122 protein-coding genes (1 of these 122 running past the window's edge) are annotated in these 109,877 nt (G+C 61.4%); 58 read left to right on the forward strand and 64 right to left on the reverse strand.

Features of this window, described 5'->3' with window-relative positions; all coding sequences use genetic code 11:
* Positions 1–212: 212 nt before the first annotated feature.
* The 12 genes from NNA36_RS17305 to NNA36_RS17360 all read left to right on the forward strand — a co-directional run bounded on the left by NNA36_RS17305 (position 213) and on the right by NNA36_RS17360 (position 11,980).
* On the forward strand, positions 213–389 hold the full coding sequence (locus NNA36_RS17305; protein ID WP_255109352.1) for a hypothetical protein: 177 nt from the start codon (positions 213–215) through the stop codon (positions 387–389).
* A 186-nt stretch (positions 390–575) separates the two neighbouring features.
* Positions 576–1,442 carry a Flp pilus assembly protein CpaB gene (cpaB, locus tag NNA36_RS17310; protein ID WP_255109353.1) on the forward strand — a complete coding sequence of 289 codons (867 nt, stop codon included), beginning with the start codon at positions 576–578 and terminating at the stop codon, positions 1,440–1,442.
* Between the two features lie 192 nt (positions 1,443–1,634).
* Positions 1,635–3,047, forward strand: a complete 1,413-nt coding sequence (locus NNA36_RS17315; protein WP_255109354.1) for a type II and III secretion system protein family protein — start codon at positions 1,635–1,637, stop codon at positions 3,045–3,047.
* Between the two features lie 12 nt (positions 3,048–3,059).
* On the forward strand, positions 3,060–3,692 hold the full coding sequence (locus NNA36_RS17320; protein WP_255109355.1) for an OmpA family protein: 633 nt from the start codon (positions 3,060–3,062) through the stop codon (positions 3,690–3,692).
* A 215-nt stretch (positions 3,693–3,907) separates the two neighbouring features.
* The gene (locus NNA36_RS17325; RefSeq protein WP_255109356.1) at positions 3,908–5,167 is read left to right on the forward strand and encodes an AAA family ATPase; all 1,260 of its coding nucleotides are present in this window, start codon (positions 3,908–3,910) and stop codon (positions 5,165–5,167) included.
* A 15-nt stretch (positions 5,168–5,182) separates the two neighbouring features.
* Entirely contained in the window at positions 5,183–6,631 is a 1,449-nt protein-coding gene (locus NNA36_RS17330) for a CpaF family protein (RefSeq protein ID WP_255109357.1), read from the forward strand.
* 6 nt (positions 6,632–6,637) lie between these two features.
* Positions 6,638–7,606: a type II secretion system F family protein gene (locus NNA36_RS17335; protein ID WP_255109358.1), complete on the forward strand. Its 969-nt coding sequence runs from the start codon at positions 6,638–6,640 to the stop codon at positions 7,604–7,606.
* A 12-nt stretch (positions 7,607–7,618) separates the two neighbouring features.
* The gene (locus NNA36_RS17340) at positions 7,619–8,572 is read left to right on the forward strand and encodes a type II secretion system F family protein (RefSeq protein WP_255109360.1); all 954 of its coding nucleotides are present in this window, start codon (positions 7,619–7,621) and stop codon (positions 8,570–8,572) included.
* A 15-nt stretch (positions 8,573–8,587) separates the two neighbouring features.
* Positions 8,588–9,148, forward strand: a complete 561-nt coding sequence (locus tag NNA36_RS17345; RefSeq protein ID WP_369681687.1) for a tetratricopeptide repeat protein — start codon at positions 8,588–8,590, stop codon at positions 9,146–9,148.
* 28 nt (positions 9,149–9,176) lie between these two features.
* The gene (locus NNA36_RS17350) at positions 9,177–10,025 is read left to right on the forward strand and encodes a lipopolysaccharide assembly protein LapB (protein WP_255109362.1); all 849 of its coding nucleotides are present in this window, start codon (positions 9,177–9,179) and stop codon (positions 10,023–10,025) included.
* 11 nt (positions 10,026–10,036) lie between these two features.
* A complete protein-coding gene (locus tag NNA36_RS17355; protein WP_353339642.1) occupies positions 10,037–10,537 on the forward strand; it encodes a prepilin peptidase in 501 nt (166 codons plus the stop codon).
* 114 nt (positions 10,538–10,651) lie between these two features.
* Complete coding sequence (locus tag NNA36_RS17360) at positions 10,652–11,980, forward strand: ATPase (protein WP_255109364.1); 1,329 nt, start codon at positions 10,652–10,654, stop codon at positions 11,978–11,980.
* Positions 11,981–12,014: 34 nt separating this feature from the next.
* Here NNA36_RS17360 and NNA36_RS17365 read toward each other — a convergent pair whose 3' ends face one another.
* Positions 12,015–12,494, reverse strand: a complete 480-nt coding sequence (locus NNA36_RS17365) for a DUF4405 domain-containing protein (RefSeq protein ID WP_255109366.1) — start codon at positions 12,492–12,494, stop codon at positions 12,015–12,017.
* 158 nt (positions 12,495–12,652) lie between these two features.
* Here NNA36_RS17365 and NNA36_RS17370 point away from each other — a divergent pair, with 158 nt between their 5' ends.
* Entirely contained in the window at positions 12,653–13,480 is an 828-nt protein-coding gene (locus NNA36_RS17370) for an NAD(P)-dependent oxidoreductase (RefSeq protein WP_255109368.1), read from the forward strand.
* A 51-nt stretch (positions 13,481–13,531) separates the two neighbouring features.
* On the forward strand, positions 13,532–14,224 hold the full coding sequence (locus NNA36_RS17375) for a phosphatidylcholine/phosphatidylserine synthase (protein ID WP_255109370.1): 693 nt from the start codon (positions 13,532–13,534) through the stop codon (positions 14,222–14,224).
* 4 nt (positions 14,225–14,228) lie between these two features.
* Here the strand turns inward: NNA36_RS17375 and NNA36_RS17380 are convergent, their stop codons facing one another.
* Complete coding sequence (locus NNA36_RS17380; protein WP_255109372.1) at positions 14,229–15,530, reverse strand: calcium-binding protein; 1,302 nt, start codon at positions 15,528–15,530, stop codon at positions 14,229–14,231.
* A 94-nt stretch (positions 15,531–15,624) separates the two neighbouring features.
* Positions 15,625–16,077 carry a methylated-DNA--[protein]-cysteine S-methyltransferase gene (locus tag NNA36_RS17385; protein ID WP_255109374.1) on the reverse strand — a complete coding sequence of 151 codons (453 nt, stop codon included), beginning with the start codon at positions 16,075–16,077 and terminating at the stop codon, positions 15,625–15,627.
* A gap of 127 nt (positions 16,078–16,204) precedes the next feature.
* Between NNA36_RS17385 and NNA36_RS17390 the strand changes: the two genes are divergently transcribed.
* Both NNA36_RS17390 and NNA36_RS17395 read left to right on the forward strand, forming a co-directional pair.
* Positions 16,205–16,669, forward strand: a complete 465-nt coding sequence (locus NNA36_RS17390) for a hypothetical protein (protein WP_255109376.1) — start codon at positions 16,205–16,207, stop codon at positions 16,667–16,669.
* 111 nt (positions 16,670–16,780) lie between these two features.
* Positions 16,781–17,881 (forward strand): fasciclin domain-containing protein, encoded by a 1,101-nt coding sequence (locus NNA36_RS17395; protein ID WP_255109378.1) that lies wholly within the window; start codon positions 16,781–16,783, stop codon positions 17,879–17,881.
* Positions 17,882–17,938: 57 nt separating this feature from the next.
* Here the strand turns inward: NNA36_RS17395 and ileS are convergent, their stop codons facing one another.
* Entirely contained in the window at positions 17,939–20,860 is a 2,922-nt protein-coding gene (gene ileS / locus NNA36_RS17400) for an isoleucine--tRNA ligase (protein WP_255109380.1), read from the reverse strand.
* A 310-nt stretch (positions 20,861–21,170) separates the two neighbouring features.
* Positions 21,171–21,884, reverse strand: a complete 714-nt coding sequence (locus NNA36_RS17405; protein ID WP_255109382.1) for a VIT1/CCC1 transporter family protein — start codon at positions 21,882–21,884, stop codon at positions 21,171–21,173.
* Positions 21,885–22,015: 131 nt separating this feature from the next.
* Here NNA36_RS17405 and NNA36_RS17410 point away from each other — a divergent pair, with 131 nt between their 5' ends.
* Complete coding sequence (locus tag NNA36_RS17410; protein ID WP_255109384.1) at positions 22,016–22,429, forward strand: group III truncated hemoglobin; 414 nt, start codon at positions 22,016–22,018, stop codon at positions 22,427–22,429.
* Positions 22,430–22,431: 2 nt separating this feature from the next.
* Here the strand turns inward: NNA36_RS17410 and NNA36_RS17415 are convergent, their stop codons facing one another.
* Complete coding sequence (locus NNA36_RS17415) at positions 22,432–23,424, reverse strand: YcjF family protein (protein ID WP_255109386.1); 993 nt, start codon at positions 23,422–23,424, stop codon at positions 22,432–22,434.
* On the reverse strand, positions 23,421–24,836 hold the full coding sequence (locus NNA36_RS17420) for a YcjX family protein (RefSeq protein WP_255109387.1): 1,416 nt from the start codon (positions 24,834–24,836) through the stop codon (positions 23,421–23,423). Before NNA36_RS17420 ends, NNA36_RS17415 begins: the two co-directional genes overlap by 4 nt.
* 120 nt (positions 24,837–24,956) lie before the next feature.
* Between NNA36_RS17420 and truA the strand changes: the two genes are divergently transcribed.
* Positions 24,957–25,724, forward strand: a complete 768-nt coding sequence (truA, locus tag NNA36_RS17425) for a tRNA pseudouridine(38-40) synthase TruA (RefSeq protein WP_255109390.1) — start codon at positions 24,957–24,959, stop codon at positions 25,722–25,724.
* 124 nt (positions 25,725–25,848) lie between these two features.
* Complete coding sequence (locus tag NNA36_RS17430) at positions 25,849–26,970, forward strand: beta-ketoacyl-ACP synthase III (RefSeq protein ID WP_255109392.1); 1,122 nt, start codon at positions 25,849–25,851, stop codon at positions 26,968–26,970.
* Between the two features lie 327 nt (positions 26,971–27,297).
* Here the strand turns inward: NNA36_RS17430 and NNA36_RS17435 are convergent, their stop codons facing one another.
* Positions 27,298–28,182 (reverse strand): LuxR C-terminal-related transcriptional regulator, encoded by an 885-nt coding sequence (locus NNA36_RS17435; protein ID WP_255109394.1) that lies wholly within the window; start codon positions 28,180–28,182, stop codon positions 27,298–27,300.
* A gap of 2 nt (positions 28,183–28,184) precedes the next feature.
* Positions 28,185–28,646 carry a hypothetical protein gene (locus tag NNA36_RS17440; RefSeq protein WP_255109396.1) on the reverse strand — a complete coding sequence of 154 codons (462 nt, stop codon included), beginning with the start codon at positions 28,644–28,646 and terminating at the stop codon, positions 28,185–28,187.
* 379 nt (positions 28,647–29,025) lie between these two features.
* Here NNA36_RS17440 and NNA36_RS17445 point away from each other — a divergent pair, with 379 nt between their 5' ends.
* Positions 29,026–29,619, forward strand: coding sequence for a thymidine kinase (locus tag NNA36_RS17445; RefSeq protein WP_255109398.1), 594 nt, complete (start codon positions 29,026–29,028; stop codon positions 29,617–29,619).
* Positions 29,620–29,625: 6 nt separating this feature from the next.
* Here the strand turns inward: NNA36_RS17445 and NNA36_RS17450 are convergent, their stop codons facing one another.
* From NNA36_RS17450 to NNA36_RS17470, 5 genes are all read right to left on the reverse strand, one after another.
* A complete protein-coding gene (locus NNA36_RS17450; RefSeq protein ID WP_255109400.1) occupies positions 29,626–30,579 on the reverse strand; it encodes a D-glycerate dehydrogenase in 954 nt (317 codons plus the stop codon).
* Positions 30,576–30,914 carry a tRNA-binding protein gene (locus tag NNA36_RS17455; RefSeq protein ID WP_255109402.1) on the reverse strand — a complete coding sequence of 113 codons (339 nt, stop codon included), beginning with the start codon at positions 30,912–30,914 and terminating at the stop codon, positions 30,576–30,578. Before NNA36_RS17455 ends, NNA36_RS17450 begins: the two co-directional genes overlap by 4 nt.
* Positions 30,907–31,722 carry a pyrroline-5-carboxylate reductase gene (gene proC, locus NNA36_RS17460; RefSeq protein WP_255109403.1) on the reverse strand — a complete coding sequence of 272 codons (816 nt, stop codon included), beginning with the start codon at positions 31,720–31,722 and terminating at the stop codon, positions 30,907–30,909. The genes NNA36_RS17455 and proC overlap by 8 nt, the downstream gene beginning before the upstream one ends.
* Before the next feature lie 31 nt (positions 31,723–31,753).
* Positions 31,754–32,254 (reverse strand): YbjN domain-containing protein, encoded by a 501-nt coding sequence (locus NNA36_RS17465; RefSeq protein ID WP_255109404.1) that lies wholly within the window; start codon positions 32,252–32,254, stop codon positions 31,754–31,756.
* A gap of 373 nt (positions 32,255–32,627) precedes the next feature.
* The gene (locus NNA36_RS17470) at positions 32,628–32,867 is read right to left on the reverse strand and encodes an accessory factor UbiK family protein (protein ID WP_255109406.1); all 240 of its coding nucleotides are present in this window, start codon (positions 32,865–32,867) and stop codon (positions 32,628–32,630) included.
* A gap of 95 nt (positions 32,868–32,962) precedes the next feature.
* Between NNA36_RS17470 and lgt the strand changes: the two genes are divergently transcribed.
* From lgt to NNA36_RS17490, 4 genes are all read left to right on the forward strand, one after another.
* Entirely contained in the window at positions 32,963–33,847 is an 885-nt protein-coding gene (gene lgt, locus NNA36_RS17475) for a prolipoprotein diacylglyceryl transferase (protein WP_255109408.1), read from the forward strand.
* Positions 33,840–34,901, forward strand: coding sequence for a class I SAM-dependent methyltransferase (locus tag NNA36_RS17480; RefSeq protein ID WP_255109410.1), 1,062 nt, complete (start codon positions 33,840–33,842; stop codon positions 34,899–34,901). The genes lgt and NNA36_RS17480 overlap by 8 nt, the downstream gene beginning before the upstream one ends.
* Positions 34,898–35,656: a peptidoglycan editing factor PgeF gene (gene pgeF, locus NNA36_RS17485; RefSeq protein ID WP_255109412.1), complete on the forward strand. Its 759-nt coding sequence runs from the start codon at positions 34,898–34,900 to the stop codon at positions 35,654–35,656. Before NNA36_RS17480 ends, pgeF begins: the two co-directional genes overlap by 4 nt.
* Positions 35,657–35,798: 142 nt before the next feature.
* Positions 35,799–35,948 (forward strand): hypothetical protein, encoded by a 150-nt coding sequence (locus tag NNA36_RS17490; RefSeq protein ID WP_255109414.1) that lies wholly within the window; start codon positions 35,799–35,801, stop codon positions 35,946–35,948.
* Positions 35,949–36,028: 80 nt separating this feature from the next.
* Here the strand turns inward: NNA36_RS17490 and NNA36_RS17495 are convergent, their stop codons facing one another.
* Complete coding sequence (locus tag NNA36_RS17495) at positions 36,029–36,529, reverse strand: Lrp/AsnC family transcriptional regulator (RefSeq protein WP_255109416.1); 501 nt, start codon at positions 36,527–36,529, stop codon at positions 36,029–36,031.
* 214 nt (positions 36,530–36,743) lie between these two features.
* Between NNA36_RS17495 and trxB the strand changes: the two genes are divergently transcribed.
* From trxB to NNA36_RS17515, 4 genes are all read left to right on the forward strand, one after another.
* Complete coding sequence (trxB, locus tag NNA36_RS17500) at positions 36,744–37,685, forward strand: thioredoxin-disulfide reductase (protein WP_255109418.1); 942 nt, start codon at positions 36,744–36,746, stop codon at positions 37,683–37,685.
* 117 nt (positions 37,686–37,802) lie between these two features.
* The gene (locus tag NNA36_RS17505; protein WP_255109420.1) at positions 37,803–39,482 is read left to right on the forward strand and encodes an adenylate/guanylate cyclase domain-containing protein; all 1,680 of its coding nucleotides are present in this window, start codon (positions 37,803–37,805) and stop codon (positions 39,480–39,482) included.
* 137 nt (positions 39,483–39,619) lie between these two features.
* The gene (locus NNA36_RS17510) at positions 39,620–41,698 is read left to right on the forward strand and encodes a bifunctional sulfate adenylyltransferase/adenylylsulfate kinase (protein WP_255109422.1); all 2,079 of its coding nucleotides are present in this window, start codon (positions 39,620–39,622) and stop codon (positions 41,696–41,698) included.
* 115 nt (positions 41,699–41,813) lie between these two features.
* Positions 41,814–42,650 carry a glycosyltransferase family A protein gene (locus tag NNA36_RS17515; protein WP_255109424.1) on the forward strand — a complete coding sequence of 279 codons (837 nt, stop codon included), beginning with the start codon at positions 41,814–41,816 and terminating at the stop codon, positions 42,648–42,650.
* 75 nt (positions 42,651–42,725) lie between these two features.
* On the opposite strand, the gene NNA36_RS17520 is transcribed toward NNA36_RS17515, so the two are convergent.
* Together NNA36_RS17520 and NNA36_RS17525 are read right to left on the reverse strand one after the other, a co-directional pair.
* Entirely contained in the window at positions 42,726–42,956 is a 231-nt protein-coding gene (locus NNA36_RS17520; RefSeq protein WP_255109426.1) for a DUF1150 family protein, read from the reverse strand.
* Positions 42,957–42,960: 4 nt separating this feature from the next.
* Complete coding sequence (locus NNA36_RS17525; RefSeq protein ID WP_255109428.1) at positions 42,961–43,374, reverse strand: Hsp20 family protein; 414 nt, start codon at positions 43,372–43,374, stop codon at positions 42,961–42,963.
* Between the two features lie 162 nt (positions 43,375–43,536).
* Between NNA36_RS17525 and NNA36_RS17530 the strand changes: the two genes are divergently transcribed.
* The 5 genes from NNA36_RS17530 (at position 43,537) to NNA36_RS17550 (ending at position 46,539) form a co-directional block, all read left to right on the forward strand.
* On the forward strand, positions 43,537–43,761 hold the full coding sequence (locus NNA36_RS17530) for a YdcH family protein (RefSeq protein WP_255109430.1): 225 nt from the start codon (positions 43,537–43,539) through the stop codon (positions 43,759–43,761).
* Between the two features lie 113 nt (positions 43,762–43,874).
* Positions 43,875–44,363, forward strand: a complete 489-nt coding sequence (gene purE, locus NNA36_RS17535) for a 5-(carboxyamino)imidazole ribonucleotide mutase (protein WP_255109432.1) — start codon at positions 43,875–43,877, stop codon at positions 44,361–44,363.
* Complete coding sequence (locus NNA36_RS17540; protein WP_255109434.1) at positions 44,356–45,432, forward strand: 5-(carboxyamino)imidazole ribonucleotide synthase; 1,077 nt, start codon at positions 44,356–44,358, stop codon at positions 45,430–45,432. Before purE ends, NNA36_RS17540 begins: the two co-directional genes overlap by 8 nt.
* A 319-nt stretch (positions 45,433–45,751) precedes the next feature.
* The gene (locus NNA36_RS17545) at positions 45,752–46,009 is read left to right on the forward strand and encodes a YjhX family toxin (protein ID WP_255109436.1); all 258 of its coding nucleotides are present in this window, start codon (positions 45,752–45,754) and stop codon (positions 46,007–46,009) included.
* A gap of 8 nt (positions 46,010–46,017) precedes the next feature.
* Positions 46,018–46,539 (forward strand): GNAT family N-acetyltransferase, encoded by a 522-nt coding sequence (locus NNA36_RS17550; RefSeq protein ID WP_255109438.1) that lies wholly within the window; start codon positions 46,018–46,020, stop codon positions 46,537–46,539.
* Between the two features lie 62 nt (positions 46,540–46,601).
* On the opposite strand, the gene NNA36_RS17555 is transcribed toward NNA36_RS17550, so the two are convergent.
* Positions 46,602–47,732 carry an alpha-D-ribose 1-methylphosphonate 5-triphosphate diphosphatase gene (locus tag NNA36_RS17555; RefSeq protein ID WP_255109441.1) on the reverse strand — a complete coding sequence of 377 codons (1,131 nt, stop codon included), beginning with the start codon at positions 47,730–47,732 and terminating at the stop codon, positions 46,602–46,604.
* Positions 47,729–48,475 (reverse strand): triacylglycerol lipase, encoded by a 747-nt coding sequence (locus NNA36_RS17560; protein ID WP_255109442.1) that lies wholly within the window; start codon positions 48,473–48,475, stop codon positions 47,729–47,731. The genes NNA36_RS17555 and NNA36_RS17560 overlap by 4 nt, the downstream gene beginning before the upstream one ends.
* A 69-nt stretch (positions 48,476–48,544) precedes the next feature.
* Between NNA36_RS17560 and NNA36_RS17565 the strand changes: the two genes are divergently transcribed.
* Positions 48,545–49,015, forward strand: coding sequence for an NUDIX hydrolase (locus tag NNA36_RS17565; RefSeq protein ID WP_255109444.1), 471 nt, complete (start codon positions 48,545–48,547; stop codon positions 49,013–49,015).
* Here NNA36_RS17565 and NNA36_RS17570 read toward each other — a convergent pair.
* The 6 genes from NNA36_RS17570 to NNA36_RS17595 all read right to left on the reverse strand — a co-directional run bounded on the left by NNA36_RS17570 (position 48,991) and on the right by NNA36_RS17595 (position 54,972).
* Complete coding sequence (locus NNA36_RS17570; RefSeq protein WP_255109448.1) at positions 48,991–49,458, reverse strand: GNAT family N-acetyltransferase; 468 nt, start codon at positions 49,456–49,458, stop codon at positions 48,991–48,993. The two genes, NNA36_RS17565 and NNA36_RS17570, sit on opposite strands and share 25 nt — an antisense overlap.
* A gap of 39 nt (positions 49,459–49,497) precedes the next feature.
* The gene (locus NNA36_RS17575) at positions 49,498–51,270 is read right to left on the reverse strand and encodes a calcium-binding protein (RefSeq protein WP_255109450.1); all 1,773 of its coding nucleotides are present in this window, start codon (positions 51,268–51,270) and stop codon (positions 49,498–49,500) included.
* 235 nt (positions 51,271–51,505) lie between these two features.
* Positions 51,506–53,152 (reverse strand): chaperonin GroEL, encoded by a 1,647-nt coding sequence (gene groL, locus NNA36_RS17580; RefSeq protein ID WP_255109452.1) that lies wholly within the window; start codon positions 53,150–53,152, stop codon positions 51,506–51,508.
* Positions 53,153–53,192: 40 nt separating this feature from the next.
* Positions 53,193–53,480 (reverse strand): co-chaperone GroES, encoded by a 288-nt coding sequence (locus tag NNA36_RS17585; RefSeq protein ID WP_255109454.1) that lies wholly within the window; start codon positions 53,478–53,480, stop codon positions 53,193–53,195.
* Positions 53,481–53,662: 182 nt separating this feature from the next.
* Complete coding sequence (locus NNA36_RS17590; RefSeq protein WP_255109456.1) at positions 53,663–54,316, reverse strand: sulfotransferase family protein; 654 nt, start codon at positions 54,314–54,316, stop codon at positions 53,663–53,665.
* The gene (locus NNA36_RS17595) at positions 54,313–54,972 is read right to left on the reverse strand and encodes a DUF2161 domain-containing phosphodiesterase (protein ID WP_255109458.1); all 660 of its coding nucleotides are present in this window, start codon (positions 54,970–54,972) and stop codon (positions 54,313–54,315) included. The genes NNA36_RS17590 and NNA36_RS17595 overlap by 4 nt, the downstream gene beginning before the upstream one ends.
* A 164-nt stretch (positions 54,973–55,136) precedes the next feature.
* Between NNA36_RS17595 and NNA36_RS17600 the strand changes: the two genes are divergently transcribed.
* Entirely contained in the window at positions 55,137–56,147 is a 1,011-nt protein-coding gene (locus tag NNA36_RS17600; protein ID WP_255109460.1) for a TraB/GumN family protein, read from the forward strand.
* Positions 56,148–56,297: 150 nt separating this feature from the next.
* On the forward strand, positions 56,298–57,218 hold the full coding sequence (locus NNA36_RS17605) for a manganese-dependent inorganic pyrophosphatase (protein ID WP_255109462.1): 921 nt from the start codon (positions 56,298–56,300) through the stop codon (positions 57,216–57,218).
* Positions 57,219–57,370: 152 nt separating this feature from the next.
* Here NNA36_RS17605 and NNA36_RS17610 read toward each other — a convergent pair whose 3' ends face one another.
* The 4 genes from NNA36_RS17610 to NNA36_RS17625 form a co-directional block, all read right to left on the reverse strand.
* Positions 57,371–58,540 (reverse strand): winged helix-turn-helix domain-containing protein, encoded by a 1,170-nt coding sequence (locus NNA36_RS17610; protein WP_255109464.1) that lies wholly within the window; start codon positions 58,538–58,540, stop codon positions 57,371–57,373.
* A 60-nt stretch (positions 58,541–58,600) separates the two neighbouring features.
* Complete coding sequence (locus NNA36_RS17615; protein WP_255109466.1) at positions 58,601–59,494, reverse strand: alpha/beta hydrolase; 894 nt, start codon at positions 59,492–59,494, stop codon at positions 58,601–58,603.
* A complete protein-coding gene (locus tag NNA36_RS17620) occupies positions 59,487–59,948 on the reverse strand; it encodes a MarR family winged helix-turn-helix transcriptional regulator (RefSeq protein ID WP_255109468.1) in 462 nt (153 codons plus the stop codon). The genes NNA36_RS17615 and NNA36_RS17620 overlap by 8 nt, the downstream gene beginning before the upstream one ends.
* Positions 59,949–60,043: 95 nt before the next feature.
* Positions 60,044–61,189, reverse strand: coding sequence for an acyl-CoA dehydrogenase family protein (locus tag NNA36_RS17625; RefSeq protein ID WP_255109470.1), 1,146 nt, complete (start codon positions 61,187–61,189; stop codon positions 60,044–60,046).
* Between the two features lie 199 nt (positions 61,190–61,388).
* Here NNA36_RS17625 and NNA36_RS17630 point away from each other — a divergent pair, with 199 nt between their 5' ends.
* The 4 genes from NNA36_RS17630 (at position 61,389) to NNA36_RS17645 (ending at position 64,125) form a co-directional block, all read left to right on the forward strand.
* The gene (locus NNA36_RS17630; RefSeq protein WP_255109602.1) at positions 61,389–62,276 is read left to right on the forward strand and encodes a TIGR01459 family HAD-type hydrolase; all 888 of its coding nucleotides are present in this window, start codon (positions 61,389–61,391) and stop codon (positions 62,274–62,276) included.
* A gap of 216 nt (positions 62,277–62,492) precedes the next feature.
* Entirely contained in the window at positions 62,493–63,191 is a 699-nt protein-coding gene (locus NNA36_RS17635) for a YafY family protein (RefSeq protein ID WP_255109473.1), read from the forward strand.
* 140 nt (positions 63,192–63,331) lie between these two features.
* Complete coding sequence (locus tag NNA36_RS17640; RefSeq protein WP_255109475.1) at positions 63,332–63,775, forward strand: MaoC family dehydratase; 444 nt, start codon at positions 63,332–63,334, stop codon at positions 63,773–63,775.
* Between the two features lie 152 nt (positions 63,776–63,927).
* A complete protein-coding gene (locus tag NNA36_RS17645; RefSeq protein WP_255109477.1) occupies positions 63,928–64,125 on the forward strand; it encodes a hypothetical protein in 198 nt (65 codons plus the stop codon).
* Between the two features lie 120 nt (positions 64,126–64,245).
* Here the strand turns inward: NNA36_RS17645 and NNA36_RS17650 are convergent, their stop codons facing one another.
* Entirely contained in the window at positions 64,246–65,016 is a 771-nt protein-coding gene (locus NNA36_RS17650) for a nuclear transport factor 2 family protein (protein WP_255109480.1), read from the reverse strand.
* 93 nt (positions 65,017–65,109) lie between these two features.
* Here NNA36_RS17650 and NNA36_RS17655 point away from each other — a divergent pair, with 93 nt between their 5' ends.
* From NNA36_RS17655 to NNA36_RS17670, 4 genes are read left to right on the forward strand one after another with little or no spacing between them, the layout of a single operon-like run.
* Complete coding sequence (locus NNA36_RS17655; protein WP_255109483.1) at positions 65,110–65,478, forward strand: helix-turn-helix domain-containing protein; 369 nt, start codon at positions 65,110–65,112, stop codon at positions 65,476–65,478.
* Positions 65,479–65,519: 41 nt separating this feature from the next.
* Positions 65,520–66,452: a bifunctional riboflavin kinase/FAD synthetase gene (locus NNA36_RS17660; protein WP_255109485.1), complete on the forward strand. Its 933-nt coding sequence runs from the start codon at positions 65,520–65,522 to the stop codon at positions 66,450–66,452.
* Positions 66,449–66,928, forward strand: a complete 480-nt coding sequence (locus tag NNA36_RS17665) for a YcgN family cysteine cluster protein (RefSeq protein ID WP_255109487.1) — start codon at positions 66,449–66,451, stop codon at positions 66,926–66,928. Before NNA36_RS17660 ends, NNA36_RS17665 begins: the two co-directional genes overlap by 4 nt.
* Positions 66,928–67,974, forward strand: coding sequence for a low specificity L-threonine aldolase (locus tag NNA36_RS17670; RefSeq protein ID WP_255109489.1), 1,047 nt, complete (start codon positions 66,928–66,930; stop codon positions 67,972–67,974). The genes NNA36_RS17665 and NNA36_RS17670 overlap by 1 nt, the downstream gene beginning before the upstream one ends.
* A gap of 74 nt (positions 67,975–68,048) precedes the next feature.
* Here the strand turns inward: NNA36_RS17670 and NNA36_RS17675 are convergent, their stop codons facing one another.
* Positions 68,049–68,849 carry an alpha/beta fold hydrolase gene (locus tag NNA36_RS17675; RefSeq protein ID WP_255109491.1) on the reverse strand — a complete coding sequence of 267 codons (801 nt, stop codon included), beginning with the start codon at positions 68,847–68,849 and terminating at the stop codon, positions 68,049–68,051.
* Position 68,850: 1 nt separating this feature from the next.
* Complete coding sequence (locus NNA36_RS17680) at positions 68,851–69,450, reverse strand: 2-hydroxychromene-2-carboxylate isomerase (protein WP_255109494.1); 600 nt, start codon at positions 69,448–69,450, stop codon at positions 68,851–68,853.
* A gap of 117 nt (positions 69,451–69,567) precedes the next feature.
* On the opposite strand from NNA36_RS17680, the gene NNA36_RS17685 reads away from it, so the two are divergent.
* Positions 69,568–70,584, forward strand: a complete 1,017-nt coding sequence (locus NNA36_RS17685) for a ribose-phosphate pyrophosphokinase (RefSeq protein WP_255109496.1) — start codon at positions 69,568–69,570, stop codon at positions 70,582–70,584.
* 103 nt (positions 70,585–70,687) lie between these two features.
* Here the strand turns inward: NNA36_RS17685 and NNA36_RS17690 are convergent, their stop codons facing one another.
* The 7 genes from NNA36_RS17690 to NNA36_RS17720 all read right to left on the reverse strand — a co-directional run bounded on the left by NNA36_RS17690 (position 70,688) and on the right by NNA36_RS17720 (position 77,078).
* Positions 70,688–71,038 (reverse strand): H-type lectin domain-containing protein, encoded by a 351-nt coding sequence (locus tag NNA36_RS17690; protein ID WP_255109498.1) that lies wholly within the window; start codon positions 71,036–71,038, stop codon positions 70,688–70,690.
* Positions 71,039–71,149: 111 nt separating this feature from the next.
* Positions 71,150–71,548, reverse strand: coding sequence for a F0F1 ATP synthase subunit epsilon (locus tag NNA36_RS17695; protein ID WP_255109500.1), 399 nt, complete (start codon positions 71,546–71,548; stop codon positions 71,150–71,152).
* A gap of 11 nt (positions 71,549–71,559) precedes the next feature.
* The gene (gene atpD, locus NNA36_RS17700) at positions 71,560–72,984 is read right to left on the reverse strand and encodes a F0F1 ATP synthase subunit beta (protein WP_255109503.1); all 1,425 of its coding nucleotides are present in this window, start codon (positions 72,982–72,984) and stop codon (positions 71,560–71,562) included.
* Between the two features lie 15 nt (positions 72,985–72,999).
* Positions 73,000–73,875, reverse strand: coding sequence for a F0F1 ATP synthase subunit gamma (locus NNA36_RS17705; RefSeq protein WP_255109505.1), 876 nt, complete (start codon positions 73,873–73,875; stop codon positions 73,000–73,002).
* Between the two features lie 12 nt (positions 73,876–73,887).
* The gene (atpA, locus tag NNA36_RS17710; RefSeq protein WP_255109507.1) at positions 73,888–75,426 is read right to left on the reverse strand and encodes a F0F1 ATP synthase subunit alpha; all 1,539 of its coding nucleotides are present in this window, start codon (positions 75,424–75,426) and stop codon (positions 73,888–73,890) included.
* The gene (locus NNA36_RS17715; RefSeq protein ID WP_255109605.1) at positions 75,426–75,986 is read right to left on the reverse strand and encodes a F0F1 ATP synthase subunit delta; all 561 of its coding nucleotides are present in this window, start codon (positions 75,984–75,986) and stop codon (positions 75,426–75,428) included. The genes atpA and NNA36_RS17715 overlap by 1 nt, the downstream gene beginning before the upstream one ends.
* Before the next feature lie 351 nt (positions 75,987–76,337).
* Positions 76,338–77,078, reverse strand: a complete 741-nt coding sequence (locus NNA36_RS17720) for a class I SAM-dependent methyltransferase (protein ID WP_255109509.1) — start codon at positions 77,076–77,078, stop codon at positions 76,338–76,340.
* A gap of 61 nt (positions 77,079–77,139) precedes the next feature.
* On the opposite strand from NNA36_RS17720, the gene gloB reads away from it, so the two are divergent.
* The 3 genes from gloB to NNA36_RS17735 all read left to right on the forward strand — a co-directional run bounded on the left by gloB (position 77,140) and on the right by NNA36_RS17735 (position 81,340).
* Positions 77,140–77,907: a hydroxyacylglutathione hydrolase gene (gene gloB / locus NNA36_RS17725; protein ID WP_255109512.1), complete on the forward strand. Its 768-nt coding sequence runs from the start codon at positions 77,140–77,142 to the stop codon at positions 77,905–77,907.
* Positions 77,908–78,071: 164 nt separating this feature from the next.
* The gene (gene clpA, locus NNA36_RS17730; RefSeq protein WP_255109515.1) at positions 78,072–80,396 is read left to right on the forward strand and encodes an ATP-dependent Clp protease ATP-binding subunit ClpA; all 2,325 of its coding nucleotides are present in this window, start codon (positions 78,072–78,074) and stop codon (positions 80,394–80,396) included.
* Positions 80,396–81,340, forward strand: a complete 945-nt coding sequence (locus tag NNA36_RS17735) for a M23 family metallopeptidase (RefSeq protein ID WP_255109517.1) — start codon at positions 80,396–80,398, stop codon at positions 81,338–81,340. Before clpA ends, NNA36_RS17735 begins: the two co-directional genes overlap by 1 nt.
* Here NNA36_RS17735 and NNA36_RS17740 read toward each other — a convergent pair whose 3' ends face one another.
* From NNA36_RS17740 to NNA36_RS17750, 3 genes are all read right to left on the reverse strand, one after another.
* Complete coding sequence (locus NNA36_RS17740) at positions 81,341–83,434, reverse strand: peptidoglycan -binding protein (protein ID WP_255109520.1); 2,094 nt, start codon at positions 83,432–83,434, stop codon at positions 81,341–81,343.
* A 3-nt stretch (positions 83,435–83,437) separates the two neighbouring features.
* On the reverse strand, positions 83,438–84,688 hold the full coding sequence (locus NNA36_RS17745) for a biopolymer transporter ExbB (protein ID WP_255109522.1): 1,251 nt from the start codon (positions 84,686–84,688) through the stop codon (positions 83,438–83,440).
* Between the two features lie 87 nt (positions 84,689–84,775).
* Complete coding sequence (locus NNA36_RS17750; RefSeq protein ID WP_255109525.1) at positions 84,776–85,303, reverse strand: gamma-glutamylcyclotransferase; 528 nt, start codon at positions 85,301–85,303, stop codon at positions 84,776–84,778.
* Positions 85,304–85,367: 64 nt separating this feature from the next.
* Here NNA36_RS17750 and NNA36_RS17755 point away from each other — a divergent pair, with 64 nt between their 5' ends.
* Positions 85,368–86,366 carry a DUF2125 domain-containing protein gene (locus NNA36_RS17755; RefSeq protein ID WP_255109527.1) on the forward strand — a complete coding sequence of 333 codons (999 nt, stop codon included), beginning with the start codon at positions 85,368–85,370 and terminating at the stop codon, positions 86,364–86,366.
* Positions 86,367–86,411: 45 nt separating this feature from the next.
* Here the strand turns inward: NNA36_RS17755 and NNA36_RS17760 are convergent, their stop codons facing one another.
* The 9 genes from NNA36_RS17760 to NNA36_RS17800 form a co-directional block, all read right to left on the reverse strand.
* The gene (locus tag NNA36_RS17760; RefSeq protein WP_255109529.1) at positions 86,412–87,140 is read right to left on the reverse strand and encodes an extensin family protein; all 729 of its coding nucleotides are present in this window, start codon (positions 87,138–87,140) and stop codon (positions 86,412–86,414) included.
* A gap of 26 nt (positions 87,141–87,166) precedes the next feature.
* Positions 87,167–88,093 (reverse strand): prephenate/arogenate dehydrogenase family protein, encoded by a 927-nt coding sequence (locus tag NNA36_RS17765; protein ID WP_255109530.1) that lies wholly within the window; start codon positions 88,091–88,093, stop codon positions 87,167–87,169.
* Positions 88,090–89,175 carry a histidinol-phosphate transaminase gene (gene hisC, locus NNA36_RS17770; RefSeq protein WP_255109533.1) on the reverse strand — a complete coding sequence of 362 codons (1,086 nt, stop codon included), beginning with the start codon at positions 89,173–89,175 and terminating at the stop codon, positions 88,090–88,092. The genes NNA36_RS17765 and hisC overlap by 4 nt, the downstream gene beginning before the upstream one ends.
* Before the next feature lie 213 nt (positions 89,176–89,388).
* Positions 89,389–89,895 (reverse strand): TIGR00645 family protein, encoded by a 507-nt coding sequence (locus NNA36_RS17775; protein WP_369681689.1) that lies wholly within the window; start codon positions 89,893–89,895, stop codon positions 89,389–89,391.
* 104 nt (positions 89,896–89,999) lie between these two features.
* Positions 90,000–91,079: a Hint domain-containing protein gene (locus NNA36_RS17780; RefSeq protein ID WP_255109537.1), complete on the reverse strand. Its 1,080-nt coding sequence runs from the start codon at positions 91,077–91,079 to the stop codon at positions 90,000–90,002.
* Between the two features lie 210 nt (positions 91,080–91,289).
* Entirely contained in the window at positions 91,290–91,910 is a 621-nt protein-coding gene (rpsD, locus tag NNA36_RS17785; RefSeq protein WP_255109539.1) for a 30S ribosomal protein S4, read from the reverse strand.
* 485 nt (positions 91,911–92,395) lie between these two features.
* Positions 92,396–93,457, reverse strand: coding sequence for a Hint domain-containing protein (locus tag NNA36_RS17790; RefSeq protein ID WP_255109541.1), 1,062 nt, complete (start codon positions 93,455–93,457; stop codon positions 92,396–92,398).
* Between the two features lie 95 nt (positions 93,458–93,552).
* The gene (locus NNA36_RS17795; RefSeq protein WP_255109543.1) at positions 93,553–94,470 is read right to left on the reverse strand and encodes a lipid A-modifier LpxR family protein; all 918 of its coding nucleotides are present in this window, start codon (positions 94,468–94,470) and stop codon (positions 93,553–93,555) included.
* A 201-nt stretch (positions 94,471–94,671) separates the two neighbouring features.
* On the reverse strand, positions 94,672–96,063 hold the full coding sequence (locus tag NNA36_RS17800; RefSeq protein ID WP_255109545.1) for a hypothetical protein: 1,392 nt from the start codon (positions 96,061–96,063) through the stop codon (positions 94,672–94,674).
* Positions 96,064–96,180: 117 nt separating this feature from the next.
* On the opposite strand from NNA36_RS17800, the gene rimO reads away from it, so the two are divergent.
* The 3 genes from rimO (at position 96,181) to NNA36_RS17815 (ending at position 98,667) form a co-directional block, all read left to right on the forward strand.
* Complete coding sequence (rimO, locus tag NNA36_RS17805) at positions 96,181–97,587, forward strand: 30S ribosomal protein S12 methylthiotransferase RimO (protein ID WP_255109547.1); 1,407 nt, start codon at positions 96,181–96,183, stop codon at positions 97,585–97,587.
* A 371-nt stretch (positions 97,588–97,958) separates the two neighbouring features.
* Complete coding sequence (locus NNA36_RS17810; protein ID WP_255109549.1) at positions 97,959–98,327, forward strand: thiol-disulfide oxidoreductase DCC family protein; 369 nt, start codon at positions 97,959–97,961, stop codon at positions 98,325–98,327.
* A gap of 94 nt (positions 98,328–98,421) precedes the next feature.
* Positions 98,422–98,667 (forward strand): CDGSH iron-sulfur domain-containing protein, encoded by a 246-nt coding sequence (locus NNA36_RS17815; protein WP_255109551.1) that lies wholly within the window; start codon positions 98,422–98,424, stop codon positions 98,665–98,667.
* A 101-nt stretch (positions 98,668–98,768) separates the two neighbouring features.
* On the opposite strand, the gene NNA36_RS17820 is transcribed toward NNA36_RS17815, so the two are convergent.
* From NNA36_RS17820 to NNA36_RS17850, 7 genes are all read right to left on the reverse strand, one after another.
* The gene (locus NNA36_RS17820) at positions 98,769–99,125 is read right to left on the reverse strand and encodes a diacylglycerol kinase (protein ID WP_369681688.1); all 357 of its coding nucleotides are present in this window, start codon (positions 99,123–99,125) and stop codon (positions 98,769–98,771) included.
* A 61-nt stretch (positions 99,126–99,186) separates the two neighbouring features.
* Positions 99,187–99,441, reverse strand: a complete 255-nt coding sequence (locus NNA36_RS17825) for a DUF6455 family protein (protein WP_255109553.1) — start codon at positions 99,439–99,441, stop codon at positions 99,187–99,189.
* A gap of 13 nt (positions 99,442–99,454) precedes the next feature.
* On the reverse strand, positions 99,455–99,733 hold the full coding sequence (locus tag NNA36_RS17830) for a DUF6455 family protein (protein ID WP_255109555.1): 279 nt from the start codon (positions 99,731–99,733) through the stop codon (positions 99,455–99,457).
* Entirely contained in the window at positions 99,730–100,008 is a 279-nt protein-coding gene (locus NNA36_RS17835; RefSeq protein ID WP_255109557.1) for a DUF6455 family protein, read from the reverse strand. The genes NNA36_RS17830 and NNA36_RS17835 overlap by 4 nt, the downstream gene beginning before the upstream one ends.
* Positions 100,005–100,268: a DUF6455 family protein gene (locus NNA36_RS17840; RefSeq protein WP_255109559.1), complete on the reverse strand. Its 264-nt coding sequence runs from the start codon at positions 100,266–100,268 to the stop codon at positions 100,005–100,007. Before NNA36_RS17840 ends, NNA36_RS17835 begins: the two co-directional genes overlap by 4 nt.
* 98 nt (positions 100,269–100,366) lie before the next feature.
* Positions 100,367–100,723: a YigZ family protein gene (locus tag NNA36_RS17845; RefSeq protein ID WP_255109609.1), complete on the reverse strand. Its 357-nt coding sequence runs from the start codon at positions 100,721–100,723 to the stop codon at positions 100,367–100,369.
* Positions 100,724–100,728: 5 nt separating this feature from the next.
* Complete coding sequence (locus tag NNA36_RS17850; RefSeq protein WP_255109561.1) at positions 100,729–101,436, reverse strand: M48 family metallopeptidase; 708 nt, start codon at positions 101,434–101,436, stop codon at positions 100,729–100,731.
* Between the two features lie 135 nt (positions 101,437–101,571).
* Between NNA36_RS17850 and NNA36_RS17855 the strand changes: the two genes are divergently transcribed.
* Entirely contained in the window at positions 101,572–101,814 is a 243-nt protein-coding gene (locus NNA36_RS17855) for a hypothetical protein (protein ID WP_255109563.1), read from the forward strand.
* Between the two features lie 7 nt (positions 101,815–101,821).
* On the opposite strand, the gene NNA36_RS17860 is transcribed toward NNA36_RS17855, so the two are convergent.
* Complete coding sequence (locus NNA36_RS17860) at positions 101,822–102,076, reverse strand: DUF167 domain-containing protein (RefSeq protein WP_255109565.1); 255 nt, start codon at positions 102,074–102,076, stop codon at positions 101,822–101,824.
* 128 nt (positions 102,077–102,204) lie between these two features.
* On the opposite strand from NNA36_RS17860, the gene NNA36_RS17865 reads away from it, so the two are divergent.
* The 4 genes from NNA36_RS17865 (at position 102,205) to NNA36_RS17880 (ending at position 105,567) form a co-directional block, all read left to right on the forward strand.
* A complete protein-coding gene (locus tag NNA36_RS17865; protein ID WP_255109567.1) occupies positions 102,205–103,326 on the forward strand; it encodes a class II histone deacetylase in 1,122 nt (373 codons plus the stop codon).
* A 58-nt stretch (positions 103,327–103,384) separates the two neighbouring features.
* Positions 103,385–103,963 carry a nitroreductase family protein gene (locus NNA36_RS17870; RefSeq protein WP_255109569.1) on the forward strand — a complete coding sequence of 193 codons (579 nt, stop codon included), beginning with the start codon at positions 103,385–103,387 and terminating at the stop codon, positions 103,961–103,963.
* On the forward strand, positions 103,948–104,652 hold the full coding sequence (locus NNA36_RS17875; RefSeq protein WP_255109572.1) for an EI24 domain-containing protein: 705 nt from the start codon (positions 103,948–103,950) through the stop codon (positions 104,650–104,652). The genes NNA36_RS17870 and NNA36_RS17875 overlap by 16 nt, the downstream gene beginning before the upstream one ends.
* A 213-nt stretch (positions 104,653–104,865) precedes the next feature.
* Positions 104,866–105,567: a hypothetical protein gene (locus NNA36_RS17880; protein WP_255109574.1), complete on the forward strand. Its 702-nt coding sequence runs from the start codon at positions 104,866–104,868 to the stop codon at positions 105,565–105,567.
* Between the two features lie 92 nt (positions 105,568–105,659).
* On the opposite strand, the gene NNA36_RS17885 is transcribed toward NNA36_RS17880, so the two are convergent.
* Both NNA36_RS17885 and mce read right to left on the reverse strand, forming a co-directional pair.
* Entirely contained in the window at positions 105,660–105,944 is a 285-nt protein-coding gene (locus NNA36_RS17885) for a DUF1467 family protein (RefSeq protein ID WP_255109576.1), read from the reverse strand.
* 80 nt (positions 105,945–106,024) lie between these two features.
* Entirely contained in the window at positions 106,025–106,429 is a 405-nt protein-coding gene (gene mce, locus NNA36_RS17890) for a methylmalonyl-CoA epimerase (protein ID WP_255109578.1), read from the reverse strand.
* A 153-nt stretch (positions 106,430–106,582) separates the two neighbouring features.
* Between mce and NNA36_RS17895 the strand changes: the two genes are divergently transcribed.
* Entirely contained in the window at positions 106,583–107,299 is a 717-nt protein-coding gene (locus NNA36_RS17895) for a response regulator (RefSeq protein ID WP_255109580.1), read from the forward strand.
* A 2-nt stretch (positions 107,300–107,301) separates the two neighbouring features.
* Here NNA36_RS17895 and NNA36_RS17900 read toward each other — a convergent pair whose 3' ends face one another.
* From NNA36_RS17900 to NNA36_RS17910, 3 genes are all read right to left on the reverse strand, one after another.
* Positions 107,302–108,015 carry a GNAT family N-acetyltransferase gene (locus tag NNA36_RS17900; protein WP_255109582.1) on the reverse strand — a complete coding sequence of 238 codons (714 nt, stop codon included), beginning with the start codon at positions 108,013–108,015 and terminating at the stop codon, positions 107,302–107,304.
* Between the two features lie 63 nt (positions 108,016–108,078).
* The gene (locus NNA36_RS17905; protein WP_255109584.1) at positions 108,079–109,308 is read right to left on the reverse strand and encodes a DUF1501 domain-containing protein; all 1,230 of its coding nucleotides are present in this window, start codon (positions 109,306–109,308) and stop codon (positions 108,079–108,081) included.
* 11 nt (positions 109,309–109,319) lie between these two features.
* Positions 109,320–109,877 carry the final stretch of a DUF1800 domain-containing protein gene (locus tag NNA36_RS17910; RefSeq protein WP_255109586.1) on the reverse strand. It continues 819 nt past the right edge of the window, so only the last 558 of its 1,377 coding nucleotides appear in the window; its start codon lies beyond the right edge, outside the window; the stop codon is at positions 109,320–109,322.

Consider the following 109,877-nt stretch of genomic DNA (forward strand, 5'->3'; position numbering starts at 1 on the left):
ACCAACACCAACACCCTGGCCGCACAAGCCGCGACCCAGATCAGCGGTGAAGTCGGCAAATAAGCCGACACATAGCTAGAAATTCAGTTGGGGCCGCGCCGCTTGGCCGGCGCGGCCCCACTGCGTGAGGTGGGACGAGTAGCGCAAAACAGGCAGAAGAATCTGGCACAACGGGCGCGCAGAGTGATTGCAAAGTAGATGGGAGAGAAACGATGAAGCGTTTCCTTAGAAAATTCTCCGACGACGACAAAGGTGCTGTTACCGTCGATTGGGTTGTCATCACGGCCGGCGTTGTTTCGCTTGGTATCGCGGTCACCACCCTGATCACGACCAACACGGAAACACTCGCCTCATCCGCCGCGACAGCAATTGCTGCAAGCGGCAACTAAACAAACAGGGCCCCAAGAAACACCGCGCGTCAGCGCGGTTTTCCGCTTTTGGCCCATGTCCCCCTTGGGAAAACGCCCTCAAAGCTTCGCCAAGCTTCCCCGTTTTCGCCACATTCCCCTGACAGAGTCATCCTTGGAAAAGTGTTCCCGCAAAACGCGCGGCACTGAAATCGAGAGGAAACCGCAATGCGTGTGATATTTGGTCTGGTACTGGTCGTCGGCCTCGGCCTTGCCGGCTTTGCCGTCTACATGGCCCAGAACTATATCCAGGGCTATCAATCCGCCTTGGCACAGGAACGCGCCACGCGTCGCCCCGAGATCGAAACCGTCGATGTTTTCGTGATGAAACGCGCCATCAAATACGGCGAAGAGCTGCTCGCGGAAGACGTCCAGATGGTGAAATACCCCAAGGGCGCCCTGCCCGAAGGCATCTTCACCACGAAAGAGTCGCTGTTCCCCGAAAACGATGATCGCAAACGCGTTGTCCTGCGCACCATGGAACCGATGGAAGCCATCCTTGCGGTAAAAGTCACCAAACCCGGCGAAGAAGCAGGTCTGACCTCGCGCCTTGAAAAGGGCATGCGCGCCTTTGCCATCAAGGTGGATGTCACCTCTGGCGTTGCCGGCTTCCTGCGCCCCGGAGATCGCGTCGATGTCTACTGGACAGGTCGCGTAAAAGGCTCCGGCGCGGAACTTGGCAATGACGAATTCACCAAGCTGATCCAGGCCAATATCGACCTGATCGCCATCGACCAGACCGCGAACCAGGATCTCGAATCCGGCAATGTCGCCCGCACCGTGACCGTCGCTGTCAAACCGCATCAGGTGGCGGCCCTGGCACAGGCCCAATCGACCGGCGATCTCTCCCTATCGCTTGTCGGCGCGAAGGACGACACCGTCGCCTCGGCCATCGAAGTGAACCAACGTGTGCTGCTTGGCATCGAGGAAAAGGTCGAGGTCGCACAGGATATCGAGGAAGAAGAAGAGGAATGCACCATCCGCACCCGTCGCGGCGCCGAGGTGGTCTATATCCCGATCCCTTGCACAAACTGACGCAAAATCAGCACCTTACCAAGGGCCGCCTCGTGCGGCCCTTCTTGCATGCCCTTGCGTTGTTGCAACGACCCCACATCATGTTTCCGCCCGAAACCATTGATTCTTGCAAAAAATCCGGTTTTGGCGCACAGTACCCCAAAGAGCGGGCAAAAGATCCGCAGTTGAGGCGTGATCAAAAAGGCAGGTCACATGAAAATTCGTAGTATTCTTGGCGCGGCCCTTCTGGGTCTGACCGTCAGTGCAGGTGTAACCCTGCCCTCCTTGGCTCAGGCCGAGGCTCTTCGTGTTGTTCGCAACGGAACGGAATCGGTGCTCGGGGTTCCCATGAACCGCGCCGTGGTTGTCGAAAGTGATGTCCCCTTCGCGGAACTCTCCATCGCCAACCCCACCATCGCCGATATCTCCTCGCTCTCGGATCGCACGATCTATGTGCTGGGCAAGGCACCGGGGTCGACAACGCTGACCCTTCTGGATGGCAGCGGCCGGCTGATCACCAACGTCGAGGTGCGGGTCTCTCCCGACATCACGGAATTCAAGGAACGCCTGCGCCAGATCCTGCCCAATGAAAAGATCGAAGTGCGCACCGCCAATGACGGCATCGTCCTTTCCGGCACGGTCAGCAGCGCCCAACGCCTTCAACGCGCCCTTGACCTCGCACAACGCTATGCCCCGGAACGCGTATCCAACCTGATGAGCGTCGGCGGCGTGCAACAGGTCATGCTCAAGGTCCGCTTCGCCGAAATGCAGCGTTCTGTTGCTAAATCGCTGAGTTCCTCGGTCTCGATCAGCAGCGGTGACGTGCAGGCAGGCACTGGCACGTGGTTGCTTCAGGGCACAGATTCCACCAACTCGAACTCCGGCATCCTGGTTGACAACGACACCATCGGCGCTGCGGCCATCAACGTTGGCCTTGGATCGGTTCAAGTTGGCCTTCTTTTGGAAGCCCTCGAACGCAAAGGCGTCGTCCGTACCCTCGCAGAACCCAACCTCACCGCCCTTTCGGGACAGGAAGCCAAGTTCCTCGCGGGTGGCGAATACCCGGTGCCCGTGGCCCAGGACAGCGGCAACATCACCGTCGAATTCAAACCCTTCGGTGTGGAACTGAACTTCATTCCTCGCGTTGTCGATGGTGACCTGATCAACCTCGAACTGAATGCCGCCGTCTCTTCGATCGACACGACCAACAGCCTGACAATCAACAACAATTTCACGATTGACGCCTTCCGCCGTCGTGAAACCTCAAGCACCGTGGAACTGCGCGATGGCCAGAGCTTCGCCATCGCGGGCCTCTTGCAGGACGACTTCACCGACAACAACGCACAGGTTCCGTGGCTGGGTGACATTCCAGTCCTTGGCGCCCTCTTCCGCAGCGCCGATTACCAACGTTCGCAATCGGAACTGGTCATCGTGATCACAGCGCACCTTGTCACCCCGACCAGCGGCGAGGCCCTTGTCCTCCCGACCGACCGGGTGAAACCGCCAAGTGAGCGTGATCTCTTCCTCTTTGGCAAGATCGCCAAGGACAAACGCCCCCCGAAGGGCGCGGCAGGTGAAGTTGCCAAACAGGACTTCTCCGGCTCCTACGGCTACGTGATGGATTAAGGAACGGCTGACATGAAACACGTATTTGCCACCGTTTCGCTCATCGCGCTGACTGCATGTAGCTGGGATAACTATCCCGAGGCCGGACGCGAGCTGGATGCCGGCAACTTCGGCTATGCCACCGCCAATAATACCGGCATTCACTCGGGCGAGATCCAGTACACCATCAACCTCGCCAACCGCTTTGCCGACGAGGTCACCCCGACAGTCACCTTCGAATTCGACAGCGCCCAGCTTGATGGCGATGCCCGTGCCATCCTGCGCCAGCAGGCCGGCTGGATCCGCCAGTTCCCCGAAGTGCGCTTCCGCGTTTATGGCCACACCGACGCCGTCGGCTCCAATGCCTACAACAAACGTCTTGGCATGCGCCGCGCCCGCGCGGTGGTCTCCTACCTTGCCTCGCAGGGAATTGGCCGCGATCGCCTCGAAGCGGTTGTTTCCCATGGGGAAACACAACCTCTGATCGTGACCCAGGGCCGCGAGCGCCGCAACCGCCGCACCGTGACCGAAGTGTCGGGCTTTGTTCAAAGCCATCCCAGCGTTCTGGACGGCAAATATGCCCAAATCATCTACCGTGATTACATCACCAGCGCGCAGTCTCAGACTGTTCTGACCGGCGTCGAAAACGCCAAGGAAGCGGAATAATTCCCTTCGGGCCAAAAAGCTGATCGTTGCGAGATACCGCACAATTTTAGCTTTTTGGCCCAAATCTTGCCCAACTTCACAGCGACATTCATCCCAAAGGCACAAGTGCGTCCGGCCCGAGTCGGCGCATCTCCTTCGGGGTCTTCTTGCCGTGGCGTGTTCTTGCCACGCGACAGCGGCCCAGAACGGAGGAAATAACAGAGGCTGAGGCTGAAATGACGAGTGAACAGACGACGCAAATGGACCCGAACGCGATTCTGGCATGCACCGTATGCCGGGATGTGCAGAATTTCGAACTTCTGATCGTCGACATGGAAGAGGCCCTCGGCGAGCAGTGGGGTGACCTCGGTTTCGTCGATGCCCTGCAGTTCTTCAGCCAGCCCGACGCCGCCACGCTTGAGTTCATTGCCCTGGCCATCGACGATCTGGACGAGGCAAACCTGCCGCAATTGATGGAAGTGATCTCCTCGGCCAAAAAGAACGGCATTCGCGTGATCCTGATCGCCGAAGACGTCACTCCGGCATCCCTGCACAAGCTGCTGCGCCACGGGGCAGACGAGTTCATCCCCTACCCGCCCCCGTCCGGCGAATTGCAGGAAGCCATCGAGCGCATCCGCAACCCCGAACCGGCACCCGCGGCCCCGGCATCAATTCAGACGGAATCGCAGGGCGTCGCCCTGAACAACACCGGCTATTCCAAGGAAGGCGTGCTAATCGCTGTGCACGGTCTTGCCGGTGGCACCGGCGCCACCACCCTTGCCGTCAACCTCGGCTGGGAACTGGCGACTGTTTCCAAACAGGAGTCCCCAAGCGTCTGCCTGATCGACTTTGACTTCCAGTTCGGATCGATGTCGACCTACCTTGACCTACCCCGTCGCGAGGCGGTGTTCGAACAGATCACCGACACCGAAAGCATGGACAGCGAAAGCTTTGCCCAGGCGCTGCAATCCTACGAGGACAAGCTCAGCGTCCTGACCGCTCCGCCCGACATCATCCCGCTGGACCTTGTCACCAGCGAAGACATCGAGCGCATTCTCGAAACGGCGCGCCGTCACTATGACTATGTGATCGTCGACATGCCCAAGACCCTCGTGCAGTGGTCCGAAGCGGTGCTGAACGCCGCCCACGTCTACTTTGCCACGATGGAAATCGACATGCGCTCGGCCCAGAACGCGATGCGCCTCAAGCGCGCGCTGCAAGCCGAGGAACTGCCGCACGAGAAACTGCGCTACGTCCTGAACCGCGCACCGAAATTCACCGACCTTGCAGGCAAGTCGCGCGTGAAGCGTCTCGCCGACAGCCTGTCAATCTCGATCGACATCCAACTGCCGGACGGCGGACGTCAGGTGATGCAGGGCGGCGACCACGGTCAGCCGCTGGGCATTTCGGCACCCAAAAATCCGCTGCGCAAGGAAATCGCGAAACTTGCAGGCAACCTGCACGACCTGGATCAATCCGATCCCAAGGCCGCTTGAGAATAGGGGGACAAGATGTTTTCACGTTACAAAAAAGAAGCCGCGACCCCTGCCGCCAAGGCAGCCCCTGCCGCTGCCGCCGCAGCCGCCGCTGCTGCCCCCGCACCGGAAGAGGCGGCCCCCAAGGTCGTCATGCGCAAACCGGCGCCGCGTGCCTCGGCCATGGCAGCCCCTGCTGACAAGGAACGCAAGCGCAAGGAACGTCTTGGCGAGATCAAGCTTGAGCTTCACAAGGAACTCCTGAACAACCTGAATCTCTCGGCTCTGGAAAGCGCCTCGGAACAGGATTTGCGCCACGAGATCAACGCGATCGCCAGCGAAGTTCTTCAGGAACGTGCCATCGTCCTGAACCGCGAAGAACGGGTCACCCTGAACCAGGAACTCTTTGATGAGGTCACCGGTCTTGGCCCGCTTGAACCGCTGCTCAAAGATGAGACGATCTCGGATATCCTGATCAACGGACCGCATCAGATCTTCGTCGAACGCAATGGTAAGCTGCAACTAAGCGACACAAACTTCAAAGATGAGAAGCACCTCCTTCGCATCATTGACAAAATCGTCTCCGCAGTTGGCCGCCGCGTCGATGAATCCAATCCTTACGTCGACGCCCGTCTCCAGGATGGCTCACGTTTCAACGCCATGGTGCCGCCGATTGCGGTGGATGGAAGCCTTGTTTCCATCCGGAAGTTCAAAAAAGACAAGCTTGGCATCGACGACCTTGTGAATTTTGGGGCATTCTCGGAAGAAATGGCTGCATATCTACAAGCCGCTGTCTCCACTCGACTGAACGTTATCGTCTCTGGCGGGACCGGTTCGGGTAAGACAACGACGCTCAATGCGCTCTCGTCCTTCATCGACAACAGCGAGCGTATCCTCACCATCGAGGACACCGCCGAACTTCAACTGCAACAGATCCACGTCGGCCGCATGGAAAGCCGCCCGCCCAACGTCGAGGGCAAGGGTGAAGTCTCTCCGCGCGACTGTCTGAAAAACGCCCTGCGGATGCGCCCTGACCGCATCATCGTGGGCGAGACCCGCGGCGAGGAAGTGATCGACATGTTGCAGGCCATGAACACCGGCCACGACGGATCGATGACCACCATCCACGCCAACAACCCGCGTGACGGCATCGCCCGTCTCGAGAACATGATCGCGATGGCCGGCATCGAAATGCCGATCAAGGCCGTGCGCTCGCAGATCTCCTCGGCTGTGAACCTCATCGTTCAGGCCTCGCGCCTTCAGGACGGTTCGCGCCGCATGACCTCGATCACCGAGATCACCGGCATGGAAGGCGACGTCATCTCGATGCAGGAAGTCTTCCGCTTCCAGCGCACGGGTCTGGGGCCGGAAAACAAGATCATGGGCCACTTCACCGCCACCGGTGTCCGCAGCCACTTCTCCGAGCGTTTCCGCCTCTGGGGCTATGACCTGCCACCGTCCATCTACGAACCGACAGCGGGGTAACCAGACATGCCATTTTCTCCGGAACTCCTGATCTACGGCATGATCTTCATCGGCGTGGTTGTCCTCGTCGAAGGGGTCTACCTAACTGTTTTTGGCCGTTCGATCAGCCTGAACAGCCGTGTGAACCGCCGCCTCGAAATGCTCGACAAGGGCCAGCGCCGCGACGAGGTTCTCGAACAGCTGCGCAAGGAAATGCAGCAGCACGGCAAAGTGCGCTCGGTCCCGCTTTATTCAATGCTGGCCTCCAAGGCCCAGAAGGCGGCCATCGCCTTCACCCCGAAACAACTCATCATGATGATGGTGGGCCTGTCCATCGGCTCTTTCGCGGCCCTGTCCGTCGGCACCAGCAGCGGTCTTGTCACCAACATCGTGATCTCTGTCATGATGGGCGTCGGCGGCATCTACACCTGGGTCAGCATGAAGGCCGGCAAACGCATGTCGATGATCGAGGAACAACTGCCCGACGCCATCGAACTCATGGTGCGCTCGCTGCGCGTAGGCCACCCGTTTTCCTCGGCGATCCAGATCGTATCCCGCGAGGTCGAAGACCCGCTGGCAACCGAATTCGGTGTCATCGCGGATGAAAGCGCCTATGGCCGCGACATCGGCGAAGCCCTCAAGGATATGGCAGAACGTCTCGATATGCAGGACATGCGCTTCCTCGCCGTTGCGGTGACGATCCAGCAGCAATCAGGTGGTAACCTCGCCGAAATCCTCGCGGGCCTGTCCAAGGTGATCCGTGATCGCTTCCGCCTGTTCCGCCGCGTGAAGGCCATCACTGCCGAAGCCAAATGGTCGGGCAAGTTCCTCTCGGGCTTCCCGGTCGCGGCACTGATCTTCATCAACCTGACCGACCCGCATTATTATGACGAGGTCCGCGACCACTCGCTGTTCATCCCGGCCTGTATCACGGTTGGTGTCTTCCTCGCCCTCAACCTCTTCGTCATGCGCATCCTGACGAACATCAAAGTCTGATCGGAGAATCCCATGCAATTCCTCACAGACGCACTTGGCCCCTTCGGCCCCCTGATCCTGGTTGGCGGACTTGGCGTCGTCATGGTTCTGGCGACCCTGGCCATGATGCTGAAGGCCAAAGACGATCCCATCGACAAACTCAAGCGCAGCCAGTCAGAGCGTACCGGTTCCAAGAACGGCAAACAGGAACGCCTGCGCCGCGGTTCGAGCACGGAAAAACTTGCCAAGTACAAGGCCTTCCTTGAACCGCAGAACGAAGAAGAACTGTCGAACCTGCGCCTCAAGCTGTTGCAGGCGGGCTATCATTCCCGCGATGCCGTGCGCGCCTTCCACCTCGCCCAGATGGCGCTTGGCATTGGCGGTCTGGTGCTTGGTCTCGCCTATTTTATGGTGGCCCTTGGTGGCGAAGCGGAAAGCACGCAAGACACGCTGATGTATATCCTCGGCCCCGGTGCCGTTGGTTACTTCCTGCCCAAATACTGGGTCACCCGCCGCGTTGAGGCCCGCAAAGAGGAAATCACCTCCGGTTTTCCGGACGCGCTCGACATGATGCTCGTCTGCGTCGAAGCGGGTCAGTCGCTCGACCAGTCGATCATCCGGGTTGCCCGCGAACTGCGTGCCTCCTACCCCTCGCTGGCCGACGAATTCGAAATCGTTTCCTACGAGATGAAGGCCGGTAAAGACAAGTCCGCCGTTCTCAACGACATGGGCGAACGCTGTGGCGTTCAGGATGTCTCGTCCTTCGTGACCGTTCTGGTGCAATCCACCAGCTTCGGTACCTCGATCGCCGACGCCCTGCGCGTCTATGCGGGGGAGATGCGGGACAAACGCGTGATGCGCGCCGAGGAAAAGGCAAACAAGTTGCCAACCAAGATGACCCTTGCCACTATGATGCTGACGGTGCCGCCGCTGCTGATCATCCTTGTGGGTCCATCGGTGCACGGCATCACGCAACTTGGACAATAAAAGACCCGCACCCCGATGATGACATCTGCGCGCTTTGCGCCCCTGGCTCTGGTCCTGTTCCTGGCCGCCTGCAACACGGGCGGCCTTGGTGCATCTTCCAACGGCCCCTTCGCACCCGGCGTGGACTATAACAAACAGGCCGTTGACGGCCTGATCGTCGGCGACCGCCTCATGGAGGCAGGTGAATACGAACTCGCCCTCGAGGCCTATATCCGCGCCGCAGGCGAACACGGGCTGACCCCGGATGTTCTCACCTCCATCGGTGCCGCCAACCTTGGCCTAGGCCGTCTCGGACAGGCCGAAGAGCAATTCCGCGACGTTCTCAAGAAGAACCCCGACCGCCCGGATGCCCTTAATAATCTGGGTGTTGTGCTGCTGGAAACCGACAGAACCCCCGAAGCGGTTCAGGTCTTCCGCAAGGCCTACGCGCTCGACAATGGCCAAAGTGACTCAATTCGCGATAATTTGCGCTTAAGCCTCGCAAAAATGGAAAATCCGTCCTATGATGACGAACAACAAGAATTCAAATTGGTGCGTCGGGGCAGAAGCGATTACGTAATCCGGCAGACACCATAAAAGGCAAGAGCAGTAAGAGGACGCAAAAATGCGCCACTTTTTTCTCGTACCCCTGTGTGTGGCAGGTGCGTTCGCCCTTTCGGGCTGTGCAGGCAATAACGATGGCTCCGTTGACCGGACGTTCCAGAACGTAAACGCTCTGGACGAAGCCAATCTCTCCGATGTGATGCTGACCGTGGCTGACCCGAATGAGGCCGTCGCCTACTTCCAGCGCACGCTGTCGGACAATCCCAACCGCATCGACATCCGTCGCGGCCTCGCTATCTCGCTGATCCGGGCGCGGCGCTACACCGAAGGTGTCAGCGCATGGCAGAACGTCGTGAAACACCCCGACGCGACCAACGTGGACGGTGTCGATCTTGCAGATGCCCTGATCCGGGCCGGACAATGGGAAGATGCCGAAAAGCAGCTCGACTCGATCCCGCCGACGCATGAAACCTTCAAACGCTATCGCCTCGAGGCCATGATCGCCGACTCCAACAAAGAGTGGAACAAGGCCGACAGCTACTATGAAACCGCCATTGGCCTCACCACCCGCCCCGCGGGCGTGATGAACAACTGGGGCTATTCCAAGCTGACCCGCGGCGACTATTCCGAGGCCGAGCGCCTGTTCGGTGAAGCCATCCGTCAGGACGCGTCCCTGTTCACGGCCAAGAACAACATGGTTCTCGCCCGGGGTGCCCAGCGCAAATACACCCTGCCCATCTTCCCGATGGACCAGACCGAACGCGCCCAACTCCTGCACACGCTCGCTCTCTCGGCGATCAAGCAGAACGACACCAAGACCGGCAAGGCCCTCCTGCGTGAGGCCATCGACACGCACCCGCAACACTTCGAAGCAGCCGTCCGTTCGCTGCGCGCTCTCGAAGAAAGCTGATTGCGGCCCACATGGAGATGCAGATCCCCTCTTCGGCGGCCCTCTGGTTCATGCCTTTCGTGCTGCCGATCTGCTTCTACGTCGCATGGTCTGACATGCGCTCCATGCGCATTCCCAACAAGTCGGTTCTGATCCTGCTTGCCGTCTACCTCGTGGTGGGTCTGATCGCCCTTCCCCTGCCGATCTATGGCTGGCAACTGGTGCATGTCATCGTGATCCTTCTGGTGGGCATGGTTCTGAACGCCGGCGGAGCTGTCGGTGCGGGGGACGCGAAATTCGCCGCCGCCGCCGCGCCCTTTGTCTTCCTTGGCGATCTGCACCTTCTGATCGGTCTCTTCACCGCAAACCTGCTGGCCGCATGGACAACCCACCGCATCGCCAAACACTCCCCGATCCGGCGCCTCGTACCCGATTGGGAAAGCTGGGATCAGGGCTGGGATTTCCCGATGGGCCTCGCCCTTGGCGGCACGCTTGCGCTCTACCTCGGTCTCGGAATTCTCTTCGGCGCCTGACCTCGGCCCGAAAATCGCCACCTTTCCCCGGTTAAATGACTCTCGAATCCGGCGGGAGTCCTGTGTCCTCACGTATCCCCGCAAAACAAAACGCCTTTTTGCGAGGTCATACCGATGAACGTGCAAACCAACGCTAACATGGCCCCTACCTCGAACGTGACGCCGCCCCCGCCGCCGCGCACCCTTACCGAGATGCAGCTCCCTATCGTCATGATGCGGGACATCCTGCTCAAGACCATGTTCCGCAAGAACGTCGACATGGTGACCGACATCGCCAAGGCAATCTGCCTGCCGTCCTCGGTCACGCAGGAACTGGTCGATATGGCACGTGAGCAACGCCTGCTCGAAGCCACCGGCACACTCAACGCCAACAGCGGCAACGAGATGGGCTACCAGCTTACCGACGCAGGCAAATCCCGCGCCCTCGATGCCCTGTCGCAATCCGAATACTACGGCGCGATGCCGGTGCCGCTCGATGTCTACCGCGAACAGGTTAAACGCCAGTCGATCCGCAACATCCAGATCACCCGCAACCAGCTGACCTCGGCCATGGGCCACCTGATCCTGCCGCCAACCCTGCTCGACCAACTTGGCCCCGCCGTGGGCGCTGGCCGTTCGATCCTGATGTACGGCCCGCCGGGCAACGGTAAGTCCTCGATCTCGAACGGTATCCGCGACGCGATGGGCGACAAGATCTATGTCCCCTATGCCATCGAATATGCCGGTCAGGTCATCACCGTCTACGACCCGATCGTCCACTCCAAGGCCGAGGGCGACGAACAAAACCCCAACTCCCTGCGCCGTGTCGCCCGCTTTGACACCCGCTATGTGAAATGCGACCGCCCCACCGTGATCACCGGCGGTGAATTGTCCCTGTCGATGCTCGATCTGGTCTACAACCCGACCGCCCGCACCTATCAGGCCCCGCTCCAGCTCAAGTCCTCCGGCGGCATCTTCATCGTCGACGACCTTGGCCGCCAGGAAGAACCGCCCCAGTCGCTGGTCAACCGCTGGATTGTGCCGCTGGAAGAAAACAAGGACATCCTCGCCCTGCAATCAGGTGAAAAATTCGAAGTGCCCTTCGACACGCTGGTGATCTTCTCGACCAACTTCCACCCCAACGAAATCTTCGACCAGGCCGCCCTGCGCCGGATCTTCTTCAAGATCAAGATCGACGGCCCGAGCCAGGAAAACTTCCTCAAGATCTTTGCGCTTGTGGCCAAGAAAAAGGGCATGCCTCTCGATGAGGCCGCGCTGATCCATCTTCTCAAGAAGAAGTATCCGACGATCAACAACGTCTACGCAAACTACCAGCCGGTCTTCCTGATCGACCAGATGATCTCGATCTGCGAATTCGAGGGCATCCCCTACCAGATGACCCCCGACCTGATAGATCGCGCCTGGGCAAACATGTTCGTAAAGGACGAGCACATCGTGAAGTAACTGAAAAGGCCCGGCACACCACCGGGCCTTTTCCTCAATTGGCAAACAAGGCCTGCATCGCGGCCATCTGCACCCCGCGATCGCCCCCGGAGGCCGCGCTCAGGCTCTGGCCCATCGCAACATCCACACCCGCATCGGCCAATGCCTGCATTCCGTCCGCCAACCCCATGCCGGAAACGGCAATCACCGCCTCGATGGGGGCGTCCTGCATCTTGTCAACGGCCATCTTCATCGGGTTGCCGCCGCCATTGGTCGGCAGGAACGACACCACCAGAAGCAGCGCCGAGAAAACCATGATGCCCTTCGCGAGCGGCCGCTTGAAATAGGTGGTAAAGGCCCGCCAGTTCAACACGAGGTGCGCACCAACACCCACCACCATCGCCCAACCGGCCCATTCATGGATCACCTTGTTCAACATGCTCTCGAGGTGAAAAAACATGAGAACCCCCGTCACCCCCATGATCAGGAAGGTGCCAACCGTCAGAGGGGTCGCCCATTTACGCAAACCAGACATTTTACTCTCCGTGCCGCTGTTCCTCCCCTAGAACGTCTCGAAGGCCCCATTCCGTCGCGCAGACGAGAAAGAAAATCCACTTTCGCCTCAGACTAAATTTCCGGCGTGCAACAGGGGTTTCAGCCGCCTAGACTTCGGCCAAACAGCAGGAGGAAAACATGACACTATCGGGTATCGGCGTTGCGGGGTGTGGGCGGATGGGGGCCCCCATGCTGGCATCCCTTCTTAAGGCAGGTTTCGACGCCTTCGGCTATGACGTCCGGCCCGCCTCTGACTTTGCAGCCCTTTCGCCGCACATGCGCCCGCTAGATGCATTTTCGCAAGACCTGCGCATCCTGATCACCGTCGTACGAGACATTGCGCAAACCGAGGACGTTCTGTTTGGCGCGCAAAATCTCGCAACCGCGCCCAATCTCAAGACAATCATCCTCTCCTCGACCCTCTCACCGCGTTACATCCGCGACCTGCGCCCGCGCATCCCACCCCACATCACCCTGATTGATGCCCCCATGTCCGGCGCCGCCATCGCCGCAGAAGAATCCCGCCTGTCCTTCATGCTCGGCGGCACCGACGCGACGCTCGATGCCCACCAGCCGCTGTTCGATGCCATGGGCGCGCATTTTCACCGCATGGGCGACTACGGCATGGGCATGCAGGCCAAGGTGCTCAATAACCTCCTTGCCGCCTCCCACACCGCCATGACCCGCCTTGTCCTGAACTGGGCCGACGACGCTGGCCTTGATGAGACCCGCCTCCTGAACCTGATCCACACCTCTTCGGGCCAGAACTGGCTGGCCTCGGGCTTTGACGAAATCGAATTCGCCCGCGATGGCTGGGCCGAAGACAACACGATTGGCATCCTTGTCAAAGACGTCGCCTCGGCCCTCGACGCCGCCCCCGAAGGCGCAGACCTCGCCCTGCCGGAAACCGTGCAATCAGCGATCAGAAAGCTTGCACCACGCCCCAAATCCGGCGGTGCACCATGATGTGACCGCCATCTCATTGCACTTCCCGCTGTTTTCCGGCATGACACCGCAATGACACCCCAATCCCGTGCCCTGTCCGTTCACCTGTTTACCGCAACCGGCGCCGTTTTCGCCATGCTGGCCATGCTCGCCGCCGTCGACGCCAAGTGGGATCTCATGTTCCTCTGGCTGGTTGTCGCCTTCATCGTGGACGGGTTCGATGGCCCGATGGCGCGTCACTTCCACGTCAAGAAATACGCACCGGAGTTCGACGGGGTATTGCTCGATCTCATCATCGACTACCTGACCTATGTCTTCATTCCTGCCTTTGCCCTGTTCAAATCGGGGCTTATGGGCGGCTGGACCGGATGGGCCTCGATCATCGTGATCACCTTCGCATCCGCCATGTACTTTGCCGACACTCGAATGAAAACAAAGGATAATTCCTTTGCCGGCTTCCCGGGCTGCTGGAACATGGTGGTGCTTGTCATCTTCGCGCTGGAGCCGAACTTCTGGATTTCCTTCGTTCTTGTGTCTGCGCTTGCGGTCTCGATGTTCCTGCCCCTCAAGTTCATCCACCCTGTCCGCACGGAACGCTGGCGCTTCCTGTCACTGCCGATGGCCCTGGCCTGGACATTCTTTGCCGGCTGGGCCGCCTGGGTCGATTTCCACCCCGAAAGCTGGGCGCATTGGGGCCTCGTGGTGACCTCGGTCTACCTCCTGTTCGCAGGCGTCGCACAGCAGCTGCTGCCCAAACGGGGCTGACCCTTCAGAGCAAACCGTCGATGTCGCCAATCGTCAACGTCGTGTTTTCAACGCGAATGAACTGGGTTTCACCAGACGAGTTGGTGTAGCTCACCACCGTGTCGCCGGCCTGCACAGAGACCGAAACATCGGCGCTATTCACACCCTGAAGCCGTAGCGTATCCACACCGACCTCAAAGTCCGCAACGACATCCATGGCCGTAGACGTCGTTCCGCTGTCTCCCTTGTCAAAGACAAAGACATCCGCTCCGGCACCGCCCAAAAGCCTCCCGGCTCCGTCGCCTTCGCTCAGGACATCGTTTCCGCCACCGCCAACCAGCGTATCGCTCCCTGCACCCCCCCTAAGGTCATCCTGCCCGGCCCCGCCACGCAGAACGTCAAAACCGAAACCGCCGTTCAGAACGTCCTTTCCATTGCCCCCAATCAGGGTATCTGCACCGGCCTTCCCCTTGAGCGTGTCGTTTCCTGCACCGCCGCGCAAAAGATCGCCCCCGTTTCCGCCGTCCAGCAAATCCGAGTTACCGCCCCCGATCAAAGTGTCGGACCCGCCGCCTCCGAAAATCCTGTCCGCGCCCTTGCCACCATCAATCCGGTTGGTCCCGTTGTCCCCCCGCAGGACATCCGCGCGCGACGTGCCATTCACATGTTCAACACCGTCCACTGCCGCGGCAATGATGAGAAGCGAGCCAATTCCGTTCAACGATCCGGCAGCCAGATCAACCGAGACGCCCGTCTGGCTTTGAACCGCCGAGGCATCAATGACATCGTCCTTGCCAAGCCCGCCCTTGATCGTGTCGTTGCCGAAGGACACATAGAAAATGTCATCGCCCTGACCGCCTCTGAGGAGGTCGTCAAACTCGCTGCCTTCGATGATGTCATCAAGCGCCCCGCCCTTGTAGGTGACCTGCTCTACAGGGCTGGGAAACAGGATTCCGTAGAACCCCGGATAGTTGTGTGGCTCTGCCCCGCCGTTGTCGCGCTTGGCTTCGGTAAACAAATGGGAAAGCGAGATCCCCGCCCGAAATCGCGCCGCCATGGAAACGTCACCCGTCTGTGAATCGACGAACCGGATACGGTCGGCAAACCCCGTCGCGTGTCCGTTTGCATCCACGCTGAGAGAGTCGCCTTCAAAGAGGAAGGCAAGCTTTGCGGTCAGATCATAGCGCACCGATATGCGCCCTGTGGCTGGATCCGAATCAAGCGTGGCATCATCCGCGCTGTCGACGGCCTTCATCCCATCTATCAGCGTCCGCTGAAACGACGAGGGCAAACCAAGTCCGCTATCTCCCGACACAACAACTGGCATAATACATCCCTCCTATTCTTCCGCGATCCAGGTCGCGTTGAATGGAAGTATAGCACCATTTTCGCCAACCACCGATTGGCGCTGTCCGGCTGGGTCAGAGCAGGAACCCGCCCGCCCCCTCGAGGCGCAAAAGCGCCACCTTGGTCTCGACCCCACCAGCGCCAGAAAACCCGGTCAGCCCCTTCGCCCCCATCACGCGGTGACAGGGAATGATGATCGGGATCGGGTTGCCGCCGCAGGCCTGCCCCACTGCCTGCGCAGGCACGCCCACGTCCTTGGCGATCTCGCCATAGGTGCGGGTATAGCCAAAGGGAATGGCCAGCATCGCATCACAAACCGCCCGCTGAAACGCGCTCCCCTCAACATGCAGTGGCAGATCAAAGACCTCACGCGTGCCAGCAAAATACTCCGCCAGCTGCACCTCGGCCTCCCGTAGCAAAGGGGTCTCATCTGCGCGCCCCTCTCCCCAGTTCAGACGCACAATGGCGCCGTCCTCTTCGACAATCCGCAAACGCCCGACGGGGCTATCAACTGTTCTCTCCGCCATGTCGCAACCCTGCGCCAGCCGCGCGATCCAGACAAGCCGTCACAAACCGTTTGCGCAAGAACCGGGCCAAGAGCATGGATTCATCGCCACACCCCGCGCAGACTGCCAACCCAAGGGAGATTTCATCATGCTCAGAATTGCCGCCAGCCTGTCCGCCCTCGCTCTTGTCGCCGCCTGTGCCACACCAGACGCGACAACCGTCGACGGCGCTGTCATCCACCCCCACACCGATGTCGACAGCCTGCCCGCCTCCTATATTGACGGCAGTTCCGGTTTCACCGGCGTGATTGTCTACGGTGACAAGGGCTACACGGGCCTCGTCGGCGACATCTACTACCCCAGTATCAAGGTCGATGATCAGCCCGTTGGCAAATGCGAAAAACGTCGGGCCATGGTCATCCCGCTGCCACCCGGCACCCATGTCGTATCGGCGCATTCCGAGAACAACGTTGTTCACAATGTCACCCTCGAAGAAGGCCAGATCGCCTATTTCCGCTGTAACTTCCTGCGGATTGGCGGCATCCTCTTCCCGCCTGCGGTGCTTGCACCCGCCGCCGCCGAAACAGCACATGACGTCGTGAACGGCGGCTAATTCCACACGAGGACTTCACGAAGTCGTTACCGCCATTAAGTGATCGGCCCCGCCCCCTCACCCGTATTTCGGGCATTCCAAATGTCCAAAAGTTCACGGGGAGGAACTCACATGGCAAGCATAACCGGCACCGTAATCGCCCTCAGCGATGCAAGCGGCTACGATTCCAATGGCAATGACTTCGACATCCTGCGCGATCTGCTGATCACCGCAGACAGTATCTCGGACCCGCTCTTTCTGAATATCGGCCTTGTCGCCGCGCTCGACACGGTTCCCAACCTCACGGTCTTCGCCCCCGAAGACAATGCCTTCACCGGCCTTGCCACCACCATCGCCTCTGTGACCGGCAACGCGGCGCCCCTGAACGAAGGCGCGACCGTCGGCTTTCTCGCCGATGTGCTGACCCTTCTTGGCAAGGGGGACGCCTCTGGCATCCTGACCGACATCCTCACCTACCACGTCGCCCCCGGCGTCTTTACCCTGAATGACGTGATCGGCCTTGGCGACAACGCCGCCATTGCCACGCTGCTTGGTGAAAACCTCACGACCGACTTTGATACCACCCCGGCAAGCCTGATCGACCTCGACAACGGCCTCGCCAACCCCGGCATCATCGGCACCGACAATCTGGCCGACAATGGCATCATCCACATCATCGACGGCGTGCTCCTGCCCGCCGCGGTGTCGTCGATCCTGACCGCGCCGCACACCGATTTTGAAATCGGCACCGGCAGCAACGAACGCTTCTTCACCGGGCGCGGCAATGACTTTGTCGACGGCAACGGCGGACGCGATTTCATCCGCGCAGGTTCGGGGGATGATGTCGCCATCGGTGGCGCGGGACGCGACGTCCTGAGCGGCCAACGCGGCAATGATGTCCTGATCGGCGAAGAAGGGCGCGACAGGATCTTCGGCGGCCGTGGCGAAGACACAATCGACGGCGGCACCGGCAACGACATCCTCGTCGGTGGCTACGGTGACGACACATTCCGCTTCAAGGCAGGTGACGGAAACGACTACATCCTCGATTTCCGCCCCGGCCACGACGTGATTGACCTGTCGGGCTATGACGGCATCGACAGCTTTGACGACATCGCCCACGACATCCACAAGGGGTTCTTCCGCACCACCATCGATCTCGACGGCAGCGACTCGATCACCCTCGTCGGCTTCTGGGCACGCGGTATCGACGCCGACGACTTCCTGTTCTGATCGCCGACCCTCAAACGAAAAACGCGGCCTCGGGGGGCCGCGTTTCCTGTTTCTGGCTTAGCCAAGCGCCTCGTCACAGCGCCCGCAGACACCTGCGTGGCTGTGGCGCCCGACATCGGGCAGGATCTTCCAGCAGCGCTGGCACTTCTCGCCCTCGGCTTTCTCGAACACCACGCCCACGCCTTCGACTTCCGGCAGGCGGAACGCTTCGGCGGGCATCGGGTCGTTCGACAGGATCACATCCGACACAATACAGATATCGGCAAAGTTCACGCTCTTCAGCGCCTCGATCACCTCTGCATCGCGCACATGCACCACCGGGGCCGCCTCAAGCGACGCCCCGATCACCTTGTCGGTCCGCTGGATCTCAAGCGCCGCAGTCACGACACGGCGCACGTCACGCACCTGCGCCCACTTCGCCGCCAGCGGCTCGTTCAGCCAATCCGCCGGGGTATCGGGGATGTCGACCAGATGCACCGACGATCCCTCGCCCGGGAACCGCTCGAGCCAGACTTCTTCCATGGTAAAGGTCAGCACCGGCGCCAGCCATGTGGTCAGGCGATGGTACAGGATGTCCAAAACGGTGCGGGTCGCCTTGCGACGGGCAGTATCGCCATCACAATACAGCGCATCCTTACGGATATCGAAGTAGAAGGCCGACAGTTCCACGGTGGCAAAGTTGAACACCGCCGAGAACACGCCCTGGAAGTCATAAGCCGCGTAACCGGTGCGCACCTTGTGATCCAGCTCCGCAAGGCGATGCAGAACCCAACGCTCCAGTTCCGGCATCTCCGAAACATCCACGCGATCCGCTTCCGAGAATTCGGACAGCGACCCAAGGATAAAGCGCATGGTGTTGCGCAGACGGCGATAGCTGTCCGCCACCCCCTTGAGGATCTCCGGCCCGATCCGCAGGTCAACGGTATAATCCGACTGGGCCACCCAAAGGCGCAGGATATCCGCACCATACTGTTTGACCACCTGCTCCGGCGCGATGGTGTTGCCAACCGATTTGGACATCTTCATGCCCTTCTCGTCCAGCGTGAACCCGTGGGTCAGAACCCCGCGATAGGGCGCATGGCCAAGGGTGCCACAGGCCTGCAACATCGACGAGTGGAACCAGCCACGGTGCTGGTCGGTGCCTTCAAGATAGAGATCCGCCAGGCCATCCTCCGACCCGTCTTCGCGATCCCGCAGCACAAAGGCATGGGTCGAGCCAGAGTCGAACCACACGTCCAGCACGTCAAAGACCTGCTCGTATTCATCCGGGTTATGGTCATTGCCAAGGAAGCGCTCCTTCGCGCCTTCCTGGTACCAGGCATCCGCGCCTTCGGCCTCGAAAGCTTCGAGAACACGCGCATTCACCGCTTCGTCACGCAGAAGGAAATCCGCATCCGTCGGCAGCGCGCCCTTCTTGGTGAAACAGGTCAGCGGCACACCCCAGGCCCGTTGACGCGACAGCACCCAGTCAGGACGCGCCTCGATCATCGAATACAGGCGGTTGCGGCCAGTCTTCGGCGTCCACTCGACCAACTGGTCGATCGAGGTCAGCGCCCGTTCCCGGATGGTCTTGCCATACTGGTCCTTGCCATCGTTCACCTCACGGTCGACGCTGGCAAACCACTGCGGCGTGTTGCGGAACACGATGGGTGCCTTCGAACGCCACGAGTGCGGATAAGAGTGCGAGACACGCCCACGCGCAATGATGCCGCCCGCCTCGACCAGCTTGGCGATCACCGCGTTGTTGGCTTTGCCTTCCTTGCCCTTGCGATCAAAAACCTGAAGCCCCGCAAAGAACGGCACATGCGGCAGGAATTCCGATTCCTCACCCACATTGTGCGTCATGCGGTCGATCCAGTTGCGCGCGACAAAGGCTTCATAGTCGTCGGCACCATGGCTGGGTGCGGTATGCACAAAGCCCGTCCCTGCATCGTCGGTCACGTGATCACCATCGATCATCGGAACCTCGTAGTCCCAGAAGCCATCGGCGCCCTCAAGACCATTGAACGGGTGCTTACAGATCAGCGCGGCCATTTCGTCCGCAGCCACGTCACGCACACGCGCAAATTCGGTCACGCGGGATTTGCCAAGCGCATCTTCGGCCAGCGCATCCGCAAGGATGTAAAGCTGCCCCGCTGCGGTCCAGCTTTCTTCCTCGGTCGCATCCACGCGATAAAGGCCATAGGCAATCTTCTTGTTGTAAGCGACCGCCTTGTTCGACGGAATGGTCCAGGGGGTCGTGGTCCAGATCACGACACGCGCCTCGGCCAGATCCCCTTCGGCATTGGCAAACGAGAACGGCACCCAGATCGTGTGCGACTTGTGATCGTGATACTCGATCTCCGCCTCGGCCAGCGCGGTCTTTTCAACCGGCGACCACATCACCGGCTTCGAGCCCTGGTACAGCGTGCCGTTCATCAGGAACTGCATGAATTCTTCCGCGATGATCCGCTCGGCGCGGAAATCCATCGTCAGATAGGGCTTCGACCACTTGCCGGTGATGCCCAGACGTTTGAACTCCTCGCGCTGCACGTCGATCCAGCCATCCGCGAACTTGCGGCACTCCTGGCGGAAATCGACAACCGGCACGTCGTCCTTGTTCTTGCCCTTCTTGCGGTACTGTTCCTCGATCTTCCATTCGATCGGCAGACCGTGACAGTCCCAACCGGGGATGTAACGGGCATCCTTGCCCATCATCTGCTGGCTGCGCACCACCATATCCTTGAGGATTTTGTTCAGCGCGTGACCGATATGCAGGTGCCCGTTGGCATAGGGCGGGCCATCGTGCAGGGTAAAGCTCTCGCGCGGGGTGCCCGCCGCCTTGGCGTCCTCCGCCTTCTGGCGCAGCGTATCGTAGATGCCGATCTCCGCCCAGCGCTTGAGCCATTCCGGCTCGCGTTTGGGAAGACCTGCGCGCATCGGGAAATCGGTCTTCGGCAGGTTCAGCGTGTCTTTATATTCAGGTGTCTCGGCGCACATCTTTGGCGTCCTTGCAATGGTCGTATCTTGTCAGGGATGAGGGGCGGCGCGGTATCCCATACGCCTTGTCCCGGCGGCTCGTCTGGATCAGAGCGCCGGGCATATAATTCGAATAATGATCGCGAAAGGGCGTGTCATCATGGCCCGCGTTATAGGCCCCAGCCGCAGCAGGGTAAAGCCTCAAAGCTCGCGGCAATTGCACTCTCACAGGCTTCTTCTTGGCCCCAATACCCCGGGGGTCCGGGGGCCGCGCCCCCGGCGCTTCCACACCGGCACAACGACCTCGAAAAGCCGTCCGCGAACCGGCGCCCTAGCCAAGGTGGAACAACGTCCCCACCGCATAGGCAATCGCCGCCGCCACGCCACCAATCCCCAGCGTCTCAAGCCCCGACCACCACCAGGCGACAAGCGCCCAGCGGCTCTTCAACGCACCAATGCCAAAGAACACGCCCGCGGTGGCAATAGCTGAATAAAGGAAAGCATCCTCTAACCCGAAAACAAACGGAATCAAGGGGATAACACCCGCCGTAATAAAGGCCACAAAGGTCATCACAGCCGCCTTCCACGGGTGCGGATCGACACTGGCCAAGCCGTATTCCCCCTCCAGCATCAGCTGCACCGAGGCCTCCTCACTGGCCGCGATCGCATCCGTCGCCGCCTCGAGAACCTCCCCCTCAAGCCCTTTCAGACGCAGGATTTCACGGATCTCCAGACGCTCGCCTTCCGGGTAGTCCCGCAAGTGCCGCCGCTCCACCTCACGAAGCCGCGCCAGATCGTCCAGTTCCGCCTTGGTCGCGGAAAAATTGCCCGCTGCCATGGAAAACCCGTCGGCCAGCACATTGGCAAAGCCAAGCGCCACGATCACCCAGGGGTCCAGCCCCGCGCCCGCCACCCCGGCGATGATGGCGAATGTGGTGATCGAGCCGTCGATCCCCCCATAGACAAGGTCGCGCAGAAACCCTCTTCCGCGCGGTGCACCGATCCGGGCTTGGACATCGTCCTGGCTGTGGCCATGCTCCACCATGCCCCTACCCTAGCGCCATTTCCGTCGAATTCCTTGCGCTAGGTCAACGGTGGCCCGCGCCGCTTGCGCTATGGCCCTTTCAATCCCGAACGCGAACACCCAAATGCACCACAGGACGAAAGGAAACGCACATGTCCAACCCCTTGCAGATGTTCGACATCACCGCGGAACAGATCGACACGGTCATGACCGCCTTCTATGCCCGTATCCGCACCCACGAGGTTCTGGGGCCGGTCTTTGCCGCCCATATCGCCGATGACGCCTGGCCCGAACACGAGGCCAAGATCGCCGGTTTCTGGCGCAACGCGATCCTGAAAGAGCGTAGCTACAACGGCAATCCGATGATGACCCACATGCAAAGCCCGCATGTGCAGCCCGAACATTTCGAACTCTGGCTCGCCCTGTTCGACGAAGTTCTGACAGACACTCTGCCGCCCCTCACCGCACGGCAATTCTCGGCCCTTGCGCACCGCATCGGCGAGGGCCTGCGCTATGGTCTGCAAAACGTCCGCCAACGCGCCGGTGCCGTGCCGGTTCTCGACTGACCTCAGCCTCCGAAAAGCCCGGTCAGCGCCCGTTTGACAAGGCCGCTGACACCGGGCCGCTTGGTTGCCACGAATGGCAGCGGGCGGCAGACTTCCATGGCCGCCACGCCCACGCGTGCGGTCAGGGCACCGTTGACAAGGCCCTCGCCAAACCGGCGGCTCACCTTGGCAAGCGCCCCGCCCCCGGCCAGCGATCCGATCAGGTCATCACCCACGGCCACGGCCCCTGTCGCCACAAGATGCGTCATCACCGCCCGCAGCAAGCGCCAGCTTCCAAGCGTGCCCGCGCGTCCGCCGTAAACCTCGGCGATACGGCGGATCATGCGGATATTCGCGGTCAGGGCAGTCACCACATCCGCCAGCGCCAGCGGAACAAGCGCCGTCACGGTCGCCACCTGCCGCGCCGCCGCCTCGATCTCGGCCTCTGCCGCAAGGTCCAGCGGGCGCAACAGTTCCGTCTCGGCCAGCCCCAAAAGCGCATCGGCATCCATCACGTCGCCGCGTCGCTCGCTCAGGCGTTGCCGCCCCCATGCCGTATCCTCGCGCCCGGCATAGAGCCGCTCCATCTGGTCAACAACCCTGCGCGCCGCCTTCAGGTCTTTTGACGCCAGCGCCCTATCCGCCTGCGCCTTCAGCGCATCAACCCGACGCAATCGCGCAAACCCGGCTAATTCTTTAAGGGCAATCGCCAGCGCCACCAGCACAAAGGCCCCTACAAGCCCCGTCACCAACCAGCCCAGCATGGGCGAGCGGGCAATCAACCCCGTCACGAAATCCCAGGCGGCAACCGACACCACGGTCGACAGCAACAGGCCCAGCAAAGCCCAAAACCACCGCGCCAGCCGCGACGGCGGGCGTGCTGCCAGACGCGCCGCCACCTGCATCGCCTGTCCTTCGGGCACGGGCTCGGCGATATCCGGCACCGGCGGCGCCTCGGCCACCGATGGTGCGAGATCCTCATTTTCAAGGTCGATCAGAACCGGCCCCTTGCTCATAGCTTGTCTCCCACGAGGAATTCGATGGCCCGATCCAGCCGGATATGCGGCGGCCCTTCACCGGGCTTCAGCGTCAGCTTGGCAGGCGCAAAGTTCATCACCTGATACTCCCCGTCCAACCACCGTTCCGCCCCGTCCCGCGCTGGCGTCAACAGGTGGCTGGGGTCTTCCGGCAGGTCGCCGGGATAAAACGCCGCCTGCTTGCCGCTCTCCAGAAGCGTGCCGCGCACACAGTCCAACTCGCGCCCCTCGTGGCGCAGCGTCTCTTCCGTCGTCGCCCGCACAGATGCCAGCGCAAGCGCCCGCGTCTCCGCCCCGGCAAACCGCGCCCGATCTGCCGCGTCACGGGTCAGCGCCTGCATGATCGCGGTCAACTGTGGATGTTGCTGGTGATGCAGATGGTCTGCCTTGGTCGCCGCAAACAACAGCTTTTCCACCCGCTTGCCCCGCAACAGCCGCGCCAGAAAGCCGTTTGATCCCGGCCGGAAGGCCTCCAAAGTGTCGGCCATCGCCCCGCGCATGTCCTCGACAGCCTGCGGCCCTTTGTGGATCGCGCCCAGCGCATCCACCAGAACCACCTGCCGATCGATCCGGGCAAAATGATCGCGGAAGAACGGCTTGACCACCTTCGCCTTGTAGGCTTCGAACCGCCGCTCCATCTCGCGCCACAACGACCGCCGCGGCATACCGCTCTGGTCCGGCAAGGGCGCAAAGGTCAGCACCGGAGACCCCGCCAGATCCCCCGGCAACAGGAACCGCCCGGGCGTGCAGCCATAATACCCCGCCTCACGCGCCGCATTCAGATAGGCCGTGAAACTCTCTGCAAGCGCCTTCGCCCTTGGCTCCTCAAGGGCCTCTGCGGCATCAATTTCCTTGACCAGACCACGAAACGCCACCGCCTCTTCACGGTTGGCAATCCGCGCCAGCGCCTCTTCTGACCACTGCGCATAAGACTTGTCCATCAACCCGAGGTCCAACAACCACTCACCGGGATAATCGACAATATCAAGGTGGATCGTCCGCGGCCCCTGCAAGCCCCCCAGCAATCCAGAAGGCCGCACCTTCAGAGACAGCCGCAACTCGCTCACCGCCCGTGTGCTGTCCGGCCATTGCGGCGACGGTCCCGTCAGGGCACCCAGATGCGTTTCATAGTCGAACCGGGGCACCGTATCATCCGGCTGCGGCTGCAGATAAGCCGCCTCGATCCGCCCCTCGGCATTGGCCACCAACCCCGGCATGCGTCCGCGATCAAGCAGGTTTGCCACAAGCGACGTGATGAACACCGTCTTGCCCGAACGCGCCAGACCAGTGACCCCCAACCGTATCACCGGCTCGAAAAAGGTTTCCGAAATCGTATCGCCAACCGCCTCGACGCTGCGCGTCACGCCGTCGGCAAGCGTGGAAATCACCACATCTGCCCCCTATGCCATCTGTCTCAAACCTATGCAGCGACCCACCTCTTTACTAGGGGGGAAGCACGTCGCATCACTCCCCGTCTTTTCCTTGACGATCAGATGCGCTAAGCGCGTCCCATGCCTAGGATCGCGCTCAAAGTCGAATATCACGGTGCCCCCTTTGCCGGCTGGCAAAGGCAGGCCGATCAACCCTCGGTGCAGGGCGCCATCGAAGACGCGCTGGCCAAGCTGGAAAAAGGCCCGCACACCATTGCCGCTGCCGGCCGCACCGACGCGGGTGTTCACGGTCTGGCACAGGTGGCCCATTGCGACCTCCAGAAAGACTGGGATCCTTTCCGCCTCTCCGAGGCGCTGAACTTCCACCTCAAACCCCTGCCCGTCGCCATCGTTGACGCCAAGCGGGTTGATGATGACTGGCACGCCCGTTTCTCGGCCACCGAACGCCGCTATCTGTTCCGCCTGCTGATGCGCCGCGCCCCGGCCACCCATCAGGCCGGACTGGTCTGGCAGGTCAGCCATCAACTCGACGCCGACGCCATGCAGGCGGGGGCTGATATGCTGATCGGCAACCACGATTTCACCACCTTCCGCAGTTCGATCTGTCAGGCCGCCAGCCCGGTCAAAACACTTGATGAACTGCGGGTGGAACGGGTCGAAACCCTTTGGGGGGCCGAAGTGCATTTCCACGTGCGCGCCCGGTCCTTCCTGCACAACCAGGTCCGCAGCTTCGTCGGCACCCTTGAACGGGTCGGTGCAGGCGCCTGGTCGCCCGAAGATGTGCGTGACGCGCTGGAAGCCTGCGACCGTGCCGCTTGTGGTCCGGTCTGCCCGCCACAGGGCCTTTACCTTGCTGGCGTCGGCTACCCTGACAATCCCTTCGCCTGACCTCCGCATTCCCGCGAAACAAGGGAAAATCTCAGATTCCCGCCGAGGTTTCCCCTAGGGCATCCCTTGACCATTCCTCGTGCTATATTGATTGCTAGACGCCACCACAGCCACGAGGTCCGCCATGTTCAATCCCGTCATCACCGGCACCGGTGTCTTCACTCCGGAACAGATCATCACCAACGACGAGTTGGTCGAGACCTTCAATGCCTACGCTGACCTGATGAACGCGCAAAACGCCGAGGCCATCGCCGCCGGCGAGATGGAACCGATGGAACACTCGTCTTCCGAGTTCATCGTCAAGGCCTCGGGCATCGAACAGCGCTACGTGATCGACAAAACCGGCGTGCTTGACCCCAAGGTCATGCACCCGCTGTTCCGCGAACGCGCGGATGGCGAGATTTCCCTGATGGCGGAAATGGCGGTTGATGCCTGTCACAAGGCCCTGGCCGAAGCCCAGGTCGACGCCTCGGAAATCGACCTTGTGATCTGTGCCGCTTCGAACATGGAGCGCGCCTATCCCGCCGTTGCCATCGAAATCCAGCAGGCGCTTGGTGCCGGCGGCTTTGCCTTCGACATGAACGTCGCCTGCTCTTCGGCCACCTTCGGCATTCAGGCCGCCGCCGACATGGTCCGCTCCGGCTCGGCCAACAAGGCGATCGTGGTCAATCCCGAAATCTGCTCGGCTCACCTCGAATGGCGCGACCGCGACTGCCACTTCATCTTCGGTGACGTCGCCACGGCCACCGTGATCGAACGCGACAGCGACGCCAAGGGTGACTACTTCGAGATCCTCTCGACCCGCTGCGCCACCGAATTCTCGAACAACATCCGTAACAACAACGGCTACCTGCGCCGGTCACGTCCCTATGGCATGGAAGACCGCCGCGACATGCAGTTCATGCAGAACGGTCGCAAGGTGTTCAAGGAAGTGCTGCCGATGGTCTCCAAACACATCCTCGACCACATGGCCGACAACGGCGTTCAAAGCGACGATCTGAAACGCATCTGGCTGCATCAGGCCAACAAGACGATGAACGATTTCATCGGCAAAAAGGTTCTCGGGCGCACCCCGGAAGCCGGCGAACAGCCCAATATCCTTCAGGATTACGCCAACACATCCTCGGCCGGATCGATCATCGCCTTCGCGCAGAACTCCAAGGATCTCGAGTCTGGCGACACCGGCCTGATCTGCTCATTCGGCGCCGGATATTCCGTGGGATCGATTATCGTTCGGCGACACTAGAGTGACGCTAAGTCAACCTATGGTAGATACTGTCAATATTTGTAGGGCTGCCTGCAAAACCTGTCGAAATTGACAGTATAATTTCACCCCTAGGTGCGGTTTCCCATACTTACAAATGGCGCCACTGTAGATACTCTAATTCTCGGTAGGCACCTCGCCAAAACCGGTTCCCCAGACTGGTCGCGGCCGCATCAATCCAAGGGTGCAGACCACCTTCCCCTGCTGTGCATCCCGTGCAGTAGATCGGGCGTAGTATTCTTGATGCGTCCGGTTTTCCGTGAGAAGATCTTTTTTCACCTAAGCAAGGGTGTCTCCCCAGGAGGCACCCTAATTTCTTGTGCGAATACGAATCGTATCCCCCGAACGCCCCGGCAACCCCATCTCGACCCGGATCGCCTGGGCTTCATCCTGACGAGACAGCGGATCGGGCAGAATGCCCATGCTCATCGCCAACGCCGCCAACTCAGACCGGTTCGAAAGCCCCGTCTTTTTCAGAATATTGTTCATCCGCTGCCGCACCGCGGACACCGAAACCCCAAGTTCCTCGGCAATCACCTTGTCCTGAAGCCCCGTGCCGATCATCCGCAGCAACTCGCGCTGCTTCTCGGTGATCTTGTTGCGCTCCGAAAACTCGCCGGCGAAATGGGTCATGTAACGCTGGTGCCCCGACAGGGCCGCAGCATGCAGGGTCCAGCCATGCATGCGGATAATCTGCTCCATCTCGCGTTTCGAATGATTGCCCGAAAAGGTGATCAGTGCCGCCTGTGGCGGGGCATGAACCCTGAGCGGAATGGAGAACCCAGACCTCAGACCGCGCCGCGCTGCCTCTTGCAACACCTTGTAGCGCCCATGGGGAATATGACGATAGTCCTCGGCAAACTCGACACCCACGGCGATGGGAGTCAGAAAATGCATGGCGTGACTGCGGAAATAAGACCACTTGGCCAGATCGGGATCGGCATTGATCGAATTCAGCCAGCTGGAATCATAGGACGTGCGGATGAACTGGGTTTTCTTCCAGTTCGAATAGCTGCTTGCCGAGATCAGATCCACGTAAGGCAGGTTAAGCTGGATTCCCAACTCAACGATCAACCGCCACACGTCAGACGTATGGCGGGTGTTTTCCAGGTCCGTCAGGAAATCACGCAGGATTTCGGGGGTATAGGATTCAGCCGCCACAAGCGGACGCCGTCCTGCCTCCCCCCCAGCCATGCTCAGGTGGTTTCTTCTTCGAGGTGCAGCTTCATGTCCAAAAGCACCTGTTGCAGCGCCACGGTTTCCTTCAGCAGACGCTTGGCCTCGTTCATGGTGATGATGCCGTCCTCGATCGACTGGCTGTATTCCGCCATCAGGATCGCAAACCGCTGGCTCAGCGCGATCACATCGGCATTCACACCGCCGCTGCGATCATCACTGTTGCGGCGCCTGTCATCGTAAGACAGGGTGATGCCCTTCAACTCGGCCAGAGCCGCCGTGACATGCGGATACGACGCCGCCTCTTCCAGGTGCGCCACGGCATCGATGGGCATGAAACGGTCTAAGTGTTCGGGGTTGTGCGAATAGTAGCGTCCTAAGGTGGCCTTCGACTTTCCGGTCAGTTCACAGGCCGCTTCAATGCCCACGTCCTTGACCAGCGCCTCGGAATGTTTCTTCAGGTAGGAACCTACTGCACCCATACTCATGTCCCCCAACAACATGTGATCCCCTTTCGGGGAATTAGACAATTCGTTTCCCCTTAAAGGCTTATTAACAAAATGTCATTTGTAAAGTGTTCCGTCACAAACCGGGACGTCCGGTCACTGCCCCTCGGAAACAGTGATTGGGATTGGGGGACGTCTTTCCGCGCATCCATCCAGCGGAGACGGTTCGTCGGTTGGTAACAAGTTTGGCCTTTCATCCATCCCCAGAGACCCTGTCTCGTGGAAGGCCGGTTAAGGGAATCCGACGAAACCGGAGCGGCCATATCTGGCGGCTTCCGGTCCCTTTTCCCCCGGGGGCCAGAACCTGCTTCAACCCTCTTGCGACTCTCCCGCCCCCCGGCCTATCAACCTGTCCATGGCCAAACTCTATTTCCAGTATTCCACCATGAACGCCGGCAAATCGACGGTGCTTCTGCAAGCGTCCCACAACTACCGTGAACGCGGCATGGACACCTATCTGCTGACAGCGCAATTCGACAATCGCGAGGGGGTTGGCAAGATCGCATCGCGCATCGGCATCAGCGCCGAAGCCGATACCTTCGCGCCCGGCCAAGACCTCTACCAAAAGATCGAAGCACGCCAGTCTCAAGGCGAAATTGCCTGTGTTTTCATAGACGAAGCGCAATTCCTGGAAGAAGAACAGGTCTGGCAGCTGGCCCGCGCCGTCGACGATCTGCGCGTCCCCATCATGTGCTATGGCCTGCGCGTCGACTTTCAGGGCAAGCTGTTCCCCGGCTCCGCCGCGCTCCTCGCTCTGGCCGATGAAATGCGCGAAGTCCGCACCATCTGCCACTGCGGGAAAAAAGCCACGATGGTGGTGCGACAGGACGAAGACGGAAACGTGCTCCGCGACGGCGCACAGGTCCAGATCGGCGGCAATGAAACCTATGTCTCGCTGTGCCGCCGCCACTGGCGCGAAGCCATGGGCGACCTGCCGAAACCGGACTGATCCCGCTTACACCTGATTGGGCATCCTGCGCCCATCAGCAAAGGCCTGAAGGTTCTCGACCGCCATCATCCCCATGTTGGTGCGCACCTCCAAAGCCGCCGTGCCAAGGTGTGGCAACAGGACAACGTTTTCCATCAACCGCAGGGCCTCGGGCACCTCGGGTTCCTTTGCGTAAACATCAAGACCCGCGCCACCAATCGCCTTGGTCTGCAGGGCATGGATCAGCGCAGGCTCGTCCACGACATCCCCGCGGGCGATGTTGATGAAATAGGCATCCCTGTGCATCGCGTCGAACACCTTCGCCCCGATCAGGTTGCGGGTCTCCGCCCCGCCCGGAACAGCCGTAACAAGGAAGTCGACGTGATGCGCAAGGTCCGCCAGATCCTCGACCTGCTGCGCATCGAACTCCATCGATTTGGGCGAGCGGTTGAAATACTTCACCTTCATGCCGAACCCGAAATAGCACCGCTGGGCAATCGCCTGTCCGATCCGTCCCATGCCAACGATCCCCACGGTCTTGCCCGACATATGCATGCCCAGCATTTGGGTGGGATGCCATCCCTCCCACTGACCAGAGCGTACCAGCCGCTCGCCTTCACCGGCACGCCGCGCGCACATCAGCATCAAGGTCAGCGCCACATCCGCCGTGGCATCGGTCACCGCGCCAGGCGTATTGCTTACCGCGATGCCGGCCTTGTTGGCCGCCGCCACGTCGATGTGGTTGTACCCAACCCCAAAGTTGGCAAGCACCTTGCACCGCGGCTCCGGCACGTCGGCAAACACCGAGGCCGAGAACATATCGCCCAGCGTCGGCAGGACAGCATCGAAATCGCGCAGACAGCGGCGCAACTCTTCGTCGTTCAGCGGACGGTTCGACTGGCGCACCGACACATCCCATGTGCCGCGTGCAACCTCGATCACCCGCTCTGGAAGGGGCCGTGTGATATAAAGGCGTTTCAATGCATCCGCCCCCCGTTCGGCACCGGCTTGTCCGGGCCGGCCAATACCACATTGCCCTCTTCATCCTGAAAGCCCAGAACAAGGATTTCGGACATGAACTTGCCAATCTGGCGCGGCGGGAAATTCACCACCGCCATGACCTGCTTTCCAATAAGGGCTTCGGGATCATAATGCTGCGTGATCTGGGCCGAGCTTTTGCGCTCGCCGATCTCGGGGCCGAAATCGACCCAGACCTTGATCGCCGGTTTGCGCGCCTCGGGGTAAGGTTCGGCGCGCACCACAGTGCCGACGCGAATATCCACTTTAAGAAAATCGTCGAATTCAATCTCAGCCATTGGCCAACTCTCTACTTCGCTCCGCAGCCGCGGCCACGGTTTTCACCATCAATGGCGGCAATCCTGCCGCATCATCCATCAACACTTCAAGCCCCGCCTGCGTTGTCCCGTTGGGCGAGGTCACGTTCACGCGCAACTGCGCCGGGGTTTCATCCGCGCTTTCGGCCAGGGCCCCTGCCCCCGCCACCGTCGCCTTTGCCAGCGCCATCGCCAGCTCCGGCGCAAGCCCCTGCGCTTCGCCCGCAGCCGCCAGCGTCTCGATCATGTGGAACACATAAGCCGGACCAGACCCGCTCACGCCGGTCACCGCATCCATCTGCCCTTCGCTCTCAAGCCGCACCACCTGGCCGACCGCCTCCAGAAGGCTCTGCGCCAGATCCATCTGCGCCGCGGCGGCCCTGGTGTTGCCGATGATCGCGGTGATTCCCTTGCCCACCGCCGCTGGCGTATTCGGCATCGCCCGGATCACCGGCGTGTCCGCGCCCAGAACCTCTTCGTAATGCGCAATGCCAATCCCCGCCGCGACCGACACGAAAAGCGTCTCGCCATTGCCCATCGGCTGCAACACCGGCAGCGCCTCGGCCATAATCTGCGGTTTGACGGCAACCAGAACAATCGCGGGCTGTGCGGGCAATTCAACATTCACATGCACACCCGACGCCTGAACCCAGTCGCTCGGATAGGGATCCTGCACCCAGACCGAGGATGCCGGCAGCCCGTCCTTGAGCCACCCCTCCAGCATGGCCGATCCCATCTTGCCACACCCAAGCAGAACGAGTCCCCGTTCCGCGACAAAACTCATATCCATGAAATCCCCCTGATTGTCTCAGGCGGAAGTGTTACGCGCGCCCGTAGGCCTCTGCAATGGCGACCTGCATCGCGTCTTCAACGGTCCGATCTCCCCAGACCACAAGCTGGAACGCCGGATAGAAACGCTCTGCGCTCATCACGGCCACGCGGATCATCGTGTCGATCTGATCGGGACTCGCCACCTGGCCACCCGCCAGCACGAGGCCATAGCGGAAGATCATCAGCTGCTGCTGCGCCCAATAGGTAAAGGCCCCGGCCCAGCACTGGTCGTTCACCGCGTTCAGCGCCTCGTAAAGCTTGGGCTCGCTGCCCTCTGGCGGTTCCATCTCGAAGGAACACACAAGCCTCAGGGTCTCGTCATAGTCCGACCACGCCAGCGTGATCGAATACGTCCGCCACTGCCCTTCAACCGCCATGGCAATCTGGTCATCCCCAAGCCGGTCAAAGCTCCAGTCGTGATGCTCCGCGATATGCTCGACGATATCAATCGGGTGAATGTCTTCCTCAAGGAAATCTTCTGACAATGCCATGGCGCCACCTCTTTCTTTGTTGCGCCCGAGGATTGGCAGCTCCCCAAGCGATTGGTGCCTGCTCTAGGGAAAGGGTACATACCGCCTCCCCTTACCAGATATGGTGCTGTGCCAAGGGGTGACCTGTAAAGCAAAATATTTGTGGATAACGCAATTTGTTGTGGATTAAACTTGGGAAGACACAAGAAACAGTCACAGTTTCATGCCTGACGCAGAAGACCTGCGCCGCGCCAGCAAGGTTTTTCGAAAATTTTGGGGAAATACAGCGCCCTTCCCAAGGACAGGGCGCTTTGTTCTTCGCACCACGGGCGAATCCCGCCCGCCTTCGCGCGAAATCAGGGGATCGGGCCGGCGCACACCGGCCCTCATCCGATCACTTGTTCTCAAGTGCCTCGAGACGGGCCTTCAGGGCCTCGTTTTCCTCGCGGGCCTTCTGGGCCATCGCGCGCACCGCGTCGAATTCCTCGCGGGTCACGAAATCGCGTTCCGCCAGCCAGCGGTCCATCAGCGATTTCATCGCGTTCTCTGCTTCGTCCTTCGCGCCCTGTGCAACGCCCATCGCGTTGGTCATCAGCTGCGAAATATCATCCATGATCTTGTTGCGGGTCTGCATGTGAGTCTCCGGCATTTCTGTTGGCCTCTATATGGGGTGCATTCTGCCGCTGCACAATGGTTGACTTCGTCGCGTGCCCATGGCCAACAGGGGCCATGCGCGCCACGATCCCCTTCCCCGACCTGTCGCCCGAGATTTTCTCGGTGTCCCTCTTTGGCATGGAACTGGCCCTGCGCTGGTACGCGATGGCCTATATCGTCGGGATCGTGCTGGGCTGGCGGCTGGTTGTCATGGCCCTGAACCGTTCACACCTCTGGGGGCCGCACGGTGCACCGATGACCGTGCGCCAGTGCGAAGACCTGCTGACATGGGTCATTCTGGGGGTCATCGCCGGTGGCCGCCTCGGGTATGTGCTGTTCTACAAACCCGGCTATTACCTCGCGAACCCCGCCGAAATCCCGATGGTCTGGCAGGGTGGCATGGCCTTCCACGGCGGCCTTCTCGGTGTCATCATCGCCGCGTGGATGTGGTCGCGCAAAGAGTCTGTCGCGCGTCTGCCTCTGGCCGACGCAATGGCCCTTGGCGTTCCGGCGGGCCTTCTGCTCGGACGTATCGCCAACTTCATCAACGCCGAACTCTGGGGCCGTCCCACCGATCTGCCCTGGGCCGTGGCCTTTCCCGGCTATGGCGCACAGGACTGCGGACAGGCCCTCGGCGAAATCTGCGCCCGCCACCCCTCGCAACTCTACGAAGCCCTGCTCGAAGGCCTGATCCTTGGCGCCGTCCTGATCTGGCTGGCTTGGCGCCGCCAAGCCCTCCAGCGCCCCGGCACCATTGCCGGCACCTTCTTTGCCGGCTACGGCCTTGCCCGCTTCCTCGTGGAATTCGCCCGCCAGCCCGACGCCCAGTTCATTTCTGAAGGCAACCCGCTCGGCCTTGCCCTTCATATCGGCGGCTATGGCCTCACCATGGGCCAGATCCTCTCGATCCCGATGATCCTCCTCGGCCTCTGGCTCGTGCGGAAAGCACGCAATGGCTGATCTGAAAACCATCCTTCTTGGCCGCATCGCCCAGACCGGCCCCATGTCGCTGTCTGACTACATGGCCGAATGCCTCCTGCACCCGGACCACGGCTACTATGCCACCCGCGATCCGCTTGGGGCCGAAGGCGATTTCACCACCGCCCCCGAAATCTCGCAGATGTTTGGCGAGATGATCGGCCTCTGTCTGGCCCAGTCCTGGCTGGATCAGGGCCGCCCCGCCCCCTTCACATTAGCCGAAGCAGGACCGGGCCGTGGTACCCTGATGGCCGACATCCTGCGCGCCACCCGCGCCGTTCCCGGATTTACCGAGGCCGCAGAGGTCCACCTGATCGAAGCCTCGCCCACCCTGCGCGCCAAACAACGCGCGCTGCTGGGCGACGCGCCCACATGGCACGACAGCATCACCACCCTGCCCGAGGATCAGCCGCTGTTCTTTATGGCCAACGAGTTCTTCGATGCCCTGCCCGTGCGCCAGTTCATCCGCACCGGCCCCGCATGGTCCGAACGCATGGTCGGCAGCGAAAACGACAGCCTCGCATGGGGCCTTGGCAAACCTGCCCCGCACCCCGCGCTGGTCCATCGCCTTGAGGACACGAAAGACGGCGATCTCATCGAATTCTGCCCCGCCGCCGCACCAATCATCCAGGCCATCGGCGCCCGAATCGAAACCCACGGCGGCACCGCCCTCATCATCGACTACGGTGACTGGCGCTCGCTCGGCGACACGCTTCAGGCGCTTTCTGCCCACGAACCCGTTGACCCGCTCGACAGCCCCGGCATGGCCGACCTCACCACCCACGTCGATTTCGAAGCCCTCGCCAACGCCACCCCCTCGGCCCATAGCCGCCTGACCGCACAGGGGGTTTTCCTCGAACGCCTTGGCATCACGCAACGCGCCCAGACCCTCGCCGCCCGCCTCAGCGACGCCGCGCTCGAGTCACACATCGCCGCGCATCGCCGCTTGACGCACCCGCATGAAATGGGAAACCTGTTCAAAGTCCTCGCCCTCTTTCCCAAGGGCAAACCACCACCGCCGGGATGTGAAACATGACGCTCGAGATCCTGACATCCGACGCATTGGCGCCCCTGCGCCACGGCTTCTTCACCCGCAAGGGCGGGGCCTCGTCCGGCGTATTCCATGGCCTGAACTGCGGCACCGGCAGCAGCGATCAGGCGGAAATCGTCCACATCAACCGCACCCGCGTGGCCGAGGCGATGGACACTCACCTCGACCAACTCGCCACCGTGCATCAGGTCCATTCCGCCGATGTCGTGGTGATCGAAGAGCCCCATACCGGGGATCGCCCCAAGGCCGACGCCATGGTCACCCGCACCCCCGGCGTGATCCTTGGTATCCTCACCGCCGATTGCCAGCCCGTCCTCTTTGCCGACCCGCAGGCCGGTGTCGTCGGCGCGGCCCATGCCGGATGGCGCGGTGCCCTTGATGGCGTGCTCGAAGCCACGCTCGACGCGATGGAAAGCATCGGCGCGAAACGCGGCAACACCATCGCCGTGATTGGCCCCTCGATCAGCCAGCGCGCCTACGAGGTCGGCCCCGAGTTCCTCGACGATTTCCTCGCCGAAGACGTGGACAACAGCCGCTTCTTCATCGGCGGCAAGGACGACCGGATGATGTTCGACCTGCCGGCTTACGGCCTGCACCGCCTGCACAGGGCCGGCGTGCGCGATGCCGAATGGACCCGCCACTGCACCTATTCCGATCCCGACCGCTTCTTCTCGTACCGCCGCACCACCCACGCCGGCGAAGCCGACTATGGCCGCCTGATCTCGACCATCCGTCTGTGATCCCCTGCCCGAAAATCTTCCGCGTATTTTCCTAGAATCTGACCTTTCCTGCCCCATCCCTGCCCCAATTCGCGGCGACATTAGGGGCAAGGCAGGAAACAGAGTGTTCACCAGATCGAACACAAACCCAAGGAGCAAACACATGCGCAAGAATGCACGTTTCACCCAATCCATCGTCGCAGCTGCCAAGCAGGACGTCCCGGCAATGCCTTGGGCCCGTGGTGCCCGTCGCGCCGCATTCATCGCCAAGCGCAAAGGCCTTGACCTGATCGAAGAAAAACAAGCCGCGTAAATCGCCGCATTTCACACGCAAAGAGGGCCGCGCGGAACATCCGACGCGGCCCTCTTTGCATTTCTACCTTCAGGTGTGGCTCACGCCTCGCGGTTCAGACGCTCTTCAAGCACGTCGAACGGCACGCCCGGTTCATCCTTGGCACCGCGAATGACCAGCGAGGTTTTCACACTTGCCACGTTGTCCGCCTTGAGAAGGTCTTCCGTCAGAAAGCTCTGGAAGGTCGACAGGTCGGGTGCCACGCATTTCAGGATGAAATCCACCTCACCGTTCAGCATGTGGCACTCCCGCACAAGCGACCAGTTGCGGCAGCGCTCTTCAAAGGCCGACAGGTCGGCTTCGGCCTGGCTCACCAGCCCCACCATCGCAAAAACCTGAACCTCAAAGCCCAATTCGCGCGCGTCCACATCCGCGTGATAGCCGCGAATAAAGCCCGCCTCTTCAAGGGTGCGCACACGGCGCAGGCAAGGCGGAGCCGAAATTCCCACGCGTTTTGCCAGTTCAACGTTGGTCATACGACCATCGGCCTGCAATTCGGCCAGGATTTTGCGGTCAATCGGATCAAGCCGGGTGCCGGGCATACTGAGTCTTTCCCTGTGGAATTTGCGGTTCTTATAACACCGCATACAGGACGCGCAATATTGTTTCGCGTTAGCGCAACATAAGATTGCACCTGTTTCCAGCAGATGCCAAGATTTTGAACACACGTCCTTTTGCCCCCTCACGGGGTTTTCGCGCGGGCCATCGATGGCTATATCCGGTCCCTGACATTTGCTGCAATTCGAAAGGTGCCCCATGGCGGAAACGAAACACACCAAGGTTCTGATCATCGGTTCGGGCCCCGCAGGCTATACCGCGGGCGTCTACGCAAGCCGCGCCATGCTGAACCCGATCCTCGTGCAGGGGATCGAGCCGGGCGGCCAGCTGACCACCACCACCGAGGTCGAGAACTATCCGGGTTTCACCGAGGTCCAGGGTCCCGACCTGATGATCAAGATGCAGGAACACGCCGCCGCCATGGGCTGCGAGATCATCGGCGACATCATCACCGAACTCGACACCTCCGCACGCCCCTTCACCGCCAAGGGCGACAGCGGCACGATCTACACCGCCGACGCGGTGATCCTTTGCACCGGTGCGCGCGCCAAATGGCTGGGCCTTGAGTCGGAAGAAAAGTTCAAGGGCTTCGGCGTCTCTGCCTGCGCCACCTGTGACGGTTTCTTCTATCGCGGTCAGGAAATCGTGGTCATCGGCGGCGGCAACACCGCTGTCGAAGAGGCGCTGTTCCTCACCAACTTCGCCTCCAAGGTCACCTTGATCCACCGCCGTGACGAGCTGCGCGCTGAAAAAATCCTTCAGGACCGCCTGTTCAAGAACGAGAAAATCGAACCACTCTGGTTCCATGAACTCGACGAAGTCTACGGCACTGACACCCCGCTTGGCGTTGAAGGCGTCAAGGTCAAGAACGTGAAAACCGGCGAGATCACCGACATCCCGGCCAAGGGTGTCTTCGTCGCCATCGGCCACGCCCCTGCCAACGAGTTGGTCAAGGATGTTCTCGAGTTGCACAACGGCGGCTATGTCACCGTCAAACCCGGCACCACCGAGACCTCGATCCCCGGCGTTTTTGCCGCTGGCGACCTGACCGACCACAAGTACCGCCAGGCCGTGACCTCGGCCGGCATGGGCTGCATGGCCGCGCTCGACGCCGAACGTTTCCTGGCCGAACAGGAATAACCAGACCTCCGGCCTGTCGCCTTGGCGGCAGGCCACCTTTGTGCACCCCCGCACAGCCTCCGCGCCTTGACCCAGTCGCCGCCACAGGCCACCTTTCCCAAAGCAAAGGAGCCGCGCGTGAACAGACTCTGGCACGGAACTTGGACAGCGAAACTGCGCATTGCCTCGGGGCTGGTGCTGTTTGCCTATGTCCTCTTTCACCTGATCAACGTCGGCCTCGGCCTGTTCTCGCTCGATCTCATGGAGCGGTTTCAGGACGCCCGTCAGCTGATCACCCGGTCCGGCCCCGGCGGCCTCCTGCTCTATACCGCCCTGCTGACACACGCCGGCCTCGCCCTCTACCGTCTGGCCCGTCGCCGCACCCTTCAGATGCCGCTGCACGAAGGCCTGCAAATCCTTCTCGGCCTCGCCATCCCGTTCCTGCTGATGACACACTTCGTGCACACCCGTGTCGCGCACCAGCTTTTCGATCTCAATGATCGCATGGGCTATGTCACCGGCCTGATCTGGGCCACCCCGTCCGGACGCACGCAGGCGATCCTTGTTCTGGTAACGTGGGTCCATGCCTGCATCGGCCTGCACATGTGGTTGCGTATCACGGACTGGTGGCGACGCCTCGTGCCGCTCTGGATCGGCCTTGCAACGCTGATCCCCGCCTTTGCCCTTGCCGGTTTCATGGTGCAGGGCCGCCAGCAACGGGCCCGCTTCTTCGACGCCGACACCTTCGCAGAGCTTGCGACCACCTACAATTGGCCCACCCCCGAGGCCTTCGCCCGATTGCTCGACATCACGCAGAAAGGCGACCTCGCGCTCTGGGCCATCCTCGGCCTCACCGCCGCAATCTTCGCCATCCGCAAGTTCGCCACCGCACGCCGGTCCGTAAGGGTCAGCTACATCGACGGCCCCGAGATCAGCGGCGAACGCGGCATGACGCTTCTGGAAATGTCGCGTGCAAACGGCATCCCGCACATGGCGCAATGCGGCGGCCGCGGCCGCTGCACCACCTGCCGCGTTGTGGTCGAACAGGGCGCAGACCTTTTGCATCCGCCCTCACCCCAGGAACAGGCCTCGCTCGCCGCCGTCAGCGCGCCGCCAAACGCCCGTCTCGCCTGCCAGATTCGCCCGACAACCCCGGCCACCGTCCTGCGCGTCTTCCGCCCCGACAGCAACCGTCAACGCGCCCACGACGCCCTTGGCGAAGAAAAGGTCCTCGCGCTCCTCTTCCTCGACATGCGCGGTTTTACAGCGCGTACGGCAGGCCAATTGCCCTACGACGTGGTTTTCCTTCTGAACCGTTTCTTCGATGCCATCGTGCCGTCGATCACCGGCGCCGGCGGCACGATCGACAAATACCTCGGCGACGGGCTGCTTGCGATCTTCGAACAGGACAGCCCAGAAGACTCGGCCAGGGCCGCCCTTTCCGCGGCACAGGGCATCGGCGCGGCGCTCGAAACCTTCAACAAGGTGCTCGCCACCGAAGGCGCGGACCCGCTGAAAATCGGCATCGGCCTCCACCTCGGCGATCTTGTCCTCGGGGAAATCGGCGCCGCCGACAACGCCCCGCGCACCATCATTGGCGACACCGTCAATACCGCCAGCCGCCTTGAGGGACAGACCAAGGAACTGGGTGTCGAACTCCTGGTCTCCGCCGATCTGCTGCGCGCCGCAAATATCCCTCTCGAGGGGCTGACGCTGACCGCGCTCACGTTGCGCGGCGTCTCCCACCCGGTCGATGCTCTGCCGGTTGTTCAGGCAAGCACCCTGCCGGACGCTCTCGTAATACGCAAAAAACCTTGAAACGCGGGCATGCCGCTCGCGCTGCGTTGCAGCAATGCAACGGCGGCATTTTTCTGCCCACCACCCGAGATTGTGCTTCCCTCAAAGACCATTTCGTGCGATGCGTTCACGCGTGAACACACTTAGAGTCGTTTCTTATGTCGTCCCAGATGACCAAACCCAATTTTGAAGAAGAAGACCTGCTCTTCCGCCTCCTGCGCCAGCTTGATACCGCGCCGGACGCTTCGCAGCGGGCCACATCTTCGGCACTCGGGGTTTCGCTTGGTCGCCTGAACGCGCTTTTACGCACCACGGCAGATGCAGGGCTGATCACCATTAGTGAACGCGCAGGCCCGGACAAACGACAACGTTTCGCCTACTCCCTGACCTCGCGGGGGGCGAAGGAAAAAGTGCGGCTCACAGACCAATTCCTTGCCCGCAAACTCGAGGAATACAACGCCTTGCACGCGGAACTCACTGGCACGGCTAGCGGCCTGGCCCCTATCAAACACAGGACCCATCCAATGCAAAACAACCTGGCTCCCATCCCCGAGCTCTACGTCTCCTACGAGAGCGCCCAGAAACTCAAGGTCGAAGCGGCCGATCTGGTCAGCCATGACCTGACCCCGCGCCAGATCTGCGACCTCGAACTGCTGATGAACGGCGGCTTCAACCCGCTCAAGGGCTTCCTGTCGGAAGCAGACTACAACGGCGTTGTCGAAAACATGCGTCTCGCAGACGGCCAGCTGTGGCCGATGCCGATCACCCTCGACGTTTCCGAAGATTTCGCCGCCTCGCTGGAAATCGGCCAGGACATCGCCCTGCGTGACCAGGAAGGCGTGATCCTCGCCACCATGACCGTCACCGACCGCTGGGAACCCAACAAGTCGCTGGAAGCCGAAAAAGTCTTCGGTGCCGACGACGATGCACACCCCGCCGTCAACTACCTGCACAACCAGGCTGGCAAGATCTACCTCGGCGGCCCGGTCACCGGCATCCAACAGCCCGTGCACTATGACTTCCGCGCCCGTCGCGACACCCCGAACGAACTTCGCGCCTACTTCCGCAAGCTGGGCTGGCGCAAGGTTGTTGCGTTCCAAACCCGCAACCCGCTGCACCGCGCGCACCAGGAACTGACCTTCCGCGCCGCGAAAGAAGCAGAAGCCAACCTGCTGATCCACCCGGTTGTCGGCATGACCAAACCGGGCGACGTTGACCACTTCACCCGCGTGCGCTGCTACGAGGCGGTTCTCGACAAGTACCCGCAGTCGACCACCACCATGTCGCTGCTGAACCTGGCGATGCGTATGGCCGGCCCGCGCGAAGCCGTCTGGCACGGTATCATCCGTAAGAACCACGGCTGTACCCACATCATCATCGGTCGCGACCACGCAGGCCCGGGCAAAAACAGCCAGGGCGAAGATTTCTACGGCCCCTACGACGCACAGGACCTGTTCCGCGCCAACGCCGAAGAAATCGGCATCGAAATGGTCGACTTCAAGCACATGGTCTACGTTCAGGAACGCGCCCAGTACGAACCCAACGACGAGATCGAAGATCGTGACAACGTCACCATCCTGAACATCTCGGGCACCGAACTGCGCCGCCGTCTGGCCGAAGGTCTGGAAATCCCCGAGTGGTTCTCCTTCCCCGAGGTGGTCAAGGAACTGCGCAAGACCAAGCCGCCGCGCTCGCAGCAGGGCTTCACCGTCTTCTTCACCGGTTTCTCCGGTTCGGGCAAATCCACCATCGCCAACGCCCTCATGGTCAAGCTGATGGAAATGGGTGGCCGTCCGGTAACCCTGCTCGACGGTGACCTGGTTCGTAAGAACCTGTCGTCGGAACTCGGCTTCTCGAAAGAGCACCGCGACCTCAACATCCGCCGCATCGGCTATGTTGCATCGGAAATCACCAAGAACGGCGGTATCGCCATCTGTGCCCCGATCGCACCCTACGCCACCACCCGCCGCGCGGTACGTGAAGACATCGAAGCCTTCGGTGCCTTCGTCGAGGTGCACGTTGCAACCACCATCGAGGAATGTGAACGCCGCGACCGCAAAGGCCTCTACAAGCTGGCGCGCGAAGGCAAGATCAAGGAATTCACCGGTATCTCGGACCCCTATGACGTTCCCGCCAACCCGGAACTGCGCATCGAGACCGAAGGCACAGACGTGGACAACTGCGCCCACCAGGTGATCCTCAAGCTGGAAAGCATGGGCCTGATCGCCGCGCAATAATCCGCGCTGCATAAACAACCTGTAGAACGCGCCAATTTGGCGCGTTCTCTTTTTTCGGGCATCACTTCATTTTCCCTGTCATAACTGTCGAAATACCTTCCAACGGAGCGCCCATATGCGGGTCATTACCCTCACCACCATTCCGCCCCGTTTCGATCACCTCCGCCCGACACTGGACTGCCTCCTCGCGCAAGAGGCCCAGATTGATCACATCCTGCTCTACATCCCCAAAACCTACCGGCGCTTCCCCGATTACGACGGCCGCCTGCCCGACGTGCCCGATGGCATCGAGATCCGCCGCGTCGACGAAGATTTCGGCCCTGCCAGCAAGGTGCTGCACGCGGTCCGCGAATTCCGCGGTCAGGACTGTGAAATCCTGTTCTGCGACGATGATCGCCTGTACCCGCCGGACTGGGCGCAAAGCCTGCTGGACGCCCGTGCCACCCACCCCGACGCCGCCATCGCACCCGTCGCCTTCGAGGTGAACAACTGGCTGGTGGAAAGCCGGATGCTCCGCGCCCACCAGCCCCGTGCCGTTGCTCGCGACAAGCTCACCGCCCTGTCACACTGGAAGGAAATGCTGCTCTGGCACATGGGCCTCTTCAAGAAACTCGGCCCCGAGCCACCGCACTTCCGCCACATCAAAACCGGAGGCTACCGCGACTTCTTCCAGGGCTACGGCGGCGTTCTGGTCCGCCCCGAGTTCTTCGACGATGACGTGTTCGACATCCCACCGGTCTACTGGGCGGTGGATGACATCTGGCTGTCGGGCATGTTGGCCAAGGCGGGCACTCCGATTTGGGTTCCCGCAAACCTGCGCGGCGGCCCCGACTGCACCACCGCCCATGACTCGGCCCCGCTCTACAAGGCCGTCATCGACGGCGCAGACCGGGAACAGGCCGACCGCGCCTGCTGTCTGTACTTCCAGCAGGAACACGGCATCTGGTTATAAGCTTAACCCCAGCACCGGACACATGCCGCCGCTGACAAGCCACGATTATGGGTAAGGTCTAAAGCGCGAAAACGCCTAGTGCACCGTTACCGGCGCATAGTCGTTCTGGCGCGCAAGGATGAAGGCCAGCTTGCGCTCCTTCACCAGCGCCAGCCGTTCCCCGTCACTCGCAGCGCAAACCGCATAGAGAACATCCGCCCCCTCAGCCTGCTCCTGAAGGTCTTCCGGCAGGTCCGCCACGGCCACCTCGCGGACATAGACAAGGCGGTCTTCGACCTCCGGGCCGAAATCATAAGTGCTGTGCATCGGCTTACCCCTTGTTGATCTGGATGGTCTGAACGATCGTCTCGGGGCGTGACCGGGTCAGGTCGATGTGCAAAAGGCCGTTCTCCATCGCGGCCTCCCCCACGTCGACACCATCGGCCAGCACGAAAGACCGCTGGAACTGACGCGCAGCGATTCCACGGTGCAGGAACACGCGGTCTGCCCCGTCATCGGTCTGACGGCCCCGGATCACCAACTGGCGATCTTCAACGGTGATCGAAAGATCTTCCTCGCGGAACCCCGCCACCGCAAGGGTGATGCGGTAGGAATAATCCGACGTTTGTTCAATATTATAAGGGGGATAGCCTTCGTTACCGGTTTTCGCGGTGCGTTCCAAAAGGCGTTCCAGTTGCTCGAAACCCAACATGTGCGGGTAAGAACCCAAGCTCATTTTCGTCATCGACACGTCCTTACAGTCAAGCGACAGTCCTACTTCGCGGGCCCCGTTGCGGCGACCCGTTAACACTGAATATGGGAAAGCCCGCCGACAACTGCAAGGGCTTTGCACAACCCACTCGAAACGCTATGATTTAGGCACCAATAAGCAAGGGAATCCCCCGCAATGAATGCCCCCCGTGACCTGTCGATGAAAACCGATGACGTACTGAGGGTCGAGCTGGAGGTTTTCAAGCAGGAACACCGCGATCTCGACGATGCCATCCACGCCCTTGTCGAACGCGGCACCGGCGATCAGCTCACGATCCAGCGCCTGAAAAAGCAGAAACTGCGCCTCAAGGACATCATCGCCAAGATCGAGGATCGCCTGACCCCCGACATCATCGCCTGATCCTACGCAAAACGGCGCTGTCCCCCTTCTTTTGCGGCCTTTCGCCCCGTCATCGGCAATTGCGAAACCCGCAGCTTTCTCTATAAGGCAAAACTCCTAAGGCGGAGACCATCATGACAGACATCAAGGTTGGAATCATCATGGGCAGCCAGTCCGACTGGCCCACCATGAAACTTGCGGCAGATATCCTCGACGAACTGGGGATTGCCTACGAGAAAAAGATCGTGTCGGCCCACCGCACCCCCGATCGTCTGTGGACCTATGGCAAAGAGGCCGCGGGCCGTGGCCTTCAGGTCATCATCGCCGGTGCCGGCGGTGCGGCGCACCTGCCGGGCATGATGGCGTCTAAAACCCGCGTGCCCGTGGTCGGCGTTCCCGTCCAGACCCGCGCCCTTTCCGGTGTCGACAGCCTGTATTCCATCGTCCAGATGCCCAAGGGCTTTCCGGTTGCCACCATGGCGATTGGTGCTGCGGGTGCCTCGAATGCGGGCCTGATGGCCGCCGGCATCCTCGCCCTGCAAGATCCTGCCCTGGCCGAGCGTCTCGACGCCTGGCGCGATGCCCTCTCCGCCTCGATCCCGGATGAACCGCAAGATGACTGATCCCCTTCTCCCCGGTGCCACCATCGGCATTCTCGGCGGTGGCCAGCTTGGCCGCATGCTCTCGGTTGCCGCCTCGCGCCTCGGCTACAAGTGCCACGTGTTTGAACCGGGCATGAACCCGCCCGCCTCGCATGTCGCCGACGCCGTGACCCGCGCCCCCTATGACGACACCGAAAGCCTTCTGGCCTTCGCCGACAGCGTCGACGTCATCACCTACGAATTCGAGAACATCCCCACCGCCGCGCTTGACGCGCTCGAGGCCCACAAGCCGATCCGCCCCGGCCGCGAGGCCCTGCGCGTCAGCCAGGACCGCCTTGTCGAAAAGGAATTCCTGCAAGGGCTGGGCCTCAAGACCGCCCCCTTTGCCGCCGTCGACACGCTGGATGATCTCAAGGCCGCCATCGACACCATCGGCATGCCCGCGATCCTCAAGACCCGCCGCTTCGGCTATGACGGCAAGGGTCAGGCCCGCATCAAGACCGCCGATGACATCGAACAGGCCTTCACCGACATGGCCGGTGCGCCCGCGATCCTCGAAGGGTTTGTCGATTTCTCGCACGAAGTGTCGGTGATTGCCGCCCGTGGCCTCTCGGGCGACGTGGCCTGCTTTGATCCGGGCGAGAACGTCCACCGCGACGGCATCCTGCACACCACCACCGTGCCCGCCACCCTGACCGCCTCGCAACGCATGGACGCCGTGCTTCTGGCCGCCCGCATCCTGAACGAGCTGCAATACGTCGGCGTCATGGGGGTCGAACTCTTCGTGACACCACAGGGCCTGATCGTGAACGAGATCGCCCCGCGCGTTCACAATTCCGGCCACTGGACCCAGAACGGCTGTGCCATCGACCAGTTCGAACAACACATCCGCGCCGTGACCGGCCTGCCCCTCGGTGACGGCCAACGCCACAACGATGTGGTCATGCTGAACCTGATCGGCGATGACATGGACCAGGTGCCGCAACTTCTCAAGGACGGCAACTGCGCCCTTCACCTCTACGGCAAGGAAGAGGTCAAGGCAGGCCGCAAGATGGGCCACGTCAACCGCATCCAGCCCAAGGCCGAGTAACCCTCGCGCCCCGGGCAGCGGCATCATTGAAACGGAATGCGGACCATCGGTGAGGGTCCGCACTTCCCGCCGCCGGCGGGGGGAAACGGGCAACACTCGCCCGTGGAAGATCCCACGCGCATTGACGGCTCTCCGATCAGAACCTACCTAAGGCCACACGCGAGGCACCACGCCTCCCGACACGGAGATTTTATGAAAGAGACCCGGGCATAACGCCCGTTCCTGGCGACCCAATTCAGGAACACTCGCATTGATAGGAACACTCACGCGCGACGCTGAGTGGCCTGTTTCTGTACTTTCGTAAAATCGAGACCTCACAATGAACATCTCAAAGCACGAGCAACGTGTTTTGCATGAACTCGCCCTTGGCGGGTCCATTCACCATGAACGCCTGGAAAACGGCAAGATACACGACGTCACCTGCTACACGCGCGAAGGCCACGTCCTGACCGACTGCACCCTAAGCGTTTTCACCCGCCTCCTGAAACGGCGCCTCATCCGCTCGAAAAACGGAGCCCCCTACCGCGCATCGCCACTGGGGATCAAATCCGTGCGCGCGCAAATGAACCAACGATAGGACACACCATGCACCAGCAAGACATCGACGCCATCAAAGACGTCCACCTCAAAGCATTCGGCCCCGACGAGGGGCCGGACATCGCCGCGCTCGCCAGCGCCCTCCTCGCCCGCCAAGACACGATTTTGATCAGCGCAAAGCGCGCGGGCAAAATCGTCGGCAACGTGCTGTTCACCCCGTTCATCTTTCAGGACCAGCCAGAGATCCAATGCCACCTGTTGGCCCCCTGTGGCGTCATGCCTGACCATCAGGGGCAGGGCGTGGGAAAAGAACTGATGGAAACCAGCATCGACCACCTGCGCACCATCGGCACACAGGCCGTCTTCGTGCTCGGCGTGCCCACATTCTATCCGCGCTACGGCTATGCCCCGACAGACAAGCAGACCCCCTACCCCGATCTCTTGACCCTCCCGAACTCATGGATGGCACTGGAATTGCAGAGGGGAACACTGGCCAAACTAACCGGCAAGACACTGGCGGTCGCGCCGATCATGCCCGCCGTCTTCTGGGACACATCCGTCTTCGACTAACCGATCAAACAAGGCCTCTTTCCCGCCTTGGGGAAGAGGCCTCCAAAACCGGGCGTCCCGACTTAGCCCAGAAACCGCTCGGCCACGGCCCCCGACAGGTAACTCACCCGCCCCGCCACAAAGGTCGCGCCAATCCGCCCGCTCTCGGGCTCCATCACCACGAGGTCGGCGCGCTTGCCAATGCTGATCTCGCCCCGATCCGTCAGCCCCAGAACCCGCGCCGGACCAGAAGACACCAGCCCCCAGGCGGTCTCGAACGGCAGCACGCCACCCTCGACAAGCCGCGCCACCGCCTGCCGCATCGCCGGATAGTGATAGTCCGAGGCAATCGCATCCCCGATCCCGTCCCGCAGCAAATCTGTGGCCGAGACATTGCCCTTATGCGAGCCGCCCCGCACCACATTGGGCGCACCAAGGATCACCGCATCCCCGGCCGCATGAGCCGCTTCCGCCGCCTCCCGCGTTTCCGGAAACTCGGCCAGCGAAACACCCATGCCGCGCCACTGCAACCGCCCCTCGGCGGTATTGTCGTCATGACTTCCCAGCAAGACACCCGCAGCCGTCAACCGCGCCGCCAGCGCCGAAACCGCCTCCGGCACCTCGCCCCGACGATCGTGCATGTCCCGCAACAGCGCATGATGCGCCTCCGGACTGCGCCCGCTTTTCAACGCCTGCCCCGTCAGCCGCGGCGGCTTCTTGCCCTTGGCCAGTGCGTCATGCGGCAGGTGATCGTTGAACACCACATACCCCGCACCACTGTCGGCCACCAAAGCCTCGAAACGCGCATACTGATCAAGCATGTGGGTCTCGAACCGCAGTTGCAACCGCATGTCCGTCAAAAGCCCCTCTGCCGCGCCCAGCGCCGCACAGAACCGCTCTGCGAAATCCGGCCCGCGCATCCCGCCTTCCCAGGAAAAGAACTGCGCCAGCGTCGCCGTGGTGATCCCGTTACAGGCCAGTTCCGCATCCACGCTCTCCAGCCCGATGCCGATGTTGTTGACCGCCCCGCGCCGCGGTGCCACGTGGCGTTCGAACCCGTCGCCATGCGTATCCACCAGCCCCGGCAGCACCCGGAACCCGCTGAGGTCAATCTCGCGCCCGTCGCCGTCCTCGGCAATGCACCCGTCCGCAAGACACAGGTCACCAATGGCAAGCCCCTCGGGCCGCAACACGTCCGCTCCGCGCAGTATCACTTGGGCAACTCCTCGCCGAATGTGAGAACATCCCCAAAGCTCATGTCGTGGTGAAACCGCCCATGTGCCAGGAAATAGACGGTTTCCGCGATCACATGCGGAGAATTCATCATGAAGGTATGTGTAACGGGCAATACGATATGATCCGTCATGCCTTCAACCTTTGTCGAGTCGACAGAGACCTTTCCGTCATCCGCCCCCTCGATCAGGATCGACGTGAACGGATTGAGCGAGCGGCTCCCCGCCACGATGCCCAGCTCGAATTCCACCGCGGGCAACTGCGTCGACACCCCGTCGGTGCCCATCTGCACACCGGCAGGGCCGTTGAAAAACCGAAAGGCATCGTCCCAGCCCTCGATCACCTCGCCCCAGGATTTCATCTCGTCCACCAGTTCGGTGCCGTGATTGGGCGGTCCGAGCATGACGACGCGGCCAAGGTTCGGCGGCCGGTGCTCGGCCAGCCACAGGCGCGTCAGGATACCACCCATCGAATGGGTCACGAAATGCACCCGCCCCTCGCCACACCGCTTGATGGCCTCTGGCAACAGCGGATCCACCAGTTGCTGCACCTCGGCCCGCGTCGAGGCATAGCCGGGGCGCACCACCTCATAGCCCTCGGATTTCAGCGCCGCCTCCATCACCACGAAAGACGCCTCCGTCCGCGCAAGCCCGTGCAACAGGATCACGCAGTCTGCCATCGCCGGCAGGGGCATCAGGGCCAAAAGAGTGGCTAGAACTCGCATGGCCTTGAGATAACCCCTCGCCCGCGCCTAAAAAAGGGGGAACACACCCGCAACAAGGCCCCCACCCGCATGAATTCGCCCCGATTGGCCGCCCGCGCCCTGATCCTGCATGACAACCGCCTGCTTCTGGTCAACGCTTTCCCCGGCGAACACGACGATCTCTGGTGCGCGCCCGGCGGCGGCGTCGAACGCAATGCCTCTCTCCCTGACAACCTCAAACGCGAAATCCACGAGGAAACCGGCCTCACCATCGCCGTGGGCACCCCCTGCCTGATCAACGAGTTCCACAACCCCGACGACCGCTTTCACCAGGTCGACATCTACTTCCGCTGCACCATCACCGCAGGCACGCTCTCGGACGACTGGCAAGACCCCGAGGCCGTGGTCACCCGCCGCCGCTTTTTCTGCCGCAACGAGATGGACGCCCTGCGTTTCAAACCCGACAGCCTGCCCGAGGTCGCATGGAGCACATCCGGCCTCAGCTATGATCCCTTGGAACTTCTGGTGAAACCGAGTCAGCCCATGAAGGGCGGCGCATAGACAAGCGTCTCTTCCGGCGTGTCGGCATCTATCTTCGGCGAAAACAGCCCGGTGTATTCCACCGGAAAGGGCGTGGTCAGATTGCCCGCCCGGCCATAGTCAAACCCGAACCGCGCGTAATAGTCTGGATCGCCCAGCACCACCACCGGCGCATTGGCATAGTCCACCGCCATCTGGCAGAGCGCCGCGCCGATGCCCTTCTTCTGCCGCTTGGGATCAACCGACACAGGCGCCAGCGCAAGCCACCCCGCGGGCGCCTGCATGCGCGACAGCGCCACATGCCCCACGATACGCCCCCGATCCTCGGCCACCAGCTCCAACGCCATGTAGCCTCCGGCCCGCAGCGCCACGCAGAGATCGGCCTCGTCCGGTTGCCCGAACGCCCGCTTCACCACCTGCGCCACCTGCGCCGTATCTTTCTCGACAAACCCGCGAATAATCATGGCGCGACCCTAGGCGGGCCGCCCCACAGGTGCAAGCGCCTAGCCGATGATGATGTCATCGAGGAAGATATTGAGGTTGGTCACACCCTTCACGGTCAGGATATTGCCGCCGCCAAAATCAAAAACGGCATTGCCACCAACCACCTGCCCAAGGGCCACGACATCGGCCGCAGTCTGCCCCGTCAGCCCAAGGGCGGTTTCGTCAAGGAAGAGCTCGTCGATATCGTTCTGGAACGCGGTGACTACATCTTTGCCGTGGTTGAAATGGAAATCATCCGCACCGCCACCACCGTTCAGCGTGTCATTGCCAAGACCGCCCTTCAGCACGTCCTTGCCATTGCCACCCACGAGCTGATCCCAACCCTTGCCACCCAGCAGAACATCGTTGCCCTTGCCACCGAGCAACCGGTCCTTGCCGTCCTGGCCGCTCAGCGTGTCATTGCCCTGCCCGCCATTCAGCGTATCGTTGCCAGACCCGCCTTCCAGCCGGTCAAACCCCTTGTCACCGCTCAGCTTGTCCTTACCCTTGTAGCCACGCAGCACGTCCTTGCCGTCGCGCCCGTACATGTCATCCCCCTGCGCCGTCCCGCCAAGCGTATCCGCACCATTGGTGCCAACATGTTTTGCTTCGAAAACACGGGTGGAAACACCGTTGCGGTCACCGTCCACATACCAATCGGTCCAGGTCACCGCGATGGCACCATCTTCGAGAACAGTCACATCCGGCTGCCAGTCCCAGTTGCCGTCGCCTGTGCTTTCCGAGATCAGGACCGAGTCCTCGACACGCTCGCCAGCCGCGTCAAAGCGGGTGAGATAGGCGTCGTATTCGTCATATTGCTGGGTCGCGTTGTAATACTTGTGCACGGTGACAATGACAAAACCACCATCGGGCAATGCAGCGATCCTAGTGTTGCTGACACTGCCCACGTTCGCCCCTTGCACCACGACATCCCCAAGCGGAACACCTGTCTTGCTAAAGACTTGCCCCACACCGCTGACCTTGCCGCTCACAGCATCCTTACCCCAACCAACGACGACAAAAGTCCCGTTCTTGAGCGTTGCAACATCCCAGGCGCCCTCATCCGAGTCGGGAAGATCCAGCACCGGGAACTGTGCCCCGATTTTTGATCCGTCACTTGCAATGAGTTGGGCAAAAGAACTGGTCGCGGTCGTGTTGCCCTGGTTGTCATACTCCGGCTGCTGCCAGGTCACGACAAAATCGCCGTTCTTGAGGGCAGTGATCTTGGCGGCATATTGCTTGCCCGCCGTCACGGAGTTCACGGCAATCTCTGCGCCGATCTTGGTGCCCGAGCTGTCAAATCGCTGCGCCCGGATGCCAAGGCCGTCTCCGTCCTGCCCTTCGCTGACCCATGTGATCATGAACCCGCCCGTTTTCATGGGCGCAATCTCGGGACTGTCCTGCGCACCAGTTGTAAAACTGTTGATCTGGAACTGCGGCCCTTTGGGCGTGCCGTTTGCATTGAAGATACGCGCCACAACCTCGGTGTTTTCGTCGACACTGTTCCATGTGTTCCACGTCACCACCCATTCGCCGTCCCGCAGGATCTCAACACGCGGATTGGACTGCGAGATCGTGTTCGAGGTGTTCACCAAAACATTGCCACCCACGGCATTTCCATCGGCATCATAGCGCTGAAGATAAATGCTATTGCCCACGCCGGTCGGCCCGTAGGACTCCCAGACAACAAGGTATCCCCCATCCGGCAACGACGTGATGCGCGGATCGTCCTGATCCTCGGTGGTATAGGTATTGACGCGGGTCTCGGGGGTGAAAGGAACAAGAAAGCTCATCATGTACTCCAAAATAACTCTGATGAAAGGCCGGGTATGAATTGTAGGCACTCTACCCCAGAATCGGCATCGCTCTAAGAGCAAAAGCCACCCTGCGCCGGAAATACGCAACAAGCGGCACAAGGAAACGGCAAAGGCCAGGAAACTCTTCTTGACGTCACCCAACCGCCCTCAACCAAAAAGAAAAGGGCCGCCCGAAGGCGACCCTCTCTATTTCCTGACGGAAACGGCGTGATTACATCATGCCGCCCATGCCGCCCATGCCGCCCATGTCGGGCATGCCGCCGCCTGCGCCTTCTTTGGCGGGCTTGTCGGCAACCATGGCTTCGGTGGTGATCAGCAGGCCAGCAACCGATGCCGCATCTTCCAGAGCGGTACGGGTTACTTTCGCCGGGTCGATCACGCCGAACGAGAACATGTCGCCATATTCTTCGGTCTGAGCGTTAAAGCCGAATGCGGTGTCGGTGCTCTCGCGGACTTTGCCCGCAACAACGGCACCGTCAACACCCGCGTTCTCTGCGATCTGGCGCAGCGGCGCTTCGATGGCTTTCTTGACGATGGTGATACCGGCGTTCTGGTCGGCGTTTGCACCTTCCAGACCTTCCAGAGCCTTGCCGGCCTGAACCAGGGCAACACCACCACCAACGATGACGCCTTCCTGAACGGCTGCGCGGGTCGCGTTCAGAGCATCGTCCACACGGTCCTTACGCTCTTTCACTTCCACTTCGGTCATGCCGCCGACGCGGATAACGGCAACACCGCCTGCCAGTTTGGCAACGCGCTCTTGCAGCTTCTCACGGTCGTAGTCCGACGAGGTCTCTTCGATCTGGGTGCGGATCTGGGCAACACGTGCTTCGATCTCGGCCTTCTCACCAGCACCGTCAACGATGGTGGTTTCGTCTTTGGTGATTTCGATCTTCTTGGCTGTGCCCAGCATGTCCATGGTGACCGACTCGAGCTTCATGCCGAGGTCTTCCGAGATCACCTGACCACCGGTCAGGATCGCGATGTCCTGCAGCATGGCCTTACGACGGTCGCCGAAGCCCGGTGCTTTAACAGCAGCAATTTTCAGGCCGCCGCGCAGCTTGTTGACAACCAGGGTCGCCAGCGCTTCGCCTTCAACGTCCTCTGCAATGATCAGCAGCGGCTTTTGCGACTGGATCACCTGCTCGAGCAGCGGAACCATCGGCTGCAGCGACGAGAGTTTCTTCTCGTGCAGCAGGATCATGCAGTCGTCGAGCTCTGCGATCATCTTGTCGGTGTTGGTGACAAAGTACGGCGACAGGTAGCCACGGTCGAACTGCATACCTTCAACAACATCGGTCTCGGTTTCCAGACCTTTGTTTTCTTCGACGGTGATGACGCCTTCGTTGCCTACCTTCTGCATCGCGTCTGCGATTTGCTGACCGATTTCGGCTTCGCCGTTGGCCGAGATGGTGCCAACCTGAGCAACTTCAGCCGAGTCTTTTACGTCACGGGCCGAGGCTTTGATGCCTTCAACAACCTTGGCAGTCGCCAGGTCGATGCCGCGCTTCAGGTCCATCGGGTTCAGACCGGCAGCAACCTGCTTCAGGCCTTCACGAACGATGGCTTGCGCCAGAACGGTTGCGGTGGTGGTGCCGTCGCCGGCTTCGTCGTTGGTGCGCGATGCCACTTCCTTGACCATCTGCGCGCCCATGTTCTCGAACTTGTCTTCCAGCTCGATCTCTTTCGCAACCGAAACACCGTCCTTGGTGATGCGCGGTGCGCCGAACGACTTGTCCAGAACCACGTTGCGGCCTTTCGGGCCCAGGGTCACTTTAACGGCGTCGGCCAGAATGTTTACGCCGCGCAGCATTGCGTTGCGGGCATCGGTGTCGAACTTTACGTCCTTAGCAGCCATTGTGCTTTACCTCTTGGAATTCTTTGTAACGGTCAGACGATCAGGCAATGATGCCCATGATGTCGGATTCTTTCATCATCAGCAGCTCTTCGCCGTCGACGCTGACTTCGGTGCCCGACCATTTGCCGAACAGAACGCGGTCGCCCGCTTTGACGTCCAGCTCGATGCGGCCGCCCTTGTCGTCACGCAGGCCTGCGCCCACGGATACAACTTCACCCTCGGCGGGCTTTTCTTTTGCGCTATCGGGGATGATCAGACCGCCTGCGGTCTTTTCTTCGCTTTCGGTGCGACGTACCAGCACGCGGTCGTGCAGAGGTGTAAGTGCCATTGTCTAGGTTTCCCTAACTAAGTAAGTGTCTCCCTGACTCCATTCAGCGGAGCCGTTAGCACTCCCTGTCGGCGAGTGCTAACGGCGAAATAGCTAGGCACCTCCTAGACCCGAGTCAACAGGATAATCCGAAAAATCTTGATGGCTTTTTCAGGAAAGCAGAAACCGGCCTGCCGCCGGGATCACGCCTCGTAACCGAACATCTCGAAATCCGCCCGGTACCGATTGTAGAGATAGGCCTTCTGATCCGACCGCATCCCTGCAACGGTGATGCCCTCCGCCGCCTTCGACGCATTGGAGCGCGGCAACACCATGTCCCGCCCAAACACCCTCTTCAACAGCGGGCCAATCTCTGCATCCAGCCGCTCAAGGTGAAACACGTGATCCACGATCACCTGCCCGGAGGCATCCGTTACATAATCCACCTGCCGCGCCATGTGCCGCGCCAGGTCGCCGAAACTGTTCCTGGCCTCCTTGCGGATGAAGGCGTCAAACCCGTCATACAGATCGTCCGGCACCGGCTTGCCCTTCTTCATCCGCGCCGTAATACGATAACGGTACTCGCTCACGATCCGGTCAAACGGATGGCGCACCACCGCGAAACTGGTGAACCGCTGATAATCCCCGGCGCTGATATGCCCCATCTCCACGTATTCCCGCGCATAAAGATGGGCGAGCTTGCTCGGCCCCCGCGCGGGGTCGTCATTCGGCCCCATCACCAGCTGGTCCCGATCCTTCCACGCAATGCCCAGCGCCTTCAGGAACACCCCCTCGATGCTCTGCCCTCCGGTCTTGGGGATATGCACGAACACCACCTCATGCTGCCGCGAAATCATGTCTCCGCCTCCAGCATCGCGCGCCCCGCGTCGCTCAGGTCATAGACCCCGACCGCCACCTTCTCGAACCAGCCATAGTGATTGTCCCGCATCATCCGCGTGGCCGCCACCACCTCGGCCCCGCTTGCCACGACCGCGCCCTTGCTGGCGCCATGTTCCGCAAGGAATTTGGCACAGCGCATCATCTCCTGCTTATAGGCCGTGGTCACCGCGCCCCGCGTGCCGCCTTGGTTGGGATCCCCCCGACGCCGGTCAAACTCCTTCAACAGGGCGCCCCGACGCGGCTTTGACTTGCGCGGGCGGTATTCCACCGGATCACAATGCGCCTGCACATGCCCATCCTCAAGCCGCACCGACAACACTCCGATCCCCAACCGCTTGCACAGACCCACGTTGCCCTTGAAAGTCCGCCAGCCCGTTTTCCCGGCCCAGCGCGGCACCGCCACGTAAACCCAGTCCGACACCCGCTGCCGCGCCACCGCCTGCTGCAACAGGGTCAGCGAAAATCCGGTCTTCAACTCCACGATCACCGGATCATCCTCGCCCCGCCGCGCCACGACATCCGCCGCACCGACCTCGGCCTTGACCTCGAATCCCCTGTCCTCAAGCCACGCCTTCACCGGCGCATACAACTCTGTCTCGCTCACCCTTGCCATGCCCCAAGACCTACCCTCTCCCTCGCGCCCTGCCAAACCCGTTCTTCAATGCACGCACAAATACTCCGGGGTGAATGGGCGCCCCCGCGCCCAGAGGGGCAGCGCCCCTTGTCGCGCCACTTTCACCTGCTAGGGTGCGCGCAACCTCCCAAAAGGACTTTCCCGTGACCCGTTTCCTGTCATTCCTTGTCACCCTCCTCTTCGCCGGCACCCTGCACGCCGCCTGCACCGGCCCCTCGCAGTTCCACGCCCTGCCCACGGCAGACCAAACCACCCTGCGCGACCAAGCCGCCAAGACCGCCTACCCCGAGGGCATTCTCTGGCAGGTCGAGAAGGATGGCATCACCTCCTACATCCTCGGCACGATGCACTTCCCCCATCCCGACCACGCCCGCACCATGGCCCGCATCACCCCGCTGATGGACCGCGTCGATCAGGTCTTTGTCGAGATCACCAAGACAGACGAACTGGCCATGATGCGCCGCCTCACCACCTCGCCCGATCTCTACCTCATCACCGAAGGGCCAAGCCTGCTCGAACGCCTCGGTGAAAAGGCCTGGAACGATCTCAAACCCCGCCTGCAAGCCAGCGGCATGCCCCCTTTCATGGCCGCCCGCTACCAGCCGTGGTTCCTCGGCCTCGCCCTCTCGGCCCCGCCATGCGTTCTGCAAGACATCAAAAGCGGCCTGAAAGGCATCGACAAAAAGGTGATGGAGATCGCCACCGCCGCCGACCTGCCCCTGTCTTCGCTCGACAAGGTCGACACGCTCCTGGCCCTTCTCGCCTCCGATCCCATCGACAAACAGGTCGAGGATTTCCGCAAGGGCCTCGCCTTCGGCTTTGATGGCAGCAACAATATCGAGGCCATGCAGGCCCTCTACTTCGACGAGGAGATTGCCCTGGTCTGGGAATTCGCCGTCTTTGACGCCCACGCCAAAAACCGCGCCACCGATGCCATGCCCGCGGCCGAACTCGACGCCCAGCTCGCAACCTTCACCGACAGGCTCGTGACCGCCCGCAACGGCGCATGGCTCGACACACTTGCCCCCGCCCTGTCGCAAAGCCCCGCCTTCGTCGCGGTCGGCGCCCTCCACCTGCCCGGCCCCGACGGCCTGCTTCTCGGCCTCGAACGCCGGGGCTTTACCGTCACCCGCCTGCCCCTCGCCGCCGAATAAGCCGCGCAAGACAAGAATTGCTGCATTGCAGCAACAGTTTTCCACCAGCCGCAGACCTCTCGTCGCAGCCCCATTTGCAGGGCGTGACAAGGATCACCACACCCCCTATAAGGCGCGCAAAATCCCGCATTCCATGAAGGACCACAGATTATGACCACCCTCGTCTTCGGCCACAAATCCCCCGACACCGATTCCACCGGCTCGCCGCTGGTCTGGGCCTGGTACCTGAACGAAGTCAAAGGCGTTGACGCCAAGCCGGTTCTGCTTGGGCAGCCCAACACCGAAGCAGCCTTCATGCTGAACCGCTGGGGCTTTGACATGCTCGACATCATCGAAGACGTGGCCGACGATCAGGCCTGCGTTGTCGTCGACACCAACAACCCCGCCGAACTGCCCGCCAACATCAATGGCGCCGACGTTCAGGCCATCATCGACCACCACAAGCTGGTCGGCGGTCTGGAAACCAAAGGCCCGATCGACATCACCATCCGCCCGCTGGCCTGCACCGCCACCATCATGTACGACCTGATGGGCGACGACGCTGCCAAAATGCCGGAAAACATCAAGGGCGCGGCCCTGACCTGCATCCTGTCGGACACGCTGGAATTCCGCTCGCCGACCACCACCGACCGTGACCGCGAAGTGGTTGCCGCGCTGGCCGCCGATCTGGGCGTCAACGTCACCGAATACGCCGCTGAGATGTTTGCCGCGAAATCCGACGTCTCGGCCTTCTCGGATGCCGAACTGATCCGCATGGACTCGAAAGAATACGAAGTCGACGGCACCAAGTTCCGCGTGTCGGTTCTGGAAACCACCGCACCGGAAATCCCGCTGAACCGCAAGGCCAGCCTGATGGAAACCTTCAAGACCGTCGCCGCCGAAGACGGTGTTGACGAGGTTCTGCTCTTCGTTGTCGACATCCTGAAAGAAGAAGCCACCCTCCTGGTGCCCAACGACCTCGTCAAAGGCGTTGCCGAGAAAAGCTTCGGCGCATCTGTTGAGGGCGACGCGGTTGTCCTGCCCGGCATCATGTCGCGCAAAAAGCAGATCATCCCGAACCTCAAGGTCTGATCTTCTTCGCCATCGTTTTGAAAGGCCCCGCAAACTGCGGGGCCTTTTTGCCTTCGGCGAGAGTATTTTTGGTGCATTGAAGCCGGGGGCCCCTCTTCAATGCACGTCAAATACTCCGGGGTCCGGGGCAGCGCCCCGGCGGCCTGCTGGGGTCAGGACATCTCGGTGCGCCAAATGACCTGCTCCACCCCGGCAAACCGCGCCAGCCGTGCAAGCTCTGCCTCCAGACGGTCAAACCGACTGCGCGGCCACTTGACACCCGCCTCGGGCCAGAACTTCTGAACCACCAGCTCCCCCGCCTTGCGATCAGCCTTGATTTCTGCGCGCCCCACAAAGCGATCTCCTTCGAGGATCGGGAACACGTAATAGCCCCAGACCCGCTTTTCGGCGGGTACAAACATCTCGTTGCGATAGTCAAAGCCGAACAGCCGCTTCAGGCGCTTGCGATCGCGCACGGCAGGGTCAAACGGGTTCAGGATGCGCAGCCGTGATGTGGGCGCGGTCACTGCCTCCAGCCGGGCTTTGATGTCCAGCGGGGCCAGCGCCGTGCTCCACTCCCCCGAAGCGGCCTGCACCTGAACCTCCTGCACCTCCCCGGCCACATCCGCACACCAGCCCTTGACCTCATCGGCACTGGCCGCGTCCCAGAACTGCTGGATCTCGCCCCGCGTACCAACCCCGATCCGATCAAGCGCCGCCCGACACAGCCAGTCCAGCTGCGCCGCATCCGACATCTCGACCGCGGCCAGTTCGGGCGGAAACACCCGTTCGGCAAGATCATAGACCTTGGTGAAATTCACCCGGTGACAGGTCGCCAATTCGCCCGCGTACCACATGCAATCCAGCGCCTTCTTATGCGGGGGACGCGCCCACATCTCGCGCGCGCCCTCCACCTTGGTGTCAAACGCCTGCGTCGACAGCGCCCCTTCCCGCGCGATCCGCGCTTTGATCTCGTCCCGCGCCGCCTTGTCCGGCAGCCCCCTGAACCACCCCGCCCGATCCAGCTGCGCCTGCTTGCGCCGGAACTGCCTGCGCCACATGGGCAGGAAGTCCATCGGCAGGACCGAGGCATCATGGGTGAAATGTTCAAACACCGCGCGATCCCGCGCCAGCAACCGGTCCAGCATCGGTTCGCGGTAATTTTGGTTGCGGCTCCACAGGATATGATGATGCGCCCGCGACACCACCTGGATCGTGTCCAGCTGCACAAAGCCCAGCCTGGTGATCATCTCCAAAAGATCCAGCGGCCCGGTGGGTGTCTTGTCCAAACCCTGCACCGACAACCACAGATGCCGGGCCTGCCGGTTGGGAATTTTCAACATGGTCCGCCCTCCTGCCCTGCCTGAACGCCCATCTTCCCCCACCTGCGCCGCAGAATAAAGTCAGGAAACCGCGACGGCGCCACCTTCGGGCAATTGGCCATCGGTCAGCCAGAGCCAGAGTTCCTCCCACAGCGCCTCACGCCCCTTTCGAAACGCGCCTTCATGCCCCACGGCCGACACGCCCAATTCCTGCGCCTTTCGCACAACAAGGTGCTTTTCCGCCTTCGGATAGCAACTCAACGTATCACGCGCCGCCGTTGGCGTGGCGATCCCGTCGTCGGGAAACACCCAGGCGCAGATCGGCGCCGACACTTCGTCAAAGTGGTGCGGCCAGCGACGGGCCGCGAGGTCAGGCTTGATATAGCTGCGCCGCTGCGACCAGCGCCGCCATGTGCGAAACACTTCCGGCGGCAGTGCGGCACCACCCCAGCCGCCCACCGGACGGATCTCTCCCCAGCGCCAGAGCGAGAACGTCCCGAACCCCCACCAGAAATACAGTTCCAGCGGCAGGCGCGTCCTGTGATGCACCCCCCAATACCCGCTACCAACCGAGACAAAGGCATGGCGCGCCACCTTGGCGTGGTTGCCCATGAAGCCGACAAACTGGCCTCCGATACTGTGGCCAAGCGTCACCAACGGCAGCCCGGGCGCGGCCTGTTCAAGCGCCTCAAGGGCCGCCGTCATGTCATGCCGCCCCCAGTCGGGATAGTCGATGCCAGAACCTGCGAGATTGTCCGCACCACTGTCCCCGATCCCGCGATAGTCATAGGTCAGAACCACCGCCCCACGCGCCGCCAGCCAGGCCGCGACATGGCGATAGAACCGGCGCGGAAAACCTGTGCCGGCCGAGATCAGCACCGCCACCTGCGGGGCCGCTCCGCGATAGAGATCCCCCACCAGCGCCCAGCCATCACCGGCCTCGAACGCCACCTCTTCCACATGTACCTCAGCCATTCTTATCGCCCCGCTCCACATCCTCGATGATCTCGTCCGCATGGTCGGCCACATGGGTCAGGAACCGCGCGATCACCTGTTGCTCGCCCGCATCGAACGGCGCCAGCAAGGCCGCGTTCCAGCCCTGCACCAACGGCCGCCCCTGCGCCACAAGCGCCCGCGCCTGCGGCTCGATATGCACGACAACCCGCCGCCCGTCGCCATCCACGGGCGCGCGGCGCACCAATCCCCGGTCTTCCATCCGGTCGATCAACCCGCTCAGTGACGACTTGCTCAAAGACAGGGCCTGCGCCAGGGCACCAACGCTCAGACCGTCCTGCTGATCCAGCAGGAACAGAACCCCCTGCTGCGTCATCGACAATCCGGTTTCATCCCTCGAACGGCGATCCACCGCCCGGATCAGCGCGCTGTGTGCCTTGTGAACAAGAAAAAAGACCTTGGGAGGTTTTGCCATTGGTATTTCGCATCCGAACTATCTTTACCTAGTTCGTATACGAACAACCTTGTCGCGCACCACCCCGTTTGCGCATGACGTTGCGCAAAGCAGCCTCACATGCGTTTGGCCACTTCCTCGAGCATCACCTCGGTTGCGCCGCCGCCAATCGCCTGAACCCGCGCATCCCGCGCCATGCGTTCGATGGCCATGCCGCGCAGGTAACCCGCACCGCCGTGGAACTGAAGGCAATCATACATCACCTCGTTCACCAACTCGCCACACAGCGCCTTGAGCATCGACACCTCGCGCACCACCTCTTCGCCATGCGCATCCCGCGCTGCCACCTGATAGACAAAAGCCCGCGCCGCCGCGACCCGCGCCGCCAGCATCGCCAGCCGCTGCCGGATCGCCTGCTTCTCCCAAAGCGGCGCACCAAAGGCCTGCCGCTCCTTCACATAATCCACCGTCAGGTCCAACGCCGCCTGCGCCTCGCCCACCGCCATCGCCCCCAGCACGATCCGTTCGTTCTGAAAGTTCTGCATGATCGCATAGAACCCGCGCCCCTCTTCGCCCAGCACGTTTTCAACCGGCACCCGCACATCCTGAAAGGCAAGCTCGGCCGTATCCGAAGACAGCCAGCCGTGCTTGTCCAACGCGCGGCTCACCTCGAACCCCTCCATGCCCTTCTCCAGCAGGAAAATGGTCACCGACTGGCTCGCCGGCCCGTCACGATCGGTCTTGGCTGCCACGCAATAGAGATCGGCATGCACCCCGTTGGTGATGAACATTTTCGACCCGTTCAGAACGTAATGATCTCCATCCCGCCGTGCCGTCGTCCGTATGCCCTTCACGTCCGACCCCGCCCCAGGCTCGGTAACACCCACAGCCGTGATCGTCTCGCCCGCGATAATCCCCGGCATGAACCGTTCCCGCTGAGCCGCGCTACCGGCGTTGAACAGATGCACCGACGCCATGTCTGTATGCACCAGCGCCGTGATCGCAAAGCCCGAAAAGGTCGACCGCCCAAGCTCTTCGGCAAGAACCGCCGTCGCCCGCGTGTCCATCCCGCTGCCGCCATAGGCCTCGGGGTATCGGATGCCAAAGAACCCCAGCTCGCCCATCTCGCGCAGCACCTCGCGCGGCACCATGCCCGCCGCCTCCCAGTCCTCGCCATGGGGCAAAACCCGCTCTCTGACAAACCGGCGAACCTGGTCGCGCAACAGCGCGTGCTCTTCTCCCAGAAACAGATGTGCGTCCATGATGATCCTCCCTCACGCCATGCTGTCCGCCGCCCCGCGCCCTGTCCATCAAAACGTCGCGACCGCCGCGCCGCAGCACCGCCGCGATACCGACGTAATACCGACGCGATACCGCACGCCCTTTTTCACCCAGATTTCACTGGAAACCCACAGCCCGCTTTGCCATACCTGCGCCAACATCCACGCGACAGGACACCCCATGACCCAGATCATCGCATCGCTTTCCGACGTCTCCGACCGCTACGACGCGCTGTTCGTCGACCTCTGGGGCTGCGTCCACAACGGCATCACCGCCTACCCCGAAGCCGTCGCCGCGCTTCAGGCCTATCGCGCCAAGGGCGGCATCGTGGTTCTTGTCACCAACTCCCCCAAACCCCGCGCCGGGGTGATGTCGCAACTGGCCGATTTCAACGTGCCCGCCGACGCCTATGACACCATCGCCACCTCCGGCGACAGCGCCCGCGCCGCCATGTTCACCGGCGCGGTTGGCGAAAAGGTCTACTTCATGGGCGAATGGCAGCGCGACGAGGGCTTCTTCACGCCGCTGGAAGTGATCGACAATCCGGTCACCATTTCCCGCGTCCCTCTGGCCGAGGCCGAGGGCATCGTCTGCTGCGGCCCCTTCGACACCATGGCCGATCCCGACGTGAACCGCGCCGATTTCCTCTATGCCAAGACCAAGGGCATGAAGCTGCTCTGCGCCAACCCCGACATCGTTGTCGACCGTGGCGAAACCCGCGAATGGTGCGCTGGCGCGCTGGCCCGCCTCTACACCGAAATGGGCGGAGAAAGCCTTTATTTCGGCAAACCCCACCCGCCGATCTATGACCTCGCCCGCCGCCGCCTCGCCGCGCTTGGCAAGGACATCCCCGACAGCGCGATCCTCGCCATCGGCGACGGCCCGCACACCGATATTGCCGGTGGCATGGGCGAAAACATCGACACGCTCTTCATCACCGGCGGCCTCGCCGCAAGGGAAACCAAGACCGACATCCACCCCGATCTCCAGCCCGACGCCGAGGCGCTAAACGCCTATCTTGAAAAGGAAATGTCGAGCCCAACCTTTTCGATCGGACGCCTGCGCTAAGGCCGTCCCGTCCCGCGCGGCAAACAGGCGGCAGGGCGGCACATACCGCCCGTCGCCCCGATCCGCCCCGCCATCCGGTCGGGTCATGTCACGCGCCACATCATACCAGCTCATCCCGCTCTCCTTCGCTCATCTCCTTCCTTTTTGCCCAATCCCCCCTGACAGGGTGTTGTCAGCAGGCTCTGCTATAGTGGCAGCAGCAAGGAAGGAGCCCCCATGCGTCGCACCAGCCGTCTTTTCGAACTGATCCAGCTTCTGCGCGCCGCGGATCAGCCCCTGACCTCCGAACAACTGGCCGCCGCGCTCGAGGTGTCACAACGCACCGTCTATCGCGACATCGCCGCGCTTCAGGCCATGCGCACCCCGATCGAAGGGGCGGCAGGTCTCGGCTATGTGCTGCGGGCGGGTTATGACCTGCCGCCGCTGAATTTCGATCTCGAGGAAATCGAGGCCCTGCGCGTCGGCCTCGCCATGCTTGCCCGCACCGGCGACAGCGCCCTGCAAAGGGCCGCCCTGCGGATCTGCGAAAAGGTCGAAGACCTGCATGGCCCCGCCGACTGGCTGGTGGTTGTGCCCTGGGGCGCGCCGGGTGACGATCCGGCCAAGGGCTGCGTCTCGATTGCCATGCTGCGCGATGCCATCCGCGAAGAACGCAAACTGCGCCTCACCTACCGCGACACCGATGCGACCGAGACCACCCGCACCGTCCGCCCCCTCGCGCTCGTCTATCACCTCGAATGCGTGATGCTCGCCGCCTGGTGCGAACTGCGCGGCGGTTTCCGCCATTTCCGCAGCGACCGAATCTATGCCTGCGACCCGCTCGACAGCTTTTTCCCCGCCCAATCCGCCCCCCTGCGCCAGCTCTGGCTCGAGCAGGAAGGCTGGGGCACGCAAGAATCCACCTATTCTGCCTGACCCCAGCCCCTATTCTGGCGAGATTTTGCGGTCATTTGCCGGAATTGGGCTTGATTTTCTGCACCTGCAAAGTAATAAAGTTGCGAAACATAGCACCCCACAGTGCGAAAATTACACACCCAACGCAACCGGAGGGCGGAATGTTGGATAACCTGCCACGCGGAACGATCTGCATCGAAGACATCGAGATGGGCATGTCGCGCTACCTGCGCAAAGTCGTGACCGACGAAGACATCGAGATGTTCGCCCAGGTCTCGACCGACCGCAACCCGGTGCACCTCGACGATGAATACGCCAACGACACCATCTTCGAGGGCCGCATCGCCCACGGCATGCTGACCGCCGGCCTGATCTCGGCCGTGATCGGTGAACAGCTCCCGGGCCACGGCACCGTCTACATGGGCCAGACCCTCAAGTTCCTCGCCCCCGTCCGCCCCGGCGACATGGTCTATGCCGAGGTCAAGGTGGTCGACATCGAAATCTCGAAACGCCGTGTGAAACTCGACTGCCACTGCTCGGTTGACGGCAAGAAAGTCCTGATCGGCGAAGCCACCGTCCTCGCGCCTTCACGCAAATTCGACTGATTTTCCGGACATCTGCTCACAAGGCCGCCTCTCCGGGCGGCCTTTTTGGTTTCGCAGGCATCCCGGAAACAGCAGAATTGACCCGTTCGTCCCATGCGCTACTCTCTCAAGAGTAAGCTGTTCTCGACCAAGTCACAGGAAAGGATGTCACCATGCTCTATCCAATCGCCGCGCTGGAAGCCGACAAACTCGAGGCGCTCAAGGCGCTCGAAGCCGAGATCGGCAGCCCGATTGTCGCCCTTTCCGCAGTGGACGCAGGCTCGGCCAACCTGTCACAGGACAAGATCGAAAAACTGCAGTCGCTGGAAGACGAGCTGGACGTGGTCCTCGTCGCCGTCCGTCCCAGCTGACATCCGGATTTACCGTACGCGCAAGGCCGGGGCGCTGCCCCGGACCCCGGAGTATTTCGCGTGCATTGAAGCGCAGCTGACTTCAATGCACTAAAAATACTCTCGCCGAAGGCGTATGGATCAGAACTTTCCGTTCTCATGCGCCATCTGGGCGGGAATTTCCGAAAGCGTGTCCCAGTGCTCGACGATCTTTCCGTCCTCGACACGGAACAGATCGAAAAAGGCGGTATGGGTCTCACCAAACATCCCTTCCGAGGCGGTGAACACAAAGTTGCCTTCGGCGACGATCATGTGTGTCGCGTCATAGCGCATCACCTGCCCCGCATCCGCCAGCGCCTTCAGCGCCGCGCCCAGGCCCTCCAGACCGTCGGCGATCAGAGGGTTGTGCTGGTGATAGCTCTCACTCGAAATGTAATTTCCGATATTCTGCGGCGCCTTGCCGTGCAGCACATCCTCGACAAACCGCGTCACCAGCGCCTTGTTTTCCGCGGTCCTGTCCAGATCGGTGACCTCGACCGCCCCGTCCACCATGCCGCGGCCTGACGGGTTCGGGCCCGCGAGAGGTTGCAGGTTGTCCCAATGCTCAACCACCTTGCCATCCGCCACGCGGAACACGTCAAAGGCGACCTGCGTCTTGGCACCAAAGGCCTGGGCATTGTCATAGGTGCTGTGCAGAACCACCAGATCGCCCTCGGCGATCACCCGGTGCACCTGCGCCGTCAGCCCACTTTCCTTGAGCGCGGGCAAAACCCCGAGTATCGCCTCGGCCCCGGTCGGCACCATCGGATTGTGCTGGATATAGCCGGGCACCAGCAGGTCCCGCGCGGCCTCGGGATCAAACTGCACGAAAAGCGCCGTTACCGCGTTCAACACAACTTCTTTCACTGACATGGATCATTCCTCTCGATTCGCGTTGCTGTCATTGCCCCAATGAGGTATCAATTTCATACCAAGTATCAATTACGCACTTAAAAGGAACCAGGTATGCTCAAGGTAACCGCCCTCTCCAAGGAACAGGCCGAGAACTGTCCGATCCGCTCGGTTCTCTCGAAGGTCACGGGCAAATGGCAGCTTCTGATCCTGCTGGTCCTGTCCAGCGGCCCACAGCGGTTTGGCGCCCTGAAACGCCTTATCGGCGACATCACCCAGCGCGTCCTGACCGAGAACCTGCGCAACCTCGAACGTGACGGCCATCTGCTGCGCACCGTGCACGCCGGCCCACCCCTTGCCGTCACCTACACGCTGACCGAGCAGGGCCAAGACCTAGTCGGCGTCCTCAAGCCACTGGTGATCTGGGCCGACAACAACTTTCCCTCGATTCAGGCGTCGCGTCAGGAGGTCGATAACGCCTGATCCCCTTGCGCCTGACTGCACGTCCCGCTAACCCTTCGGTCATGCGGATCATACGTGACTATCAATACGTGAACCAAGACGACCGGGGCGCCAGCGCCGCGATCGGGAATTTCGACGGTGTCCACATCGGCCACCAGTCGGTGATCGACCTTGCGCGCGAGGCCGGCGGCGAAGCCCCCCTGGGCATTGTCACCTTTGAACCCCACCCGCGCCAGTTCTTTGCCCCCGGCAGCGATCCCTTCCGCCTGACCAGCGCCGAAACCCGCGCCCACCGGCTCGAGAAACTGGGGGTCGAAAGGCTCTATGAACTGCCCTTCAACGCGACCCTCTCCGCCCTCACTCCCGAGGAATTCGCCCGCGACGTGATCGTCGAGGGCCTTGGCCTCAAACACGTTGTGATTGGGGCCGACTTCTGTTTCGGAAAGGGGCGCGCCGGCACCGCCGAAGATCTTCAGGCTTTCGGGCAAGACATGGGCTTTGGCGTCACCATCGCGCCGCTTCTCAAGGGCGGTGACGAACAGGTGTCCTCGACCGCGATCCGCAAGGCCCTGACCGAAGGCCGCCCGCGCGACGCCGCCGCCATGCTTGGCCACTGGCACCGCGTCGACGGCCCCGTCATCGGCGGAGACCAGCGTGGCCGCGATCTCGGCTTTCCCACCGCCAACATGTCCATCGACGGGCTGCACCCGCCGAAATTCGGCGTTTACGCGGTTCTGATCGACGTGCTCGAAGGCCCCCACGAAGGCAGCTACAAGGGCGCGGCCTCGGTTGGCGTGCGCCCCATGTTCGGCGAGAACAAGGCCAATATCGAAACCTTTCTGTTCGATTTCTCCGGCGATCTCTACGGCACACAGCTTTCCATCGCGCTGGTCGAATTCCTGCGCCCCGAGTGGAAGTTCGACAGCCTCGAGGCGCTGGTCGCCCAGATCGACGCCGACTGCGCCCAATGCCGCGACATCCTGGCCGACCTATGAGCCAGAAGAAGGACCCGATCAACCGCAAGGGCTTTGCCCCCCGTTTCTGGGAGCGCAAGAAGATCACCAAGCTTTCCAAGGAAGAATGGGAAGCCCTCTGTGACGGCTGCGGCAAGTGCTGCCTCAACAAGCTGGAAGACGCCGACAGCGGCGAGGTCGCCCTGACCTGCATCGCGTGCCGCCTTCTCGACGACGAGAGCTGCCGCTGCACGCAGTACGACATCCGTCACCAGTTCGTGCCGGAATGTATCGTGCTCAGCCCGCGCAATATCGACAGCCACGCCTACTGGATGCCCCAGACCTGCGCCTACCGCCTTCTTTGGGAGGGCAAACCACTCTACGACTGGCATCCGCTGATCTCGGGCACCCCCGACAGCGTCCATGCCGCCGGGGTCTCGGTCCAGAACCGCACCGTTTCGGAATTCGAAATCCCCGAAGACGAATGGGAAGAGTATATCATCGAGGAGCCCGTCTGATGTTCTTTGCCTCTGACAATGCCGGTATCGCCCACCCCGCCATCATGGAGGCACTGACCCGTGCCAACACCGGCTATGCCATGCCCTATGGCGCCGATGCCATCATGGACGAGGTGCGCGCGCAGATCCGCGACATCTTCGAAGCCCCCGAGGCCGCGGTCTATCTCGTGGCCACCGGCACGGCCGCCAATTCGCTGGCGCTGGCCACCTACTGCCAGCCCTACCAGACAGTCTTCTGCAGCCCCGTGGCCCACATCCACGAAGACGAATGCAACGCGCCCGAATTCTATTCCGGCGGTGCCAAGCTGACCCTCGTGGGCGATGCGCCGAAAATGACGCCCGAGGCGCTCAAGGCTGCGATCGAAGGCGAAGAAACCCGCGGCGTGCACGGCCCCCAGCGCGGCCCGCTCTCGATCACCCAGGTCACCGAACGCGGCACCGTCTACAGCGTGGCCGAGATCAAGGCGCTCTCGGAAATCGCCAAGTCCTACGGCCTGCCCGTGCATCTCGACGGGGCCCGTTTTGCCAATGCGCTCGAGGCGCTTGGCTGCACCCCCGCCGAGATGACCTGGAAATCCGGTGTCGACGTGGTCAGCTTCGGCGGCACCAAGAACGGCTGCATGGGTGTCGAGGCGGTGATCTTCTTTGATCCCGAAAAGGCCTGGGAATTCGAACTGCGCCGCAAACGCGGGGCGCACCTGTTCTCGAAACACCGCTATCTTTCTGCCCAGATGCAGGCCTACCTGCAAGACGATCTCTGGCGCGACAACGCCCGCAAGGCCAATGCCAATTGCGCCCGCCTCACTGCGGGCCTGCGCGATGCCGGCGTGACCTTCCTGCACGACCCGCAAGCCAATATCATCTTCTGCGCCTTCCCGCGCGCCTCCCACCAGCGCCTGCACGACGCTGGCGCGCTCTACTATGTCTGGTCCGGCAGCCTCGAAGGCGATGATCCCGATGAATTGCTCGAGGCACGGCTGGTCTGCGACTGGTCGATCAGCGATGAAGAGATCGACCGCTTCATCGACCTCGTCAAACCGGCCTGAGGTCTCTGAACGGGCCTTCTTCTTGGCCCAAATACCCAAAACAGGCCGCGCGCCCTGCGCGGCCTTGCTTCGCTTCAGGCCTGCTGCAACGTGGCGCGGATTTCGGCCGCCACGGTTTTCGGATGGGTGACTGGCCCCATATGCGCCATGCCGTCAAAGGTCACACGCCGCGCATTGCGCAGCCGTGCCGCGATCCCGTCCTGCACCACGTGCATCAGCGCCGGAGACTCCGCCCCGTCCATCACCACGGCCGGCGCGTCGATCTCGCTCAAACGCGGCACCACGCCGCCGTTGTCTTCCGAAATCGCAGGCTGGCTCGCGCCGATAAACCCGATGCGACGGGCCGATCCCTGCCGCAGCTCCTCGGGCAGATCGTCCCATTTCCGCCCATCGCCCCAGACCCGCATGAACAGCCGCGCGCCCATGGCCGGGTCTCCGGCCGCGATATGGCCGTTGACCTCTTCCATGTGGCGACGATTCCACTCCCACTCCTCGGGCAGGTCCTCCTTGGCCACCGCCATCAGCACCGGCTCGAACAGCGACAGGCTGCGCACCAGATCGGGCCGCGCCATCGCCAGCTTGAGGGCAATCACCCCGCCATAGCTGTGCCCGATCAGGTCCATCGGCTGATCCAGAAACGGCAGAACCGCCTCGAAGGTGGCCGCGGTCAGGTCGCCCGCGTGATCCCAGTCCGGGCTGCGCCCGTGCCCCGGCAGGTCCAACGCCGTGATCGTCAGGTCGTCTTCAAGCTCTGCCGCCACACCTTTCCACGCGCCGGAATGCGCCAGCGAACAATGCAGCGCCAAGGCCCGACGCGGCCCCTTGCCAAATTCCCGTGAATGCAAGGCCAGTGGGGCCGCGCCGTCCAATCCCATTTCAGAGTTTTCCTTCCAGGTGCAGATCAAGGTATTCCAGCCGGTCCTGTCCCCAGAACCCCTGCCCTTCCTCTGTCACGTAAAACGGTGCACCGAAAGCCCCTGCCGCAACCGCATCCTCAAGATTCTGCGCATAGGTCTCGGCCCCGACCAGAAGACCGCTGTCCGCCAGCCCCGGATCGAACCCAGCCCCCTCAAGACAAGCCTTGATCACATCATCCTGCGCGATGTCCTTTTCCTCGGCCCAACATGCCCGCATCAAGGATTGCACGAGACCGGCAAGATCACCGCCCCCCGCCTTTTGCGCCGCGATCACCGCATAGGAGGACGGCGCCATGTTGGTGGGCCAATGCGCCGGTTGCAGATTGAAGTCCAGCCCCTGTTTCGCCGCCTGACGCACAAGGTCCTGCGCCCGGTAGGCCTGCCGGTTGGGATGGCGATCCTTGGGCGGCGTGCCCCCCGTACGGGCAAACAGCGCCATGATATCCATTGGTTTATAGGTGATCGTCGCCCCATGCTTGGCCGCGATCGTCTCGAGACGGTCGCCCGCCAGGTAGGCATAGGGTGAAATCGTCGAAAAATAGTAATCAATATGCGCCATTTGTTTCCTCCTCGCACGAGCATCACTTTGCCAGACGCTATGCGCATGTTAAGCGGTACGCAACGTCACGAATCTGTCATTTCCTGGCAGGTGACATCAGACCTGGGGATCACTCACATGCCTACCATTCTGGAACCGAAACTGATTACCGGCACAGCCAACAAGCCGCTGGCCAAGGCAATCTCGCGCCGCATGTCCATGCACCGCGGCAAGAACCTTGGCCTCGTCGATGCCCGCGTGGAACGTTTCAACGACCAGGAGATCTTTGTCGAAGTCTACGAGAACGTACGCGGCGAAGACATGTTCATCATTCAGCCGACCTCGAACCCGGCCAATGACAACCTGATGGAACTGCTCATCATGGCCGATGCCCTGCGCCGCTCTTCGGCAGCCCGCATCACCGCCGTGATCCCCTACTTCGGCTATGCCCGCCAGGACCGCCGCGCCAAGGCACGGACCCCGATCTCGGCCAAGCTGGTGGCCAACATGCTGGTCGAAGCCGGCGTCGAGCGTGTCCTCACCCTCGACCTGCACGCCGCGCAGATCCAGGGCTTCTTCGACATCCCCGTCGACAACCTCTATGCCTCGCCGATCTTCGCGCTCGACATCCTTGAACAGTTCAAGGACGACCTTGCCGACGTGATGATCGTATCGCCCGACGTTGGCGGCGTGGCCCGTGCCCGCGAACTCGCCAAACGTATCAACGCCCCGCTCTCGATCGTCGACAAGCGCCGCGAGAAACCGGGCGAAGTCGCCGAGATGACCGTGATCGGCAACGTCGAAGGCAAGAAATGTATCATCGTCGATGACATCTGCGACACCGCCGGCACCCTCTGCAAGGCCGCCGAAGTCCTGATGGAACACGGAGCCACCGAGGTACACTCATACATCACCCACGGTGTTCTCTCCGGCCCGGCCGTCGACCGTATCACCAAGTCGGTCATGAAATCGCTGGTCATCACCGACTCGATCGAACCCACCCAGCCCGTGCTGGACGCCCAGAACATCCGCATCGTGCCGACCGCGCCGTTGTTCGCCCAGGCGATCCTGAACATCTGGAACGGCACCTCGGTCTCGTCGCTGTTCGACACCGACACGCTGGAACCGGCCTATGAGGGCATGTTCAACAAGTAACCTTTACCGGTTTCCAAAAACGCGAAGGGCGCCCCACAGGCGCCCTTTTTCATTGTAGTATCACCAGTCAGCCCAGACCGCAGGACCGGGCAGCGCCCGACCCTCAGTCCACCAGCCAGTCATCCTCGTAAGCCAGCTCTCCAATCGCGAGCCAACTCATCCGCACCCGCGCGATACGCGTATCGCCCCAGGTCCGGAACACCAAATCAAACCCTTTTTCGGTGATTTTCTCCGCCTTCACCTCGGCGCGTGTGTTGTGGGCGCTGTCCATATCCGACAGGGAAAGCCCTACCTGCACCGCTGGGGGATGGCGATAGACCGAACTGAACTTCACCGCCTTGCGGCGCTCACGCGGGCCGGTTCCGGTCCACATTTCGCCGCCATCCTCAAAATCCGAGAACAGCGGGACATCTCCCTGATCCACACCAATAAGATGATTTCGAAGTCGTTTCATAAGGTCTTCCAGTTGCTATACCGGCTTAGCTGAAATCTCGCGCGAGACGCAATCAAAAACAGCAAAAGGCCCCACCGGATGGTAGGGCCTTTTCCAATCATTTCAACGATATCAGACGTTCAGCGCGGAGCGCAGAGCTTCCATATCGGCCAGCGTCTTGGCGGCGGCGTCCTTGGCTTCGGCAGTCGCGTTGTCCGCGGCGTCCTTTGCCAGGGCGATCAGCGAGTCCATGTCGGCAGCAGTTACTTCCGCCACGGGCATCGCCTTTTCGGCCAGAACCGAGGTGCCTTCTGCCGAGATCTCGGCAAACCCGCCGGTGACGGCATATTGTGCCGAACCTTCGGGGCCTTCGACCGACAGGACACCGGGACGCAGCGTGGTGATGGTCGGAGCATGATCCGGCATTGCGGTCATGTCGCCATCGGCGCCCGGAATCTGGACCGCCGTCACCTGGAACGAAGCGAGGCTCCGTTCCGGGCTGACAAGGTCAAATTGCATCGTGTTTGCCATCAGGGGCCTCCTTAGGCCGCTTCAGCAGCCATTTTCTCGGCTTTTGCGATCACTTCCTCGATGCCGCCAACCATGTAGAAGGCACCTTCGGGCAGGTGGTCGTATTCGCCTGCGACAACCGCTTTGAACGACGAGATGGTGTCTTCCAGCGGAACCTGAACACCGTCCGAGCCGGTGAACACTTTCGCAACGTCGAACGGCTGCGAGAGGAAACGCTGGATCTTACGAGCACGCGCAACGGTCAGTTTGTCTTCTTCCGACAGTTCGTCCATGCCGAGGATGGCGATGATGTCCTGCAGCGACTTGTAGCGCTGGAGGATACCTTGGACTTCGAACGCCACGTTGTAGTGCTCTTCGCCAACAACCGAGGGGTCCATCAGACGCGAGGTCGAGTCGAGCGGGTCAACGGCCGGGTAGATACCCAGTTCCGAGATCGCACGCGACAGAACGGTGGTTGCGTCGAGGTGGGCAAAGGTGGTTGCCGGTGCAGGGTCGGTAAGGTCGTCCGCGGGAACGTAGACGGCCTGGATCGACGTAATCGAGCCCGATTTGGTCGAGGTAATACGTTCCTGCATCGCACCCATGTCGGTTGCCAGGGTCGGCTGGTAGCCCACGGCCGAAGGAATACGGCCAAGAAGCGCCGAAACCTCGGAACCAGCTTGGGTAAAGCGGAAGATGTTGTCGACGAAGAAGAGAACGTCGGTACCCGACTGGTCGCGGAACTGTTCCGCAAGGGTCAGACCGGTCAGAGCAACACGTGCACGTGCACCCGGAGGCTCGTTCATCTGACCGTAAACCAGGGCCACCTGCGACTCTTCGAGGTTGTCCGGCTTAATAACGTTCGATTCGATCATCTCGTGGTAGAGGTCGTTACCTTCACGGGTACGTTCACCAACACCTGCGAACACCGAGAAACCCGAGTGTACTTTTGCGATGTTGTTGATCAGTTCCATGATGAGAACGGTCTTACCAACGCCGGCGCCGCCGAACAGACCAATCTTACCACCCTTCGCGTAAGGCGCGAGAAGGTCGATAACCTTGATGCCGGTTACCAGGATTTCCGACTCGGTCGACTGTTCGTCGAATTCCGGTGCCGGCTGGTGGATGGCGCGGGTTTCGTCTGCTTTCACAGGGCCCTGTTCGTCAACGGGTTCGCCGACAACGTTCAGGATACGGCCCAGGGTCGCGTTACCAACGGGAACCGAGATCGGTGCGCCGGTGTCGACCACTTCTGCGCCACGAACGAGACCTTCGGTCGCGTCCATCGCGATGGTGCGTACGGTGTTTTCGCCGAGGTGCTGGGCTACTTCCAGAACCAGTTTCTTACCATTGTTTTCGGTGTCCAGTGCGTTGAGGATTTCCGGCAGGGAATCTTCGAACTGCACGTCCACAACGGCGCCGATGATCTGGGTCACCTTGCCTTTTGCGTTTGCCATGTTTCGTCTCCGGTCTTAGAGCGCTTCAGCGCCCGAGATGATTTCAATAAGCTCGTTGGTGATCACTGCCTGACGCGAGCGGTTGAACTGGATCGTCAGTTTGTCGATCATGTCGCCTGCGTTGCGGGTCGCGTTGTCCATTGCGGACATACGCGCACCTTGCTCCGAGGCACCGTTTTCCAGCAGCGCAGCGAAAATCTGCGTAGCGACACCGCGCGGCAGCAGGTCGGCCAGGATGGCCTCTTCGCTGGGCTCGTAGTCGTACAGCGTGCTTTCGCCATCGCCCTCGACCTCGTCAAACGCGGCCGGGATGATTTGCTGTGCGGTCGGGATCTGGCTGATCACCGACTGGAAGCGGTTGAAGAAGATGGTGGCGACGTCGAACTCACCCGCATCGAAACGCGACAGCAGGTCACGCGCGATGTCTTGTGCGTTGTCGTAGCCGATCTTCTTGACCTCGGACAGATCCACGTGCGCGACCATCTGGTCTTCGAACTCACGCTTCAGCTGCTCGCGGCCTTTTTTGCCAACGGTCAGGATCTTGACGGTCTTGCCAGCGGCGGTCAGCTCTTGGGCTTTGGCACGGGCAAGTTTCGCGATCGAGCTGTTGAAGCCGCCACACAGGCCACGTTCCGCGGTCATGACCACCAACAGGTGGACCTGATCGCTTCCGGTGCCCGAAAGCAGCTTGGGTGCAGAGTCGGAACCGCCGACCGAAGCCGCCAGCCCACCCAGAACGGCGTTGAACCGTTCTGTGTAGGGACGCGAGGCCTCGGCAGCTTCCTGCGCGCGGCGAAGTTTCGCCGCGGCAACCATCTGCATGGCTTTGGTGATCTTACGAGTGTTTTTCACACTCTCGATCCGGGTTTTTAGGTCCTTCAGACTGGGCATTGTCCGAACCCCTTATGCGAAGTCAGCTGCGTATTCGTCCAGCGCGGCTTTGATCTTGTCTTCGGCTTCACCTTTGATCTTCGGATCTTCGTCGGTGATGTACTGAAGCAGGTCAGCGTGCTTGCCGCGCAGGTGGTCCAGAAGACCCTGCTCGAAACGGCCAACTTCACGAACTTCCAGCTTGTCGAGATAGCCGTTCACACCAGCGTAGATCATGCAGACGATCTCGGCGTTGGTCAGCGGCGAATACTGCGGCTGTTTCATCAGCTCGGTCAGACGGGCACCACGGTTCAGCAGCTGCTGGGTGGCGGCGTCGAGGTCCGAACCGAACTGGGCGAAGGCCGCCATCTCGCGGTACTGGGCCAGCGACAGTTTAACCGGACCGGCAACCGACTTCATGGCGTTGGTTTGCGCCGACGAACCCACACGCGAAACCGACAGACCGGTGTTCACAGCAGGACGGATACCTTGGTAGAACAGTTCGGTTTCGAGGAAGATCTGACCGTCGGTGATCGAGATCACGTTGGTCGGAATAAACGCCGAAACGTCGCCGCCCTGGGTTTCGATAACCGGCAGAGCGGTCAGCGAGCCAGCACCGAACTCTTCGTTCAGCTTTGCCGAACGCTCGAGCAGACGCGAGTGGAGGTAGAAAACGTCACCCGGGTACGCTTCACGGCCCGGCGGACGACGCAGCAGCAGCGACATCTGACGATACGCAACAGCTTGCTTGGAAAGGTCATCATAGATGATCAGGGCGTGCTTGCCGTTGTCACGGAAGTATTCGGCCATCGCGGTTGCGGCGTAGGGCGCCAGGAACTGCATCGGAGCCGGGTCCGAAGCGGTTGCAGCAACAACGATCGAATATTCGATCGCGCCGGTTTCTTCCAGCTTCTTAACGAGCTGAGCAACGGTCGAACGCTTCTGACCAACTGCAACGTATACGCAGTACAGTTTCTTCGACTCGTCGTCGCCTGCTGCGTCGTTGTAGGACTTCTGGTTCAGGATGGTGTCCAGAGCAATCGCGGTCTTACCGGTCTGACGGTCACCAATGATAAGTTCACGCTGGCCACGGCCGATCGGGATCATCGCGTCAACCGATTTCAGGCCGGTTGCCATCGGCTCGTGAACCGATTTACGCGGGATGATGCCCGGTGCTTTGACGTCTGCAACGTTACGCTGTGCAGCGTTGATCGGGCCCTTGCCGTCCAGCGGGTTACCCAGACCGTCAACAACGCGACCCAGCAGCTCGGGGCCGGCGGGAACGTCAACGATCGAGTTGGTGCGCTTAACGGTGTCACCTTCTTTAATGTCACGGTCCGAACCGAAGATAACGACACCAACGTTGTCGTTCTCAAGGTTCAGGGCCATGCCCATGATGCCACCGGGGAATTCAACCATCTCACCGGCTTGAACGTTGTCCAGGCCGTAGACGCGCGCAATACCGTCACCGACGGAAAGCACACGGCCGACTTCGGCCACTTCGGCCTCTTGGCCAAAGTTTTTGATCTGGTCCTTAAGGATCGCAGAGATTTCGGCTGCTTGGATACCCATTATCCGACCTCTTTCATTGCATTCTGGAGGGAAGAGAGCTTGGAGGCGATCGACGTGTCGATCATCTTCGAACCCACTTTAACGACAAGACCGCCGATGAGGGCTTCATCAACGGTCGCATTGATTTTGACATCTTTACCGACACGCGCGGTAAGGGTCTTCGAAAGCTTTTCGGTCTGCGCCTTGGTCAGCGCCTTTGCCGAGACCACATCCGCGGTCACTTCGCCTTTTTCTTCGGCCAGCATGGCACGAAGCTGGTCAACCAGCTGGGGCAGAACAAACAGGCGGCGCTTCTCGGCCATCAGGCCCAGAACATTCGCCAGAACCGGCTGCAACGCCATTTTTTCTGCGATTTGTGCAATGGCTTTACCCTGCTCTTCGCGGCTTACCAGCGGCGAAGCAATCAGGTCGCGCATTTCTGCGCTGTCGGCCAGTGCGGTGCTAAGGTCGTCAAGACCGCTTTCCAATTTGGCAAGCGTCTTGTTCTCTTTCGCGATCTCGAAGACCGCGGTGGCATAGCGCGCGGCGATGCCGGAGGAGATCGAAGCTGGTTCGGACACGTCCACCCTTCCGCTTTCTGGCCCCGAATTCTGCATACCACGGTATGCCGTCAACGGGGGCGTTTCATGACCCCGATTTCTCAGGGCAGTAAAATCCGTCGAGGATGTAGCAGAGCCTCGCGCACCTAGCAACATTGTTTCAAACATTCACGCTTTCACGAAAACCCCTTGTTTTTAAGGCTTTGAGCAAGGTGCGACCCTTTGCCTGTGACCCGACGTCGAAAAAAATCACTGTCAGACACATATTTTCGCGATTCCCGGTGGCTTCCGGATGCTGAATGTTAGCGAAAACAGTTCGATTTCCGGTCGGAATCCGCCCCCAAAACCGAATCCAAGACGGGAAATGAACGATCAGACCGGCGCGGTTTCCGGCTTTGGCGCGAGCACGCCAAGCGGCTTGCGCACCTTTTCGCGCAACCCCGGTCCGCTGGGCGCGTGAACGCGTTTGCTGGCCTCGACCATCAGGATGCCGCCCGCCAGCACCGGCGAAACCGTGCGGCCAAAGCTCTCCCACATCGCCCCGGTCTTGCGCCAGAACCGTTTGTGCGACGGCGGCTGGAACAGCGTCGTGCGGTGGCGCTCGGGCATAAACCCGTAATGGCGCAGCTGCGCCTCAAGCTGCCCAGGCGAGTAGGGTCGCCCGAATCCGAAAGGCGTGCTGTCACTGCGCGACCACATCCCCGACCGGTGCGGCACCACGAACAGGGCGCGCCCGCCGGGGCCAAGCACACGGTGCGCCTCGGTCAACAGATCGCCGGGCCGGTCACAGTTCTCGAGGCCATGCATCATCACAAGGCGATCCACCCGCCCTGTTTCCACCGGCCACATGGTTTCCTCACACAGCACCGAAACATTCCGCATCCCCGCCGGCCAGGGCATCACCCCCTGCGGGGCTGGCATCAGCCCGATCACGCGCCGCGCGTCTTTCAGGTAGGGCCGCAAAAGCGGCACCGCGAACCCATACCCGGCCACGGTCTGCCCCTTTGCATCCGGCCACAATTCCACCACCTGATCGCGCACAGCCTTCTGCGCGGCCCGGCCAAGCGTGCTGCGGTAATAGAAATTCCTCAGGTCCTGTACATCGAGGTGCATTGCAACCGCCCGGATATTCGGCAACTCTGTTCACAACATAGCAATGTGAAGGCGAAAATCCATGCCCCTTGAAATCATTACGATCCCCTGCCTCTCCGACAACTACGCCTTCCTTGTGCACAACAAGGCCAGCGGCGAAACCGCCCTTGTCGACGCCCCCGAGGCCGACAAGATCAACAAGGTCCTGAGCCAGCTCGGCTGGACCCTGACCCACGTGCTCCTGACCCACCACCACTGGGATCACATTGACGGTCTGGAAGAACTGCAAAAGACCCACTCGCCCAAGGTGATCGGCGCCGCCGCCGACGCCCACCGCCTGCCCCCGCTCGACCTTGCCGTTGCCGAAGGCGACAGCTTCACCCTTGGGGGCGAAGAGGTACAGGTCATGGATGTCTCCGGCCACACCGTCGGCCACATCGCCTTTTACCTGCCCGCCTCCGGCGCGGTCTTCACCGCCGACAGCCTGATGGCGCTTGGCTGTGGCCGCCTGTTCGAAGGCGACCCCGACATGATGTGGGCCAGCCTTTCCAAACTCGCCGCCCTGCCAGAGAACACCATTGTCTGCTCCGGCCACGAATACACCGAGGCCAACGGCCGCTTCGCCGTCACCATCGACCCCGACAACAAGGCACTGCAATCGCGCATCGACGCCATCGCCGAAGCCCGCGCCCAAGGCCGCCCGACCGTGCCCTCGCTCCTGTCCGAAGAACTGGCGACAAATCCCTTCCTTCGTGCCACCGACCCCGCCGTACAACGACATGTGGGGATGGAAGGCGCCGATCCGGCAAAGGTTTTCGCTGAAATCCGCCAGCGAAAAGACACCTTCTAAGGTGCAAAATACGCGCGAAATCACATCTTATCCGTCAAATGTGATGGGGTTTGCAAAGAAAGCCCTTGAAGACTCCGACATATAGACCAAACTTTAAACCTAGGATGATACGGTTAAGTGGGCCCTGATGGCCCGCACGCCCAGAACCGAAGGAGGACAGAGCAGTGCCTTCATTCTCGACGACACTTGAACAGGCGATCCACGCGGCGCTGGCACAGGCCAACGCGCGTAAACACGAGTTCGCCACCCTGGAACACCTGCTTCTGGCCCTGCTGGAAGAACCCGACGCCATTCGCGTCATGCGCGCCTGCAGCGTCGATCTCGACGAATTGCGCGTTGTTCTGGTGGAATACATCGACGAGGAACTTTCCAACCTCGTCACCGACATCGAAGGCTCCGAAGCGGTCCCCACCGCCGCCTTCCAGCGCGTGATCCAGCGCGCCGCGATCCACGTGCAATCTTCCGGCCGGACCGAAGTCACAGGCGCCAACGTGCTGGTCGCGATCTTTGCCGAACGCGAATCCAACGCGGCCTATTTCCTGCAGGAACAGGACATGACCCGCTATGACGCCGTGAACTACATCGCGCATGGCGTTGCCAAGGATCCCGCCTTTGGCGAGGCCCGCCCGGTCACCGGTGCGGACGACGAAGAAGACAACACCGTCGACGCTACCCCCGAAGGCGACAAGAAAGAAAGCGCGCTTGGCAAATACTGCGTCGACCTCAACACCAAGGCCACCAAGGGCGATATCGACCCGCTGATCGGCCGCGATTCCGAGGTTGAGCGCTGCATTCAGGTGCTCTGCCGCCGCCGCAAGAACAACCCGCTTCTCGTGGGCGATCCCGGCGTGGGCAAGACCGCCATCGCCGAAGGCCTCGCACACCAGATCGTCAAGGGCCAGACGCCAGAGGTGCTTGCCAATACCACGATCTACTCGCTCGACATGGGCGCGCTTCTCGCCGGCACCCGCTATCGCGGTGATTTCGAGGAACGCCTCAAGGCCGTGGTGACCGAGCTTGAGGAACACCCCGACGCGGTACTGTTCATCGACGAAATCCATACCGTTATCGGTGCCGGGGCCACCTCTGGTGGCGCGATGGATGCCTCAAACCTGCTCAAGCCTGCGCTTCAGGGCGGCAAGCTGCGCACCATGGGTTCGACCACCTACAAGGAATTCCGTCAGCACTTCGAAAAAGACCGCGCCCTGTCGCGTCGCTTCCAGAAGATCGACGTGAACGAACCCTCGGTCGAGGACACCGTGAAAATCCTGCGCGGCCTGAAACCCTACTTCGAAGAGCATCACGGCGTGAAATTCACCGCCGATGCGATCAAGTCCGCGGTTGAGCTTTCGGCCCGCTACATGAACGACCGCAAGCTGCCGGACAAGGCCATCGACGTCATCGACGAGGCCGGCGCCGCCCAGCATCTCGTGGCCGCCTCCAAGCGCCGCAAGACAATCGGCGTCAAGGAGATCGAGGCCGTGGTTGCCAAGATCGCCCGCATCCCGCCGAAAAGCGTCTCCAAGGACGATGCAGAGGTTCTCAAGGATCTCGAAAAGTCGCTCAAACGGGTCGTCTTCGGTCAGGACGACGCCATCGTGGCCCTGTCCTCGGCGATCAAACTTGCCCGCGCCGGTCTGCGCGAGCCGGAAAAACCCATCGGCAACTACCTCTTTGCTGGCCCCACCGGTGTCGGTAAAACCGAGGTCGCCAAGCAACTCGCCGATACCCTCGGCGTGGAACTGCTGCGCTTCGACATGTCCGAATACATGGAGAAACACGCGGTCTCCCGCCTGATCGGCGCGCCTCCGGGCTATGTCGGCTTTGATCAGGGTGGCCAGCTTACCGATGGCGTCGATCAGCACCCGCACTGCGTGCTGCTTCTCGACGAGATCGAAAAGGCGCACCCGGATGTCTACAACATCCTGTTGCAGGTGATGGACCACGGCACGCTAACCGATCACAACGGCCGCACTGTCGATTTCCGCAACGTGATCCTGATCATGACCTCGAATGCGGGTGCCGCTGAACAGGCGAAATCGGCCATCGGCTTTGGCCGTGATCGTCGCGAGGGCGAAGACACCGCCGCCATCGAACGCACCTTCACGCCGGAATTCCGCAACCGTCTGGATGCGGTGATCTCCTTCGCGCCGCTGTCGAAGAAGGTCATCATGCGCGTGGTCGAAAAGTTCGTTCTGCAACTCGAGGCTCAGCTGATGGATCGCAACGTGACCATTGAACTGACCCCCAAGGCCGCCGCATGGCTTGGCGACAAGGGTTACGACGACAAGATGGGCGCACGCCCCCTTGCCCGCGTCATCCAGGAGCACATCAAGAAGCCACTGGCCGAGGAACTGCTGTTTGGCAAGCTGGCCAAAGGCGGTGTGGTCAAGGTCACGGTCAAGAAAGGCGAGCTTGATCTCGAACTTTCCGGCCCTGACAAGCCCCGCATCGCCGGTGACAAGCCTCCGCTTCTGACCGCCGACTGATGCGTTCGGCCCTCATGATTTGCGCGCTCGCGGCCTCTCCGGTCGCGGGCGCGCCTGTTTTGGAATTCCCCGTCGACTGCACCCTCGGCACCACCTGCTATGTCGAAGACTACCTCGACCACGACGCCAGCGAGGCCCGCAAGGATTTCGCCTGCGGTCTCAACACCCGCGATGCCCACGGCGGCACCGACATCGCGCTCCTGTCGTTTGACGCAATGGAAAGCGGCGTTGACGTTCTCGCCGCCGCCCCCGGCACCGTGATCGGCATCCGCGACAGCATGGCTGACACCCGCGATGCCAACGTCCCCTCCAACATCGCCTGCGGCAACGGCGTGCGCATTGACCACGGCGACGGCTGGCACACCCAGTATTGCCACCTGAAACTCGGCAGCGTCTCGGTCCGCCAGGGCGACGAGGTGCGCGCCGGAACCGTGCTGGGCCAGATCGGCCTTTCCGGCCAATCCAACCACCCGCACCTTCACCTCTCGCTCGAACATCAGGGCAAAGACGTCGATCCATTCGCCCTCGAAGGGGCCGAAACCTGCGGCGAGGACACCACCCAGATGTGGTCCGATCCCCTGCCCTATTACGACACCGGTTTTTACACCGCCGCCTTTGCCAACGCCGTCCCCACGCTCGAAGACGCCCGCACCGGCGCCAAGCGGCGCACCACGTCGAAACCGGATCAACCGCTTGTCCTTTATGGATATTTCTACCTTGCCAAACCCGGCGACCGTCTCGAATTTACGGCCCGCGGACCCGGCGGCACGATCTTCGGCCACGACCTCGATCTCGGAAATCCGCGCAAGTCCCACATGCAGGCCTATGGCCGTCGCGCGCCCGCAGGCGGCTGGCCGGCAGGCTTCTACGAAGGCACGGTGCGGCTGATGCGGGGCGACACCCTCATCGCGCTCCGCCACAGCCACATCACCGTGCGCGACTGATCACTTCTCGGTAATCTTCAACTCGATCCGGCGGTTCTTGGCCCGCGCTTCCCGCGTGTTGCGCGGGTCCAGCGGCTGATACTCCCCGAACCCGTTTGCCGCCAGCCGGTTCGGCGGAATGCCCTGTTCGCTCGCCATGAAACGCACCACCGACAGCGCCCGCGCCTGGCTCAACTCCCAGTTATCAGCAAACTCGGCCCCGTTGATGATCGGCACATTGTCCGTATGCCCGTCCACCCGGATCACCCAGTCGATGCCAGCGGGAATGTCGCTAGAAATATTGCGCAGGATCGCCGCGATCTTGGCAATCTCCGCCTTGCCCGCCTCGGACAATTCCGCCCCACCCGGCGGGAACAGAACCTCGGACGAGAACACGAAACGGTCGCCCACGATGCGCACCCCTTCCTGCCCTGCCAGAATCTCGCGCAACCGCCCGAAAAACTCGGACCGATAGCGCGCCAGGTCCTTGGCTTCCTCGGCCAGCGCCTTGGCTTCGGCCTCAAGACGAATGCGCTCCGCCTCTTCCAGCAACCGCCGCTTGCGCTCTTCTGACGCCGCCCGCGCAAGCGCCGCGTTCAGATCACTGCCCAGCGTCTGCAACTGCACCTGCGCCGCCGCATCGCGTTCCTTGGCATCATCCAAGAGCGCCTGAAGACCCGAAAGCTGGGTCCGAAGCGCCGCCACCTGCTGGTTCAAAAGCGCCACTTCCCGCTGTGCATCGGCCGATTTGGCCTCTTCCTCGGACAGCGCCTTGTTGGCCTGCGCCAGCAATGCCTCGCGCTCTTCCACCGCCGTCAACCGATCCTGCGAGGTCAGTTCCGCCGCCGCCTTCGCCGCCAGCGCCGCCGCCAACTGCGCGCGCACCTCGTCCTGATCGCTCAACTGCGCATCCAGAAGAACCCGCGCCGCAATCGCCTCGGCCAGCTGCCGCTGCAAATCCTCAACCGCCGCCTGCTGCGCCGTCAGCTCCGACTGCACCGCCGTCAGCGCATCATCCTTGCCGGAAACCTCCCCAAGCGCCGCGTCCAGCGCCGCCTGAACCGAGGCCAGCGCCGTATCCTTCTCGTCCCCTTCCAGCTCCGAGGCCTGCAACGCCGCCAGCGCCTGCGCCAGCTGATCGCGCGCCGACACCACCTCGGCCCCCTTGGTCTCTGCCTCGGCCTGCGCCTTTTGCAGGTTGGCCAGCGCCTCGGCCAGATCGGCCTCTGCGGTTTCCCCCGCCAGCAAGGCCGCCGCCAGCTTGACATCAAGATCGCCCCGCGCCGCATCCGCCGCCGCCAAAAGTGTCAGGGTCTCCTCGGCCTTCTTGCGCTGCGCCTCAAGCGCCAGCGTCATCGCCGTCAGTTCCGTATCCGCGTTTTCAAGACGCTCGCGCAGCGCCTCGGCCGCCGCCGCCTCGGCCAACCGCGCGGCCTCTTCTGCGCTTAACTCCGCTTCCAGATCGCCAACACGCGCCAGCAAAAGCTCACGCTCCTCGGCCCCTTCCGCCGCCTCGCGGTTCAGATCGGCAATCATCGCCTCCAGCGCCTCGCGCCGTGCCGCCGCCAGTCGCGCGGCCTCGGCCTGCGCGTCGATCTCGCCACGCGCCGTCGCCAGCGCGAGGTTCAACGCCTCCTGCTCCGAAAGCAACGCCTCGCGCGCCCCTTCCAGTTCGGAAATCGTCGCCAGCGCCCGATCCTGATCCGCCAGCAGCGCCGCCACCTGCGCCTCGAACGCGCTGATCTGCGTCTGCGCCTCGGAAAGCGAGGCATCCCGCGCCGCAAGGTCCGACGTCAGCGAAGCAATCAGCGCCGATTGCCGGTCCGCCTCTTCCCGCGCACTGGTCAGGGTCGCCTGCAAACCACCCACGCGCTCTTCCAGCGTCGCCGATCTCTGTTCCTCAAGCCCCAGCGCCCGCGCCAGCGCCGCGACTTCCGCCGACAGGGCATCCAGCTCGGTTTCCTGTCCGGAAATCGTCTCGCGCAGAACGAATTGCACCACCATAAAAATGGTCAGCACGAACATCAGGACCAGCAAAAGCCCCGTCATCGCATCCACGAAGCCCGGCCAGATCGAGGCCTGGAACCTTTGTCCGGTGCGCCGTGACAGGGCCATGGATCAGCCCTCCTGCTTGTTGCCGCCGCCAGCCGGCTTGCCCTTGCGGGCCTGGGCACGGCGCGGCTGTACCGGTTCGCTCGTGGCCACCGCCTGCGCCTTGGCTGCCTGTTTCAGCACGCGGCCCAGCGCCGCCAGATCGGTGCGCAGCTCGGCCATGCTTTCCTGCCGTCCCGCCGAAATCTCTTCCAGAATACGCAGCATCTGCACGTCGATCGACCGCAGCCGCATCCGGCTTTCCGCGTCGATCCCCTCGCCGTCATTGCGCACTTCCAGCGCATGGATCAGGCGTTCCTGCCCATCCGCCACCCGCAACAGGGCATCCGTCGCGGTGGAGTTGGTCTCCATCCGCGCCGTCAGCCGCTCCACCGCGTCCGCCAGCGTGCCCAGCTTCTCATCGACAACCGCGCGGTTCACATCCGACTGGGTGAACATCTGCTGCAAGGCTTCCATCTGGCGACCCATGTGATCCATCACATTCACCATCGCCGCCTGCTCGATCCCACCTTCGCCGTCACCGGCGGTAAAGCTCAGACGGGTGATTGAACTCAGCCACTCTTCCAGCTCGCGGTAAAACCGGTTCTGGCCATGCCCCGCAAACAGCTCCAACAGGCCCACGATCAGCGATCCCGCCAGCCCCAAAAGGGACGAGGCAAAGGCCACGCCCATGCCGCCCAGCTGGCTCTCGAGACCGGTCATCAGGCGCGAAAACACCTCGACCCCACCTTCGCCCTCTTGCGGCGCAAGGCTGCGGATGGTGTCCACAACCGCTGGAACCGTCGTGGCAAGCCCATAGAACGTGCCCAGAAGGCCAAGGAAAATCAACATGTTGACAAGGTAGCGCGTGATCTCGCGCCCCTCGTCGATCCGCGTTGCAACCGAATCCAGGATCGACCGCGCCGAACTCGATCCGATCTGCGCCCGTGCCCCCCGCGTCCGCAACAACGCCGCCAAGGGCGCCAGCAGCGATGGCGCAGTATCAAACTCGTGCCCCTCGCGTTCGCCCGCGAAATTCTCGATCCAGCGCACCGAATAGATCAGCGAAAACACCTGCGCGAAACAGGCGAACACACCGATCAGGAATACGAAAAGGATGAACCCGTTCAGATAGGGGTTGGCCTCGAACACCGGCAGGACGCGCGGCAGGGCGACATAGACAAGTAAACCCGTCAGCCCCAGCACGATCAGCATCAGCAGGATCTGGCGAACAGGGTGTGAGAAATGCGGCTCGACTTTGCGGTCCGGCTGATCCATCTGGACAGCTCCCGGCTCATTGTTTTTCTGCGCTCACCCTACTGTTTCGCGCTCAATGTGCCAAGAACTTATGCCACCGGGGCGGCCTCACATGGTCAATTCGCGCACCCGTGCCGACAACCAGTCCAGATCTGCATCCTGAATACCCAGTTCGATAAGATGCGAGGCCGTGTTGTGCAGGTAATCGGTGTTCGGCCCGCGCCCGCCCACAGCGGTGGAAATGATCTGCGCCTGCTCTTCCATCTCAAGGTGGCAATACTGCACGTGATGCGGATCAATCACATAGGTCACCGCCTCCACGACCCGCCCGTCCTGCAAGGTGATGTCCAGCATCTTCTCAAGATAGGCCGAGGAAATCAGCTCGCGCTCCCGCAGGTATTCCAGCGTCGCCGCCTCGTGGCCTTCCTGCACCAAAAGCGCCAGCCCCTGGCAATGCGCCCCGTCTTCCGCATCCAGCGCCAGCACCAGCCCCGGCTTTTCCTCGGTACCCCGGTGGTGGATCGACCGCATACAGAAGCTGCGATGCCAGCCCGGCAGGGTGGCAATCACCTTCTCGCGGTACTCGAACCCCGGATTCCACAGCAAAGAGCCATATCCGAACACCCACATTGTCATCGCACTGGTCCTCTTGGTTTTTGGGCTTTAAACACCAATCGCGAAACAGGGAAAAGGGCCTGACATGTTCAAAAGACTGTTGTTTGTCATCCTCGTGGTCTCAGGCGCGTGGTTTGCCTACTGGTTTGTCGGTGCATCCGCCGCGAAATCGGGCTTCACCGCATGGTTCGACACCCGCGCCTCCGAAGGCTGGCTGGCCGAGGTCGAGGAGATTTCCGTCAAGGGCTTTCCCAACCGCTTCGACACCACTTTCACCAACGTCGCCTTGGCCGACCCCGACACCGGCGTCGCGTGGGAGTTGCCCTTCTTTCAGCTCTTTGCCCTCACCTATCGCCCCAACCACCTGATCGCGGTCTGGCCCAACAGCCATACCCTCGCCTTCCCCGACCAGAAGGTCACCGTCGCCAGCACCGATATGAAGGCCTCGCTGGTGCTTGCCGGTGACACCTCCCTGCCGCTTGAGCGCAGCAACCTCGCCATCGAGGGCCTCGCGCTGACCTCAACCGCCGACTGGACCCTCACCGCCGACGCCCTGCGCCTCGCCGCGCACCGCCAGGGCGAAGGCGAAAACACCTATCGCCTTGCCCTGACCGCCGAAGGCCTTGCCCCGCCCGCGGCCCAGACCCTGCCCAAGGCCAAGGGTCTTCCCCGCACCCTCAAGACCGTTCAGGCCGACATCACCGCCGGTTTTGATCGCCCGTGGGATCGCCTCGCCCTCGAACAGGCCCGACCGCAGCCGACATGGATTGACGTGAAACTGGCCCAGATCACATGGGGCGATCTCGATCTCAACGCCGCAGGGCGCGTCACCGTCGATCCCGCAGGCATCCCTACCGGCGACATCACCATCCGCGCCACCAACTGGCGCGAGATCATCGCCCTCGCCCGCGAAACAGAACAGCTGCCCGACGGGGTCCTCGACGGCATCTCGCAGGGCCTCGAGCTCCTGTCCGGCATCTCGGGCAACCCCAAGACCCTCGACATCCCACTCACCTTCAAACGTGGCGCAACATGGCTGGGTCCGGTCCCCATCGGCCCCGCCCCGCAACTGGTGATCCGCTAAAAAACAAAGCCCCGGACATGCGCCGGGGCTTTCAAGTTTCACAGCCTAGCGGCAATAGGGCCCGCCCCTGTGCTTGGCGATGTCGAAATGGAAATGATCCTTGTGATAGCGATCCGAATTCGGCCCCAGCACCGTGCCGAACGGCCCACAGGCCCGCCGGTGCATATCCTTGAGAATACGGCCCTTTTTGCCATTCCCCCAGTCATGCAGAACGGAAATATGATCCCCGTTCTTGAGGTCAAATCCCGACAGGTCGATCGCGCGCCCCTTGCCATGCTCGGAAATCTTCGCGCCCTTCTTGTGGTTCCGCGTCCGGCAGCTATAACCAGCCGCCACCTTCAACTCGACCACCCCGCCGCCATAGCGTTTGACCGACCGCTTCATGCCGCCTTCCACCCACTTCTTGAGGGCATAGGCCGTGTCGCATTCCATCACCGCAGGCCGGCTTAGCGGAATACCCGACACCGAATAAAGCTTGATCGCCCCGCGCCGGATGCCACAGCCCTGCAATTTCCCCGGCACATGGCCCACCTCGGTGCCCTGCAAATCGCGGTCACGGCACACCTTTCCCACGGCAGATGGCACCTCGCGCGCCGTCCGGTTCGCCACCGGCGGCACCACGCTCACCTTCTGCCCAAGACTGCGCGGCCGCAACAGGGGCCGCAGCGAGGTTTCGGGCGCAAGGCTTGGCAGGGCAACAGGAAACACATCTTCGCGGATCACCGGCCGCAGAGACTCACGCGGCGCTTCGGCAACCGCGGTCCCGGCCAGCATCAGGGCGACTATGGCCGCCCGCGCCCTCACGGTTTCGGTGCCTCGCGGCCAAAGTTCGGCGCGTCCGTGTCCTGACCGGCCTCGATGATGCTACGCCGCACCGCCCGCGTCTTGGTGAAATAGTCGTGCAGGTGATCGCCGTCTTCCATCCGGATCGCCCGCTGCAACACGAACAGTTCTTCGGTAAAGCGGCCCAGAATATCCAGCGTTGCTTCCTTGTTGTTCAGGAACACATCCCGCCACATGGTCGGGTCCGACGCGGCAATCCGCGTGAAATCCCGGAAACCCGCCGCCGAATACTTGATGACCTCGCTCTCGGTCACACGGCGCAGGTGATCGGCCACCCCCACCATCGTATAGGCAATCGCATGTGGCACATGCGATGTCACCGCCAGAACAAGGTCATGGTGGTCGGCGTCCATCTCGTCGACATTCGCCCCCATGCCTTCCCAAAGCGTACGCACCTTGGCAATCGCCTCCGGGTCCGTGTCCTCGGCCCCCGGCACGATGATGCACCAGCGATTGTCGTAAAGTTCTGCAAACCCCGCTTCCGGCCCCGAATGCTCGGTGCCCGCCAGCGGGTGCGCGGGAACGAAATGCACGCCATCGGGCAGATGCGGGGCCACGGCATTGATCACCGCCCGCTTGACCGACCCCACGTCCGACACACAGGCCCCGGCTTTCAGAACCGGCGCAATCTCTTCCGCCACACGCCCCATCGCGCCCACCGGCACACAGAGCACCACAAGGTCGGCCCCTTCGGCCGCCTCGGCCGCACTGTCACACACACGGTCACACAACCCGATCCGACGTGCCGTCTCGCGCGTCGCTTCCGAGCGCGCATATCCTGTTACCTCACCGGCCAGCCCGCCGCGCTTGATCGCCCAGAACATGGACGATGCGATCAGGCCAAGCCCGATCAGGGCGACGCGCTCATAGACCGGTGCGGTCATGCGGTATCTCCCTTGAACTGGCCAATCGCATGGGCCACCCGCCGACAGCTCGGCTCGTCCCCCACGGTGATCCGCAGACAGTTCGGCAGGCCATACCCCGTCACGCGGCGCACGATAAGGCCCTGGGATTTCAGGTATTCATCACAGGCTTCCGCCTCGTCCTGGCTGGCAAACCGCGCCAGGATAAAGTTCGCGGTCGACGTATCCGACGGCACGCCATGCTCTGCCAATGCTTCGGCCAGCCAGGCCCGCAGCCGCGCATTGTCCGCACGGCACTTCGCCACCCAATCCTGATCGCGCACCGCCGCTTCACCCACGGCAAGCTGCACGGTCGACAGGTTGAACGGCTGGCGCACACGGTTCAGAACGTCGATGATCTCTTTCGGCCCGTAACCCCAGCCGATCCGCAGCCCGCCAAGGCCATAGATCTTCGAGAACGTCCGCGTCATGATCACGTTGTCCCGCGCTTCGACCAGCGCCGCACCGCCATCATGGCATTCCACGTATTCCGTATAAGCCCCGTCGTGCACAAGGATCGCGCCCTCGGGCAGACCATCGGCAAGACGCGCAACCTCGTTGCCACCGATCATCGTGCCGGTCGGGTTGCCCGGGTTGGCAATGAACACGATCTTCGTCTTCTCGGTACAGGCCGCAAGGATCGCATCTACATCCACCGTACGTTCGCGCTCCGGCACCACGACCGGGGTCGCCCCCACCATCTTGGCAAGGATCGGGTACATCGAGAACCCGTGCTCGGTATAGATCACCTCGTCGCCGACACCGGCATAGGCATGGGCCACGAATTGCAGCACCTCGTCCGAACCCTGACCACAGATGATCCGCTCGGCGTCCAGACCGTGCACCTCGGCAATCGCCGCCCGCAGCTCGGCATGATCCGTCGAGGGGTAACGATGCAGGCCATGTCCTGCCTTCGCCACCGCCGCCTTGACAGCGTCCGAGGTCCCGAACGGGTTTTCGTTCGAGGACAGTTTGACGACATCCGACACACCTTCCACGGTGGCCTTCCCGCCGACGTAAAGCTCGATATCCATGATGCCGGGTTGCGGCGTGATACGTGTCATGAACCGGGTCTCCTCTACCGTCCCGAACTCTTATCCTCGCCCCTCCGGATTGGAAAGCTTCTAGAACAGCTTTAAGGCGAGGTGCGTGATTGTGGCCACGCCGTCGGACGAACTAGCGCATTTCGCGCCAAACACCCGCCCGAAAACGTCTTTTTCAACAAGAAAAAGCCGCCCTGCGACAGGGCGGCCCGCAAAATTGAAATCCGGCCGCGCCTACTTCTTCGCCTGCGCCGTCAACCAGTCCATCAGCGCCATCAGAACGCCCGACACGACAAACACCATGTGGATCACCACCAGCCAGTAGAGCTCGTCCTGCGCCAACTCCTTGCCCTTGCCCAGCTCCATGAACCGTTTCAGCAGGTGAATGGCCGAAATCGCCACGATCGAGGCGATCAGCTTCATCTTCAGCCCCGAGAAATTCACCGTCCCCATCCAGCCCAATCGCTCTTCGGCCGCCGCCACGTCCATCTTCGAGACAAAGCTCTCGTAGCCGGAAAACAGCACGATCAGGAGGAGATTGCCCGCCAGCGTCAGGTCGATCAGCGTCAACACCACGAGGATCACCTTGTCCGCCCCCATCGACGGCAACATCGGCAGGTATAGCAGCAATTCGTGAACGAAAACAAAGACCAGCATCGCCAGCGCCACCACGAGGCCAAGGTACATCGGCGCCATCAGCCAGCGCGAGGCAAACAGCCCCTTTTCGAAATTCTGCTCGATCTTGCCCGCCATCGGTGCCCTCATACATCCTGTCTGCGGGCACTGAATAGAAAACCACCGGCCAAGGTGCAACGCCCCGAATGCCGCAGGAGCCAAACTGGCCCTCAGACGAAGGCGCGCTCGTTTTTCATGTGGCGCAGGAAGAACCGGTTCAGGCGCTTGTTCTGAAGGATCGGACGCGCGGGTTCCACGTATTCCTCCTCCAGTTCCGGGAACAGGGTCAGCACCTCTTCCACCGCTTCCGGCCCCATCGCCTCGGCCGCGCCCGGCCCCACCAACAGGGTCTCGCTCGGGGCGCCTTCTGCATAGATGATCTCGTGCCGCTCGGTCATCAGGTGATAATAGCTCACGGGCCGCAAGGACGGCTCCTCGCTGACCCCTGGCAACTGCAACAGTTTCACCGCCGGTACCAGGATCTCCTCGATCCCGAACATGCGGCGTGCAATCTTCGAACGCAGCAGCATCCGGTGCTGGCGCGACACCAGGAGATCCCGCATCGGGGCATTGTCCCCAAGCGTCCCTTGCTTGATCCGGATCGGGGCCAGCTTGCCCCGCGCAATCGCCTTGGAATGGTTGATCCAGCGCACCGCCTGGAACCCGTTGTCCCGGGTCAGCACCATGTCCCCCGCCTTGACCTCTTCGATCGGGCGTTCGCCCTTGGCGGTCATGATCCGGGTGCCCTTCACATAGCAGGTCACATAGTCCCAGGTTTCCCGGCTGCCTGTCATGCCGGAATAGTTGTTGCCCGCAAGGCTATCGAGGCTGATCGACCGGATCGCCGCCGCCTCCATGGCCGCCATGTCGGTATTGGCCGAAAACTCGGGCGCCCAATAGGTGTTGCCGCTGGTGTCCTGGAACACCACCGCCGTGATCGTCGCCGTGGTGCCGTCAATATAGGTGATCGTCGCATTGAAGACGGCGGTCGAGTCAAAGGTCTGCTCGGCCCCGCCATCAATGGTAAAGGTCTCGCTGGGTGAATTGTTCTGGTTATAGGCCGTAGAGGTGCCACCGCCGAACCCGGTCGAGCCCATGGCAAAGGTCACCGCGTCGTTGACAAGCGCATCCCCCGCCGCACCAAACGTCGTCCCCACAAGGGCCGAGGCGTTCTCGGCCTGGGTATTCCCTTCAACCGTATCCATGTCGGCCAGATTCCCGAGGGAAAAGACCGTAAACGTTGTTGGCATAACACGTCACCACTCATCACATTCACCACCATCCCCGCAAAACTCGCGGGAACGAGGCCGACCCTATTGCGGGCCCGAGTATGAAGATAAGGGGAAAAACGCGCCAAAATTGGACCTAAACCTGCCGGTTTCAGGGTTGTTTGACGGCTTTGAAACGAAAAAACCCGCTGCGATTGCAGCGGGTTTTCGCAATTCTCGGAATGGCGAAGATTAGTTCTTCGCGTAGAATTCGACCACGAGGTTCGGTTCCATCATCACCGGGTACGGAACATCCGACAGGCCCGGGGTGCGAACGAAGGTTGCGGTCATTTTCGAGTGGTCCGCGTCGATGTAGTCAGGAACATCACGCTCGGCCAGTTGGGTCGCTTCGATCAGAACAGCCAGTTGCTTCGACTTGTCGCGAACTTCGATCACGTCACCTTCTTTAACGCGGTAGGACGGGATGTTCACTTTCTTGCCGTTCACTTTCACGTGGCCGTGGTTCACGAACTGACGGGCTGCGAAAACGGTGGCAACGAACTTGGCGCGGTAAACAACGGCGTCCAGACGGCGCTCCAGCAGACCGATCAGGTTTTCACCAGTGTCGCCTTTTACACGCTCGGCTTCGGCATAGATGCGGCGGAACGACTTCTCGGTCATGTCGCCGTAGTAACCTTTCAGCTTCTGCTTGGCGCGCAGCTGCAGACCGAAGTCCGACAGTTTGCCCTTGCGGCGCTGACCGTGCTGGCCGGGGCCATATTCACGACGGTTGAACGGGGATTTCGCGCGGCCCCAGATGTTTTCGCCCATGCGGCGATCGATTTTGTACTTGGCAGACGTGCGTTTGGTCACGGCTGATCTCCTTCGTTATGGTCGAGGCCCGATAAGGCCACTATGAAGGGCGTTGTCCTCTTGGGTCTCCCCATGACAGGCATCCCCTTGCGGGGGCCACCAACACCAATGAAGCCGCGCGTATACACGAGTAATTGGGGGAGTCAAGCGCGGCCACCTGCAAAAGTGACAGCCTCCGGTCTTTCCTGATCAACCTGATCGGACAGACGCGGGCTCAAGTCTAAACAGCCTCTGAACCATGCGGGCGCTTTCGTCAATGAAACCCTGCCCCACCGCACGCGCAACACCACCGTGCGCCCCTATCGTCTTTGTTAGGCAACCGCGCGTTGCATGAACCGCGCCCGTCCGCGCGGGTCCACCTCCGCAATACCGTCGCAATACCGACGTGATACCGATGCCCGTTTTCGCGTCTCCCGTCGCCTTAACCAAAAAAAAACCCGCCGTTGCAGGGGCGGGGTCAAGGTCTTGGGTAAGGGCCTGCTGGATCAGGCCGCTTCGTGCATCAGGATGGCCGCTTCGCTCTGGCTCAGGTTGCGGCGGGCATAGGGGCCATAGCTGTTCAGGTCGTATTCCAGCTCTGGCAACATCCGCAAAAGGCGCTTGCGGTCAGTGTTCTCAAGCGAGGTCAGCGCCGCATTGGCCGGGTGATAGCTCTCGGTCTCCACCCCGTTGGCCCACAGCACCTGATGGCGCGGCAGCAAGAGGTGGATATAGGTGATCTCGCGCTTGGTGTAATCCACCGCGATCGTGTCGCCGTTGATCAATTCGCGCGCCTCGACCAGAACCTCGGGCGTGTTGAACAGCGCCTGCGCCGCAGGCCCCTGCACCAGCATCCGGTGTTCCGGTGACACCACCAGTTCCTGTTCCGGTCGCTCGACGCCAAAGGCCCCCATGCGGATACGGATCGGGCGCAGCTTGGGCATCGCAAAAAGCCTTGCCCCGCTCATCCTGCGGCTGCCGATCCAGCAGATTTCCTCGGCCCCGTTGTCCTTGGTCTGCACAAGGTCACCCTCGCGCAGTTCTTCAACGCGGCGCGGCCCCTCCGGTGTCTGGATCATCGTGCCGGGTGTGAAACAGATGACTCCCCCGTCAGCCGGGGCCATCGGGTTGCGATCCGGGAATTCGATCGTATTGTGAACCACCCAAAGGTCACTGTTGCGCGGTGGCAATTCGTCGAGGAACATCAGCAAGGGCGCGCTACCCTCGACCTCGATCACTGTCACCGTGAAACTCTGGGTGCCGTTGCTCACGACAAAACCGCCCTCGAGAAGTGGTTCATCCACCTCGATCTCGGTCAGCTGTGTCGTGTTCTTGACTGCCGCGCCCACCAGCCGGCGCACCATACGTGCCGCCCGCTTGCGGAGATTTGCCTCGCCGTCCGCCTGGTCCAGTCGCAATAGCTCGGTGGGTCCGTCCACACGGACCGGCTCCCCATGCCATGACCACACCGCGCCCGTTTCGAGCGCCTGCACCGATGCAGCCCCAACACCGTCTATTTTCGTTTGTGACCAGGAGATGACGAACGTGCCACAAAAGCCCGTTCTCATTGCCTGATGCCTGCCTTGGTTCTTTTTTATTAACTAAAGGTTAACAGAGGCGAATCACCAAGAAAAGACAAATCTTGTCCCTGAGTCAAAATCACTCAGAACTCGATGTTGAGATTGATCGCGCCAACCACCTGGCTATCCGACTGCCCAACAAACTCCTTGCCCAGCCAGGTCACGCCATAAAACACGGAATGCTTCTCGCCTTGCCAGTGGACTCCGGCCCTTACGCGGTCGCGGGTATCGGTCAGGGTATAGCCGCGGGATTCCGGCAAATAGACACTGTCGAACACCTTCGCCATGTCCGCACCAATCACGAAGCTCGTGCCCGGATCGGAATGACGTAGCGCCCGATAGCGGTGCCCGGTCACGCTGTCGCGCACCATCATGTCGCCGAGCCCAACCGATCCGAAGGTCAGATCGAACCCGACCCGTGCATAGCTCTCGGCCCCGGCCTGCATCTCGACAAAGGGGCGCACCCGGCCCGCGCCGAACTCGACCAGGCGACCGTATTCCAGAGACACCTGCGGGCGGAAACTGTTGCCGATCTGGTTGCCCAGCACCGCCGCCGAGGGCGACACCATGCCCAGCGCGTCATGAATGGAAGACTGGAAATCATCCAGATGGGTCTGCGGCCCGATCACCACGAGGTCGGCCCCGGCGCGGAATTCATTCGACCCGCGCTGGAAATGCGTATGCGCCCCAAAGGTCAGCGCCCCGGCATAGGGGCGATCCGTCGGTGACACCGTGGTCAAGTTCGAGGGCTGGATGATCTCGCCCGACACCCGCAACTCCAGCAGGTCGCCAAATCCCTGCGGCAGTTCATGTTGCCATTCCGGGCCCCAGATAAAACTCGCCACATATGACCCGGTCCGCCAACGATCTTCGCCGTCTCCGATCAAGTCATTCACGAAAAGACGACCCACGCCCAGATATCCGCGTTCTGCGGTATCCTGCGCTACTGCCGGCGACGCACCAAGCGCCACCGCCATAATGAAGGAGGCGATCCGACCCACTGTTCCTGCCCTTTTTTCTGCTCGTTTTTCCAAGGCTTACCCCCCACACGGCCACGCCGCCAGAGAGGATCACCCGGAAAAGGGGATTTGTTGATGTTCTTTGCCTGTTAAGACTTCTTTAACCCCGAATTGTGGCAAAACCTAGAAATTTGCGCAGCACGGCGGGAAGGTACGATGTCTTTCACCTCAACGCGCGCGGTTTCACCGCAAGCGGAACCTCTGCCGAAGCCCGAGACCGAGGAAGAAGAGGAAGACAAACCCAAGAACCGTCTGCACCCCTGCAATTGCGTGAATAGCTGTCCCCGCTGCCTCAAATGCATCCGCAAAATGAAGCCTTTGAAGGCCTAAAAACTTAAAGGTGTTGGAAAAGCTCATTCCCAATCCTGCGGGCACCCAGTGAAGCGCCTCTAGGTAATTGTAGCTTCCTTCCAAGGTTTGAAGATACGCCGTGAATACTCCGCTAGGAGCAACAACTGTAGTGAGAAGCAACTTCAAGGGCTTTTCAATTGAATTTCCGTAGTCGGAAACGAGTCCATAGAAAATATACGGCAACCTCGACCACCACTCTCCGGAAATTGCCGAAAAGCTCATTTCGCGTCTAAAAAAGAAATGCTCGTCATCGGGCAGACCTTGCCTAGACAAAACGTGTCGAATTTGAGCGCATGCCTCTTTAGCACGAATCCTTCGCAGATCTTTTTGCTTTTCTCCCTTTTTGTTCCCCTTTGGCCGCTCTGGCCAGTAGTCTGGATGCGGAGTAAATACAGTTTTGTCGTGGAGCATTGCGCCGCTAAAATCGGGGTACTCCACAAAAAACTTTGCCTCGCGGAAGATGGTAGGTTTTTCGAATTGGCAATCAACAAAACTGGTTGAAACTCCGAACTGCAGCTTCGAACTACCGAACTGAGCTTCAGAAAAATTCGAATACCCTTGAAACACGGATAGGTTAAACGAAGCCGACTTTCGAAAATCTGCTCGACCGAAGAAAACACGATCGTGGAAACAAGCTTGTCGATATGAAGCTCCTTGAAAAAACTTTGTCTGCCCGAAGTTAGCAAATGAGCGAAAATCCACATTAGAAAAGTCGACGTCAGCCTGAAATTGGGACCCAAAAAAGAGAGCCTCTTGTTCAAATTCGGCTTTTAAGAAATTGGTACGAGCAAGAAAAACTGATCGAAGAGGAGCGAATTGCGACCGAAACTTGCTTGTCTGGAAATCTACCTTCTCAGGAAAAACCCACTTGTCCAAAACAAGGTCACACTGAAACAGCAAATTATTTAGGTCGATTGAAGCTTTTGGAGAGGGCAGACCCGGAAGTTCATCCCGCGCAGGGTTGCGTCGGCGGTACTCTTCAGCAAACCGGGCTTCAATCTCGTTTCCGAGAGTTGCCCAACCCGAAAGCTCATGGGTATCAATTGAGCTGTTGATCTTTAGTTCTGCGATCTCTTCCTCTGACAATGCCTGTCCCGCCCAAGCGTTCCAAGCTCGCCGATTTTTGTTGAGCACACCCTCGTCAATCGCATCTGCTTTTTGCTCACCGTACAAGGTCATCAACACGTACCAAGGGTTCTGGTTTGCGAGCTTCAAATTCGTCATCGCCGTCTCGTCATCTGAAATCTTGGCCTATACTCTACCCATCGTTGCGCTGCGTGCAATTCACCCAATCCATTTCCCCAATTCCCAAACGCCCGCCGATCCCCTATATCCGCGCGCATGACCAGCAATCCGCCAGATCTTCGCCCCGACCTCGCCAATGCCCGCATTGCACAGGAAACCGCCCGTCCCGGCCAGCCGACCATCGGCATGGTTTCGCTGGGCTGTCCCAAGGCGCTGGTTGACAGTGAGCGCATCCTGACCCGCCTGCGCGCCGAGGGCTATGGCATCTCGCCCGACTATTCCGGGGCCGATGCGGTCATCGTGAACACCTGCGGCTTTCTCGACAGCGCCAAGGCCGAAAGCCTCGAGGCGATTGGCGAGGCGATCCAGGAGAACGGCAAGGTCATCGTCACCGGCTGTCTCGGGGCCGAGCCGGAGTACATCACCGGCGCCCATCCCAAGGTTCTCGCCGTGACCGGCCCGCACCAGTACGAACAGGTGCTGGATGCGGTGCATGGCGCGGTGCCGCCCGATCCCGATCCCTTTGTCGATCTGCTGCCTGCCACCGGCGTCTCGCTCACGCCGCGCCACTTCAGCTATCTGAAGATCTCCGAGGGCTGCAACCACGCCTGCAAGTTCTGCATCATTCCCGACATGCGCGGCAAACTCGCCTCGCGTCCCGTCCACGCCATCCTGCGCGAGGCCGAGAAACTGGTCGAAAACGGCGTGCGCGAACTCTTGGTGATCAGCCAGGACACCTCGGCCTACGGGCTTGACCGCAAGTATTCCAGCCACCCGTGGAAAGACCGCGAGGTGCGCAGCCACATCACCGACCTCGCCCGCGAGCTTGGCCAGCTTGGCACGCCCAAGGATCTCTGGGTGCGCCTGCACTATGTCTATCCCTACCCGCATGTGCGCGATCTGATCCCGCTGATGGCCGATCCCGATACCGCGCTGCTGCCCTATCTCGACATCCCGTTCCAGCACAGCCATCCGGACACGCTCAAACGCATGGCCCGCCCGGCCGCCGGTGCCAAGACGCTGGACGAGATCGCCAAGTGGCGCGAGACCTGCCCCGACATCACCCTACGCTCGACCTTCATCGTCGGCTACCCCGGCGAGACCGAGGCCGAGTTCCAGCACCTGCTTGACTGGATGGACGAGGCCCAGCTGGATCGCGTCGGCTGTTTCAAATATGAAAACGTCGATGGTGCGCGTTCGAACGCCCTGCCGGATCACGTGGCCGAAGAGGTCAAACAGGAGCGCTGGGAGCGCTTCATGGAAAGGGCACAGGCAATTTCCGAGGCCAAGCTTCAGGCCAAGGTCGGCCAGACCATGGACGTGATCGTCGATGACATCGACGAAGACGGCATCGCCACCTGCCGCACCAAGGCCGACGCACCCGAGATCGACGGCAACCTGTTCATCGACGAGGGCACGGATGGCCTCAGCGTCGGAGATATCGTCACGGTCGAGGTGGACGAAGCCGGGGAATACGATCTCTGGGGCGCCCTGCGCCGCTAACGTCAGAGGCAACGCCCCGCGTGTCGGCACGACACGCCAAGCCCGACCTCCCCCACGGGAGGGCTTGTTGCCACCTCACGCCAAACAATCCAGATCGCGCGCTTGGAACCGCCGCGACCGGCACAGAGCGCCTTATCGCCCACCCGAGGTCGGGCGTGCCGCATCGCGCCTTTGGGAGGACTTCTCGCCACCCGGCAACAAGCAACCCGCTATCTTTTGCCCCGCCCGGCAAAGCCGGGCCGCGCCGACCCGCCCCCATGGGGCGGCGCGATGCGCCACCCCGCGGGTCTACACGCCCCTTCCGCCTAGCCCCCCCTTGACCTCCCCCGCCCCCGCGCCAGATGGTCGGGCAGATCACAACGGACACGCCCATGCCCCCCGAAACCCGCGTTCTCTACAACTCTGAATGCCCGATCTGCGATGCCGAGATCTGCCACTACGCGCGCTATACCGAAAAGCGTGATCTGCCTGTGCGCTATGACGCGCTGAACTCGGACGCGAGAGAGAGCTGGGGCATTGATCCCGACACCGCCGCACGGCGTCTGCACGTGCTGCACGATGGCCAGCTTTATGACGGCATCCCGGCTTTCCGTATCCTCTGGGCGCAGATGCCGCGCTATCGCATGCTGGCGTGGCTGACCGGCCTGCCCCTGCTGCGCCCGCTCGCCACCGTCACCTATGACCATGTGCTGGCCCCGTGGCTCTATCGCCGCCACCTTAAGCGCATGGCGCGCGCCTGATCCAGCGCCGGCCGGTTTTCCCACTGCCCCCCTTGACCGACTGCAAAACCATGCCACCCTCTTCCCGACAGCCAACCGTTCAGGAGAGCCAGCCATGACCGACACCCCCAACATTTCCCAACGCGCCCCCTTCCCCGTCGAGGTTCAGGAGGGCAAATCCTATTTCTGGTGTGCCTGCGGCATGTCCAAGCGCCAGCCCTTCTGCGACGGCAGCCACAAGGGAACCTCGTTCGAGCCTGTCAAATACACCGCCGAAGCCGACAAGAAGGTGTTCTTCTGTGGCTGCAAGCATTCCGGAAAAGGCGCGTTGTGCGACGGAACCCATTCGCGGATGGATTAACCCTTCGGTCATCAAATCAGCGCGGATTCACGGAAAATTAACAGAGTCCGCGCAGGCACACCTCCGCGATACCGCCGGAATACCGACGCAATACCGACGTGCTAAATCAACCCCCAGATCACCACGACCCACGCCACCCCGACCGCCAGCGCCGCCACGGCGACACCGGCGCTGCCCGCGTCCTTGGCCTGTTTCGCGAGGGGGTGCTGGTCTTCGGAAATATAGTCCACGGCCCGTTCGATCGCCGTGTTGATCAGCTCTGCCGCCAGCACCAGAACGCCCAGCGACAGGATCAGCGCCCGCTCGGAAATCTCCAATGGCAGATAGAGCGCAAGGCCACCCGACACCAGGTTGGCCCAGACCCAGCTGCGAAACGAATGCTCATTGCGCCAAGCATCCCGCCATCCGGCAAGACTCCAGACAACGCGCCACTTCAGACGTTTCAGAAAATACAGCATGGCTCCTCCGTGTTCTCAGTCTGAACCGGAAAAGCCACGCAATCAATAGAGGTTAGCCGGATCAACCTTCGGCAAGACGCCCCAGGAGATCCTTGTTCAGGCAATAATCCGGCGCTTCTTCGGCGCTGGCGTGTTCCGCCTGCCACCCCTTGCACTCGCCCACGCTCCGGCAATGGGTGCAGGTCATCACCGCACCGCGATACTGGCGCGCCAGCTCCGGGTTGTCGGCCAGCTTCTCACTCCAGTCGACGCCCACTTTCTGGGACATCTTGCCCATCAGATCGGAATGGTCGTCGAGTTTCTTGAACAGGTTCATCCTGCGTCCTCCTTCAGGCCCTGCGGGCTTCGTCTTTCAATGATTGAAACAGTTGTGCGTGTACGCAGCACTCGGGCGCCGCCTCGGCATGTCCGCCCTGCTGCCCCAACCAATGTTCGCAGGCCGCCACATGCCGGCACTGCCGACACCGCGTCACGAGATCGGCATAGCCCTTCTGCGACAGACGCCCATCCGCCATCGCTTCGCTCAGCGACAGGCCAAGCACCCGTGCCATACTGCGGGTCATCCAGAAGTGCCGCGCCGGATCACCCAGCGGTTGGATCTTGCTCATTGCTCCAGCTCCTCCAAAGCAGATTTGAGCGCCATGAAACGGTTTTGGTTCACACAGGTTTTCGGCGCCTTGGGCACCGACGTGCGTTCATGGAGGTTGAGCCAGCGTTTACAGCCCTTGGTCCAGTCACAGCCACGGCATTCCAGAACCATCTCGGCCCAGTCTTCCTGGCTGAGCTCGGCCTTTTCCATCGCGGCTACAAGATCGGTATCGGTGGCCTTGGCCATCCGCTGGGCCAGCCAGAAATGCGAATTGGTTTCTCCAAGGGGTTTCAAGCGCTTACCTCCTTCAGACCAGCAAGAAGATTGGCATTGCAGCAATAAACCGGCGGCGCATCGGCGCGCACTTCGTCACGGTTCAGCCAGTGGGCGCAATCTTCGGGATTGGAACAGTTGGTGCAACGCATCACCATCTCGGCGATGTCATCAAAGGCCAGACGCCCGGACAGTGCGGCGTCTTCCAGGTCGATACCCAAACGCGTCGCGGTCCGGTCAACAAGATCGGCATGTCGCTTGAGGTCGGCACGGTCCGGCATGGGGTCCTCCACAGGTTGCACAAGGAGAACCCTATCACGGGGTTTGATTTGCCCCTTTGACTTGCGTCAACCCAAAGGACAAAGCGGTTTGACCTGCATCAACCGGCGCGTTCTTCCAGATAGGCACGGACACAGTCCTGCACGCGCCGAAACCGGTCTCCGCCCAGTTTCACGCCGCCATACCAGCGGGTCACGACCACGATGTGATCTTTCAGGCCCTCGCGTTCCAGCATACGCAGAATCACCATACCCGCCCCGCTTTCGCCGTCATCGCCCTTGAGAGGCGTGCCATCCGACAGCAGCACCGCCCAGGTGTTATGCGTGGCCTTGGCGAATTTGCGGTCCTTCTTGAGCACCTTCAAAAAGGCATCGACCTCCTTGCGATCTGCAACCGGGCCTCCGGACACCGCGTATTTCGATCCCCGGTCGGAGACGACATTGGTGATCTGCAACATGGTCGTCAAAGTGATTTGGCGGTCTCGCGCACGGCCTTAATACGCTCCTGATTAGGCGGGTGAGAGCCAAGGAAACGATCACCGGGATCTGGGATACGGTTGAAATACTCGGCCCCTTTCACGGGATCATAGCCTGCCTTGTGCGTAATCACTGTGCCCAGACGATCCGCTTCCAGTTCGTACTTTTTCGAATAGCTGCGTCCACCGACAGAGGCCCCGATATCAACCGCGGCATCCACACCGCTGGACCCGGCACCGGCAAGGGTTGCCAGGACACCGACAATCACAGCGCCGGCAATCGCATTGCTGGTCGATTGCTGGATATGGCCCTCGATATGGTGGGCCGCCTCGTGGCCCATCACAAAGGCCAGCTCATCGTCGTTTCTGGCATTGGAAATCAGCGCCGCCGTAAAGGTGATATGCGGCCGCCCCGATTTGTAGCTCTGAAAGGCGTTCGGAGGGGCGTTGCGATCCTTGTGGACAGAGATGGCAAAGTCACAGTTCGTCCCCTTGGTCAGCGCCTTGCATTCCCGTTCCGCAATCGGCTCCAGCCGCCGCTTGATCGGCGCAAGACGCGCCGTGGCCTGATCAACCGACAGGCGGGACACAACCTGATCGGGCTTTGGCTTGGAGGTCGGCTCGGGGTCGGTTGTCGTCGTGCAGGCACCTGCAACAACAAGCGAAGTCACTGCCATCAGGGGAAAAAAACGCATGATTACTCCGGCGGAACACAATATCGCGGGAACTTTAATCTCTCCGCCCGAACTCTGCCACCCCGCAAAACGCCCCCTTGGCAAAATTCCCTCGAAGCCCCTTGCCTTGTCCTCTGCATGGTCTAGGCTGAAGACATGTTTAGCATCGAGCACGAATTCGACGCCACGGTTGTCACACTCATCGACGAGGGGTCTGCCCCCCTGTCAGAGGATGTCACGATCAACCTTTTCGAGGATTGCATCACGGTCGAACAATACGACCCGCGCACCGACAGGGTCGAGAAGATCACCCTGTCCATTCACCAGGCCGAGGAACTGGCGGCGGCGCTGGATCTTCCCGAGGGCGTCTACAAGCTGCAAAAACCCGGATCAGACTAGACCCGGATCACGCCTCCAGCCGGAACACCTTGTCCCGCGAGGTCTGTCCCCGCACGAGCGTGAGGCGTGTTTTCGCGACGCCCAGCGCCTTGGCAAGCAGCTTTTGCACGGCGGCATTCGCCTTGCCCCCCTCGGGGACCGTGGTGACATAAACGCGAACCTGACCGCCCTCGACCTTGACCATGTTGCGCGAGGCCTTTGGTGTGACCCGCACGGCAATCTCGGTGCCTGGGACGGCAAGGCTTTCAAGGGTATCGGGCATCCGGTCTGTCCTGCGTTGGAGATGTGTCGACCCTAGTTCAGGCCGGACGACTTCGGAAGGCTCTCGCAATTTCTTTCGCCTTCGGCGAGAGTATTTTTCGTGCATTGAAGAGCGGGGAGGCAACAGGCATGACAACGGGGTTTTTCTGGGATGAACGGTGTTTCTGGCATTCGGGCGGGAACTATGCCCTTACCCTGCCGGTGGGCGATTTCGTGCAGCCCCTTGCGGCAGGCGGGTTACCGGAAAGCCCCGAGACCAAGCGCCGCCTCAAGAACCTTCTGGATGTGAGCGGGCTGGCGCAGGAGCTGGACATGCGTTCTGCCCATGAAGCAAGCTACGATGATCTCGCGCGGGTGCATCCCGCCGACTATCTGGAGCGCTTCAAGGCCATGTCGGACGCCGGCGGCGGCGAATTGGGCCTGCGCACGCCCTTTGGCAAAGGCGGCTACGAGGCCGCGGCCCTGTCGGCAGGATTGTCGAAACAGGCGGTTTTCTCGGTTCTGCAGGGTGAGTTGAGCAACGCCTATGCTCTTTCCCGTCCGCCCGGCCACCATTGCCTGCCGGACTGGCCAAACGGGTTTTGCCTGTTGGCGAATATCGCCATCGCCATCGAGGCCGCGAAGGCGGCGGGGTTAGTGCAGCGCGTGGCCGTGATCGATTGGGACGTCCACCACGGCAATGGCACCGAAGCGATATTTTATGACCGCGAAGATGTGCTGACGATCTCGCTGCATCAGGCCCGCAACTATCCGCTGGATACCGGTGACATCGAAGATCGCGGGCGCGGGGCCGGGCTTGGTGCCAACATCAATATCCCCCTGCCCCCCGGTGCCGGTCACACCGCCTATATCCGCGCGATGGACCAGATCGTCCTGCCCGCTCTTGCGGCCCACAAGCCCGACCTGTTCATCGTCGCCTGCGGCTATGACGCCGCCGCCTTTGATCCGCTCTCGCGTATGCTGGCCACGGTCGAGACCTTCCGCATCATGACGCGGCAGGTGCTGGGCGCGGCGAAACAGCTTTGCAAGGGGCGGCTGGTTCTGGTGCACGAGGGCGGGTATTCCGAGGCCTATGTGCCCTTTTGCGGCCATGCCGTGATGGAGGAACTGTCGGGGTCAGACATCCATGTCCCCGACCCGATGGCCGAAACCCTGAATACCCGCCAGCCCGACGCCCGCTTTGATGCCTTCGTCGACGCCCAGATCGGGGAAATGGCGGAATTCTTTGCCAATCCCCCGGCAGGCGGTTGAAAACCGGGGCGATACCAACGACATCTGGCTCAATTCTTGAAGGAACAGGACCAAGATAATGCCGATCCCGAACCCGCAGGCGCTCGAATTTCTGCTGAGCCGCCGCTCCCGCCCTGCCAAGACCCTGACCACCCCCGTGCCCGACCGCGACGCGCTGGAACCGATCCTGCGCGCCGCCCTGCGCAGCCCCGATCATGGCAAGCTTGAACCCTGGCGCCTGGTGGTGCTGGAAGCTGCGGCCCTCCAGCGGTTCGGCGAGATCGCGGGCCGGCGCGGTGCCGCGCTTGGGCTGGACGATGAAAAGATCGCCAAGGGGCGCAACCAGTTCGACACCGGCAACCTCGCTGTGGCGGTGATCGAAAGCCCGGTCATCGCCGAGAAAGTGCCGGAGATCGAACAGACCTATTCCGCCGGTGCGGTCTGCCTGCAACTGCTGAACGCTGCACTCGCCGCCGGCTGGGGCGCGAACTGGCTGTCCGGCTGGCCTTCGCATGATCGCGGCTTTCTGGAAGAGGCCCTGCACCTTGCCCCCCACGAACGCCTTGCCGGGTTCATCCACATCGGCACCGAAAAAGCCACACCCCCGGAACGCCCGCGCCCGGATATGGAGGCCAAGGTGACATGGCTCTCCAAGTAATCCTGTCGTCCTTTTCCTCGGCCCTCGGACAGGTCGGGGATGCGCGCTTTCGCCGTGTCCTGTTCAAGGGGCTTGGCCTGACCATCGCCCTTTTGGTCGGGGCAACCTTCCTGCTGCAATGGTTCCTTGGCTACCTTGTTGGCGATACCGTCACCCTGCCCTTCTTTGGCGAAGTCGGCTGGATCGACGACGCGCTTGGCTGGTCGGTGCTGCTGGTCGCGCCGATTGCCTCGGTGTTCCTGATGGTTCCCGTGGCTTCGGCCTTTACCTCGATGTTCCTGGATGAGGTCGCGGACGCGGTCGAGGATCGCCACTATGGCCACCTGCCCCCCGCCAAGGCCATTGCGATCTCCGAGGCCGTGAAGGACACGCTGTCCTTCCTCGGCGTCCTGATCGCGGCCAACCTCGTCGCGCTGGTGCTCTACCTGTTCCTGTCGCCACTTGCCCCCTTCATCTTCTGGGGGCTGAACGGCTTTCTGCTGGGGCGGGAATATTTTCAACTGGCCGCGATGCGCCGCCTCGGGCGCGAGGGGGCCAAGCAACTGCGCCGCCGCCACATGGCAACGATCTGGATTGCCGGCACGCTGATGGCGATCCCGCTGACGGTGCCACTCCTGAACCTGATCATCCCGATCCTTGGGGCGGCCACCTTCACGCATCTGTTCCACCGACTGGAACAGCGCGGATAGAACAAGAAAGGGCGGCTCTCGGGCCGCCTTTTGCGAAACTGGTGCAACCGGGGCTGTCTACTTAGTAGGTGCAACGCCATTCCAAGACGAAGGACAAGAACTTACCTTCGGGATTTGTCTGTGAAGAGGTGACGGCTGTACGGGGCCAAGTGCGCATTGACAAAACCTTCTCACTGCCAACTATCACTTACTTGGACCTTAAAGGATTTTCCGGTGCCTAGAGCCCCAATCGCAATTGTCGTTTCCCGGTTTGTGGGCATGTCTTGCGCGCTGGCAGTATCCTGTGGCTTTCTGCTTGGCGGTTCAGTCGGGGCAGATACACCCGATCCAGTCGAACTGTTTGATGAGGCATTACAAGCGAACGCAAATTTCGAAAATCATCGATTAGAGGAAATCGTCTCTAGCCGACCGGAACTGCTACTCGAACAAAACGCAAACGGCCTGACTTTGGTAGATTTTGCTTTTTTCTATCTAAATGACGACTTGGTTAGCCAAACCAACCTCAATTTCCTTAAACACCTGTTCAAAAACGATTTCTATGGTCAGAGCATCGACCGATCAGAGCACTTTTCCTTAGCTGTGAAAGCGTTACGCGGAGCCGATGACCAAATTGGCCGTATTGATCTGCCGGACGACATGATTGTCCATGATGCACGCGAACCCTTCATTGCCCTTCTGTCTGACACGATTTCCGACCGTCTTCCGCAAAATCCACTGACGAGCGAAAACAGCTTGAAGCTTGTTCTGGATATTTGCGATCCAAAGGCCTTCCACCTTGGGCAAGAGGCGTTCTTTGGCAAGCAACTCACTCAAGCCATCGCAAGCACTTTGGTGCCACAACATAAGAACTTTGTCGAAGTATACGCTCAGAGTGGCACACTGAACGTAAGCTGCGTTGAAGCATTGTCGAACTAACGTCTTGCGCTCAAAGCGGCCAGCGCGCCTGGAGTGTTCAAGGGGATGACCGCAAAACGAGCCCCCCGGCATCCGCCCATCTTACGTCCGGATCACTCGCTCTCGCTGATCGGTGGCAGGCGGTTCATCCAGTCGAAATCGCGCACCGTGATGATTTCCGCGGTGATGATCCAGTACAGGATCACCCACATCACCGCCGCCGCGAGTGTGGTGATCTTCGCTTTGGTCTTGAGGTAATGGTTCTCCGGCGCCCCGGCCTGCGTGCCCGGTGTCACCTCGCCAAGGTCGCCTTGTGTCTCGAGACGGATCGGGATCACGACGAGAAAGGTCATGAACCACAAGACCGCGTACAGCACGAGGGCAGAGGTGATCGACATGGGCGCGCTCCTGTTCTGGTCGCCTTTAAATGAAACACGGGCAGGAGACGATCCCGCCCGCGTGCGACTGCCAATCTAGATCAGACCTGTTCCAGTTCAACCAGGCAGCCGTTGAAATCCTTCGGGTGCAGGAACAGAACCGGCTTGCCGTGGGCGCCGATTTTCGGCTCACCCGAGCCAAGCACGCGGGCACCGGTTTCCTTGAGGTGATCACGCGCCGCGATGATGTCTTCCACCTCATAGCAGACGTGGTGAATGCCACCCGACGGGTTCTTTTCAAGAAAGCCGTTGATGGGGCTGTTTTCGCCCAGCGGATAAAGCAGCTCGATCTTGGTGTTGGGCAGTTCGATGAACACCACGGTCACACCGTGATCGGGTTCGTCCTGCGGGTCGCCAACCTTGGCACCCAGCGCGTTGCGATACTGTGCCGAGGCCGCTTCGAGGTCGGGTACGGCGATGGCGACGTGGTTCAGACGTCCGATCATGTCGAGTTTCCTTTCGGTTTCTTAAGCCTGCCGCCCTTATGGGCAAGCACGCTGTGGGTTGCAAGGGACAGGCCGTCGCGTCACGCTTAACTGTTTGTTAGCCAACTCTGCCTAGCGTCATGTGCATCTGCCATTCTTCCCAAGGAGCCTGCCATGGACGAGTTCGCCACCCTTGCCACGCATCGGATACCGACGGCACAGCGCCCATTGCTGGGGCTTACCGTGCTTGTTGTAGAGGACAGCCGCTTTGCCTGTGATGCCCTGCGCCTTTTGTGCCTGCGCTCCGGTGCCCGCATCCGGCGTGCGGATTGTATCGCCTCGGCCCGCCGTCATCTTCAGATCTACCTGCCGTCGGTGGCCATTGTCGACATGGGCCTGCCCGATGGCTCCGGTGCCACGCTGATCGAAGAACTCTCCCAGCAGACACCCCGCATCGAAGTGGTGCTGGGCATGTCCGGCGATCCCTTTGCCGAAGATGCGGCTATTGCCGCTGGTGCCGACGGGTTTCTTGCCAAACCGCTCAACAGCCTCGCCGCGTTTCAGGATGCCGTTCTGTCACGTCTGCCACCAGACCGCCGCCCCTGCGGGCCAAGACCTATCGTCGATGATCCGGTCGTGCCCGATCCCGCGGCCTATCGCGATGATCTCTGCCATGCCGCCGACACGCTTGAGAACAACAACCCCGATGACGTGATCGACTATGTCGCGCAGTTCCTTGCCGGTCTCGCCCTCTCGGCACAGGATCAGCCGCTCCACCGCGCCGCCGAAATCGTCTCGAAGGGGCGTGCCAAAGGAACGGTGTTGAACGCTGATATCTCGCGGCTCAGCCAACTGGTTCAGGATCGCATCGAACGCCAGCCTGCCATCTGACGTCAAAGTGTCGGATCGCGCCCCACCCGCACCAACCGTGTCAGGTCACTCAGGCTTTCGCGCTGTTGCCGGTCCGAGCCAAAATTCGACGGCGACAGCCAGACGTCATAGGCCGCCTTCAGGGCCGGCCACTCGGCATCAATCGCAGCAAACCATGCGGTGTCTCGGTTGCGCCCCTTGACCACCAGATGCTGGCGGAAAACCCCTTCATAACTCAGGCCAAGCCGCTGCGCCGCCCGCCGCGAGGGCGTGTTCAGCGCATCACACTTCCATTCATACCGCCGATAGCCGTTCTCGAAGGCCCATTGCATCATCAGAACCATCGCCTCGGTCGCCGCCCGTGTACCCTGCAATTGTGGTGAGAGATTGATATGTCCGACCTCGATGGAACCGGCATCGGGGTGAATGCGCAGATAGCTTGCCACCCCGCCCCAGGCCCGCGCGTCCTTGTCATAGATCGCATAGAACAGGGGATCGCCTGCCCCCGTGATGCCCTTCATCCACCGATGATAGGCCGCCGCCGAGTGAAACGGACCGTAGGGCATGTAATCCCAGACTGCATCCTGCCCCTCGTAAGCGCGAAACAAAAGCGCAGCATGGGCCTCGGCCTGCAAGGGCTCCAGCCGCGTATACTGCCCCTCAAGCACGACACCCTTGGGCGGCGCGGGGGGCGTCCAGTTTTCTACCTTTGGTCCAAGCGGTCTTGGCTCAGTCATGCGCGGGTCTCCCTCGTCGCATGACATTTGCACAAAGGCCCAGCCCCTGCCAAGCCTTTGAGCTTACAACATCATATGCGGGTTATTCCCCATATCGAGACCGGGAAAGATCACCTCTTCCAGCCGCGCCCTAGAAATGCCAAAGCTGCCGCGCATCGCCCAGGCTGCCCAGGCCCGCACATCGCCTGTCGGCATCAGGTCGCGCCGATCATACAGCGCGGCTTCTTCCAGCCCCGGCCACTGGCCATAGACCTTGCCGCCGCGAATGGCGCCGCCCGACAGAACCATCAACCCGCCGGTCCCGTGATCAGTACCCTTGGTGCCGTTTTCCCGCACGGTCCTGCCAAACTCGGTCATGGCCACAACCGTCGTCTTGCCCCAGACCGACGCCCCGACACCCTTGCGCAGGTGCAACAGCACCTCGGAGAGTTGCTCAAGCGGCCGCTTCAAAGTAATTTCCTGACGGGCATGGGTATCCCACCCGCCCAGCGAAAACGTCGCGATCCGCGCATCACTGCGCAACTGCTCGGCCGCGAAATCCGCAATGCGATGATGCCCCTTGCCCTTGCGCGAAGCCGCCATGTCATTGCCCATGGCCTCCATCATCTGCGCCTCGCTCTCGGCCACAACAGCATCGCCATCCTGCCCCGCCAGCATCACTGCCTCGCGCATGACCGCCGCCATGGCCGGATCGTCCTGCATGGTCAGCTCCAGCAACCGCAGGCCCTGTTCGCTCAGGGTCACATCCACATCCGGCGACCAGTTCGACACCGGCGCATCGCCACTGGTGAGCAGCATGTTCTCCTGCCCGATGGTAAAGGTCGTCTGCGCCTCGACACCCGGAATGCCCTGCAGCATCCGGTTCAGCCAGCCATCCCGCTGCGTGCCAGAGGCAAGGGAAACCGCGCCCGCCTCCAACAGGTCCTGCCCGTCAAAGTGGCTACGCTTGTCGCGATAAGGCTGCGAGACCGCATGCACAAAGGCCAGCTCGCCCTTGTTCCACAGCCCCATAAGGGGTTTCATCGCGGGATGCAGCCCGAAATAGCCATCTAGATCAAGGGCAGACGCCTTCTGCCCTGCCAGATTGGGCCGCGCACTGGCAAAGGCCGCATCGCCCCATGGCCGGACCGCATCCAAGCCATCCAAACCGCCCCGCAGGATGATCACCACAAGGCGATTGTCCCAGGGTGTCGCGGCAAAACTCATTGGCGTGATCAGCGGGCTGGCCGCCGCGGAACAACCAATCGCCGCGCCGCGCATCAGGAACCCGCGTCGTGTCAACTCATGCGTCATGACTTTCCTCCTCACACCTTCTGGAACGCAGGCGACATCAGCACCAGCGCAACGCCTTCGCGGCGGTTCTCGGCGGCCTCGGCCGCGAACACCACGCGCTGCGGCGGGGTCGGCCCAAGGGCCGCTGCCACGAATTCACGCGGATCCGGCATTCTGTCGCCCATCATTTCCGGCAAACCCAGCGCCCATTGCATCCGCGCCGCCATACCCTGCGGCGTGATCCATGCCGCGTCTTCCTCGGCCCAGCCATCCGGCCCCGCAGGACGTTGCCAGCGTTGCCCCATGCGCAACAGCGGTCGGAAAAAGTGCCGCCCGACGCGGGCAGGTTTCCACGCTTCCGCCCAGCGCACCGGCAGGTCCAGCGCCCGCAATGTCGAACTCACAAAGGTGATCGGGCGCTTGAAATTTCCCGCATCCGCCGCCCATGCCGAAGGATGGCTCAGCAGAACCTTATAGACCGCCGTCAGATCCCCGCCTGTATCCAGATAGGCCCGCGTCATCAGCGTCACCATGTCGGGATCGGGGGTGTCGGATACGAAATGAACCGCGAGTTTCCAGGCAATATGCCG

Origin of the sequence: Shimia sp. CNT1-13L.2 (assembly GCF_024331145.1) — a bacterium.
GTDB lineage: Bacteria > Pseudomonadota > Alphaproteobacteria > Rhodobacterales > Rhodobacteraceae > Shimia.

What these genes read in the sequence shown, in the direction of transcription:
- NNA36_RS17305 (WP_255109352.1), top strand. Translation starts at nt 213, where the DNA reads ATGAAGCGTTTCCTTAGAAAATTCTCCGACGACGACAAAGGTGCTGTT.
- cpaB (WP_255109353.1), top strand. Translation starts at nt 576, where the DNA reads ATGCGTGTGATATTTGGTCTGGTACTGGTCGTCGGCCTCGGCCTTGCC.
- NNA36_RS17315 (WP_255109354.1), top strand. Translation starts at nt 1,635, where the DNA reads ATGAAAATTCGTAGTATTCTTGGCGCGGCCCTTCTGGGTCTGACCGTC.
- NNA36_RS17320 (WP_255109355.1), top strand. Translation starts at nt 3,060, where the DNA reads ATGAAACACGTATTTGCCACCGTTTCGCTCATCGCGCTGACTGCATGT.
- NNA36_RS17325 (WP_255109356.1), top strand. Translation starts at nt 3,908, where the DNA reads ATGACGAGTGAACAGACGACGCAAATGGACCCGAACGCGATTCTGGCA.
- NNA36_RS17330 (WP_255109357.1), top strand. Translation starts at nt 5,183, where the DNA reads ATGTTTTCACGTTACAAAAAAGAAGCCGCGACCCCTGCCGCCAAGGCA.
- NNA36_RS17335 (WP_255109358.1), top strand. Translation starts at nt 6,638, where the DNA reads ATGCCATTTTCTCCGGAACTCCTGATCTACGGCATGATCTTCATCGGC.
- NNA36_RS17340 (WP_255109360.1), top strand. Translation starts at nt 7,619, where the DNA reads ATGCAATTCCTCACAGACGCACTTGGCCCCTTCGGCCCCCTGATCCTG.
- NNA36_RS17345 (WP_369681687.1), top strand. Translation starts at nt 8,588, where the DNA reads ATGATGACATCTGCGCGCTTTGCGCCCCTGGCTCTGGTCCTGTTCCTG.
- NNA36_RS17350 (WP_255109362.1), top strand. Translation starts at nt 9,177, where the DNA reads ATGCGCCACTTTTTTCTCGTACCCCTGTGTGTGGCAGGTGCGTTCGCC.
- NNA36_RS17355 (WP_353339642.1), top strand. Translation starts at nt 10,037, where the DNA reads ATGGAGATGCAGATCCCCTCTTCGGCGGCCCTCTGGTTCATGCCTTTC.
- NNA36_RS17360 (WP_255109364.1), top strand. Translation starts at nt 10,652, where the DNA reads ATGAACGTGCAAACCAACGCTAACATGGCCCCTACCTCGAACGTGACG.
- NNA36_RS17365 (WP_255109366.1), bottom strand. Translation starts at nt 12,494, where the DNA reads ATGTCTGGTTTGCGTAAATGGGCGACCCCTCTGACGGTTGGCACCTTC.
- NNA36_RS17370 (WP_255109368.1), top strand. Translation starts at nt 12,653, where the DNA reads ATGACACTATCGGGTATCGGCGTTGCGGGGTGTGGGCGGATGGGGGCC.
- NNA36_RS17375 (WP_255109370.1), top strand. Translation starts at nt 13,532, where the DNA reads ATGACACCCCAATCCCGTGCCCTGTCCGTTCACCTGTTTACCGCAACC.
- NNA36_RS17380 (WP_255109372.1), bottom strand. Translation starts at nt 15,530, where the DNA reads ATGCCAGTTGTTGTGTCGGGAGATAGCGGACTTGGTTTGCCCTCGTCG.
- NNA36_RS17385 (WP_255109374.1), bottom strand. Translation starts at nt 16,077, where the DNA reads ATGGCGGAGAGAACAGTTGATAGCCCCGTCGGGCGTTTGCGGATTGTC.
- NNA36_RS17390 (WP_255109376.1), top strand. Translation starts at nt 16,205, where the DNA reads ATGCTCAGAATTGCCGCCAGCCTGTCCGCCCTCGCTCTTGTCGCCGCC.
- NNA36_RS17395 (WP_255109378.1), top strand. Translation starts at nt 16,781, where the DNA reads ATGGCAAGCATAACCGGCACCGTAATCGCCCTCAGCGATGCAAGCGGC.
- ileS (WP_255109380.1), bottom strand. Translation starts at nt 20,860, where the DNA reads ATGTGCGCCGAGACACCTGAATATAAAGACACGCTGAACCTGCCGAAG.
- NNA36_RS17405 (WP_255109382.1), bottom strand. Translation starts at nt 21,884, where the DNA reads ATGGTGGAGCATGGCCACAGCCAGGACGATGTCCAAGCCCGGATCGGT.
- NNA36_RS17410 (WP_255109384.1), top strand. Translation starts at nt 22,016, where the DNA reads ATGTCCAACCCCTTGCAGATGTTCGACATCACCGCGGAACAGATCGAC.
- NNA36_RS17415 (WP_255109386.1), bottom strand. Translation starts at nt 23,424, where the DNA reads ATGAGCAAGGGGCCGGTTCTGATCGACCTTGAAAATGAGGATCTCGCA.
- truA (WP_255109390.1), top strand. Translation starts at nt 24,957, where the DNA reads ATGCCTAGGATCGCGCTCAAAGTCGAATATCACGGTGCCCCCTTTGCC.
- NNA36_RS17430 (WP_255109392.1), top strand. Translation starts at nt 25,849, where the DNA reads ATGTTCAATCCCGTCATCACCGGCACCGGTGTCTTCACTCCGGAACAG.
- NNA36_RS17435 (WP_255109394.1), bottom strand. Translation starts at nt 28,182, where the DNA reads ATGGCTGGGGGGGAGGCAGGACGGCGTCCGCTTGTGGCGGCTGAATCC.
- NNA36_RS17440 (WP_255109396.1), bottom strand. Translation starts at nt 28,646, where the DNA reads ATGGGTGCAGTAGGTTCCTACCTGAAGAAACATTCCGAGGCGCTGGTC.
- NNA36_RS17445 (WP_255109398.1), top strand. Translation starts at nt 29,026, where the DNA reads ATGGCCAAACTCTATTTCCAGTATTCCACCATGAACGCCGGCAAATCG.
- NNA36_RS17455 (WP_255109402.1), bottom strand. Translation starts at nt 30,914, where the DNA reads ATGGCTGAGATTGAATTCGACGATTTTCTTAAAGTGGATATTCGCGTC.
- proC (WP_255109403.1), bottom strand. Translation starts at nt 31,722, where the DNA reads ATGGATATGAGTTTTGTCGCGGAACGGGGACTCGTTCTGCTTGGGTGT.
- NNA36_RS17465 (WP_255109404.1), bottom strand. Translation starts at nt 32,254, where the DNA reads ATGGCATTGTCAGAAGATTTCCTTGAGGAAGACATTCACCCGATTGAT.
- NNA36_RS17470 (WP_255109406.1), bottom strand. Translation starts at nt 32,867, where the DNA reads ATGCAGACCCGCAACAAGATCATGGATGATATTTCGCAGCTGATGACC.
- lgt (WP_255109408.1), top strand. Translation starts at nt 32,963, where the DNA reads ATGCGCGCCACGATCCCCTTCCCCGACCTGTCGCCCGAGATTTTCTCG.
- NNA36_RS17480 (WP_255109410.1), top strand. Translation starts at nt 33,840, where the DNA reads ATGGCTGATCTGAAAACCATCCTTCTTGGCCGCATCGCCCAGACCGGC.
- pgeF (WP_255109412.1), top strand. Translation starts at nt 34,898, where the DNA reads ATGACGCTCGAGATCCTGACATCCGACGCATTGGCGCCCCTGCGCCAC.
- NNA36_RS17490 (WP_255109414.1), top strand. Translation starts at nt 35,799, where the DNA reads ATGCGCAAGAATGCACGTTTCACCCAATCCATCGTCGCAGCTGCCAAG.
- NNA36_RS17495 (WP_255109416.1), bottom strand. Translation starts at nt 36,529, where the DNA reads ATGCCCGGCACCCGGCTTGATCCGATTGACCGCAAAATCCTGGCCGAA.
- trxB (WP_255109418.1), top strand. Translation starts at nt 36,744, where the DNA reads ATGGCGGAAACGAAACACACCAAGGTTCTGATCATCGGTTCGGGCCCC.
- NNA36_RS17510 (WP_255109422.1), top strand. Translation starts at nt 39,620, where the DNA reads ATGTCGTCCCAGATGACCAAACCCAATTTTGAAGAAGAAGACCTGCTC.
- NNA36_RS17515 (WP_255109424.1), top strand. Translation starts at nt 41,814, where the DNA reads ATGCGGGTCATTACCCTCACCACCATTCCGCCCCGTTTCGATCACCTC.
- NNA36_RS17520 (WP_255109426.1), bottom strand. Translation starts at nt 42,956, where the DNA reads ATGCACAGCACTTATGATTTCGGCCCGGAGGTCGAAGACCGCCTTGTC.
- NNA36_RS17525 (WP_255109428.1), bottom strand. Translation starts at nt 43,374, where the DNA reads ATGACGAAAATGAGCTTGGGTTCTTACCCGCACATGTTGGGTTTCGAG.
- NNA36_RS17530 (WP_255109430.1), top strand. Translation starts at nt 43,537, where the DNA reads ATGAATGCCCCCCGTGACCTGTCGATGAAAACCGATGACGTACTGAGG.
- purE (WP_255109432.1), top strand. Translation starts at nt 43,875, where the DNA reads ATGACAGACATCAAGGTTGGAATCATCATGGGCAGCCAGTCCGACTGG.
- NNA36_RS17540 (WP_255109434.1), top strand. Translation starts at nt 44,356, where the DNA reads ATGACTGATCCCCTTCTCCCCGGTGCCACCATCGGCATTCTCGGCGGT.
- NNA36_RS17545 (WP_255109436.1), top strand. Translation starts at nt 45,752, where the DNA reads ATGAACATCTCAAAGCACGAGCAACGTGTTTTGCATGAACTCGCCCTT.
- NNA36_RS17550 (WP_255109438.1), top strand. Translation starts at nt 46,018, where the DNA reads ATGCACCAGCAAGACATCGACGCCATCAAAGACGTCCACCTCAAAGCA.
- NNA36_RS17560 (WP_255109442.1), bottom strand. Translation starts at nt 48,475, where the DNA reads ATGCGAGTTCTAGCCACTCTTTTGGCCCTGATGCCCCTGCCGGCGATG.
- NNA36_RS17565 (WP_255109444.1), top strand. Translation starts at nt 48,545, where the DNA reads ATGAATTCGCCCCGATTGGCCGCCCGCGCCCTGATCCTGCATGACAAC.
- NNA36_RS17570 (WP_255109448.1), bottom strand. Translation starts at nt 49,458, where the DNA reads ATGATTATTCGCGGGTTTGTCGAGAAAGATACGGCGCAGGTGGCGCAG.
- NNA36_RS17575 (WP_255109450.1), bottom strand. Translation starts at nt 51,270, where the DNA reads ATGAGCTTTCTTGTTCCTTTCACCCCCGAGACCCGCGTCAATACCTAT.
- groL (WP_255109452.1), bottom strand. Translation starts at nt 53,152, where the DNA reads ATGGCTGCTAAGGACGTAAAGTTCGACACCGATGCCCGCAACGCAATG.
- NNA36_RS17585 (WP_255109454.1), bottom strand. Translation starts at nt 53,480, where the DNA reads ATGGCACTTACACCTCTGCACGACCGCGTGCTGGTACGTCGCACCGAA.
- NNA36_RS17590 (WP_255109456.1), bottom strand. Translation starts at nt 54,316, where the DNA reads ATGATTTCGCGGCAGCATGAGGTGGTGTTCGTGCATATCCCCAAGACC.
- NNA36_RS17595 (WP_255109458.1), bottom strand. Translation starts at nt 54,972, where the DNA reads ATGGCAAGGGTGAGCGAGACAGAGTTGTATGCGCCGGTGAAGGCGTGG.
- NNA36_RS17605 (WP_255109462.1), top strand. Translation starts at nt 56,298, where the DNA reads ATGACCACCCTCGTCTTCGGCCACAAATCCCCCGACACCGATTCCACC.
- NNA36_RS17610 (WP_255109464.1), bottom strand. Translation starts at nt 58,540, where the DNA reads ATGTTGAAAATTCCCAACCGGCAGGCCCGGCATCTGTGGTTGTCGGTG.
- NNA36_RS17615 (WP_255109466.1), bottom strand. Translation starts at nt 59,494, where the DNA reads ATGGCTGAGGTACATGTGGAAGAGGTGGCGTTCGAGGCCGGTGATGGC.
- NNA36_RS17620 (WP_255109468.1), bottom strand. Translation starts at nt 59,948, where the DNA reads ATGGCAAAACCTCCCAAGGTCTTTTTTCTTGTTCACAAGGCACACAGC.
- NNA36_RS17625 (WP_255109470.1), bottom strand. Translation starts at nt 61,189, where the DNA reads ATGGACGCACATCTGTTTCTGGGAGAAGAGCACGCGCTGTTGCGCGAC.
- NNA36_RS17630 (WP_255109602.1), top strand. Translation starts at nt 61,389, where the DNA reads ATGACCCAGATCATCGCATCGCTTTCCGACGTCTCCGACCGCTACGAC.
- NNA36_RS17635 (WP_255109473.1), top strand. Translation starts at nt 62,493, where the DNA reads ATGCGTCGCACCAGCCGTCTTTTCGAACTGATCCAGCTTCTGCGCGCC.
- NNA36_RS17640 (WP_255109475.1), top strand. Translation starts at nt 63,332, where the DNA reads ATGTTGGATAACCTGCCACGCGGAACGATCTGCATCGAAGACATCGAG.
- NNA36_RS17645 (WP_255109477.1), top strand. Translation starts at nt 63,928, where the DNA reads ATGCTCTATCCAATCGCCGCGCTGGAAGCCGACAAACTCGAGGCGCTC.
- NNA36_RS17650 (WP_255109480.1), bottom strand. Translation starts at nt 65,016, where the DNA reads ATGTCAGTGAAAGAAGTTGTGTTGAACGCGGTAACGGCGCTTTTCGTG.
- NNA36_RS17655 (WP_255109483.1), top strand. Translation starts at nt 65,110, where the DNA reads ATGCTCAAGGTAACCGCCCTCTCCAAGGAACAGGCCGAGAACTGTCCG.
- NNA36_RS17660 (WP_255109485.1), top strand. Translation starts at nt 65,520, where the DNA reads ATGCGGATCATACGTGACTATCAATACGTGAACCAAGACGACCGGGGC.
- NNA36_RS17665 (WP_255109487.1), top strand. Translation starts at nt 66,449, where the DNA reads ATGAGCCAGAAGAAGGACCCGATCAACCGCAAGGGCTTTGCCCCCCGT.
- NNA36_RS17670 (WP_255109489.1), top strand. Translation starts at nt 66,928, where the DNA reads ATGTTCTTTGCCTCTGACAATGCCGGTATCGCCCACCCCGCCATCATG.
- NNA36_RS17675 (WP_255109491.1), bottom strand. Translation starts at nt 68,849, where the DNA reads ATGGGATTGGACGGCGCGGCCCCACTGGCCTTGCATTCACGGGAATTT.
- NNA36_RS17680 (WP_255109494.1), bottom strand. Translation starts at nt 69,450, where the DNA reads ATGGCGCATATTGATTACTATTTTTCGACGATTTCACCCTATGCCTAC.
- NNA36_RS17685 (WP_255109496.1), top strand. Translation starts at nt 69,568, where the DNA reads ATGCCTACCATTCTGGAACCGAAACTGATTACCGGCACAGCCAACAAG.
- NNA36_RS17690 (WP_255109498.1), bottom strand. Translation starts at nt 71,038, where the DNA reads ATGAAACGACTTCGAAATCATCTTATTGGTGTGGATCAGGGAGATGTC.
- NNA36_RS17695 (WP_255109500.1), bottom strand. Translation starts at nt 71,548, where the DNA reads ATGGCAAACACGATGCAATTTGACCTTGTCAGCCCGGAACGGAGCCTC.
- atpD (WP_255109503.1), bottom strand. Translation starts at nt 72,984, where the DNA reads ATGGCAAACGCAAAAGGCAAGGTGACCCAGATCATCGGCGCCGTTGTG.
- NNA36_RS17705 (WP_255109505.1), bottom strand. Translation starts at nt 73,875, where the DNA reads ATGCCCAGTCTGAAGGACCTAAAAACCCGGATCGAGAGTGTGAAAAAC.
- atpA (WP_255109507.1), bottom strand. Translation starts at nt 75,426, where the DNA reads ATGGGTATCCAAGCAGCCGAAATCTCTGCGATCCTTAAGGACCAGATC.
- NNA36_RS17720 (WP_255109509.1), bottom strand. Translation starts at nt 77,078, where the DNA reads ATGCACCTCGATGTACAGGACCTGAGGAATTTCTATTACCGCAGCACG.
- gloB (WP_255109512.1), top strand. Translation starts at nt 77,140, where the DNA reads ATGCCCCTTGAAATCATTACGATCCCCTGCCTCTCCGACAACTACGCC.
- NNA36_RS17735 (WP_255109517.1), top strand. Translation starts at nt 80,396, where the DNA reads ATGCGTTCGGCCCTCATGATTTGCGCGCTCGCGGCCTCTCCGGTCGCG.
- NNA36_RS17740 (WP_255109520.1), bottom strand. Translation starts at nt 83,434, where the DNA reads ATGGCCCTGTCACGGCGCACCGGACAAAGGTTCCAGGCCTCGATCTGG.
- NNA36_RS17745 (WP_255109522.1), bottom strand. Translation starts at nt 84,688, where the DNA reads ATGGATCAGCCGGACCGCAAAGTCGAGCCGCATTTCTCACACCCTGTT.
- NNA36_RS17750 (WP_255109525.1), bottom strand. Translation starts at nt 85,303, where the DNA reads ATGACAATGTGGGTGTTCGGATATGGCTCTTTGCTGTGGAATCCGGGG.
- NNA36_RS17755 (WP_255109527.1), top strand. Translation starts at nt 85,368, where the DNA reads ATGTTCAAAAGACTGTTGTTTGTCATCCTCGTGGTCTCAGGCGCGTGG.
- NNA36_RS17760 (WP_255109529.1), bottom strand. Translation starts at nt 87,140, where the DNA reads ATGCTGGCCGGGACCGCGGTTGCCGAAGCGCCGCGTGAGTCTCTGCGG.
- NNA36_RS17765 (WP_255109530.1), bottom strand. Translation starts at nt 88,093, where the DNA reads ATGACCGCACCGGTCTATGAGCGCGTCGCCCTGATCGGGCTTGGCCTG.
- hisC (WP_255109533.1), bottom strand. Translation starts at nt 89,175, where the DNA reads ATGACACGTATCACGCCGCAACCCGGCATCATGGATATCGAGCTTTAC.
- NNA36_RS17780 (WP_255109537.1), bottom strand. Translation starts at nt 91,079, where the DNA reads ATGCCAACAACGTTTACGGTCTTTTCCCTCGGGAATCTGGCCGACATG.
- NNA36_RS17790 (WP_255109541.1), bottom strand. Translation starts at nt 93,457, where the DNA reads ATGAGAACGGGCTTTTGTGGCACGTTCGTCATCTCCTGGTCACAAACG.
- NNA36_RS17800 (WP_255109545.1), bottom strand. Translation starts at nt 96,063, where the DNA reads ATGACGAATTTGAAGCTCGCAAACCAGAACCCTTGGTACGTGTTGATG.
- rimO (WP_255109547.1), top strand. Translation starts at nt 96,181, where the DNA reads ATGACCAGCAATCCGCCAGATCTTCGCCCCGACCTCGCCAATGCCCGC.
- NNA36_RS17810 (WP_255109549.1), top strand. Translation starts at nt 97,959, where the DNA reads ATGCCCCCCGAAACCCGCGTTCTCTACAACTCTGAATGCCCGATCTGC.
- NNA36_RS17815 (WP_255109551.1), top strand. Translation starts at nt 98,422, where the DNA reads ATGACCGACACCCCCAACATTTCCCAACGCGCCCCCTTCCCCGTCGAG.
- NNA36_RS17820 (WP_369681688.1), bottom strand. Translation starts at nt 99,125, where the DNA reads ATGCTGTATTTTCTGAAACGTCTGAAGTGGCGCGTTGTCTGGAGTCTT.
- NNA36_RS17825 (WP_255109553.1), bottom strand. Translation starts at nt 99,441, where the DNA reads ATGAACCTGTTCAAGAAACTCGACGACCATTCCGATCTGATGGGCAAG.
- NNA36_RS17830 (WP_255109555.1), bottom strand. Translation starts at nt 99,733, where the DNA reads ATGAGCAAGATCCAACCGCTGGGTGATCCGGCGCGGCACTTCTGGATG.
- NNA36_RS17840 (WP_255109559.1), bottom strand. Translation starts at nt 100,268, where the DNA reads ATGCCGGACCGTGCCGACCTCAAGCGACATGCCGATCTTGTTGACCGG.
- NNA36_RS17845 (WP_255109609.1), bottom strand. Translation starts at nt 100,723, where the DNA reads ATGTTGCAGATCACCAATGTCGTCTCCGACCGGGGATCGAAATACGCG.
- NNA36_RS17850 (WP_255109561.1), bottom strand. Translation starts at nt 101,436, where the DNA reads ATGCGTTTTTTTCCCCTGATGGCAGTGACTTCGCTTGTTGTTGCAGGT.
- NNA36_RS17855 (WP_255109563.1), top strand. Translation starts at nt 101,572, where the DNA reads ATGTTTAGCATCGAGCACGAATTCGACGCCACGGTTGTCACACTCATC.
- NNA36_RS17860 (WP_255109565.1), bottom strand. Translation starts at nt 102,076, where the DNA reads ATGCCCGATACCCTTGAAAGCCTTGCCGTCCCAGGCACCGAGATTGCC.
- NNA36_RS17865 (WP_255109567.1), top strand. Translation starts at nt 102,205, where the DNA reads ATGACAACGGGGTTTTTCTGGGATGAACGGTGTTTCTGGCATTCGGGC.
- NNA36_RS17870 (WP_255109569.1), top strand. Translation starts at nt 103,385, where the DNA reads ATGCCGATCCCGAACCCGCAGGCGCTCGAATTTCTGCTGAGCCGCCGC.
- NNA36_RS17875 (WP_255109572.1), top strand. Translation starts at nt 103,948, where the DNA reads ATGGCTCTCCAAGTAATCCTGTCGTCCTTTTCCTCGGCCCTCGGACAG.
- NNA36_RS17885 (WP_255109576.1), bottom strand. Translation starts at nt 105,944, where the DNA reads ATGTCGATCACCTCTGCCCTCGTGCTGTACGCGGTCTTGTGGTTCATG.
- mce (WP_255109578.1), bottom strand. Translation starts at nt 106,429, where the DNA reads ATGATCGGACGTCTGAACCACGTCGCCATCGCCGTACCCGACCTCGAA.
- NNA36_RS17895 (WP_255109580.1), top strand. Translation starts at nt 106,583, where the DNA reads ATGGACGAGTTCGCCACCCTTGCCACGCATCGGATACCGACGGCACAG.
- NNA36_RS17900 (WP_255109582.1), bottom strand. Translation starts at nt 108,015, where the DNA reads ATGACTGAGCCAAGACCGCTTGGACCAAAGGTAGAAAACTGGACGCCC.
- NNA36_RS17905 (WP_255109584.1), bottom strand. Translation starts at nt 109,308, where the DNA reads ATGACGCATGAGTTGACACGACGCGGGTTCCTGATGCGCGGCGCGGCG.